The 114,383-nt window shown below is 63.5% G+C and carries 97 protein-coding genes (2 of these 97 only partly in view); 51 read left to right on the top strand and 46 right to left on the bottom strand.

What is annotated here, in order from left to right:
- The 3 genes in view from ACR9Y2_RS35605 to ACR9Y2_RS35595 are tightly spaced (at most 7 nt apart) and all read left to right on the top strand, a layout consistent with a single transcriptional unit that may run on beyond the window.
- Nucleotides 1–146: the final stretch of a DUF2304 family protein gene (locus ACR9Y2_RS35605; RefSeq protein ID WP_435046665.1), read on the top strand. It extends 217 nt beyond the left edge of the window; only the last 146 of its 363 coding nucleotides appear in the window; its start codon lies beyond the left edge, outside the window; the stop codon is at nt 144–146.
- The gene (locus tag ACR9Y2_RS35600) at nt 121–1,851 is read left to right on the top strand and encodes a tetratricopeptide repeat protein (protein ID WP_435046664.1); all 1,731 of its coding nucleotides are present in this window, start codon (nt 121–123) and stop codon (nt 1,849–1,851) included. Before ACR9Y2_RS35605 ends, ACR9Y2_RS35600 begins: the two co-directional genes overlap by 26 nt.
- Nucleotides 1,852–1,858: 7 nt before the next feature.
- Complete coding sequence (locus ACR9Y2_RS35595; RefSeq protein WP_435046663.1) at nt 1,859–2,941, top strand: glycosyltransferase family 4 protein; 1,083 nt, start codon at nt 1,859–1,861, stop codon at nt 2,939–2,941.
- On the opposite strand, the gene ACR9Y2_RS35590 is transcribed toward ACR9Y2_RS35595, so the two are convergent.
- The 7 genes from ACR9Y2_RS35590 to ACR9Y2_RS35560 all read right to left on the bottom strand — a co-directional run bounded on the left by ACR9Y2_RS35590 (nt 2,898) and on the right by ACR9Y2_RS35560 (nt 10,781).
- Nucleotides 2,898–3,734, bottom strand: a complete 837-nt coding sequence (locus ACR9Y2_RS35590; protein WP_435046662.1) for a 2,3,4,5-tetrahydropyridine-2,6-dicarboxylate N-succinyltransferase — start codon at nt 3,732–3,734, stop codon at nt 2,898–2,900. The genes ACR9Y2_RS35595 and ACR9Y2_RS35590 overlap by 44 nt on opposite strands.
- A gap of 10 nt (nt 3,735–3,744) precedes the next feature.
- The gene (dapA, locus tag ACR9Y2_RS35585) at nt 3,745–4,632 is read right to left on the bottom strand and encodes a 4-hydroxy-tetrahydrodipicolinate synthase (protein WP_435046661.1); all 888 of its coding nucleotides are present in this window, start codon (nt 4,630–4,632) and stop codon (nt 3,745–3,747) included.
- Nucleotides 4,633–4,656: 24 nt separating this feature from the next.
- Nucleotides 4,657–5,361: a 4-hydroxy-tetrahydrodipicolinate reductase gene (locus tag ACR9Y2_RS35580; protein WP_435046660.1), complete on the bottom strand. Its 705-nt coding sequence runs from the start codon at nt 5,359–5,361 to the stop codon at nt 4,657–4,659.
- Nucleotides 5,358–6,728 (bottom strand): lysine-sensitive aspartokinase 3, encoded by a 1,371-nt coding sequence (gene lysC / locus ACR9Y2_RS35575; RefSeq protein ID WP_435046659.1) that lies wholly within the window; start codon nt 6,726–6,728, stop codon nt 5,358–5,360. Before lysC ends, ACR9Y2_RS35580 begins: the two co-directional genes overlap by 4 nt.
- A gap of 52 nt (nt 6,729–6,780) precedes the next feature.
- Nucleotides 6,781–7,830, bottom strand: a complete 1,050-nt coding sequence (gene asd / locus ACR9Y2_RS35570; RefSeq protein ID WP_435046658.1) for an aspartate-semialdehyde dehydrogenase — start codon at nt 7,828–7,830, stop codon at nt 6,781–6,783.
- A gap of 85 nt (nt 7,831–7,915) precedes the next feature.
- Nucleotides 7,916–8,923, bottom strand: a complete 1,008-nt coding sequence (locus tag ACR9Y2_RS35565; RefSeq protein ID WP_435046657.1) for a M20/M25/M40 family metallo-hydrolase — start codon at nt 8,921–8,923, stop codon at nt 7,916–7,918.
- Nucleotides 8,924–9,020: 97 nt separating this feature from the next.
- Nucleotides 9,021–10,781, bottom strand: coding sequence for an endo-1,4-beta-xylanase (locus ACR9Y2_RS35560; RefSeq protein WP_435046656.1), 1,761 nt, complete (start codon nt 10,779–10,781; stop codon nt 9,021–9,023).
- A 61-nt stretch (nt 10,782–10,842) separates the two neighbouring features.
- Here ACR9Y2_RS35560 and ACR9Y2_RS35555 point away from each other — a divergent pair, with 61 nt between their 5' ends.
- The 5 genes from ACR9Y2_RS35555 (at nt 10,843) to ACR9Y2_RS35535 (ending at nt 18,313) form a co-directional block, all read left to right on the top strand.
- On the top strand, nt 10,843–11,691 hold the full coding sequence (locus ACR9Y2_RS35555; protein ID WP_435046655.1) for a YihY/virulence factor BrkB family protein: 849 nt from the start codon (nt 10,843–10,845) through the stop codon (nt 11,689–11,691).
- Between the two features lie 23 nt (nt 11,692–11,714).
- On the top strand, nt 11,715–13,742 hold the full coding sequence (gene uvrB / locus ACR9Y2_RS35550) for an excinuclease ABC subunit UvrB (RefSeq protein WP_435046654.1): 2,028 nt from the start codon (nt 11,715–11,717) through the stop codon (nt 13,740–13,742).
- Complete coding sequence (locus tag ACR9Y2_RS35545) at nt 13,693–14,529, top strand: hypothetical protein (RefSeq protein ID WP_435046653.1); 837 nt, start codon at nt 13,693–13,695, stop codon at nt 14,527–14,529. The genes uvrB and ACR9Y2_RS35545 overlap by 50 nt, the downstream gene beginning before the upstream one ends.
- A gap of 154 nt (nt 14,530–14,683) precedes the next feature.
- Nucleotides 14,684–17,368, top strand: a complete 2,685-nt coding sequence (gene aceE, locus ACR9Y2_RS35540; RefSeq protein WP_435046652.1) for a pyruvate dehydrogenase (acetyl-transferring), homodimeric type — start codon at nt 14,684–14,686, stop codon at nt 17,366–17,368.
- A 114-nt stretch (nt 17,369–17,482) separates the two neighbouring features.
- On the top strand, nt 17,483–18,313 hold the full coding sequence (locus ACR9Y2_RS35535) for a 3-keto-disaccharide hydrolase (protein ID WP_435046651.1): 831 nt from the start codon (nt 17,483–17,485) through the stop codon (nt 18,311–18,313).
- Here ACR9Y2_RS35535 and ACR9Y2_RS35530 read toward each other — a convergent pair.
- Nucleotides 18,298–18,801, bottom strand: coding sequence for a hypothetical protein (locus tag ACR9Y2_RS35530; RefSeq protein ID WP_435046650.1), 504 nt, complete (start codon nt 18,799–18,801; stop codon nt 18,298–18,300). The two genes, ACR9Y2_RS35535 and ACR9Y2_RS35530, sit on opposite strands and share 16 nt — an antisense overlap.
- 192 nt (nt 18,802–18,993) lie before the next feature.
- Between ACR9Y2_RS35530 and ACR9Y2_RS35525 the strand changes: the two genes are divergently transcribed.
- The 5 genes from ACR9Y2_RS35525 (at nt 18,994) to ACR9Y2_RS35505 (ending at nt 22,503) form a co-directional block, all read left to right on the top strand.
- Complete coding sequence (locus ACR9Y2_RS35525) at nt 18,994–19,584, top strand: UbiX family flavin prenyltransferase (protein ID WP_435046649.1); 591 nt, start codon at nt 18,994–18,996, stop codon at nt 19,582–19,584.
- Between the two features lie 22 nt (nt 19,585–19,606).
- Nucleotides 19,607–20,500 carry a helix-turn-helix transcriptional regulator gene (locus ACR9Y2_RS35520; protein ID WP_435046648.1) on the top strand — a complete coding sequence of 298 codons (894 nt, stop codon included), beginning with the start codon at nt 19,607–19,609 and terminating at the stop codon, nt 20,498–20,500.
- A 53-nt stretch (nt 20,501–20,553) separates the two neighbouring features.
- Nucleotides 20,554–21,009: a VOC family protein gene (locus ACR9Y2_RS35515; RefSeq protein ID WP_435046647.1), complete on the top strand. Its 456-nt coding sequence runs from the start codon at nt 20,554–20,556 to the stop codon at nt 21,007–21,009.
- Nucleotides 21,010–21,116: 107 nt separating this feature from the next.
- The gene (locus ACR9Y2_RS35510; RefSeq protein ID WP_435046646.1) at nt 21,117–21,866 is read left to right on the top strand and encodes a hypothetical protein; all 750 of its coding nucleotides are present in this window, start codon (nt 21,117–21,119) and stop codon (nt 21,864–21,866) included.
- A 13-nt stretch (nt 21,867–21,879) separates the two neighbouring features.
- Nucleotides 21,880–22,503: a hypothetical protein gene (locus tag ACR9Y2_RS35505; protein ID WP_435046645.1), complete on the top strand. Its 624-nt coding sequence runs from the start codon at nt 21,880–21,882 to the stop codon at nt 22,501–22,503.
- Between the two features lie 67 nt (nt 22,504–22,570).
- On the opposite strand, the gene ppdK is transcribed toward ACR9Y2_RS35505, so the two are convergent.
- The 5 genes from ppdK to ACR9Y2_RS35480 form a co-directional block, all read right to left on the bottom strand.
- Nucleotides 22,571–25,321, bottom strand: a complete 2,751-nt coding sequence (ppdK, locus tag ACR9Y2_RS35500; protein ID WP_435046644.1) for a pyruvate, phosphate dikinase — start codon at nt 25,319–25,321, stop codon at nt 22,571–22,573.
- A 41-nt stretch (nt 25,322–25,362) separates the two neighbouring features.
- Complete coding sequence (glyS, locus tag ACR9Y2_RS35495; protein ID WP_435046643.1) at nt 25,363–27,471, bottom strand: glycine--tRNA ligase subunit beta; 2,109 nt, start codon at nt 27,469–27,471, stop codon at nt 25,363–25,365.
- A complete protein-coding gene (locus ACR9Y2_RS35490) occupies nt 27,468–28,385 on the bottom strand; it encodes a glycine--tRNA ligase subunit alpha (protein ID WP_435046642.1) in 918 nt (305 codons plus the stop codon). The genes glyS and ACR9Y2_RS35490 overlap by 4 nt, the downstream gene beginning before the upstream one ends.
- 9 nt (nt 28,386–28,394) lie before the next feature.
- On the bottom strand, nt 28,395–29,048 hold the full coding sequence (gene recO, locus ACR9Y2_RS35485; protein ID WP_435046641.1) for a DNA repair protein RecO: 654 nt from the start codon (nt 29,046–29,048) through the stop codon (nt 28,395–28,397).
- Nucleotides 29,049–29,156: 108 nt separating this feature from the next.
- Entirely contained in the window at nt 29,157–30,182 is a 1,026-nt protein-coding gene (locus ACR9Y2_RS35480) for a glycoside hydrolase family 53 protein (RefSeq protein ID WP_435046640.1), read from the bottom strand.
- 101 nt (nt 30,183–30,283) lie between these two features.
- Between ACR9Y2_RS35480 and ACR9Y2_RS35475 the strand changes: the two genes are divergently transcribed.
- Nucleotides 30,284–31,060 carry an ABC transporter ATP-binding protein gene (locus ACR9Y2_RS35475; protein ID WP_435046639.1) on the top strand — a complete coding sequence of 259 codons (777 nt, stop codon included), beginning with the start codon at nt 30,284–30,286 and terminating at the stop codon, nt 31,058–31,060.
- On the top strand, nt 31,057–32,646 hold the full coding sequence (locus tag ACR9Y2_RS35470) for a hypothetical protein (RefSeq protein WP_435046638.1): 1,590 nt from the start codon (nt 31,057–31,059) through the stop codon (nt 32,644–32,646). Before ACR9Y2_RS35475 ends, ACR9Y2_RS35470 begins: the two co-directional genes overlap by 4 nt.
- Before the next feature lie 5 nt (nt 32,647–32,651).
- Here ACR9Y2_RS35470 and ACR9Y2_RS35465 read toward each other — a convergent pair whose 3' ends face one another.
- Nucleotides 32,652–32,987: a hypothetical protein gene (locus tag ACR9Y2_RS35465; protein ID WP_435046637.1), complete on the bottom strand. Its 336-nt coding sequence runs from the start codon at nt 32,985–32,987 to the stop codon at nt 32,652–32,654.
- 8 nt (nt 32,988–32,995) lie between these two features.
- A complete protein-coding gene (locus ACR9Y2_RS35460; protein WP_435046636.1) occupies nt 32,996–34,087 on the bottom strand; it encodes a sialidase family protein in 1,092 nt (363 codons plus the stop codon).
- A gap of 71 nt (nt 34,088–34,158) precedes the next feature.
- Between ACR9Y2_RS35460 and ACR9Y2_RS35455 the strand changes: the two genes are divergently transcribed.
- The gene (locus tag ACR9Y2_RS35455) at nt 34,159–35,304 is read left to right on the top strand and encodes a redoxin domain-containing protein (RefSeq protein ID WP_435046635.1); all 1,146 of its coding nucleotides are present in this window, start codon (nt 34,159–34,161) and stop codon (nt 35,302–35,304) included.
- Here ACR9Y2_RS35455 and ACR9Y2_RS35450 read toward each other — a convergent pair.
- Entirely contained in the window at nt 35,286–37,175 is a 1,890-nt protein-coding gene (locus ACR9Y2_RS35450) for a DEAD/DEAH box helicase (RefSeq protein WP_435046634.1), read from the bottom strand. The genes ACR9Y2_RS35455 and ACR9Y2_RS35450 overlap by 19 nt on opposite strands.
- On the bottom strand, nt 37,172–38,344 hold the full coding sequence (locus ACR9Y2_RS35445) for a DNA polymerase Y family protein (RefSeq protein ID WP_435046633.1): 1,173 nt from the start codon (nt 38,342–38,344) through the stop codon (nt 37,172–37,174). Before ACR9Y2_RS35445 ends, ACR9Y2_RS35450 begins: the two co-directional genes overlap by 4 nt.
- A gap of 130 nt (nt 38,345–38,474) precedes the next feature.
- Between ACR9Y2_RS35445 and rfaE1 the strand changes: the two genes are divergently transcribed.
- A complete protein-coding gene (gene rfaE1 / locus ACR9Y2_RS35440; protein WP_435046632.1) occupies nt 38,475–39,455 on the top strand; it encodes a D-glycero-beta-D-manno-heptose-7-phosphate kinase in 981 nt (326 codons plus the stop codon).
- A gap of 96 nt (nt 39,456–39,551) precedes the next feature.
- Here the strand turns inward: rfaE1 and ACR9Y2_RS35435 are convergent, their stop codons facing one another.
- On the bottom strand, nt 39,552–39,938 hold the full coding sequence (locus ACR9Y2_RS35435) for a hypothetical protein (protein WP_435046631.1): 387 nt from the start codon (nt 39,936–39,938) through the stop codon (nt 39,552–39,554).
- 53 nt (nt 39,939–39,991) lie between these two features.
- Between ACR9Y2_RS35435 and priA the strand changes: the two genes are divergently transcribed.
- Genes priA through ACR9Y2_RS35420 form a run of 3 tightly spaced genes read left to right on the top strand, consistent with a single transcriptional unit; the run spans nt 39,992 to nt 44,442 of the window.
- Nucleotides 39,992–42,412 carry a primosomal protein N' gene (gene priA / locus ACR9Y2_RS35430; RefSeq protein ID WP_435046630.1) on the top strand — a complete coding sequence of 807 codons (2,421 nt, stop codon included), beginning with the start codon at nt 39,992–39,994 and terminating at the stop codon, nt 42,410–42,412.
- Nucleotides 42,413–42,422: 10 nt separating this feature from the next.
- A complete protein-coding gene (locus ACR9Y2_RS35425; protein ID WP_435046629.1) occupies nt 42,423–43,193 on the top strand; it encodes a GNAT family N-acetyltransferase in 771 nt (256 codons plus the stop codon).
- A gap of 40 nt (nt 43,194–43,233) precedes the next feature.
- Nucleotides 43,234–44,442, top strand: coding sequence for a glycoside hydrolase family 172 protein (locus tag ACR9Y2_RS35420; RefSeq protein WP_435046628.1), 1,209 nt, complete (start codon nt 43,234–43,236; stop codon nt 44,440–44,442).
- Nucleotides 44,443–44,463: 21 nt separating this feature from the next.
- Here ACR9Y2_RS35420 and ACR9Y2_RS35415 read toward each other — a convergent pair whose 3' ends face one another.
- From ACR9Y2_RS35415 to ACR9Y2_RS35405, 3 genes are read right to left on the bottom strand one after another with little or no spacing between them, the layout of a single operon-like run.
- The gene (locus ACR9Y2_RS35415) at nt 44,464–45,885 is read right to left on the bottom strand and encodes an ATP-binding protein (RefSeq protein ID WP_435046627.1); all 1,422 of its coding nucleotides are present in this window, start codon (nt 45,883–45,885) and stop codon (nt 44,464–44,466) included.
- 37 nt (nt 45,886–45,922) lie between these two features.
- Nucleotides 45,923–47,113 carry a TlpA disulfide reductase family protein gene (locus ACR9Y2_RS35410; protein ID WP_435046626.1) on the bottom strand — a complete coding sequence of 397 codons (1,191 nt, stop codon included), beginning with the start codon at nt 47,111–47,113 and terminating at the stop codon, nt 45,923–45,925.
- Nucleotides 47,114–47,116: 3 nt separating this feature from the next.
- A complete protein-coding gene (locus ACR9Y2_RS35405) occupies nt 47,117–49,420 on the bottom strand; it encodes an ATP-dependent RNA helicase (protein WP_435046625.1) in 2,304 nt (767 codons plus the stop codon).
- Between the two features lie 32 nt (nt 49,421–49,452).
- Here ACR9Y2_RS35405 and ACR9Y2_RS35400 point away from each other — a divergent pair, with 32 nt between their 5' ends.
- Complete coding sequence (locus ACR9Y2_RS35400) at nt 49,453–50,586, top strand: pyridoxal-phosphate-dependent aminotransferase family protein (RefSeq protein WP_435046624.1); 1,134 nt, start codon at nt 49,453–49,455, stop codon at nt 50,584–50,586.
- 228 nt (nt 50,587–50,814) lie between these two features.
- Nucleotides 50,815–52,695, top strand: a complete 1,881-nt coding sequence (locus ACR9Y2_RS35395; protein WP_435046623.1) for an alpha-amylase family glycosyl hydrolase — start codon at nt 50,815–50,817, stop codon at nt 52,693–52,695.
- 20 nt (nt 52,696–52,715) lie between these two features.
- On the opposite strand, the gene ACR9Y2_RS35390 is transcribed toward ACR9Y2_RS35395, so the two are convergent.
- On the bottom strand, nt 52,716–53,492 hold the full coding sequence (locus tag ACR9Y2_RS35390) for an SDR family oxidoreductase (protein ID WP_435046622.1): 777 nt from the start codon (nt 53,490–53,492) through the stop codon (nt 52,716–52,718).
- On the opposite strand from ACR9Y2_RS35390, the gene ACR9Y2_RS35385 reads away from it, so the two are divergent.
- The 3 genes from ACR9Y2_RS35385 (at nt 53,491) to ACR9Y2_RS35375 (ending at nt 56,025) form a co-directional block, all read left to right on the top strand.
- Entirely contained in the window at nt 53,491–54,327 is an 837-nt protein-coding gene (locus ACR9Y2_RS35385; RefSeq protein ID WP_435046621.1) for an SDR family NAD(P)-dependent oxidoreductase, read from the top strand. The genes ACR9Y2_RS35390 and ACR9Y2_RS35385 overlap by 2 nt on opposite strands.
- A 21-nt stretch (nt 54,328–54,348) precedes the next feature.
- Nucleotides 54,349–54,957 carry a DUF1349 domain-containing protein gene (locus ACR9Y2_RS35380; RefSeq protein ID WP_435046620.1) on the top strand — a complete coding sequence of 203 codons (609 nt, stop codon included), beginning with the start codon at nt 54,349–54,351 and terminating at the stop codon, nt 54,955–54,957.
- Nucleotides 54,958–55,149: 192 nt separating this feature from the next.
- Nucleotides 55,150–56,025, top strand: a complete 876-nt coding sequence (locus ACR9Y2_RS35375) for a GlcG/HbpS family heme-binding protein (RefSeq protein ID WP_435046619.1) — start codon at nt 55,150–55,152, stop codon at nt 56,023–56,025.
- Nucleotides 56,026–56,095: 70 nt separating this feature from the next.
- Here the strand turns inward: ACR9Y2_RS35375 and ACR9Y2_RS35370 are convergent, their stop codons facing one another.
- Together ACR9Y2_RS35370 and ACR9Y2_RS35365 are read right to left on the bottom strand one after the other, a co-directional pair.
- Nucleotides 56,096–57,187 (bottom strand): sugar phosphate isomerase/epimerase family protein, encoded by a 1,092-nt coding sequence (locus ACR9Y2_RS35370; protein WP_435046618.1) that lies wholly within the window; start codon nt 57,185–57,187, stop codon nt 56,096–56,098.
- A 184-nt stretch (nt 57,188–57,371) separates the two neighbouring features.
- Nucleotides 57,372–57,836: a VOC family protein gene (locus ACR9Y2_RS35365; protein ID WP_435046617.1), complete on the bottom strand. Its 465-nt coding sequence runs from the start codon at nt 57,834–57,836 to the stop codon at nt 57,372–57,374.
- Between the two features lie 197 nt (nt 57,837–58,033).
- On the opposite strand from ACR9Y2_RS35365, the gene ACR9Y2_RS35360 reads away from it, so the two are divergent.
- Nucleotides 58,034–58,372, top strand: a complete 339-nt coding sequence (locus ACR9Y2_RS35360; RefSeq protein ID WP_435046616.1) for a P-II family nitrogen regulator — start codon at nt 58,034–58,036, stop codon at nt 58,370–58,372.
- On the opposite strand, the gene ACR9Y2_RS35355 is transcribed toward ACR9Y2_RS35360, so the two are convergent.
- Complete coding sequence (locus tag ACR9Y2_RS35355; protein WP_435046615.1) at nt 58,369–59,262, bottom strand: metallophosphoesterase; 894 nt, start codon at nt 59,260–59,262, stop codon at nt 58,369–58,371. The genes ACR9Y2_RS35360 and ACR9Y2_RS35355 overlap by 4 nt on opposite strands.
- A gap of 68 nt (nt 59,263–59,330) precedes the next feature.
- Between ACR9Y2_RS35355 and ACR9Y2_RS35350 the strand changes: the two genes are divergently transcribed.
- Nucleotides 59,331–60,371: a glycosyl hydrolase gene (locus ACR9Y2_RS35350; RefSeq protein WP_435046614.1), complete on the top strand. Its 1,041-nt coding sequence runs from the start codon at nt 59,331–59,333 to the stop codon at nt 60,369–60,371.
- On the opposite strand, the gene ACR9Y2_RS35345 is transcribed toward ACR9Y2_RS35350, so the two are convergent.
- Entirely contained in the window at nt 60,368–60,754 is a 387-nt protein-coding gene (locus tag ACR9Y2_RS35345) for an ACT domain-containing protein (protein WP_435046613.1), read from the bottom strand. The genes ACR9Y2_RS35350 and ACR9Y2_RS35345 overlap by 4 nt on opposite strands.
- A gap of 74 nt (nt 60,755–60,828) precedes the next feature.
- On the opposite strand from ACR9Y2_RS35345, the gene ACR9Y2_RS35340 reads away from it, so the two are divergent.
- The gene (locus tag ACR9Y2_RS35340) at nt 60,829–61,344 is read left to right on the top strand and encodes a hypothetical protein (RefSeq protein WP_435046612.1); all 516 of its coding nucleotides are present in this window, start codon (nt 60,829–60,831) and stop codon (nt 61,342–61,344) included.
- 4 nt (nt 61,345–61,348) lie between these two features.
- Here ACR9Y2_RS35340 and lepB read toward each other — a convergent pair whose 3' ends face one another.
- On the bottom strand, nt 61,349–61,969 hold the full coding sequence (lepB, locus tag ACR9Y2_RS35335; RefSeq protein WP_435046611.1) for a signal peptidase I: 621 nt from the start codon (nt 61,967–61,969) through the stop codon (nt 61,349–61,351).
- A 116-nt stretch (nt 61,970–62,085) separates the two neighbouring features.
- On the opposite strand from lepB, the gene ACR9Y2_RS35330 reads away from it, so the two are divergent.
- Entirely contained in the window at nt 62,086–62,493 is a 408-nt protein-coding gene (locus ACR9Y2_RS35330) for a hypothetical protein (protein WP_435046610.1), read from the top strand.
- 210 nt (nt 62,494–62,703) lie between these two features.
- Nucleotides 62,704–64,497, top strand: coding sequence for an SPFH domain-containing protein (locus ACR9Y2_RS35325; protein ID WP_435046609.1), 1,794 nt, complete (start codon nt 62,704–62,706; stop codon nt 64,495–64,497).
- 32 nt (nt 64,498–64,529) lie between these two features.
- Here the strand turns inward: ACR9Y2_RS35325 and lhgO are convergent, their stop codons facing one another.
- Complete coding sequence (lhgO, locus tag ACR9Y2_RS35320; protein WP_435046608.1) at nt 64,530–65,738, bottom strand: L-2-hydroxyglutarate oxidase; 1,209 nt, start codon at nt 65,736–65,738, stop codon at nt 64,530–64,532.
- Between the two features lie 42 nt (nt 65,739–65,780).
- Complete coding sequence (locus tag ACR9Y2_RS35315) at nt 65,781–66,980, bottom strand: O-antigen ligase family protein (protein WP_435046607.1); 1,200 nt, start codon at nt 66,978–66,980, stop codon at nt 65,781–65,783.
- 45 nt (nt 66,981–67,025) lie between these two features.
- Between ACR9Y2_RS35315 and ACR9Y2_RS35310 the strand changes: the two genes are divergently transcribed.
- Entirely contained in the window at nt 67,026–67,505 is a 480-nt protein-coding gene (locus ACR9Y2_RS35310) for a SixA phosphatase family protein (RefSeq protein WP_435046606.1), read from the top strand.
- Here ACR9Y2_RS35310 and ACR9Y2_RS35305 read toward each other — a convergent pair.
- Complete coding sequence (locus tag ACR9Y2_RS35305; RefSeq protein ID WP_435046605.1) at nt 67,474–68,796, bottom strand: CCA tRNA nucleotidyltransferase; 1,323 nt, start codon at nt 68,794–68,796, stop codon at nt 67,474–67,476. The two genes, ACR9Y2_RS35310 and ACR9Y2_RS35305, sit on opposite strands and share 32 nt — an antisense overlap.
- Before the next feature lie 47 nt (nt 68,797–68,843).
- Between ACR9Y2_RS35305 and ACR9Y2_RS35300 the strand changes: the two genes are divergently transcribed.
- Nucleotides 68,844–71,084, top strand: coding sequence for an APC family permease (locus tag ACR9Y2_RS35300; protein WP_435046604.1), 2,241 nt, complete (start codon nt 68,844–68,846; stop codon nt 71,082–71,084).
- A gap of 24 nt (nt 71,085–71,108) precedes the next feature.
- Here ACR9Y2_RS35300 and ACR9Y2_RS35295 read toward each other — a convergent pair whose 3' ends face one another.
- A complete protein-coding gene (locus ACR9Y2_RS35295) occupies nt 71,109–71,375 on the bottom strand; it encodes a hypothetical protein (RefSeq protein ID WP_435046603.1) in 267 nt (88 codons plus the stop codon).
- A gap of 103 nt (nt 71,376–71,478) precedes the next feature.
- Here ACR9Y2_RS35295 and ACR9Y2_RS35290 point away from each other — a divergent pair, with 103 nt between their 5' ends.
- Nucleotides 71,479–72,471, top strand: a complete 993-nt coding sequence (locus ACR9Y2_RS35290) for an HlyD family secretion protein (protein WP_435046602.1) — start codon at nt 71,479–71,481, stop codon at nt 72,469–72,471.
- On the opposite strand, the gene ACR9Y2_RS35285 is transcribed toward ACR9Y2_RS35290, so the two are convergent.
- From ACR9Y2_RS35285 to ACR9Y2_RS35265, 5 genes are read right to left on the bottom strand one after another with little or no spacing between them, the layout of a single operon-like run.
- The gene (locus ACR9Y2_RS35285) at nt 72,468–73,355 is read right to left on the bottom strand and encodes a hypothetical protein (protein ID WP_435046601.1); all 888 of its coding nucleotides are present in this window, start codon (nt 73,353–73,355) and stop codon (nt 72,468–72,470) included. The genes ACR9Y2_RS35290 and ACR9Y2_RS35285 overlap by 4 nt on opposite strands.
- Nucleotides 73,352–74,482 (bottom strand): glycosyltransferase, encoded by a 1,131-nt coding sequence (locus tag ACR9Y2_RS35280; protein WP_435046600.1) that lies wholly within the window; start codon nt 74,480–74,482, stop codon nt 73,352–73,354. The genes ACR9Y2_RS35285 and ACR9Y2_RS35280 overlap by 4 nt, the downstream gene beginning before the upstream one ends.
- A complete protein-coding gene (locus ACR9Y2_RS35275; protein ID WP_435046599.1) occupies nt 74,482–74,820 on the bottom strand; it encodes a hypothetical protein in 339 nt (112 codons plus the stop codon). The genes ACR9Y2_RS35280 and ACR9Y2_RS35275 overlap by 1 nt, the downstream gene beginning before the upstream one ends.
- A complete protein-coding gene (locus ACR9Y2_RS35270) occupies nt 74,817–75,737 on the bottom strand; it encodes a hypothetical protein (protein WP_435046598.1) in 921 nt (306 codons plus the stop codon). Before ACR9Y2_RS35270 ends, ACR9Y2_RS35275 begins: the two co-directional genes overlap by 4 nt.
- The gene (locus ACR9Y2_RS35265) at nt 75,734–76,918 is read right to left on the bottom strand and encodes a glycosyltransferase family 4 protein (RefSeq protein ID WP_435046597.1); all 1,185 of its coding nucleotides are present in this window, start codon (nt 76,916–76,918) and stop codon (nt 75,734–75,736) included. Before ACR9Y2_RS35265 ends, ACR9Y2_RS35270 begins: the two co-directional genes overlap by 4 nt.
- 129 nt (nt 76,919–77,047) lie before the next feature.
- On the opposite strand from ACR9Y2_RS35265, the gene ACR9Y2_RS35260 reads away from it, so the two are divergent.
- From ACR9Y2_RS35260 to ACR9Y2_RS35225, 8 genes are all read left to right on the top strand, one after another.
- Entirely contained in the window at nt 77,048–78,424 is a 1,377-nt protein-coding gene (locus ACR9Y2_RS35260; protein WP_435046596.1) for a sulfatase-like hydrolase/transferase, read from the top strand.
- A 163-nt stretch (nt 78,425–78,587) separates the two neighbouring features.
- Complete coding sequence (locus tag ACR9Y2_RS35255; RefSeq protein ID WP_435046595.1) at nt 78,588–79,088, top strand: rubrerythrin family protein; 501 nt, start codon at nt 78,588–78,590, stop codon at nt 79,086–79,088.
- A gap of 159 nt (nt 79,089–79,247) precedes the next feature.
- Nucleotides 79,248–81,524 carry a GH92 family glycosyl hydrolase gene (locus ACR9Y2_RS35250; protein WP_435046594.1) on the top strand — a complete coding sequence of 759 codons (2,277 nt, stop codon included), beginning with the start codon at nt 79,248–79,250 and terminating at the stop codon, nt 81,522–81,524.
- A 1,260-nt stretch (nt 81,525–82,784) separates the two neighbouring features.
- Entirely contained in the window at nt 82,785–85,925 is a 3,141-nt protein-coding gene (locus ACR9Y2_RS35245; RefSeq protein WP_435046593.1) for a hypothetical protein, read from the top strand.
- A 369-nt stretch (nt 85,926–86,294) separates the two neighbouring features.
- Nucleotides 86,295–86,999 carry a hypothetical protein gene (locus ACR9Y2_RS35240; RefSeq protein WP_435046592.1) on the top strand — a complete coding sequence of 235 codons (705 nt, stop codon included), beginning with the start codon at nt 86,295–86,297 and terminating at the stop codon, nt 86,997–86,999.
- Nucleotides 87,000–87,435: 436 nt separating this feature from the next.
- Nucleotides 87,436–88,521: a WD40/YVTN/BNR-like repeat-containing protein gene (locus ACR9Y2_RS35235; protein WP_435046591.1), complete on the top strand. Its 1,086-nt coding sequence runs from the start codon at nt 87,436–87,438 to the stop codon at nt 88,519–88,521.
- Nucleotides 88,522–88,748: 227 nt separating this feature from the next.
- Complete coding sequence (locus ACR9Y2_RS35230; RefSeq protein WP_435046590.1) at nt 88,749–88,916, top strand: hypothetical protein; 168 nt, start codon at nt 88,749–88,751, stop codon at nt 88,914–88,916.
- Nucleotides 88,917–88,930: 14 nt separating this feature from the next.
- Complete coding sequence (locus ACR9Y2_RS35225; protein WP_435046589.1) at nt 88,931–89,482, top strand: hypothetical protein; 552 nt, start codon at nt 88,931–88,933, stop codon at nt 89,480–89,482.
- A gap of 399 nt (nt 89,483–89,881) precedes the next feature.
- Here ACR9Y2_RS35225 and ACR9Y2_RS35220 read toward each other — a convergent pair whose 3' ends face one another.
- From ACR9Y2_RS35220 to ACR9Y2_RS35200, 5 genes are all read right to left on the bottom strand, one after another.
- Nucleotides 89,882–90,703 (bottom strand): alpha/beta fold hydrolase, encoded by an 822-nt coding sequence (locus ACR9Y2_RS35220; RefSeq protein ID WP_435046588.1) that lies wholly within the window; start codon nt 90,701–90,703, stop codon nt 89,882–89,884.
- 83 nt (nt 90,704–90,786) lie between these two features.
- Nucleotides 90,787–91,296 (bottom strand): SRPBCC family protein, encoded by a 510-nt coding sequence (locus ACR9Y2_RS35215; protein ID WP_435046587.1) that lies wholly within the window; start codon nt 91,294–91,296, stop codon nt 90,787–90,789.
- A complete protein-coding gene (locus ACR9Y2_RS35210) occupies nt 91,274–91,639 on the bottom strand; it encodes an ArsR/SmtB family transcription factor (RefSeq protein WP_435046586.1) in 366 nt (121 codons plus the stop codon). The genes ACR9Y2_RS35215 and ACR9Y2_RS35210 overlap by 23 nt, the downstream gene beginning before the upstream one ends.
- A 1,664-nt stretch (nt 91,640–93,303) precedes the next feature.
- Nucleotides 93,304–93,486, bottom strand: coding sequence for a hypothetical protein (locus tag ACR9Y2_RS35205; RefSeq protein ID WP_435046585.1), 183 nt, complete (start codon nt 93,484–93,486; stop codon nt 93,304–93,306).
- Nucleotides 93,487–93,709: 223 nt separating this feature from the next.
- Nucleotides 93,710–94,690, bottom strand: coding sequence for a hypothetical protein (locus tag ACR9Y2_RS35200; protein WP_435046584.1), 981 nt, complete (start codon nt 94,688–94,690; stop codon nt 93,710–93,712).
- An 848-nt stretch (nt 94,691–95,538) separates the two neighbouring features.
- Between ACR9Y2_RS35200 and ACR9Y2_RS35195 the strand changes: the two genes are divergently transcribed.
- The 3 genes from ACR9Y2_RS35195 to ACR9Y2_RS35185 all read left to right on the top strand — a co-directional run bounded on the left by ACR9Y2_RS35195 (nt 95,539) and on the right by ACR9Y2_RS35185 (nt 98,649).
- Entirely contained in the window at nt 95,539–96,018 is a 480-nt protein-coding gene (locus ACR9Y2_RS35195; protein ID WP_435046583.1) for a carboxymuconolactone decarboxylase family protein, read from the top strand.
- Nucleotides 96,018–96,875 carry a sigma-70 family RNA polymerase sigma factor gene (locus ACR9Y2_RS35190; protein ID WP_435046582.1) on the top strand — a complete coding sequence of 286 codons (858 nt, stop codon included), beginning with the start codon at nt 96,018–96,020 and terminating at the stop codon, nt 96,873–96,875. The genes ACR9Y2_RS35195 and ACR9Y2_RS35190 overlap by 1 nt, the downstream gene beginning before the upstream one ends.
- 112 nt (nt 96,876–96,987) lie before the next feature.
- A complete protein-coding gene (locus ACR9Y2_RS35185) occupies nt 96,988–98,649 on the top strand; it encodes a carboxylesterase/lipase family protein (RefSeq protein WP_435046581.1) in 1,662 nt (553 codons plus the stop codon).
- Between the two features lie 28 nt (nt 98,650–98,677).
- Here the strand turns inward: ACR9Y2_RS35185 and ACR9Y2_RS35180 are convergent, their stop codons facing one another.
- Together ACR9Y2_RS35180 and cphA are read right to left on the bottom strand one after the other, a co-directional pair.
- Complete coding sequence (locus tag ACR9Y2_RS35180; RefSeq protein ID WP_435046580.1) at nt 98,678–100,345, bottom strand: acetate--CoA ligase family protein; 1,668 nt, start codon at nt 100,343–100,345, stop codon at nt 98,678–98,680.
- Nucleotides 100,342–102,963: a cyanophycin synthetase gene (gene cphA / locus ACR9Y2_RS35175; protein ID WP_435046579.1), complete on the bottom strand. Its 2,622-nt coding sequence runs from the start codon at nt 102,961–102,963 to the stop codon at nt 100,342–100,344. The genes ACR9Y2_RS35180 and cphA overlap by 4 nt, the downstream gene beginning before the upstream one ends.
- 107 nt (nt 102,964–103,070) lie before the next feature.
- Here cphA and ACR9Y2_RS35170 point away from each other — a divergent pair, with 107 nt between their 5' ends.
- The gene (locus ACR9Y2_RS35170; protein WP_435046578.1) at nt 103,071–105,356 is read left to right on the top strand and encodes an ABC transporter transmembrane domain-containing protein; all 2,286 of its coding nucleotides are present in this window, start codon (nt 103,071–103,073) and stop codon (nt 105,354–105,356) included.
- On the top strand, nt 105,353–105,814 hold the full coding sequence (locus ACR9Y2_RS35165) for a DUF1854 domain-containing protein (protein WP_435046577.1): 462 nt from the start codon (nt 105,353–105,355) through the stop codon (nt 105,812–105,814). The genes ACR9Y2_RS35170 and ACR9Y2_RS35165 overlap by 4 nt, the downstream gene beginning before the upstream one ends.
- A gap of 10 nt (nt 105,815–105,824) precedes the next feature.
- Here the strand turns inward: ACR9Y2_RS35165 and ACR9Y2_RS35160 are convergent, their stop codons facing one another.
- Entirely contained in the window at nt 105,825–108,011 is a 2,187-nt protein-coding gene (locus ACR9Y2_RS35160) for a cyanophycin synthetase family protein (RefSeq protein WP_435046576.1), read from the bottom strand.
- A gap of 171 nt (nt 108,012–108,182) precedes the next feature.
- Between ACR9Y2_RS35160 and ACR9Y2_RS35155 the strand changes: the two genes are divergently transcribed.
- Both ACR9Y2_RS35155 and ACR9Y2_RS35150 read left to right on the top strand, forming a co-directional pair.
- Nucleotides 108,183–108,578, top strand: coding sequence for a BlaI/MecI/CopY family transcriptional regulator (locus ACR9Y2_RS35155; RefSeq protein WP_435046575.1), 396 nt, complete (start codon nt 108,183–108,185; stop codon nt 108,576–108,578).
- The gene (locus tag ACR9Y2_RS35150; protein WP_435046574.1) at nt 108,575–110,353 is read left to right on the top strand and encodes a M56 family metallopeptidase; all 1,779 of its coding nucleotides are present in this window, start codon (nt 108,575–108,577) and stop codon (nt 110,351–110,353) included. Before ACR9Y2_RS35155 ends, ACR9Y2_RS35150 begins: the two co-directional genes overlap by 4 nt.
- Nucleotides 110,354–111,121: 768 nt before the next feature.
- On the opposite strand, the gene ACR9Y2_RS35145 is transcribed toward ACR9Y2_RS35150, so the two are convergent.
- Nucleotides 111,122–111,313 (bottom strand): hypothetical protein, encoded by a 192-nt coding sequence (locus ACR9Y2_RS35145; protein WP_435046573.1) that lies wholly within the window; start codon nt 111,311–111,313, stop codon nt 111,122–111,124.
- A gap of 54 nt (nt 111,314–111,367) precedes the next feature.
- Between ACR9Y2_RS35145 and ACR9Y2_RS35140 the strand changes: the two genes are divergently transcribed.
- Entirely contained in the window at nt 111,368–111,505 is a 138-nt protein-coding gene (locus ACR9Y2_RS35140; protein ID WP_435046572.1) for a hypothetical protein, read from the top strand.
- Between the two features lie 423 nt (nt 111,506–111,928).
- Here ACR9Y2_RS35140 and ACR9Y2_RS35135 read toward each other — a convergent pair whose 3' ends face one another.
- Nucleotides 111,929–112,147, bottom strand: a complete 219-nt coding sequence (locus ACR9Y2_RS35135; RefSeq protein WP_435046905.1) for a PF20097 family protein — start codon at nt 112,145–112,147, stop codon at nt 111,929–111,931.
- Between the two features lie 185 nt (nt 112,148–112,332).
- Between ACR9Y2_RS35135 and ACR9Y2_RS35130 the strand changes: the two genes are divergently transcribed.
- Both ACR9Y2_RS35130 and ACR9Y2_RS35125 read left to right on the top strand, forming a co-directional pair.
- On the top strand, nt 112,333–113,313 hold the full coding sequence (locus ACR9Y2_RS35130; RefSeq protein WP_435046571.1) for a tyrosine-type recombinase/integrase: 981 nt from the start codon (nt 112,333–112,335) through the stop codon (nt 113,311–113,313).
- Nucleotides 113,314–113,444: 131 nt separating this feature from the next.
- Nucleotides 113,445–114,383 carry the 5' portion of a hypothetical protein gene (locus ACR9Y2_RS35125; RefSeq protein ID WP_435046570.1) on the top strand. Its footprint extends 408 nt past the window's final position, so 939 of the gene's 1,347 nt are visible here — the first part of the coding sequence; it begins with the start codon at nt 113,445–113,447; its stop codon lies beyond the right edge, outside the window.

The raw sequence follows: 114,383 nt of genomic DNA, 5'->3' as shown, positions 1-114,383 counted from the left end.
TCCTGATTGTGTTTCTGGGCGTGTTTTACCGCTTCTCGCGCGCGATCTCAGAACTGAAAGACATGAACATCACCCTTACGCAGAGGGTGGCGATTCTCGAGTACAAACTGCAACGACAGAATGAAGAACAGCAAGCGAAACACTGAGAACGTGCCGCGCAGTGCGGCGGCGGCGCCCGTGAGTATCCCGGCGGCGGGCCTGCCCTGGTGGGCGCCATTGACGGCCGCGATCCTGGCGTTGATTGCCTACTTCCCCGCCCTGAACGGCCCATTCCTGTTCGACGATTTGAGCCTGCCGATGATGAGCCGCGGGCAGGGGATCAATTACACGGAGTTCCTGCGGCGCGGTGTCCGCGCGCTGACCAACATCAGCCTGCTGGCCGATAGGGACATGTGGGCGATGAATACGACGCCCTACCACGTGGAGAATTTCCTGTTGCACCTGGTGAACGCGCTGCTGGTGTACTTCATCCTGAAAGCGCTGCTGGAGCGCGCGGGGCGCGCGGGCCGGGGCGTGGTGGTGAGCGCTGGTTTCGGCGCGGCGGTATTTCTGCTGCATCCGCTGCAGACCGAGGCGGTGGCGTATATCGCGAGCCGGAGCGAGGTGTTGAGCGTGTTCTTCAGCTTCGCGGCGCTGCTGGTGTTCCTGCGGCGCAAGGAGGCTGAGGTTTCCTGGGCACACGCCATCCTGGTGCTGCTGCTGATCGGCCTGGGCGCGCTGAGCAAGGAGACGGCGGTGGCGATGGCCGGGGTGCTGCTGCTGACGGATCTGTACTTCCACACGGGATCGCCGTGGGAAGGTGTCGTGAAGAACTGGCGGCTGTATGCTCCGCTGCTGGCGGGCGGACTGGCGGGCGGAGTGTTTGTGTACCGACTGGCCAGCCACGAGGGCACGGCCGGTTCGTCGCTGAGTTTTTCGCCGCTCGACTATCTGTTCACGCAGTTCCAGGTGGTGTGGGTGTATGTGCGGCTGTTTGTGGCTCCCTATGGGCAGAACCTGGACCACGGGTTCCCGATCACGAAGGCTCCGGGCAACGTGCTGTCGTGGCTGGGGCTGCTGGCGATTGTGGCGGCAGTGGGCGCGGCGTTCGTGTGGCGGAAGAAGTATCCGCTGGCGTCTTTGGGCGTGCTGACGTTCTTTGTGCTGCTGACCCCGACCTCGTCGATCCTGCCGATTGCGGATCCGCTGGTGGAGCGCCGCGTTTACTTCGCCTCGATCGGCCTGCTGCTGATTGTGTGCGAGTTCCTGTCGCGCTGGACGCTGAACGGGGCGAAGGTGGCGGGCCTGGCCGCGCTGGCGGCGGTTTTGACGGTGTTGACGATGTTCCGCAGCGATCTTTATACGAGCACGCAGGCGATGTGGGTGGAGTCAGTCAAAGAGAACCCAAAGAACTACCGGGCACAGTTCCAACTGGCGTACTCGTATTACGAGAAGGGCGAATGTTCGAAGTCGCTGGAGCACTACAAGACGGCGTCGCAGCTGCAGAAGCCGGACTACCGGTTGCTGGTCGACTGGGCGCTGGCGCTGGATTGCGCCGAGGATGTGCCGGGGGCGATTGCGCGGCTGCAGGAGGCGACGAAGCTGGAGAACACGTCGACGGCGTGGTCGACGATGGGCATGATCTACGGGAAGCGCAACCAGCCGGAACTGGCGCTGGATGCGCTGAATCACGCGCTGCAGTTGAACCGGCGCGACGCGATGATCTGGGTGTATCGAGGCAACGTGTACTTCACGATGGGCCGGCATGAGCAGGCGCTCTCGGACTTTGAGGCGGCGCTGCACCGGGATCCCGAGAATCCGGCAGCCATTCAGGGCAAGGCGGCCGCGATGAACGCCCTGGGCAGGAAGTAGCGTCCCAGTGCGCATCGGGGTGAACGCGCTGTATCTGATCCCCGGCGGAGTCGGCGGGACGGAGATCTACCTGCGCCGGCTGCTGGAGGCGATGGAGCGGATCTCGAAGCACGAGATTGTTGTATTCACGAATCGCGAAACCGGGCGGATGGGGCGCGAGTGCGTGGAATTGCCGGTGACGGCGACGAGCCGGCCGGGACGGATTCTCTACGAGCAATTGCGATTGCCGGGCGTGCTGCGGCGGGCACGGATCGACGTGGTGCTGAACCCGGGGTTCACGGCTCCGCTGCTGAGCAGGCTGGCGCAGGTGACGGTGTTCCACGACCTGCAGCACAAGCGGCATCCGGAGTTCTTTCGGTGGTTCGACCTGCCGTTCTGGCGGCTGCTGTTGTGGGCCTCGGCGCACCGGTCGCGGCGGCTGATCGCGGTGAGCGAAGCGACGAGGGACGACCTGCTGAAGTTCTATACGCTGGACCCGAAGTCGATCTCGGTGGTCCATCACGGGGTGGAGCCGGAGTTCTTCGAACTGGCCGCGCGGCGGGCAGACGGCGGGTATCTGCTGTGCGCTTCGACCACGCATCCGCACAAGAATCACGAGCGGCTGCTGCGGGTGTTCCAGCGGCTGGTGCAGGAGCAACCGGGGTTGAGCCTGGTGCTGACGGGGGTGAAGGGCTTCGTGACGGGCGAAGTGGAAGGACTGGTGCGCGCACTGGGCCTGGAGGGTTCAGTGGAGCTGAAGGGTTGGGTGCCGCGGGCGGAGTTATACGAGCTGTTCCGGCGGGCGACCGGGTTCATTTATCCGTCGCGATTCGAGGGGTTCGGGATGCCGGTGCTGGAAGCGATGGCGGCAGGGCTGCCGGTGGCTTGCGGAGATATCGAGCCGCTGAGGAGTTTGACGGGCGGGTCGGCGCTGCTGTTTGATCCGGAGAGCGACGAGGCGATGCTGGAGGCGATGCGGAAGCTGGTGCGGGGGGCGGCTCCAAAGGATGGTCCGCTGCGCGCTGCACCGTTTACGTGGCAGCGCGCGGCGGAGCTGACATTGGCGGCTATCGAAGATAGTCTTCGAGGCGGATCTTCTCGTCGGTCTTAGAGTCGCGGTACTTCACGATGACGGGGGTATAGAGCGAGATGCCCCATTCCTGGCCCTTGCCGCGGGTGACAGCGCGAGACCCGGAGACGACGACGGCGTTTTCCGGCACGATGAGCGGCTGGTCGTCGGTAGCGGCGTAGACCTCGCCTTTCACCAGATCGTAGATGGGCGTGGAACGGTTGAGGATGACGCCAGTGCCGAGGACGGCGCGGGTCTTCACGATAGTGCCTTCGTAGACTCCGGTGTTGCCGCCGACCAGGACTTCGTCTTCGATGACCACGGGGAGGGCGCCAATGGGCTCGAGCACGCCTCCGATCTGGGCAGCGGCCGAGATATGGCAACTACGGCCGATCTGGGCGCACGAGCCGATGAGGGCGTGGGAATCGACCATGGTGCTGTCGCCGACATAGGCGCCTACGTTGATGTACATGGGCGGCATGCAGGTGACGCCGCGGCCGAGGAAGCAGCCGTCGCGAATGGAGCTGCCGCCGGGCACGATGCGGACGCCGCTATTGACGGCTATGGTGCGGACGGGGTAGGTGTCTTTGTCGAACCAGGGCTGACGGACGGTGTCGATGGACATATCGACGATGACGCCCATGCGGAAGCCGATGAGGATGCCCTTTTTGACCCAGCCGTTGACACGCCAACCGCTGGGGGTGGAGGGGTCGGGTTCGGCCGCGCGGATGCTGCCTTCGTTGAGGGCGTCCTTGAAGCGGGCGAAGAGGCCGTGATCGGCGGGCGAGTAAGCGGCCGGAGGATTGTCGAACAGCGTTTCGATTCCGTTTTGCATGCTTGGTTTCCTAGTTGGCGATGAGTCCGGTGCTGAGCAGTACGGCTTCGAGCTTGGCCATGGCGGAGTCGGAGGGCGGGACGAGCGGGAGGCGCCAGACGGGCTGGAGCAGGCCCATGCGGGCCATGGCGGCCTTGACGGGGATGGGGTTCGATTCGATGAAATTGACTTCCATGAGGGCGAGCCACTGGCGCTGGAGGGCGCGGGCGGCGGCGAAATCGCCATTGAGGCAGTGGTGGGCGATGGCGGCCATGACTCCGGGGATTTCGTTGGAAGCGACGGAGATGATGCCTTTGCCGCCAAGGCCGGCGAGGGCGATGGTGATGGCGTCGTCGCCGCTGAGGATGTCGAAGGATTCGGGCAAGGTGGCGCAGAGGTTCGCCTGTTGGGCGATGTTGCCGCTGGCTTCCTTGACGCCGACGATGTTGTCGATTTCAGCGAGGCGGCGCAGGGTGGCGGGCTCGACATTGACGCCGGTGCGGCCGGCGACGCTGTAGACGACAATGGGCACCTTCACGGACGCGGCGATGGCCTGGTAGTGCTGGTAGAGGCCTTCCTGGGTGGGCTTGTTGTAGTAGGGGGTGACGGAGAGGAGGCCGTCGGCGCCGAGGGCTTCGAGCTCTTTGGCCAGGGCGATGACTTCGGCGGTGTTGTAGCCGCCGGCACCGGCGAGGACGGGCACCTTGCCTTTGGCCTCTTCGAGAGTGATCTCGACGACGCGGAGGTGTTCAGCGTGCGTGAGGGTGGGGCTTTCGCCGGTAGTGCCGCAGGGCACCAGGAAGTGAATGCCCGCCTCGATCTGACGCCGGACCAACTTGCGCAGAGAGGCCTCATCCAGGCTTTGATCCGGGTGAAAGGGCGTCACCAACGCGGTGCCGCAACCTTGGAATTGAGACATGTCTAATCCTTTCGATTCGCTGCTCTACGACTGGGGTTCGGACGAAAACAGAATCTCGCTAAATTCGTGGACGCCTTTGTTGCCGGCGATCCACCTGGCGGCGTGCAGGGCTCCGCGGGCAAAGCCTTCGCGGCTGCGGGCGGTGTGGCGCAGGGTGATGGTGTCGGCAGCGGAGTCGAAGCCGATTTCGTGGGTGCCGGGTACGGCGCCGGCGCGATTGCTGGCGACGTCGACGTGGTTGTGATAGCCGGCGGCGCGCATGCCCTCGACGAGCTTCAGGAGGGTGCCGGAGGGGGCGTCTTTCTTGGCGCTGTGATGGAGCTCCCAGGCCCAGGCTTCGTAGGCGGGCTGCTGCTGCATCCAGACGGCGGCTTCAGCCACGATGCGCTGGAAGATGTTCACACCGATGGAGTAGTTGGGGCTGTAGACCAGGCCGGCATGGTTGTTCTCGAAGAGTTGCCGGACGTGATCGAGCTGGCCAAACCAGCCGGTGGTGCCGGCGACAGTGGGAACACGCAGGACGGCAAGTTTTTCCAGGTTGGCGACGGCCGCGTCGGGCGCGGTGAACTCGATGGCGGCGTGGACGTCGCGGAAGTTCTCCGCGGTGAAGCCGGAGCCGTTCACGTTGTTGTGGATGTCGAGGATGAGGGTGACCTCGAAGCCGTACTCGGGGGCGAGACCTTCGAGCATCTTCCCCATTTTGCCGTAGCCGATGAGAGCCAGTTTCACTGGAAAACCTCCGGATCCAAATCGCGGAAAAACTCCTGGTGCAGGGCTTCGACGCCTCGCACGAGGTCTGCGCCATCGACGACGACGCTGACATTGAGCAGGGACGCGCCCTGGGTGATCATGCGGATATTCACGGTCTCCAAGGCGGAGAAGATGCGTTTGGCGATGCCGGGGGTTTCGCGTAGAGCGTCGCCGACGAGGCAGATCAGCGCCTGGTTCGGGACGACGGTGACTTCGGCGATCTTGGAGAGTTCGGCCTCGATGTCGGCGAGGTACTGGGTTTGATCGATGGTTAGCGAGACGCTGACTTCGGAGGTGGAGACCATGTCGACGGGGGTGCGGTAGCGGTCGAAGACCTCGAAGATGCGGCGCAGGAAGCCGTGGGCCATCAGCATGCGGAGGCTGCGGATGTTGACGACGGTGATGTCGCGTTTGCAGGCGATGGACTTGACCGAGTTGCGGCACTCGACGTTGTCGGCCACGATGAGCGTGCCGGCGACCTCGGGGCGGCGGGAGTTGAGGATCCGCACCGGGATGTTCTTCTCGATGGCAGGCTGGACGGTGGCGGGGTGGAGGACTTTGGCGCCGAAGTAGGCGAGTTCAGCGGCTTCGGCGAAGGAGATGTTTTTGACGAGATGGCCGCCGGGCAGGACTCGCGGATCGCAGGTGAGCATGCCGTCGACGTCGGTCCAGATCTGGATTTCTTCGGCGCCGATGCCGGCTCCGGCGATGGCGGCGGAGAAGTCGCTGCCACCACGGCCGAGGGTGGTGGTGACGCCGTCGGCGGTGGCCCCGATGAAGCCGCCCATGATGACGACGCGGCCCTGCATAAGGGGCACGGCCTTTTCCTTGAAGCGCGAGTAGGTGCGGCTGTAGAGGGGCAGCGCCTGGGTGTGGCGGCTGTCGGTGATGAGGACGGAGCGGGCGTCGAGGTGGGCCGCGGGCAGGCCGAAGGCGGGCAGCGCCAGCGCCACCAGGGCGGAGGAGAGCCGCTCGCCGTAACTGCAGACTTCGTCCCACAGCAGGGGGGTGATCTGGCCGGCGGTGGCGATGGCTTCGAGGGTGGTTTCCAGGGCCTCGAAGTTGTTCTCGAGCACGAGCTCCATGGTGGAGGCGCTCTCGGTGGGAATGATCTTACCGGCTTCGGTGCGGTGGAAGCCGCGCAGGTCCTCGGCGTCGCGGAGAGCATCGGCCAGGTTGCCGGCAGCAGCCTTGTCGGCGGCCGCCAGCAGCTTATTGGTGGTCTTGCCCATGGCGGAGACCACGACGAGGGGCCGCTGTTCAAAACGCGGGCGGATGATGCCGGCCACCCGCTCAATCGCCGCGGCGCTCTCCACGGAGGTGCCGCCAAACTTCATTACGATCATGGGTTCTTCCTGAAGGGGCCCATGACCAGCGGGCCCCGGTTCCGGTGGGGCCTTAGTCTAAAAGGCCTTCGCTATACATCAGTTCGGCGTTGAGCACGGCTGCTCCGGCTGCGCCTCGAATGGTGTTGTGGCCCAGGCAGACGAACTTGTAGTCGAGCACGGGGCACTCGCGCAGGCGGCCGACGGTGACGCACATGCCGTTTTCGCGGATGGCGTCGCGGCGCGGCTGCGGCCGGTTCTCCTCGGTGAGGTAGAGCACCGGCTTCTTGGGGGCGCTGGGCAGATTGCGCTGTTGCGGGACGGAGGTGTAGTTCTGATAGGCGGCGAGGATCTCGGCGAGAGACGCCTTGTTGCGCAGGCCGACGCTGACGGTGATGGTGTGGCCGTCGACGACGGGAACGCGGTTGCAATGAGCGCTCATGCGGGCCGGGAGCGGTTCGATGTGGTCGCCGGCAAAGGTACCCATGATCTTCTGGGTTTCGATCTCCATTTTGGCCTCTTCGCCGCCGATGAAGGGGATCACATTGCCCATGATGTCCAGGGAGGGGACGCCGGGGTAGCCGGCTCCGGAGATGGCCTGCATGGTGGTGGCGATGATGGTTTCGATGCCGAAGGGCATGAGGGGGGCGAGGCCCATGGTGAGGGCGACGGTGCTGCAGTTGGGATTGGTGGCGATGGCGCCCTTCCAGCCGCGGGCCTTCTGGGCGGCGAGCAGGCGGAGGTGATCGGGATTGATTTCGGGCACCAGTAGCGGCACGTCCAATTCCATGCGGTGGTTCTTGGAGTTGGACACAACCAGATGGCCCGCTTCCGCGAAAGCGCGTTCGATTTCGGTGGCGACAGAGGCGTCCATGGCCGAGAACATGAGCTTGGGTGCGCCGTTGCCGGGCTTGCAGTCGGAGACGGTGAGGGCAGCGACGCGTTCCGGCATGGAGCCGTCGAGACGCCAGGAAGTGGCTTCGGCGTACTTCTTACCCGCGCTGCGGTCGCTGGCCCCGGCCCAAGTGAGTTCGAACCAGGGATGGCCTTCGAGGAACTTCACGAAGCTCTGCCCCACCATACCGGTGGCGCCTAGCACGCCGACTTCGATCTTCTTGTTCATGTCCATTACTTCCTTCTGTCAAACCGGCTTGAGGGTACGGGTATCTCCCGCTTGTCGCCTGGCAGCCGGTGGAGTTGGCCGGCCTTCAGGCGGTGAGGAGGCGCTTCACCATAGTCTTGTAGATGGTGACTGCTTCCAGAAGCTGCGCCTTGGGCACGCGCTCTTCGCTGGTGTGGGCGACATGGATGGTGCCGGGTCCCAGCAGAAAAGGTTGGCCCCAGGCGCCGCCAAACGCCGGGATGTCGGTGGTGTAGGCCACCACCGTGGTTGCGAAGCCTTCCAGCGAGCCGAGATGGATCGCGGGAATGCACAAAATCTCCTCAGCCTCGGCCAGCGCGCCGGCGGCCGTGGTGACGGCGGTCCGGACAGGCTCGGGATCACCGACCAGGCGGAACATCAAGGCGGCCTCGGCGGCATCGGGCACCACGTTGGGTGCGCGGCCGCCCTGAATCTGGCCGATGTTCAGGGTGCAGGGCCCGAGGATTCCGTCGATGGGCAGGGCGATGGCGCGGATGCGCTGGAGGGCATCGAGCAGTTTCTCGATGGCCGATTCGCCGAGCTCCGGGTAGGCCGAGTGAGCCATGCGTCCGGAGGCTTTGAGTTCGTAGCGGAGAGCGCCTTTGCTGCCCAGTGCCAACTGGTTCTCAGTGGGCTCGCCGTTGATGATGAATTTCGAGCCGCGCGGAGTTTTGGCGGCGTGATACGCGCCGGCGCTGTTGCGTTCCTCGCCGACGACGAAGAGCAGCCCGAAATTGCGGACACCTTCGGTGAGGAGGTCAGTGGCAGCGCAGAGCATGGCGGCGATGATGCCTTTGACATCGCAGGCGCCGCGGCCCCAGATGTTCGCCTCGTCTTCACGCGACGGAAAGAAGGGCGGCACGGTGTCCAGGTGGGTGGACAGGGTGACGATGGGGGTGCCGAAGCAGGCAAAAATATTGAAACGGCGGGGTTCGACTTCGATGGCTTCGAGGTGGCCGTTGTGGGCGCGCGTCAACTCACCGAGAAGCGAGAGCAGGTAGTCTCCGACCGGCTCTTCATTCCCGGTGATGGACTCGATGTCCACCAGCGCGCGTGTGAGAGAGAAGACATCCATGATGGATGGGGAAACTCCAAGATATCGAACCTGCGGGTCTTGGATCAACCCATGCGCCCAATCCGGGCCCTATCATGCGATTTTTGCGGGGATTGCGTCAGGGTGCGGGCTCCAACTGGACCGTCACGAGATTGTCTCCCGCCGCAAGGGTGAATGAGACGACTTTCGATTGGGTGCCGGCGGTCACTTCCACTTCATAGTCTCCGAGAAACCCGCGAAGTCCCATTGCGCCTTCGGGCCCGGTGGGGTTGGTTTCGTCGGTCCACCAGGCACCGTAGACGAGTTGCCGCCAGACATCGAAGTTTGGTTTGGTGGTCCAATCCCTGCGGATCATGGCGCCGACGGGCAGCCAGTGGCGGCCTTCCCAGAAGCCCCACATCAGGAGATTCGTGACGGCGGGATGGCTGAAGGCGGTGATGAGGAGATCGCGGGTGAACTGGGCCTGCAACGCCTCGTCCGTGGTGTTGAAGTCGAATTCGGTGATCTCAATCTGCTTGCCATAGCGAGCGAAGCGGTCGAGGATGCGAAGCATGGTCTCGGGCGGGGTCGGGGTGCTGAAGTGGCCTTGCATGCCGATACCCTGCACACCGGCATCGAGGGCATCGAGGTTCTCGATGATCCGGGCGAAACCGTTCTGATGGGCGAAATCGACCCCGTTTGAGCTGAGGATGCTGTAGTCGTTGATGAAGAGGTTCACCGTTGGGTCGAAGAGACGAGCCTGGCGGAACCAGGCCGCCATCTCAGCGTCGCCGAGGATCTTTTGGAGGTCTGTGTTGGTGTAGGCCTCATTGATGACATCCCAGTCAATCAGGGTGCCGCTGGTTGCAGAGACCTCGTCCTGGATATGGTCGAGGATCCGCCGGCGGAGGGCTTCCGGATCGCTTTCCAGCGCCTTCACGCTGGCGGGCAGGTACTGCCAGCCGGGCCAGACCAGATTGTGGCCGCGTATCTTCGAGATGCCGTGGTCCTGCATCCAGCGGATGCCGTTGAGGGCGCGCTGCCGGTTCGATTCCCAGCCTTGCCACTTCAGATCGTTCTCGAAGACAACGAGGTTGAAATTATCGAGGATGAACTGGCGGTACTTTTCGCTGTCGAGCGAAGTTCCCAGCAGGAGATCGGCGGCCACGGCTGAGCCGAAGCCGAAGGCATGTTTCCTCATTCGGACGTGGACGGAGGCGCCGGGCACGGGATTGCCGCCGGCATCCAGGACGAGCACGGCCAGGTTGCCTTTGCGGATTTCGTCGATGCGCTGGAGGGCGGCGGAGCGCCAGGCTGCGTCCGGGGCGGAGCCGTCGTAGGCGGTGTCGATGCCGAGGTCGGCCGCAGTGATCCCGGGACCGTAGTTGAGGAACGAAATCCCTGCAAGGTCAGCCACTTGCAACTGCTCGCCCATCCAGAAATCGAGAGAGTAGCCACCGGCCGCGTAGTCTTCCGCCATGGGGAATATGAGGTTGAATTGTTTCCAGGTGGTTCCGGATAGGAGCGTTGTGTTGGCGGATTTTGTGTAGGGCGAGTCGCGACGCTCGACGTTGAGGCGGGTGACGCAGCCCGTATCTTCGGGGGCGATGCACCGTATGTTGAACGAGGCGACGATGACGTCGTTTTTCCGAACCGGCGCGCCGCCCAGGACGCGAATCCGGTTATCCCAGGGGTTGGCCGGCAGCGCACGTGTGGTGAGGCGAAGGGCGGACTGGAAGCCCGGGCCGTCAACCGGAACTATCTCCGCACCAGCGGCGGAGGCGGAGCCGGAGTATTTGAATAGCAGCAACGGCTCGCCATTGAGCAGGGGTACGGGATGCTCCAAGCTCTGTGCCTGTCCCCAGATGGGGATGAATAGCAGCAAGAAGAAGCGGCGCATGGAGTGCAGATTCCAGCCACAGTATACCGAGTCGAAGATACCGGCCTTGGATTTGGGATAATTGCCGGTTGAAGTGAGCCAGAACTGGAGCAGATTCCGCCGTGCAGTGCTGTGCGCCTATGAGCACGGCAGCCTGGGTTTCGCCAAAGGCGCGGCCTATTCGGCGCTGCTCGCGTTCTTCCCGATTCTGACCACGACGACCGCGATTCTGGTTCACGTGAACGCGGGCACGCTTTCGATGAAGATCGTGGGCGCGCTGTTCAAGGTGGTTCCGCCGGGAGTGGGTGACCTGATCCGGCAGATCCTGTCACACGGCACGCGGCCGCTGGCGCTGCCGATCCTGGCGATCCTGCTCTCGCTGTGGGCGGGGTCGGGCGTGATGATGAGCCTGATGGAGGGTTTCCAGGCGGCTTATCAAAGAAAGAGCGGCCGGGGCATGTTACACAACCGGGGCATTGCGATGTGGCTGGTGATGGTGGCCATTGGACCCGTAGTGGGAGCTTCGGCGCTGATGCTGTTCGGCGATATGGCGGAGAACGGCGCGATGCGGCTGTTGGGCCTGCTGGATGCGGGCGAGACGCTGAAGGGCGGGGTGAAGCTGGTGAGCCTGGTGGTGCGGTATGTGCTGGCGCTGGGCACGATTGTAGTGGTGACGGCGATGCTCTACCTGTTTGGTCCGGATGCGGGCAAGGGCCGCAAGGTATGGCCGGGCTCGCTGGTGGCGACCGGGTTGTGGCTGGGCATCACGCTGGTGTTTGCATGGTATGTGCGGAATATCGCCAACTACAATCTGTTGTATGGCAGCATCGGGGCAGTGATGGCGCTGTGCGTGTGGATGTACCTGCTGGCGCTCTCGGCGATGATCGGCTGTGAATTCAACGCGCAGTCGGACCTCGGCAAAAAGCTCTGAGCGCGCTCCTTATACTGGAAATCGTGGCATACCGGCTCGGCATCGACTACCAACCGCGGGGCGATCAGCCCCAGGCAATCGAACAAATCGTCAGGGGGATCAACGACGGCGAGCAGCATCAGGTGCTGCTGGGCGTGACTGGCTCCGGCAAGACCTTCACGATGGCGAAGGTGATCCAGGAGACGGAGCGGCCCGCGCTGGTCATGGCGCACAACAAGATCCTGGCGGCGCAGTTATACCAGGAGTTCAAAACATTCTTTCCACAGAACGCGGTGGAGTATTTCGTCAGCTACTACGACTACTACCAGCCCGAGGCGTACGTACCGGCTTCGGATACGTATATCGAGAAGGAAGCAACCGTCAACGACGAATTGGACAAGTTGCGGCTGGCGGCGACCAAGACGCTGTTTGAGCGGCGGGACTGCATCATCGTGGCCAGTGTGAGCTGCATTTACGGCCTGGGTTCGCCGGAAGCCTACTACGGCATGCTGCTGATGCTGGAGAAGGGCCACAGGATGCCGCGCGAGCAGATCACCTCGAAGCTGGTGGAAATTCTCTACGAGCGCAATGACTTCGATTTCCGGCGCGGGACGTTCCGTGTGCGGGGCGACGTGATCGAGATCTGGCCGACTTACGATGACGACGCCTATCGGATTGAGCTATGGGGCGATGAGATCGAGGCGCTGTCGAAGATCGATCCGCTGCTGGGGCAAGTGAAGGAGAGCTACGTCCGCCTGCCCATTTACCCGAAGACGCACTACGTAATGCCGCCGGAGACGAAGCAGGAGGCGGTGGAGAGCATTGAGCAGGAACTGGCGTGGTGGCACAAGGAACTGGAGAAGCAGGGCAAGCTGATCGAGGCGCAGCGGCTGTACCAGCGGACGATGTTCGACCTGGAGATGATCCGGCAGATGGGCTACTGCCACGGAATCGAGAATTATTCGCGGCATTTCAGCGGGCGACTGCCGGGCGAACCGCCGCCGACACTGCTGGATTACCTGCCGGCCGATGCGCTGCTGATGATCGATGAGAGCCACCAGACGGTGCCGCAGATCGGGGGCATGTATCACGGTGACCGGTCGCGCAAGAACACGCTGGTCAACTTTGGGTTCCGGCTGCCGAGCGCGCTGGACAACCGGCCGCTGACATTTGAGGAGTTTGAGAACCGGGTGCACCAGACGCTGTATGTGTCGGCGACGCCGGGTCCGTTTGAGCTGAAGCGAACGGCGGGTGTGGTGGTGGAGCAGGTGATCCGGCCGACGGGCCTGGTGGATCCTCCGGTGGAGGTGCGGCCGATCAAGGGGCAGGTGGACGACCTGCTGCACGAGATCAGGAAGCGGGTGGCGGAGAACGAGAGGGTACTGATTACCACGCTGACGAAGCGGATGGCGGAAGACCTGCACGAGTATTATGCCGAGTTGGGCGTGAAGAACGCCTATATGCACTCGGAGGTGTCGGCGCTGGATCGCGTGAAGATCCTGCGGGATCTGAGGCGCGGCGACATCGATGTCCTGATTGGAGTGAATCTGTTGAGGGAGGGGCTGGATCTGCCCGAAGTTTCGCTGGTGGCGATTCTGGACGCGGACAAGGAAGGCTTCCTGCGGTCGACGGGCTCGCTGATCCAGACCATTGGGCGAGCGGCGCGGCATCTGAACGGGCGGGCCATTCTCTATGCGGATGTCATGACAGACAGCATGAAGAGGGCGATATCGGAGACGGACCGCCGGCGGCGCATCCAGGTGGATTACAACGTGGAGAACAACATTACTCCGCAGTCGATCGTGAAACCGATCGATATGAGTCTCATCGCGGTGGCCGAGATGGATTACGTCACTCCTCCGCTGGCTGGAGATGAGGAAGTCGAGCTGTTGAGCGTGGAACAGCGGAACACGCTGATTGAGGACCTGGAGCGCAAGATGCGCGAAGCTGCGAAAGCATTTGAATTTGAGAAGGCCGCGCAGTATCGTGATCGAGTCAAGGCATTGAAGTCGCCAACTCCCTATGAGCAAACCCCTGCCGCTGGGACTGATCGCCTCGGGGCGAATGACTGAATCTCCGCTGATACGCTATCCGTCTCTAGTGAGCGACCTGGGTCCGGTGGTGGCCTCCAGCCGCCGCCTGGCCTCGCGCTATGCGAATGCCCTGAGGGCCGGCCACCCGGCCGACGCGAAGGAACTGGGCGGGTGCAGGCTGGTGCTGGTGCAGGCGCCGGCCTGCGAACTGCCGGCTATCCTGTCGATGCTGGTGGAGAGCCAGATTTCGTGGAAATCGAAGGCTCTGGCTTTGATAGACGATGATCTCGACGCCGAGGCACTGCAGCCGATGCGAGCATTGCGGGCGGCTGTCGGCTCAGTGACTCTGGCGCCATCGCGGGAGCGGGGTGTGCTGGTGATCGAAGGAGACGCGGCGGCGGTGCGGGTGATGAATCAGTGGGCGGCGCAGGCGCGGATGAGCTGTATCGAGCTGAAGCCGCAATGCAAAGCGCTGTACGGGGCGGGCCTGATGGCTGCGAATTCGTTGCTGCCGCCTGTTCTGGATGGAGCGATGAGGAGCCTGCGGGCGTCGGGGCTGAGTCAACTGGATTCGAGGCGGATGCTGAGCCTGGTAGTGGAAATGGCGATTCGCGGCCAGCGGGCGCATGGACGGAAGGCCTGGCTGAGTCCGGCTTCGATGTCGCGGCGCCCGGCGGTTTTGAACCAGCTGGCGGCCCTGGCCGAGGTGGATCCGGTGTTGGCGGCGTATTTCCAGCGGTCGCTTATAGCTATTCTTGACTATGTTGGACAGGATCCGGATTGGCTGGGGGACCCGCCGCCCCAAAGCCAGCCGAGTCCGGATTAAGCTGGTGGAGAGCGCCAATGCGGGCCCCGAGATCGTGTCCGCCCTTCTTTCGCCGTTATCAGCGTCCTACCGCGAAGTTTATGCATCGATAAAGTGGACCCCGTACGTCGCCGGAATCAGGGTAAAATCAAAGTAGCTGTCCCCTCTGGATCCCATGCTCAGAAACAAAGTAGAAAAGCCGGAAGACTTGAATCCTGTTGAGACGCAGGAGTGGCTCGAAGCACTCGATCAGGTGATCGAAGAGGGCGGCCCGGAGCGGGCCCGCTACCTGCTCGAACGTCTCGCAGTGAATGCAGCAACCCAGGGCGTGCCTGCCGCCCTTGGCGTCACCACGCCCTATCTGAACACCATTGCGGTGGATGATGAAGTCCCCTACCCGGGCGACCGGGAACTGGAGCGGCGCATCAAGAGCATTGTGCGGTGGAATGCCGTGGCAATGGTCGTGCGTGCGAACAAATACGACGACGGCATTGGCGGTCATATCTCCACCTTCGCCTCTTCCGCCACGCTGTATGAAGTGGGCATGAATCACTTCTTCCGGGGCTCGATTGCCTCGGAGGGCGGCGACCAGCCGGGTGACCTGGTGTATTTTCAGGGCCACGCCTCGCCGGGCATGTACTCGCGAGCCTTTCTCGAAGGGCGCCTGAGCGAAGAGCACCTGAAGAATTTCCGCCACGAGTTGCGTGAGACTCCTGGCCTTAGCTCCTACCCACACCCCTGGCTGATGCCCGATTTCTGGCAGTTCCCGACCGTCAGCATGGGGTTGGGCCCGATCAATGCCATCTACCAGGCGCGCTTCTGCAAGTATCTGGAAAATCGCGGGTTGATGCCCAAGACGAACCGCAAGATCTGGGCTTTCCTGGGCGATGGCGAGATGGATGAGCCGGAATCGCGCGGTGCGCTGCAGATCGCGGCCAACGAGAAGCTGGACAACCTGATCTTCGTGATCAACTGCAACCTGCAGCGGCTGGATGGCCCGGTACGCGGCAACGGCAACATTATGCAGGAGTTGGAAGGCGTCTTCCGGGGCTTCCAGTGGAACGTGATCAAGCTGGTTTGGGGCAGCGACTGGGACCGCCTGCTGGAAAAAGATAAGACGGGCCTGCTGATCCGCCGCATGCACGAGTGTGTGGACGGCGAATTCCAGACCTTCAAAGCACGCGGCGGCGCCTATGTCCGCAGCGAGTTCTTCGGCAAGTATCCGGAACTGCTCGAACTCGTCGAGGACATGACCGACGACGAGATTTTCGCCCTGCGGCGCGGCGGCCACGATCCGGTCAAGGTCTACAACGCTTACAAGAAGGCGTACGAGCACACAGGTGGACCGACGGTGATCCTGGCCAAAACGGTCAAGGGTTATGGCATGGGTGAGGCTGGTGAAGGTCGCAACACGACGCACCAGCAGAAGAAGATGAACGAGAACGAACTCTTGAAGCTGCGCGAGCGCTTCAAGGTTCCGATTCCCGAGGAGACGGTGCACACCGTTTCGTTCTACCGTCCTCCTGAAGACTCTCCGGAGATGAAATATCTGAAGGAGCGCCGCAAGGTGCTGGGCGGACCGCTGCCGATCAGGCAGGTGAAGCCGCTGCATCTGGAGACGCCGCCGATGGAGGAGTTCAACGACTCCCTGGGTGGCAGCGGCGGCCGTCCGGTATCGACGACGATGGCCTTTGTGGCGATCCTGAAGCAAATGCTGAAGGACAAGGTGCTGGGCAAGCTGGTGGTTCCGATTATTCCGGACGAAGCCCGCACGTTCGGCATGGAGAGCCTGTTCCGCCAGATTTCGATCTACGCGCCTTCCGGCCAGCTGTACAAGCCGGTGGACAGTGAACAGTTCCTGTACTACAAGGAGGCCACCGACGGCCAGGTGTTGGAAGAGGGCATCAACGAAGCGGGTTCGCTGGCCAGCTTTACGGCGGCGGGCACGGCGTATGCCAACTACGGCATCCCGATGATTCCGTTCTACATCTACTACTCGATGTTTGGGTTCCAGCGCGTGGGCGACGCCATTTGGGCGTTTGGGGATTCCCGCGGACGCGGCTTCCTGCTGGGCGCCACGGCCGGCCGGACTACCCTGAACGGCGAAGGCCTGCAGCACGAAGACGGCCACAGCCATGTGCTGGCCTCAACCGTACCAAACTGCGTGAGTTACGATCCGGCGTATGCGTACGAGATCGCGACGATCATCCAGGACGGCCTGCACCGGATGTACGGGCAGAACGAGGATGTCTTCTACTACCTGACGCTGTGCAACGAGAACTATGCGCAGCCGGCGATGCCGGAGGGTTCACGCGAAGGGATCCTCAAGGGCATCTACAAAGTACATGCCAGCGAGAACGGTGCGGCCAAGGCTCAGCTGTGGGGCAGCGCCTCGATGTTGAACGAGGCACTGCGCGCGCAGAAGATTCTGTGGGAGAAGTTCCAGATCACGGCCGATGTGTGGAGCGTCACCAGCTATAACGAACTGCGGCGTGAAGCGCTGGATGCCGACCGCTGGAACCGGCTGCACCCGGCTGAACCGGCTCGCAAGCCGTATATCCAGCAGGTGATGGAAGGGACCCAGGGTCCGATCGTAGCGGCCAGCGATTACATGAAGGTGGTCTCGGACCAGCTTTCTCCCTGGCTGAGCGGGCGCCTGACTTCCCTGGGCACCGATGGTTTTGGGCGCAGCGAATCGCGGCCCTACCTGCGGCGCTTCTTCGAAGTGGATGCGGAGTCGATTGTCACGGCGACGATTTCGCAGCTCTCGCGCTGGGGCCAGTTTGACGCGCACAAGGCGCAGCAGGCGATTTTCGAGTTGGGTATCGATCCCGAGAAGAAGAACGCGGCTCGCAACTAGATCGAGTTCAGGACGGGGGCGTGGATCCACTGGGATGCACGCCCCCGTTTTGCGTCTGGGCAAACCGCCCGCTGAAGCAGCCCGCCGTAATATGATGTCGAGGTCAGGTTAATCATGATCCTCTCTCGACCCAAGCCACTTCACTTCATCCTGCTCGCCGCATTGACGGCCACGGCCTGTTTCAGCCAGGAGGCCGCACACAAGAACCGGGACCTGGGCTACGACGACACTCCGCTGATTCCGGGGCAAAAGTGGCGCGTGCACGACAATACGCGCAAGCATCCGCCGAAGGTGACGGCCGCTGCGCAGCCGGGCGGCGCGCCTTCGGACGCGATTGTACTGTTTGACGGCAAAGATTTGTCGCACTGGGTAGCGAAGCTACGCGGCGGCAAGGAAGGTCCGCCGGAGTGGAAGGTGGAGAACGGCTATGTGGAAGTGGCGCCGGGCAAGGGCGGCATCGCGACGAAGGAGAAGTTCGGCGACGCGCAGTACCACATTGAATGGCAGGAGCTGGCCGATGTTTCGGGCACCAGCCAGAGCCGGGGCAACAGCGGGGTGGAGATCATGGGCCGCTATGAGATCCAGGTGCTGGACTCCTACCAGGATCTGACCTACGCCGACGGGCAGGCTGCCTCGATATACGGCCAATGGCCGCCGATGGTGAACGCCACGCGCAAAGCCGGGGAATGGAACGTCTATGACATCGTGTTCGAGGCGCCCAAGTTCGACGGCGATAAGGTGGTGAAGCCGGCCTACATCACTCTGTTCCACAACGGCGTGCTGATGCACAACCGGCAGGAGGTCATCGGGCGGGCGATTCATGCGAGGGTCGCCACCTATGCCCCGCATGCCCCAGAGGAGGCGCTTTCGTTGCAGAACCACGGCAATGCGGTGCGGTTCCGGAACATCTGGGTGCGGCGGCTGAAGGGCTACGACCCGCAGTAATTGCGAGGCTTGCGGCGGCGCAGTCCGAGGAGGATCAGCGGCAGGCCAACAATGAGGGCGGTGCCGGGCTCCGGTACGGCGGATGAGCCGTCTGCCTGCAGGGGAGCGCCGGTGATGGCCAGGACGCTGGTCAAGTCAGAGATCACACCGAACGTGGTGCCGGCGAGCGAAATCTCGTACAGGCTATAGAGCGGGCTGTCGGCCTTGATGAAGTACTCCGAAGGCGAGGCGTAGTAGAAGCCGTCGGTGCCGAGGTCGGCCTGGGTCCAAGTGACGATGCCGCCCCCGCCGAGCTGAAACGACGCTGAGAACGAAGTGAGTTCAGCGGTGTCGATGCCGCCGCTGAGGTCGAGGTCGTCGCCGGTGAATAGGATGGTGAGGGGACCGCCCTGGTCCCACCCGCCTTGAGTGAGTTGGAGAGTCGACGCGCCGGCCTGCGGGCAGAGTGCCCCCAGGGCCAGCGCCAGGCAGAGCGCTGCCAGTTTCATGACGGAATCCAGCCTTTCGTTTGGAGGAGCCCGGCCGGAGGCGCATCGAGCGGCGCCAGGCGGGCTGGGCTCCTGCACAAATACGCGCGGCGGAAGAGAAAAGGGGATCAATTTCGGTGTTGGGTTGGTTTCGGCGGCGCCGTGCCGCGATTGGCTACCCTGATAGACACACGTTCTGATGGAGTTCCTGCCTTGCCACAACGCCTGATTGTCGCCATCACCGGAGCCTCTGGAGCCATCTTCGGCATACGGATGCTCGAGACGCTCGCCCGGGACAAGTCGATTGAGACGCACCTGGTGGTGAGTCCGGCGGGCCGTGCGACCATCGCGCAGGAGACGGACTGGCAACCGCGAGAGGTGGAGGCGCTGGCGAGCGTGGTGCATCCGCCAGGGAACATTGGCGCATCGATTGCCAGCGGGTCGTTCGAAACATTGGGGATGATTGTGGCGCCGTGTTCGATCAAGACACTATCGGCGGTGGCGAACTGCTACTCGTCCGACCTGGTGGCACGGGCCGCGGACGTCCAGTTGAAGGAAGGCCGGCCGGTGGTGCTGATGGTGCGGGAGACGCCGCTGCACAAGGGGCATCTGCGTTTGATGACCGAAGCGGCCGAGCACGGAGCCGTGATCTTTCCGCCAGTGCCGGCGTTTTACGGGCGTCCGAAGACGCTGGATGACATGGTCAATTCGACCGTGGGCCGGGCGTTGGCGCGGGTAGGGATCCGGAATGAGCTGTACTTTGAATGGTTGGGCATGAAGAACCCGACTTCGGACGCCGGTTGATCCGCCTGCTACCCTGCCCTGTATGGCCGCCCGCCTGCAAAACGGCTCGAAGCCCTATCTGTTTCCAGATGGCGCCGGATTCGGGACAGATAATGTCCTGCTGCACGCCAGCGCGCGGCGCCACCGGGTGGAGGAGTTCGCCGGCCCCCTTTCGATCAAGACCGTGCTGAAGGGCTCAGTTGCCTGGGTTGTGGGCGGGCAGGAACTGATGGTCGATCCGGCGACCTTCCTGGTTTTGGGCGCCGGGGAGAAGTACTCGATGAATATCGACTCCGAACGCCGCGTGGAGACCGCGTGCGCATTCTTCCGCGGCGGCTTTGTGGAAGAGATGGCCCAGGATGCGACGGGCCGTGTCGAGGATTCGCTGGAGGCTCCGCAGCGGACGGCGCCCGCGCTGCCGTTTCCATCCCGTCTCCATTGCGATGCAGGCCGATCGATTACCGGCACTGTCGAAACAATGGCGGAGCGAAGTGCCGGCACGCTGTTCCCCAGCGGCTTCGAAGAGGAGTTCCTGCTGCTGTCGAACCGGCTGCTGCTGCTTTACGAGCAGGTCCGAAGCCGCATGGCACGGGTACCCGCAGTGAAAGCCTCAACCCGGGAAGAGCTGTTCCGGCGGCTGGAGAAGGGTCGCGAATATCTGCATTGCCAGGCCGGTGGCGCGATTTCGCTGGAAGAGGTGGCCCGGGCAGCGTGCCTTTCGCGGTACCACTTCCATCGAGCCTTTGCACAGGTATTCGGGCAGACACCGCACTGCTACCTGACCGAATTGCGGTTGAGCCGCGCCCACGCTCAATTGCGGGCGGGGCTGCCGGTGACGGAGGCGTGGCTGGGATCGGGGTTTGAGAACCCTTCGGCCTTCAGCCGGGCGTTCCGCAGGGTCTATGGGCTGACGCCATCCGCGGTGCGCCGAGCCTGAAATTCGCAACATCGGCACAGTCTTTCCACCTTGCCCCGGTTATCGTGGACCTCATGAAAAGAGCTGCCTCGCTGTTGCTGCTACTCGCCTTTGGCGTGGCGGCGCAAGCTCCCCTTGAGAGTTCGAAAGGACGCGGCATGGCGCAGAATGAGCATCTACCCTCGACGGCTTCCCTGGTGATGTTTGGAGTCGACAATCTGGTGCGGTCAGTCAAGTTTTACCGTGACGTGATTTCGCTGCCGTTGCGGAACTCCTCGGAAGAGTTCGCCTTCTTTACGGCCGGGCCGGTGACGCTGGCCTTGAGTGCTCCGCTGGGCAGGGCGGTCCAGCCCAGGGCGGGCGCCATGGAACTCGTTTTCGCCGTATCCAGCGTGAGTGAGTCGTTTGCGGCACTACGCGAGCGTGGCTGCCAGTTCGTCCAGGAGCCGCGGGAGGCATTCCCCGGCTCCTGGGCCGCCACGTTTACGGATCCTGACGGCCACCGGTTGACGCTGTATGGTCCCAAGTGACTTGGCGCGGCCGGGTGGAGGGCCGGATACTATTCAATTGAACCCGAGTGACGGCCCTGTGCGTCATTCCATCGGGCGCGGGTTTTCGCGCAGGCAGGCTGAGATCGATGCGGAAGTGCTGGGCTCTATTGCTGTTGCTGGCTACGGTGTTGAAGGCGGATCTGCGCCTGGACCGCAAGGAGATTCGCACTCCGGCTCCGATGCCGCCGGGCAGCCTGTTGATCGTGGGGTTCCTGGGCGCCTGGGAGCACTGGGACAACGATAAACGGAGTGTCCGGAAGGTGGCGTTGGACCTGAGGAAACAGCGGATTCCCGGGGTCTATGTCGAGACGGCGGGCAATCACGACCGGAAGACTGTCAGGAAGTTCATTCTGGAAGCGCTGGACCAGAACCGCAACCGGAAGCTGGACGCGGCCGAGAAGAAGAGTGTCGAGTTGATCTGCTATGGGCAGAGTTACGGCGGCGCGGCCTGCGTGCGGCTGGCTTCGGAGTTGAAGCAGCAGGGCATACCGGTGCGATTGACGATCCAGGTGGACAGCATCGGGCGCGGCGATGACTGGATCCCCTCCAATGTCTCGCGGGCACTGAACCTGTACCAGCACGATCCGGGGCCGATCCAGGGCGAGGGTCATATCAAGGCGATGAATCCGGCGCGTACGACGATCCTCGGGAATTTGCGGTTCACCTACCTGTTTCGGACGGTGGATATGTCGGACTACCCGTGGATCAGCCGCCGGATGGGCTTGTCGCACTGGAAGATGGACAACGATCCGGTGGTCTGGAAGAGCGTGGAGGCCGCGATCCTGGCCGAGATCGGCGCCTGGTCGGCGGGCCGGGCGATGGCGAGCACTCGTTGAGGAGGAGCCACGCATGCCGCTACAGAATCGTGTGACGCCCGAAGGATTGCTGATCGCGACCGAAGCCCGGGGCACGCTGATGGGCAACCGCGGCGGGGCGATCCACAATGACCAAAGGCAGATCGTGCGGCCCTTCAAAAGCCGGCAATGGATCACCTGCGTGCTGCAGTTCAAAGACCGGCGGCGGGTGGTGATGACGCCGCGGTTGTACACGGAACTGTTCTTCCTGGACGAAGCAACCGCGTTCGCGGCGGGACACCGGCCGTGTGCGGAATGCCGGCGGGCCGATTTCCTACGATTCCTGGGCGTGTGGCCGGGTCGGGTAGCGGGGGAGAAGCTGTATGTGGATGCGATCGACCGGGTGCTGCATGGGGAGCGGGTGGGCGACCGAGGCGCGAAGGTCACTTACCGGGAGGCGCTGGAGCACCTGCCGGATGGAACGTTCGTGCGGCGCGAGGGCGGGCTGTTTCTCGTGAAGGGGGCATCCCTGTTGGAGTGGTCGCCGGCGGGTTATGTCCGGTGCTTTGAGAGGACGGCGGGAGAGGTGGTGGAGGTTTTGACGCCGCGGTCGATGGTGGCGTGTTTCGAGGCGGGTTACGTGCCGGCGGTTCACCCGTCCGCGGCTTTGCTGGGATAGTCCCAAAAGAAGAAGGGCCGCGGCCCCCCAGCGGGGAACGCGGCCCTTTCTTTGACTACGATTCGAACTACGCGGTGCGGTTGGCTTCCGCGGAACCTTCGCTCTTCGCGATGGCCGCCTGGGCAGCCGCGAGACGGGCGATCGGCACGCGGTAGGGGGAGCAGGACACGTAGTCCATGCCGACCTGGTAGCAGAACTCGACGGAGCTCGGGTCACCGCCGTGCTCGCCGCAGATTCCGATTTCCAGTTCCGGATTGGTGGAACGGCCGAGGTCGACAGCCATCTTGATCAGCTTGCCGACACCTTCGCGATCGATGACGCCGAACGGGTCGTTCTTGAAGATCTTCTTCTCTTCGTACTCCTTCGAGAACTTCGTATAGTCGTCGCGGGAGAGGCCCATTGTGGTCTGCGTCAGGTCGTTGGTACCGAACGAGAAGAACTCGGCTTCGGTGGCCACGCGATCGGCGGTGAGAGCGGCACGCGGGATCTCGATCATGGTGCCGATCATGTACTTCTGCTTCTTGAGGCCGGCCTTGCCCAGAACTTCCTCGGCAATGGCCTTGACGATCTTCTTCTGGTTCTCGAGTTCCTCGACGCCGCCGATGAGCGGAATCATGACTTCGGGAATGACCGTCTTGCCCTTCTTCGCAACCTGAACAACGGCCTCGAAGATGGCGCGCGCCTGCATTTCAGTGATCTCGGGATAGGTGATGCCGAGACGGCAGCCGCGGTGGCCGAGCATGGGGTTGAACTCATGCAGCTGTTCGACGCGGTGCAGCAACTGGGGCAGCACGGTCTTGAGCGACTTCACGTCGGGCGCGAAGTTCTTGTAGCGCGACAGCATTTCCTTCTTGGTCTTGATGTCGGCGGTGGGCAGCTTGGCAAGGTCGACCATCAGCTCTTCGCGCTTGGGGACGAACTCGTGCAGCGGGGGATCCAGGGTGCGGATGACGACCGGGAAGCCGTTCATGGCTTCGAACAGGCCGGCGAAGTCCTTGCGCTGCATGGGCAGCAGCTTGGCGAGCGCCTTGGTGCGGTCCTTCACGTTGTCGGTGAGGATCATGGCCTGGACGTGCGGCAGACGGTCTTCGGCGAAGAACATGTGCTCGGTGCGGCACAGGCCGATGCCTTCGGCGCCGAACGCACGGGCAGCCTTGGCATCGCGGGGGATGTCGGCGTTTGCACGAACACCGAACTTGCCGCGGAACACGTCGGCCATCTTCATGAACTTGGCGAAGACGGGCGAATTGGGATCGGGATCCTTGGTGGCAGCCTGGCCGAGATAGACTCCGCCGGTGGCGCCATCGATGGATACCCAGTCGCCTTCCTTGATGGTGACAGTCTTGTCGGCCATCTTCACGGTCGCGACCTTGCCGCGCTCGTTGATCGAGAGGGCGCCGCAGCCGACGACGCAGGGAACACCCATGCCGCGGGCCACAACGGCCGCGTGGGAGCTCTTGCCGCCGACGGCGGTGAGGATGCCCTTGGAGGCGTCCATGCCGTGGATGTCGTCAGGAGTGGTCTCTTTGCGGATGAGGATGACGGGCGACTTCGCCGACATCACAACAGCGTCTTCCGAAGTGAAGGCCAGGCGGCCGACGGCTGCGCCGGGGGAGGCGTCGATACCGGTGGCGAGCTTGGTGAGGGACTTCAGGGAAGCGGTGTCGAACACGGGGTGCAGCAGCTGGTCGAGTTGGGCCGGGGCGACGCGCATGACGGCGGTCTTCTCGTCGATGAGGCCTTCGGTCACCATGTCGACGGCAACCTTCACAGCGGCCGGGCCGGTGCGCTTGCCGTTGCGGGTCTGCAGCATCCAGAGGACGCCTTCCTGCACGGTGAATTCAAAGTCCTGCATGTCCTTGTAGGACAGCTCGAGCTTCGACGTGATGTCGCGCAGTTGGTTGTAGACGTCCGCGTTCCAGTCCTTGAGCTCTGAGATGGGGGACGGAGTGCGGATGCCGGCGACGACGTCTTCGCCCTGGGCGTTGACGAGGAATTCGCCGTAGAAGGTCTTCTCGCCGCTACCGGGGTCACGGGTGAAGCCGACGCCGGTGGCGGAGGTGTCGCCCATATTGCCGAACACCATGGCCTGGATGTTGCAGGCGGTGCCGAGACGATCGGAGATCTTCTCCATCTTGCGGTAGTAGGACGCCTTGGGCGCCCACCAGGACATAAACACCGCGTTGCGGGAGAGCAGCAGTTGCTCGCGGGCATCCTGCGGGAAGTCGCGCTTGGCGTGCTTCTTGAAGATCTTCTTGAACTCTTCGACGATGACCTTGAGGTCGTCGGCGGTCATCTCGGTGTCGAGTTTGTACTTCTTCTTTGCCTTGAGGGTATCGAAAGCATGATCGAAGTGCTCCATCTCGACGTTGAAGGCCACTTCGCCGAACATCTGGATGAAACGGCGATAGCAATCGTACGCGAAGCGCGGATTGCCGGTCTTGTCGGACAGGCCCTTGGTGGTCTTGTCGTTCAGGCCGAGGTTGAGAATCGTGTTCATCATGCCGGGCATGGAGAACTTCGCGCCGGAGCGCACGCTCAACAGCAGCGGATCCGCCGCATCGCCCAGCTTCTTGCCCATCAGGGCTTCCAGCTGATCCAGAGCTTTCCAGATCTGCTCGTCGACTTCCTTCGGCACCTTCTTGTCGTTGTCGAAGAAGACGTTACACACGTCGGTGATGATGGTGAAACCACCGGGCACCGGCACGCCCGCCCGGCACATGGAGGCAAGGCCTGCGCCTTTGCCGCCGAGCGAGTCTTTCATCGTGCCGTCACCCTCAGCGGTCCCGCCGCCGAAGGAATAAACGTATTTGCTCATAGCGCTATCGTGCTCCTGAATTTCTCAGCAGAATAATGAGTTCATTCGGTCGTTGATGAGGTCACGATCTCCGAAAAATCGGCGATCGAGGAAACTTCGTTGTAGAGCCCGCCCAACAGGGCGAGCCGGTTGTCGCGAACGGCCGGGTCGGGCGCGTTCACCAGAATTTTGTCAAAGAAGTGATCCACTGCCGGCTTGAGGGTGGAGATCACATTGAGCGAGGCCATGTAGTCTTCCGACCGGCGGTAGACGGCCACCTTGGCCAGTACGCGGCTGGTCTCGTCGAAAAGTTCGCGTTCCGCGCCCTCTTCGAGCAGCGCCGGGTTCACGGTGCCGCCCTGCCAGCCGGCCTGTTTGAGAATGTTGCGCATGCGCTTGAATGCCGCGGCCAGGGGTTCGAACTCCTCGGTCTGGCGGACCAGCTTCAACGCATATAGCCGTGATTCGATGTCGACCAGGTCAACGGGACCGGCCGCCAGCACGGCGGAGAGCTCGTCGTAGGCGTAGTGCCGTACTTCGCGGAAGTAGTAGCGCACCCGGTCGAGCAGAAACTCCCAGATCTGCTTGGCCAGCTTCAGCTCGCCGTCGGCCGCACGATCCTCTTTGTAGTCGGAACGGATCCGCAGGAAGGTCCGGTTGGTCTCTTCCGCGCCCTCATTCACGATCTTTTTGAGGTTCAGCCGCAGCCGGCCTTCGACAATCGTCTTCACGATGCCCTGAGCCGCGCGGCGCAATCCCAACGGATCCTTCGAACCGCTGGGGATCATGCCCAGCGCGAAACACCCTTCCAGCGAATCGAGCTTGTCGGCGATGGAGAGGATCTTGCCATAATCGCTCGACGGCACTTCGGACTCCATGCTCGCCGGCTCGTAGTGCTCGTAGATGGCCTTCCAGACTTCGCCGGGCTCACCCTGCGCCTTGGCATACAGGCCGCCCATCACACCCTGGAGTTCGGTCAATTCCTTGACCATCTCCGTCATGAGGTCGGTCTTGCAGAGTTCGGCGGCACGGCGCGCCAGGCGGCTATCGAGATTCAGGGCCGCGGCGATGCGGCAGACTCCGGCTTCGACGCCCAGGCGCTTGTCCTTGTAGGAACCAAGCTTGGCCTGGAAGGTGACGTTGGCCAGATCCTCCACGCGATCGGCCAGTTTCTTGCTTTGATCCTGGTCCCAGAAGAAGCGGGCGTCGTTGAAGCGGGCTTCCAGCACGCGCTCGTTGCCCTTGACGACGTAGCCCTTCTTGTCGGCCTTCATGTTCATGATGGCCAGGAAGTGCGGAGCCATTTTGCCCTCGCCGTCGCGCATCGTGAAGTAGCGCTGATGGTGGCGCATCACGGTGGAGAGGACTTCCTGCGGCAGGGCCAGAAACTCGGGGTTGAAGGAGCCCAGGATCGGGGTCGGATACTCGGTGAGGTAGACCAGGTCGTCCAACAGGGAATCGTCGGCGATCAGCTCGAGGCCCTTGCCCTTGAGCAGCTTCTTAATGCCATCCTGGATCCGCTTGCGGCGTTTCGCGGCGGAAAGGATGACGCCGTTCTTCTCCAGGCGTTCTTCGTAATTGGTGTGATCGAAGGCGATCTCGTCCGCGCCCATGCGGCGATGGCCGCGCGACAGGGTACCCGATTGGACACCGGCCAGTTCGAACTCTACGACGGAGTCGCCGAGCATGGCGACGATCCAGCGGATGGGCCGGATGAAGGTCGTGCCGCCCTTGCCGGTCCAGTACATGGCCTTGGGCCACGGGATCTTCGAGATCAGTGCGGGCAGCGCTTCCGCCAGGATCTGCCGGACCTCGCGGCCCTCGATCTTGCGGCTGAGCGCGAAATACTCGCCCTTGGGCGTCACTTCGGTGGAAAGCTCCTCCACCGTGACACCGTTCTTTTTGGCGAAGCCCATCGCGGCGCCGGGGCCGGCGGACTTGGGCGGTCCCATGACGAGTTCCACCCGATCGGCCTGCCGCTCGGGCAGTCCGGCCGCACGCAGGACCAGGCGCCGGGGGGTGCCGTCGAACTTGAGGTCGCCGGGCACCAGTTGATGCGACTGGCACAGATCAAGGAACAGGCGTTCCATGTCGCCCAGCGCGGGCACGATCATCCAATGCGGAATCTCTTCCACACCGAGTTCGAGGAGGAATGGCTTCACTTCGCTCATTGGGCCACCTCGACGGCGTTCAGAAGGTTCTGCTGATCTACCCAGGAGGTAGCCACGCCGACCGCCAATTTGCGGACCCTGGCGATGACGCCGACACGTTCGGTCACCGAAATGGCGCCGCGGGCGTCCAGCAGGTTGAAGGTATGCGAGCAGTTCAGCACGTGGTCGTAGGCGCTGAGCAGTGGGAAGCGCTTCTTCTCATAGGCGTCTTTCTCAGAATCCAGGCCGCGGAACTCGTCGATGAGCCGCTGCGATTCCGCCTCGTGCAAGTCGAAGAGCTTCCAGAGCATGCCGACGTCGGCCTTCTCGAAGTTGTAGACCGAGAATTGCTGTTCATCGCGGAACCGGACGTCGCGATAGGTCGTACCGGCCACCCACTCGATGTCGTAGACCGACTTGCGATCCTGCAGGAACCCGATCAACCGTTCCAGGCCGTAGGTGAGTTCGGCGGGCACCAGATCGAGGTCCACGCCGCCACACTGCTGGAAGTAGGTGAACTGGGTGATTTCCTGGCCGTCCATCATCACCTGCCAGCCGATGCCCCAGGCACCGAGGGTGGGTGATTCCCAGTTATCTTCCTCGAACTTCAGGTCGTGCTGGTCGAGCTTGATGCCGATGGCTTCCAGCGATTCCAGATAGAGGTCGAGGACATTGGCCGGGGCCGGCTTCAGGATCACCTGCAGTTGCGAGTGCTTGTAGAGCCGGTTCGGGTTTTCGCCATAGCGGCCATCCGCCGGGCGGCGGGACGGCTGCACATAGGCGACGCTATAGGGTTTCGGGCCCAGAACACGGAGGAAGGTCTCGGGGCACATGGTGCCGGCACCGACCTCGATGTCATAGGGTTCCTGGATGACACAGCCGTGCTTCGCCCAGAAGCGCTTCAGCTTGAAGATTGTCTCCTGATAGGAATCCATGCGGGGAACTTAGAGAGCCTCCATAAGGGGGACGGTGAGGAGCTTGCGCTCGATATGCGATTCGATCTCGCGGTATAAGAAGCGGCGCAGGTCGGCCGCCGTCTCCTTGGTCCAATCGATGGCGGCCAGGTTCGCCACAGGGTGGGCGGAAATGGCCTGAGCCAGTTCACGGCTGGCGGCACTGACCCGGAGTTCGGGTAGGAAGCCCGACAAGCGCACAGCCCAGAACGTGAAATACATGATGGTGCGCCACACCGCCGCCGGCCTCTGATCGGGCGCCGCCGCGCGCAATTCGGCCAGCACGGCGCCAATCAGCCGGTAGAACCGCTCGTTGGGTTCCGAGGGCGGTAGCAAGTGGTCGCACACCTCCGCGAAATAGTCGAGCGCCACGCCGGCCTCGTATGAACTGGACAGACCGAACTGCGTCTGTATCAGTTCCACGGAGTCAATCCGGACCAACTCGGCACCCTCCCGCTGGTAATAGGAAATCCTCACCTGCGAGAGTCGTTCCAACGAAGATCCGAAGGGACCTTTCGGCTTTCGAGCCCGTTTGGCGACGCCCCGCAACTTCCCCTGATCGCGAGTGTCGAAACTGACAATCAGGTCCCCTTCCTGAAAAGGGTAGGTGCGGAGGACGAACGCCTCACTGACGCGTGCCGGCATCGCTGGCGCTCAAATTCCTTCTCAGGTTATCACACTGAGACGTCTGAATTGGCAGGGCTTTCATGTGCTGTATCCGCATGGGTTCATTGCGCACGGGCGGCGCTGCCACTAGTGGCGCACCCAGCGGTCGAAGACACCGATGACGGGCAGGACGTTGTACTGCTGGTCGAAGAAGCCGCGGCGCTCCAGGCCGCCGGTCACCGCCGGCTCCCACCAGAAGATGCCTTTGCCCAGGCCGTGAGGGGTGGCCACCACCAACCGCTGGACCTCTTCCAGGAAAGCGGCCTGCCCCTCGGAGGTCTCCGGGAACGGTCCGGGTTTCTTCACATACTCGCCGGGGCGGCAGTTGTAGGCGACTTCCACCAGGATGATGTCTTTTCGATACTTATTCGCCATGAAGTCAAGTGTTTCCTTCAAATCCAGCAAGGACCCGTGCCACCAAGGGTAGTATGACTGCCCGATGACGTCGTACCCGATTTCATAGCGGTGAAATTCGTCGAAGAACTCCCTGGTCGCCTGCCAGTCTCCGCCCTTGTCGATGTGGATCATAATGCGCGGGCGCGCTCCATTGCCACGCCCGGCGTCCACGCCGTTGATCCCGGCGCGCACCAGATCCGCGAACTGATCCCAATTGTCCGGCAGTTTGCCATCCGGCCACAGCATGCCGTTTGAGACCTCATTGCCCACCTGGACCATGTCCGGCAGGACCCCGGCTTCCCCGAACGCGCGCATGGTATCGCGGGTGTACTCAAAAACCGCCTGCACGAGTTGTTCGTGAGTGAGCTCCTCCCAGGCCTTGGGGAGGAACTGCTTGCCAGGGTCGGCCCACGTGTCGGAGTAGTGGTAGTCCAGCAGGAACTTGTAGCCCAACGCCTTGGCCGCCTTCGCCATGGCGATGGTGTACTCGAGATTGTTCGGCAGCTCCGTAGGCGTGTGGAACAGCCGCAGCCGGATCCAGTTATAGCCGTGATCCTTGAAGATCTGGAGTCCCGGCTTGGCTTCGCCATTCTCCTTGAACTGAGTGCCCCGATCCTCGGCCTGCTTCAGGAAAGACAGGTCGGCCCCCACGGCATAGTCAGCCGCCTTTGCGTTGAGCCCCGCCAGCAAAATCAACCCGGCAACCGCACGGAACATGGTGACACCTCTCACCGGAACCCTACCACAGCGACACGCTGGAGCCGGCACGAGTAATTCGCCGGGCATTTGTGACTATAATGCCCGCCAGGAGAGAGCAATTGCAGGATCCGATCGTCGTATTCGATGATGTCCGCTTTGGCTACGGCCGGGCCGAGGTGCTGCACGGGATCTCGTTTAGCGTGGGCCATGGTTCGATCATGGGCATGCTGGGACCCAATGGAGCGGGCAAAAGCACCTGCATCAAGCTGATCGCGGGCATTCTTACCGCGGGCATGGGCGCGATCCGGGTCGACGGGCTGCCCCTGCCCGAGCGCGCAATCGACGTGAAGCAGCGCATCGGCTATGTGCCGGAATCCGCCATGCTGTTCGAATCGCTCACGGGCCAGGAGTTCCTGGAACTCTCAGGCCGCCTGCATGGCGTGGAGGAGCCGCTGCTGCAGTCGAGGATCTCCGCGATTCTCGAGACATTCTCCCTGTCTGCCGAAGCCGGCGACCGGCTGAACTCGTACTCCAAAGGTATGCGGCAGAAGATTCTGATCGCGGCTGCCCTGCTCCACAATCCCGACCTGCTGCTGCTGGACGAACCGCTCTCCGGACTGGACGTCAATGCCGCCATTCTCATCAAGGACCTGCTGGCGGCGCTGGCCGCGGCCGGCAAGACCGTCCTCTACAGCTCGCACGTCCTCGACGTCGTGGAAAAGATCTGTGATCGCGTGATGATCATCCACCAGGGCCATCTCATTGCGAACGACACACCGGAAGCCCTGCGAGAGTCCACCAGCCAGGCAACGCTGGAGCACGTCTTCCGGCAACTGACCCACTCAGCCGATACAGACCCCGGTGTCGCGCGCATCGTCGACGCGCTCAGGCCATGAACGCCCTTGACCCTCTCCTGCGCCTGTGCGGCATCGACCCGGTTCGTTACGGGCTGCTGCTCGGCCTGTTCGGCAAGATCAGTGAACGGCGCGAGATGCTGGGCCAGTTGGGCCGCGATGGCTTCACGCTCAAGGCCGCCACGTTGCTCTACGCGGTTATGGCTGCGTTCCTGAGCGTGCTCATGCTGATGGCGCAGCCGACTCTGCCGGGCTACGCGGGCGTGTTCCTTTTCATGACCGGCTTCCTGCTGTTTACCATTCTGTTGACTGAGACCAGCAACAGCCTGGTGAATCCGACGGAAGCGCTGATCCTCGCCCACCAACCGGTGGACGGCGCGACGTATACGGCGGCCAAACTCACGCACCTGCTACGCATCGTGCTCTACCTGGCACCCGGCCTGAACGTGGTTCCGGCCCTGGCAGCCCTGGTTCTGCCCGGCTGTCCGCTCTACTACCCACTGCTGCACTTGGCCGGCGCGATGGCCGTCGGTCTCTTCATCGCCCTGCTCTGCTGTTCGATCTTCGGCTGGCTGCTGCGCATCGCCCCTCCGTCCCGGGTGAAATCGTGGGGTCAGGCGGTGGAGGCGGTTCCCCTGGTCTTCCTCTCTCTGGCACAGTTCGTGCCGCGCCTATTCACCCGCCTGCCCTTCCGGATCGCACTGCCGCAGGATCCCACCTGGCGCAACGCGCTCATTGCTGGCTTCGTCATCGTCGCGTTGGCCGTCGGCATCTCCGGAATCCGCGCCCTCTCCGGCGACTTCCTGATTCGCGTTTCCAGCATGGTACAGGGACGCAGCACTCGCATCCGCGGCAGCAGGCGCTCGCGGCTCGGCGGTCTGGTGGCCCGGCTGCGCGGCGGCCCTCCCGCGCGGGCCGGCTTCCATTACGTCTCGGCCATGATGTGGCGCGACTGGCAGTTCCGCCGCCAGTTGCTACCCATGCTGCCCATGCTGATCATTCCTTTTATCGAGATGCGCCGCGTCTCCTATTCGAGCGTGTTCTCGATCGGATTTACGCCCATCCACCTGGTACCGCACATTACGGGAGCCCTGCTGTTCTTCATCAGCACGCTGCTGGTCTACGGCACCGATCACAAAGGCACGTGGATCTTCCTGCTAGCCCCTTCCGGCAGTTTGCAGGGCATCGCCAATGGGACCCATGCTGCCTTGTGGACGCGCATCATCCTCGCGCCGCACGTACTCCTGCTGCTGGTGACCTCCTGGTATTGGGGAGTGGTCGACGCGCTGTTGTTTGCCGCCTTCAGCATGGCGATGGCATCGTTCTATCTGGGCCTGGAGTTGCGCCTCATCGAAGGCCTGCCGTTCAGCAAACAACCCGAAACCACGCGAAGCCCGTTCATGATGCCGCTGATGCTGGGCGGCGGCCTCGCCATGGCCGCCATCGTCGCCCTTCAATACTTCGTGATCTTCCGCTCGCGGCTGACCGTCCTGGGCGTAACCGCCATTGTGGCCGCCGGCGCCTGGGCCGTGACGCGCCTTTCACTCCAGGCGCTGGGGGAATCCATCCGCTTCCACCTCGGAGTGGTCTCCGCCGAGTCCGGCACGATTTATCACGAGATCGACTGATGAGCTCAGCCCGGCACGGCCGGGATCACCATGCGCTCGTCCGGATCCGAATGAAAGAAGGTGAGCTGGAACGTACCCATCAACTCGGCATCTGGCTTCGCTGCCAGTTCGCCGGCCAGCCGCCGCGACGCTTCAGAGAGCTGCAGGCCCAGTCCCTCCAGCCGCTCAAACAGCAGGGCCATGCACGACGCCGCCATCTCGAACTGGATGCACACCGAAACATTCGAGAACTGCTGAAAGCCAGTCACCCAGCCGCCGGCGGCAACAATCGCGTCCTTCACCTGGCCGGTCACCACATGCCGGTCCTGCTTCGTCGACGCATTGATTTGTACGAACTCCACCGCCCGGCTCACTTCTGATTGACCCGGAACTTCTCCACGCGGTGAAAGGTCAGGAAGTTCGCGTCGTGCCCGCGCGGCGCTCCGCCCTCTTCGTCGTCGAACGCCGTGCGCGACGCCACGATGAGATCCTCGCCATCGAATTGCCAGTCGACATACTGGAACGCGTGCTTCTCCACATCCGGGTGCGACAGCACAATCCGTTCCAGCGTCCAGTGCCGCAGGTCCGGTGACGACAGCAACGCCAGCGTATTCCGCACCGACGCCGGATCCTTGGCCGACCGTTCGTACTTCTCCAGCGCCGGGTTCGACAGAGTCCAGTAGCGCTTGCTCTTCTTGTCCCAGCGAATCGTGAACTTCTTCGCGCCGCCCGGGAACGGCACCAGTCCTTCAAACTCGAACTTTCCACCCTTCAGCTTGACGATCGCGGCCTTCTCGAGATTGGCGACGCGCAGGATATCCAGCATCTCGCCCTTACGATCGACGATGGCATTGCCTTCCAGCCAGTGATCCCCTTCCCCGGCCAGTTCCTTCGGGTACCGCATACGCTCCGTCTTCGTCCAGCTCTTGGGATCCATCAGGTCCGACTTCAGCGGCGCCGAGATCAGGAACGCCTCGAAGAAGCCCCACTTGCCCTGCGGATGAAACTCGAAGCCGCGCCACAGCCGGCCGCCCTTTTCCGCCATCGGCACCGGAGCCGTGTGGTAGCCCGTATCTCCCGTGAGGAACGACGGAGCGCTCCACGTCACACCCCCATCCGCCGACTTTCGGATCACGATCCGTCCATACTCATACGTCGTCCCCATCAGGTAAAGCTGCCCGCGGTGCATGAACAGGTTCGACCAGAACTGATCGGAAAACTCGGCGGTCTTTGTCCACGTCTTGCCCCGATCGGTGGAGCGGAACACGCGCGAAACGGCCGACGTCGATTGCGTCGACCCCTTGCCGAAGAAGTCGTGCGAGGCCACATACGCCCCGCCAGGCACAATCGCGATGGACGGCGATCCGATGTACTGCTGCGTCTTCCCGGGATGGTGATCGATCACCACGCCGGGCGGCGCCGTGGCGGCCTGGCTCCACAGCAAAAGGAGTGCAAGAATCATGGTGACGATTATCCTTCAACTGACGGCCCGATCCGCGATAGGCTGTACCCATTACCAGAGGAGATGAGCCCATGTCGAGATGCTCCGCCTTCGTCCTCCTGAGCCTGGCCGCGGCCGCTTTGGCCCACGGCGAGGAAGACACTCACCGCACGCTGGCTATCGGTTCTCCAGCGCCCAACTTCTCCCTGCCCGGCATCGACGGCCAGACGCACCAGCTCAGCGAATACTCGTCCAGCCCGATCCTGGCCATCGTCTTCACCTGCAACCACTGCCCCACGGCGCAGCTCTACGAAGGCCGCATTAAGAAGCTGGTCGGCGACTACTCCGGCAAGGGTGTCACGTTCGTCGCCATCCAACCCAACGCCGCCGATGCCGTGCGCCTGAACGAATTGGGCTACACCGATGTCGGCGACACCTTCGAAGACATGAAGATCCGCGCCGCCCACCGCCAGTTCAACTTCCCTTACCTCAACGACGGCGAGACGCAGGCCGTCGCCGAAGCCTACGGACCCAAGGCCACCCCGCATGTCTTCGTCTTCGATGCCGAACGCAAGCTGCGCTATGAGGGCCGCATCGACAACAGCCAGAGGGAATCGCTGGTGAAGATCCAGGATCTGCGCAACGCCCTCGACGCCATGCTCGCCGGCAAGCCCGTGGCCGTGCCGCACACGCCGGTCTTCGGCTGTTCCACCAAGTGGCGCTCCAAGCATGCCAGCCAGGTGGAGGAGATGAAGAAGATCGAAGCGGAGCCCGTCACCGTCACCGCCGCGACTATCGACGATCTCAAGAAATTGCGCGCCAACGCGACGGACAAGGTGGTGCTGGTCAACTTCTGGGCCACCTGGTGCGGACCCTGCATCAGCGAATTCCCCGCCCTGGAAACCACCTTCCGCATGTACCGCGGCCGCGACTTCAACCTCGTCACCGTCGCCACCAACCTGCCCGACGAGCGCGCCGGCGTCATCAAGGCGCTGGAAAAGCAGCACGCCTCCAACACCAACCTGCAGTTCGCCTCGGAAGACACCTACGCCATGCAGGCCGCCTTCGATGCCAAATGGGAGGCCGGCGTCCCCTACACCGTCCTGCTGGCGCCCGGCGGCAAAGTGCTCTACCAGAAGCAGGGCGAGGTGGACATCCTGGAACTGCGCCGCGTGATCCTGGGCAATCTGCCGGATCCCGACTACCTGGGCCACCGCGCCTACTGGGCCGCCAGATAGCCCTGCGCTCCGGCCAGCGCCGGATTCTTCCAGTCCGAGGCCGACAGGAACAGCAGCAACCGCGCCTGCGCCCGGCTCAAGGCCACATTGATCAGCCGCGGACCCAGATCCTCGCGGCTCAAAAAGCGGCCCGCCGCGTCCACGGGATCGAACAGGATGGTGTGACGTTCGCTGCCCTGCACCGCGTGCGCCGTCGTGACCAGGACACCGCCGCAGCCCTGTTTCCTCAACAGTTGTTCGATCAGCGCCCGCTGCGCGCGATACGGCGTCACCACCGCGATCTGCGACGGCCGCGTGTCGAGCAGCAACTGCGGCACCAACTCCGCAATCGCCCGCGCGGACTCTTCCCGCACCAGCCCCTGATACAGAGGCGACCACAGCGCCTGGCTCCGCACCGGCGTCACCCGCAGCTCGTGTCCCGCCCGCTCCGCATGCCACTGCGGACTGGCCAGCGCATCGCCCGCCACTCGCAGCCGTCCCTCATAGAAGGCCTCGCTCACCAGCCGGCAGATGGGCTCCGCCATGCGCGACTGCTCGTCCAGGAACTCCGTCGCCTCGCCCTGCTCCACCAGGTCGAACGCCGTCCGCCCCAGCCACCGCACCGCCGGTCCATTCGACGCCGACGCCTTCACCACCGGAGCCAACTGCCTGGGATCCCCGGCAAACAGCGCCCTCCGCGCCAGCGGCAGCAGCGCCAGCGCGTGCGCCAGACTCACCTGGCTCGCTTCGTCAAAGACGATCAGGTCGTACGCGCCCGTGTCCTTCAAATCCTGTACGCCCATCAGCGCCCGCGCCGTCGTCATCGCCGCCAGCCGCGCCCGTTTCAACGCCGCCAGGATCCGCGCCCGCAACTTCGACCGCACCTTGCCCACCGCGTCTTTCCAGGTCGCATACGTCGGCCCGTCCGCGGGATCGGCCGACTGCGCCTCCAGCTTCGACAGCGAGTCCAGCAGGTGCAGGCTGTGCGCCGGCAGCAGGTGCGGCCGCGTCACATACTGCGCCGTGTCGAAATTCGTCCCAATGCGCTGGCACACCGGACGCTCGCAGCGCTGTTCCAACTGCTGATCCACGGCCAGCAGCGCCAGATCCACCGCGGCGTTGGTATTCGCCACCAGCAGCACACGCCCTTCGGGCCGCTGGATGAGGAACTGCGCCAGCAGCGCACCCAGCGTCGTGGTCTTGCCCGTGCCCGGCGGTCCGTGCAGCAGCGAAAACCGCCACCGCGGCAAAGCAAATGCCCGCCGCTGCGCCTGCCTCAGCCAGGGATACGCGGCATCTTCCAACCCTTCGCCGCCGGCCGGATTCGTGCCCGCGCGCATCGCCTCATACCACTCCAGCGCCTGCGCCGACCAGTTCTTGTCCTGCCACAAATCGGCCAGCTTTTGCAGGAACTCCGGCGGATACAGATAGATCTTGCGGCCCGCGCACGGCACCGCCGCACTGGGTCCGCGCAGCCACAGCACGCCCTCCTCCGGCAGAATGGACACAATCTCCGCCGCGCCCTTGCCCGGATCCGGCCACCACGCCCGCGCGCCTTCCAGCGATACATCCAGTTCGTCCGACACCACGCGCAGGCACCAGAGAGGACCGTCCCGGTAAACCTCCTCCACCTCGCACTCCACCGGCCGCGCGCCCGCCTGCCGCTCCGCCTGCACCGCCGCGCGGATCTCGTTCAACACCCGCTGATCCACCTGCGCGCCCTCGGGTTCCGGCGTACTCACCACCACCAGCGGATGAGTCCGCCGCGGCAGCGTCAGCGCACCAAACGAGTCGAAGCGGATCTCCACCCGCTCGTTCCACGCCCGCACCACCGTACCGTGCCCGAACACCGCATGCCCCACCCGCGCGCCCGGTATCGTCTCGGCCGTCATGCCGTTTTCAACTGCAGTTCGTCGCCGCGGCGCACAATCGAGGCGCCGTGTTCCCGCCGCAGGCGGTCGACAATTGCAGCCAGTTTCAAGTCATGCTCGCGCCGCGAGGAATCCGGCGCAAACAGGTCCATCTGCGGCGAAGGCCGGTAGACACGGCCCGCCTTCAACGTCAGCGCCCGCAGCCGCACACGCCGCGTCCACGCCCCTGCCAGCAGCCCCGGCAGCAGCGCGAACGTCTCGCTCTCCAGCGCCGTCGGCTCCGCCAGCTCCAGACTCTTCCGCGACTCTTCGTGATCCGTATACCGCACTTCCAGCGCCAACCGCCGCACCTCCACACCAGCCGCGCGCACCTGCGCCATCAGCCGCTCCAGCATGCGCCGCAACGTCGCCAGCAGCACCGGTTCCTCCCATACGTCTTCCGGAAATTCGAGAAACTCGCTCCACCCCGGCTCCGACACCCGCTTGCGGCCGACAGGCTCCTCGGAAACGCCCTGCGCCCGGCGCAGCAGCGGCAGTGCCCCGCGGCCCAGCACCGTCGCCAGCGCATCAATGGGCGCGCCCGCGAACTGCCCGATGGTGCGCAGCCCTGCCACCTCCAGCGCGTCCAGGGAACCCATCTCCAGCCCCGGCAAAATCCGCAGCGGCAGCGGAGCCAGAAACACACGCTCCGTCCCCGGTGGCACCACCATCTGCGCGCCCGGCTTGCGCAGCCGCGCCGCAATCCGCGCCACCATCTTGTTGCTGGCGATGCCCGCCGAGATCGACACCCGCAGCCACTCGTGCACCGTGCCGCGCAGCTTCGTAATCACGTGCTCGGCGTCCTGCCGGTTCCAACGCTCCGCTCCGGTCAGGTCCAGCCACGCCGCGCCCACCTCAGCCGGCTCCACCAGCGGAGTCGTCTCGCGGCACAGCCCCAGGATCTGGTCGAAAAAACGCTCGTAGAGATCGAAATGCGCCGGCAGCACCACCAGGGCAGGCACCGCCCGCCGCGCCCGCGCCATCGGCCAGCCGGGGAGAATCCCCAGCCGCCGGGCCTCCGTACTCGCCGACAGCACCACCCCGCGCCGCGCGCCGCCCACGGCCACAGGCCTGCTCCGCAACCGCTTATCGGCAGCCTGCTCGATGGAGGCGAAGAACCGGTCGCCATCCCAATGGACCACGGTGCGCATGTTGGCTTTCAGTGTAAATTCTTACACTAAACCAGGGCCCGCGCAAGGCCCGTGTGCACCGCCTGCAGAGCATACTGGATTCTGCCTGCATAGGATACTGGAATCTGCCTGCATAGGATACTGATTCTGGATGTTGAACGCCCGCCGCGCTAATGAATTGATCCGCCGTTTCGCGGATCTCCGGGTCCTGGTCGCCGGGGACCTGATGCTGGATGAGTTCGTCTGGGGCAATGTCGCCCGCATCTCGCCCGAGGCCCCCGTGCCCGTCGTCGAGGTCACCGGCGAGTCCTTTTACGCCGGCGGAGCCGCCAACGTCGCCCGCAACCTGCGCGAGTTCACCCCGGGCGTCAGCGTCGCCGGACTCACCGGAGCCGATCCGGCAGGCGAACGCCTCACCGGCTTGCTGCGCGACGCCGGCATCGACTCCACCTGCATCCTGGAAGACCCGAACCGCCGCACCATCGTCAAAACACGCGTCGTCGCCCGCCATCAGCAGGTGGTGCGCATCGACCGTGAATCGCGCCTCAAGCCCGACGAACGCCAGGCCCGAGACCTGCTCGCCCGCCTGGAAGACGCCCTCAGCCGCTGCGACGCCCTGCTGCTCTCCGACTATGCCAAGGGCTTCCTCACGCCCGAGGTCGCCCAGGGCCTGTGCCGTCTGGCCAAGGGCAAAATCATCACTGTCGATCCCAGTCCGAAGAACCCGCTGTCCTGGCAGGGCGTTACAGCCGTGAAGCCGAACCTGAAGGAGGCCCGCGCGGCGTCGGGATTAGGAGACGAAGCGGAGCCGGAGGCGGCCGGCACGGAACTGCTGCGGCGCTGGGGGACAGAGATGGTCCTGCTCACCATGGGCGAGCAGGGCATGCTGCTCTTCCATCAGGGCGAAGCGGTCTATCACACTCCCACCCGGGCCCGCGAGGTCTTCGACGTCTCCGGAGCCGGAGACACCGCCATCGCCGTCTTCACCCTGGGCCTCGCCGCCGGAGCCTCGCCCGCGGAAGCCGCCGAACTGGCCAACCACGCCAGTGGAGTCGCCGTCGGGAAATTGGGCACGGCGACGGTAAACCCACGGGAATTGGCAGAGAGTGTGCGGGAAATCCACGGGGAATAAACCGGAGCCTACGAATCCCCCCTAACGCAGAAAAGCGGCACCCCAGCCCTCAGGCCGGTGCGCCGCTTCTGCTTTGCTAAACTTTCGCTGCTCGGACTACTTCTTCTTCGCTTCGAACGGCCGGCCCTGGCCGCCTTCGCGCGCTGAGGTACCCTTCAGCGTGTCGCCATCCACCGTGCCTTCATACGCCATGGTCATCTCACCATTCGGCGTACTCGTCACTACGGTGAAGGAAAACTTGTTGCCGTCGATCTTGCCGTTCTTGATTTCGGACGTCATAGGATCGCGGTCGCCCATTTTACGGGTAATCGAACCCGTCAACGTGTTGCCGTCGGCCTTCAGGTCGAACGTCTGCACAATGACCATGTCGTTGCCATTGCGGTTCATCTTCGTCTCGGAAACCCACTTGCCGTCAATCGCGCCGGCCAGGGCAATGCCCGCAAGCATCAGAACACACACACATAGAGTGATGAAAGTTTTCATGGAACAGCTCCTGCAACAATGAAGGAGCCGTTGCCCGTGTCAAAGGTTACTGCGTGCCGACCTTTTTTGAATACATCGACGTCAGCCTGCCTGTCCCTATCGATCGGCCTTTTACCTATCGTTTGCCAGAAACCCTGCGCCATCGCGTCGCTCCAGGGTGCCGCATTATCGTGCCCTTCGGACCCCGCAAGCTCACCGGTGTCATCCTGCGCGCCCATAACGATCCGCCCTCCGTCACCGCCAAGGAAGCCCTGCGCCTGCTCGACGCGGAACCCGTTCTGGAAGAGAAACTTCTGGCCCTCGGCCGGTGGGTGGCCGACTACTATTGCGCCCCCCTGGGCGAGGTCCTGCGCAGCATGGCTCCGCTCACCGGCGAAGTCCGCCACACCCGCGTCTGGGCCCTCACCGACAAGGGCCACTCCATCATCCGGCAGCTTCTCATCGGCGAACCCGGCAATGACACCGCCGTCGACCTGCTGCGCCTGCTGGAACAGCGCGCCCTGTCGGAAACCACCCTCGAACGCAAGTTCCCCGGCGCCAAAAAGCTACTGAAAAGCCTGGAGAAGAAAGGGCTTATCGAGCTGGAACAGAACCTGGCCGAACGCGACCCCATGCGCGCCACCGCCGCCCGCCTGCGCGTCGAGTTTCAGGGACGCCCGGCCGAGGTCAAACTCACCAAGCAGGAACGCGAGCTCGTCGCCTATCTCGAGCTCCACCCCGGCACCCACAATCTGGAGGAACTGGAGCTCCTGGTCAAGGGCGCTTCCCAGGCCGCGCGCGCCATGGCTCGCCGCAACCTGCTGATTCTTAAACCGGAAGCCCTGGCCGCCGACACCGCATGGGCGAAGCCCCGCCACGACCTGAACCCCGAACAGCAGGCCGCCTTCGACGAGATCCGCAAAGCCCTGGACGCCCGCCACTACCAGACGTTCCTCTTGCGCGGCGTCACCGGCTCCGGTAAAACCGAGGTCTATCTCAGCGCCATCGAGGCCGCCCTCCAACTCGACCGCGGAGCCCTCCTCCTGGTCCCCGAAATCGCCCTCACCCCCGCCATGGCGGGCCAGTTCCACTCGCGCTTCGGCGACCAGGTCGCCATCCTCCACTCCGCCTTCAACGACAGCGAACGCGCCGAGCAGTGGCGCCGCCTGCGCAGCGGCCTGGCCAAGGTCGGGGTCGGCACGCGTTCCGCGGTCTTCGCCCCGGTCGCCAACCTGGGCCTGATCATCGTCGACGAGGAACACGACCAGAGCTACAAGCAGGAGGAGACGCCGCGCTACAACGGCCGCGATGTCGCCATCGTCCGCGCCCGCGAGGCCAAGGCGGTGGTGGTGCTCGGCTCCGCTACGCCCAGCCTGGAAAGCCGCTACAACGTCGAACGCGGCAAGAGCCGCCTGCTGGAACTGCCCGTCCGTGTCGGCGACCGCCCCATGCCCTCGGTCGAACTCATCGATATGCGCGAGGAGTTCCTGGAGACCCGCCAGAACGGCCTCTTCTCCCGCAAACTGATCGAGGCCATCGGCGCCAAGATCGAGAGCGGCGAGCAGACAGTGCTGCTGATGAACCGCCGCGGCTTCTCCGCTTCGGTCGCCTGCCGCTCGTGCGGCGAACGCGTCCAGTGCGTCAACTGCGCCGTCGCCCTCACCTTCCATCGCCGCGACAACCGCCTGCTGTGCCACTATTGCAACTTCGCCCAGCGCGTGCCGCAGGTCTGTCCGCATTGCGGCAGCGAGCACATCTACTTCCTCGGCAGCGGCAGTGAGAAAGTCGAGGACGAACTGCATCGCCATCTGCCGCGCGCCCGCATCGCCCGCCTCGATCGCGACACCGTCACCGGAAAAAATCGGTATGAGCAGATTCTCGGCGGATTTCGGGAGGGCAATTACGATATCCTCGTCGGGACACAAATGATTGCCAAGGGTCACGACATCCCGAACGTCACGCTGGTGGGCGTGGTGTCCGGCGATATCGGCCTGGCCATGCCCGACTTCCGCTCCGCTGAGCGGGCCTTCCAACTGCTCACCCAGGTCGCCGGCCGCGCCGGCCGCCACTCGCTGCCCGGCACCGTCCTCATCCAGACCATCAATCCGGATCACTACGCCATCCGCTGCGCCGCCGAACAGGACTTCGGCAAGTTCTACGAGAAAGAGCTGCAGTTCCGCCGCCTCATGCGCTACCCGCCCTTCTGCGCCATGGCCAACATCGTCGTGCGCGCGGAAAAGCAGGAGGACGCCCTACGAATGAGCGGCCAGATCGCCATCCTCCTCGGCACGCCGGAAGAGGGGATCAAGGTCCTGGGACCAGCCGAAGCGCCCGTCCCGCGCCTCAAAAACGAATTCCGCTACCAGACCTTGATCAAAGCCATCTCGCGCCCCAAACTGAATGAACTGCTGAAACGGCTGCGCCAGCACGCCCTGGACGACAAGTGGCCGGCCACGGCCCTGGTGGTGGATGTCGACCCGATGAGTCTTCTATGAGGTTGGGGGTATGAGAGGCTGGGAACGCAATGCGGGCAACCTGTCCGCCTCTCTCTCCTTCTACGGCCCCGCGGAGATGCGCGGCGGCGTGAAACTCATCACCTCACCCGTCACTTATTCCGTCTTCAACATTGCGTTGCTCACCGATCCCGTCTCTGACCTGGAAGGTGAGATGGAGCGCCGCATCCGCGTAGCCGAGGCCCACTACGCCGCCAGGCAGCGCCAGTGGTCGTTCTGGGTTTGCGAAGACTTCCTCGGCGCCCGCACAGCCCGCCGCGTCCTGAAAATCTTCGAGAACGCCGGTCTCATCTGTATCGCCGAATCGCCGGGCATGGAGACCGAGGAGATGCCCGCGCCACGCCGCGAACTGCCCCCGTTGGAGTACCGCAAGGTGGACGACCGCACCACCCGCTCGGACTTCTCGCGCGTCGTCTCACAGTGCTTCCACATCCCCACCGCGATCTCCCAGCGCATCTACGAATCGGGCGAGCCCTGGCACGCGCCGCTGGAGATCTGGCTCGGCTATTTCGACGGTTATGCCGTCACCAGCACCGCCGTCATTGAAGCCGCCGGAGCGCTGGGCATCTACTCGGTCGCCACCCTGCCTTCCTGGCGCGGCCGCGGCATGGGTGAAGCCGTCATGCGCCACGCCGTCGCCGATATGCGGCAGCGCGGTGTCCGCGGCCCGCTGGTGCTGCAGTCTTCCCCCGCCGGACTCGACCTCTACCGCCGCCTCGGCTTCCGCCGCACCACCCGCTACTCCGTCTTTGCTACCGCCTGAGAGACCGCAATAAAAAGGGCGGTGGTACACTTGCGTTCGCATGAAGACCCTCGCTGCCGTACTGCTCGCCCTGTCGTTCACCAGCCAGGCCCAGGAACTCTATCGCAGGCAGCCCGCCTCTCAGACCCGCTGGGCGACGTTTGAAAATCCCAGGGCCGCCAAGGGACAGGCCGCCACCGAGAACAAAGGCGCCAAGGGCCGTCCCTTCCAGCCGCTGGCCGCCGGAGAAACCAAGACCCTGCTCGATGTCCAGGGCAGCGGCAGTGTCCGCCGCATCTGGATCACCATCTCCGATCGCGACCCCGCCACCCTACGTGCGCTGAAGCTCGAAATGTACTGGGATGGCGCCAAAACCCCAGCCGTCTCGGTGCCCTTCGGCGACTTCTTCGGAGCCATCCATGGACGCGCCGTCAAGCTCGAAAACGAGTTCTTCGTCAACCCCGAGGGCCGCTCGTTCAACTGTTACATCCCCATGCCGTTCCGCACAGGGGCCCGCATTACGCTTACCAACGAATCGGGTCACCTCGTGAAGCACCTCTTTTACGACGTCGACATCCTGGCCACAGCGAAGCCCGATCCCGAGGTCCTCTACTTCCACGCCATCTGGCGCCGCGAACAGCCCACCCAACTCGGCCGCGACTTCGAAATCCTGCCGCAGGTGAAGGGCGAAGGCCGCTTCCTCGGCGCGCATGTCGGCGTCATCGCCGCACCCGATCTCACCGGCTGGTGGGGCGAGGGCGAAGTCAAGATGTTCCTGGATGGCGATACGGCCCAGCCCACCATCGCCGGCACCGGCACAGAGGACTACATCGGGACAGGCTGGGGCCAGGGGCTCTACCAGACCCGCTTCATGGGCAGCACCGTCGGTGACAAGGAGACGCGACAGTATGCCTTCTACCGCTACCATGTGCCCGATCCGGTCTACTTCCATTCCGGGCTGCGCGTCACCCTCCAGCAGATGGGCGGCGACACCAAGGCTAACGTGGTCAAACTGCTCGAACGCGGCGCGGCCATTCGCCCCGTAAGCATCGACGTGGGCGGCGAACTCGTCCCCCTGATGGACAAGCCCGAGGGCTACATGCTCGCCACCGATCCGGCGCCCGCCGACAGTTGGGTGAATATGTACCAGCGCCAGGACGTCAGCGCCATCGCCCTGTTCTATCTCAACGCGGCCGAGAACGGCCTGCCTGCGTTGGCCCCCGTCAGCCAGCGCACCGCCGCTCTGCCGCCGCCGTCCGAGGCAAAATAACAGGAGTCAATGCCTGCCGGATCAGGCCGAAATCGGTATCTGTGAAGAGGCTTCCGCCGCGCCGCTGGTCACCCTGCGCAGCCTGGCGCTGAAGCGAAACGTCGAACCGTTCTCCGGGGTGGAGTCCAGCGTAATGCTGCCGCCCATGAGTTCCACCAGCTTGGAACAGATCGCCAGCCCGAGCCCCGCGCCGCCATGCTGCCGCCGCAGGGATCCATCCACTTGGACAAAGGAGTGGAACACCGCGTCCTGCATCTCCACCGGGATGCCAAGACCGGTGTCCCGCACCGCGAATTCCACCATCAACGCCTCCGCGTCCGCCTGCGAATCCGCAGCGCTCAGCTTCGCGTCGACGTAGATCCCGCCTTGCGTGGTGAACTTGATCGCATTCCCTACCAGGTTGATCAGTACCTGGCGCAACCGTCCCTCGTCGCCAATCAGCATACGCGGCACACCGGGCGCGACCCGGAAGCTGAGTTCGAGCCCTCGCTGGTGCACCTGGACCGCGAACATCCGCCGCACCTCGTCCATCAGTGCCTGCAGATCGAACGGATCTTCGAACAGCTCCAGGTGTCCGGCCTCGATCCTTGAGAGATCCAGCACCTCGTTCAACAGCCTCAGCAGCGCGTTTCCGGAGGTCTGCACCATCTCCAGGTAGTCGCGTTGATCCGCGGTCAGTTCCGTATCGAGGGTCAGCCCCGTCATGCCCAGGATGCCGTTCATCGGCGTCCGCAGTTCATGGCTCATGTTGGCCAGGAACTCGCTCTTGGCACGGTTGGCCCGTTCAGCCTCCAGGCGAGCCTGCTCCAGCTCCTGGACCTTCACCTGAATGAGGGCATGGTCGTGCAACCCCGCCCAATAGCAGTGATTCAGATTGCGGCCCTGCCAGATCATGAATAGGCTATAGGCGAGAATACCGCCCGCCAGCACAATGCCGCGCTGCCCCGAATCGATCACCAGCATGACGATTACCGGCAGCGAATAGGCCAGCAGATTCAACCGCAGCAGGTCGTAGTGGGAAATCAGCGTCGCAATGGAGCCCGAACCAATGCCCAGCATCAGCAGCAAAGCAAAGTTGGAGTTCCACGACCCCACCGGATAGTGATACACAGCCAGCCCAAAAAAGGCGCCCCACCCAATCGCCGTGCCAATCACGTTGGCGTGGAGCAGCATCTTGAAATCACCGCGGTCGCCGGCCTCTTCCGGCTTTCGCAGGGTGAGCCGGATCCGCATCACGGTGAAGGCCACCATCCATACGGCCAGCAGGGAGAAGGCGACGGGAAGATCGCGGTAGTAATCCCCACCTAACCCGAGCAGGGCCACGCAGAAAACCTGGGCCATACTCGACACACGGCTGCGGTGCGCCAAGTCCTGATCCGCCCGGCGCTCCAGTGCCGCCTCGGCAGCGGAGACACGGGTCGCACTTCTGGCTTTGAGTACCAAGTTCTACAGATCGCAGATGAGTTGCGATTCTTTAGAATTATTTGAGAAGTTTTTGTACCAGCGATTCGGTTTCTTCTTTTAACTTGCGGTGTTCTTCCGGATTGGCCGGACCGGCGAATCCCGCATGCACCGCTTCCACACGGTGGTCGCGGCCCAGGAACAAGGTGGTCGGGAACGCTCCGAAGCTCGCCAGTTGCGGCAGCTTCCTCTGCACTTCCCCATCCTCCGTAGTGCCCGCCAACAGCACCGTCCAGGGGATGTGCAACAGCCGGGCGAACGCCCGCAACTGCCCCCGATCGCGCTCGATTTCCCCTGTGTATTCAAAGCCTAACGAGATAATTTCCAGTCCTTTTGCATGATACTTACGATAAAGATCAAGTAAGAACGGGGCTTCGTCGTGGCAGTTCGGACACCAACTGCCGGTGATGGTAACGATCACCGCCTTGCCCTGGAACTGCGCATCCGCCAGCGACACCGGCTTGCCGTCGAGATCGTCAAACCGGAAGGCCAGCGGTTCCGCCGGATTCTTGACCGCAATGTACCGCGTGGGGTCTGGCGGCTCCGGGATCCCCATCTGACTGGCCTTTTCCGCGCGCACGCCGCGGAACTTCGGCCCCCCGGTCGTCGCTCCGCGCAGCGTTCCGTCGGCCTGCATCTCGAATTCAACCCGTGTGGCCCGAATCCCGTCAAAATGGGTCAAGATCAGGTGGTTCCCGTCGACCTGGCCGCTCAGCGTCCCAAAGTCGCCGTCGATCCTCTGAATCGTCCCCGTCACCTGGTCGCCCGACTGCCGGAACCGGCCGTCCATCACCCGGACGCCCTGCTTTGCTTCCGTCTCCAGCCGCCACAACCCGGCAAACTGCGCCGGCTTAGCGGTGCTGGGCGCCGGCGATTGGAACGGTTTCGCGGTGAACGGCAGCGTCACCGGACCAACCCGCTTGCGGCGCACGTAACTACCCTTCAACACCCCATTCTCCATCGACGCCTTCAGGACGGAGTCGAAGTAGTCCCACTTCAACTCCAGCGAACCATTGGCGAAAGTGCCGGAACTCGACCAGATTCGCTTCTCACCGTCCAGGATCGCGCCCCGCAGCGGAGCGCTGCCTGCAAACTCCAACCGGAAGGCCACAGGCTGCCCCTCCGATGTCACCGCAGCGTCCCAGATACCTTTGGGCGCTTGTGCCAGCAGGGTTGCCGGTAACAGGAATAGGAGGGCTTGGAATTTCATTGCTTAATCTCTATAGACATTATAAGGATTTTCCGGCCAGGAATGCCGCGGATACCGCCGGGACAGCTCTTTCCGCACTTGAGGATACAGCCGCTCCCAGAACCCCGCCAGATCCTGGGTCATCTGCACCGGCCTGCGGTTGGGCGCCAGCAGGTGCACCACCAGTGGAGTGCCGTCGCCGATCCGGGGCGACTCGGCCATGCCGAAGAAGTCCTGCAGACGTGACGCGACCCACGGAGTCTGGCCCGCCGCATATTGCACTTTCGCGCGGCGGCCTGACGGTAATTTGATGGATTCCGGAGCCGCCCGCTCCAGCGTGCGCTGCGCATTCGGGCCGAGCCCATCCACCAGAGCCCGCTCCAGCCCGCCGTCCCGGGTCATCTGCTCCAGCTCGCGAAACGAGCTCAATCCGTGGCTCAAGGTGCGCAGGGCCGCTTCCAGATCGGGCTCCGTCAGACCAGCAAACGCGGCCCTGTTTCGCAGTGCGTGGACGGCCTCGGCGTCGGCAAACCGGTGCACCCCGGCTTCCACCGCCTTAGCCGCCAGCAGCGCGGCCGCCTGTTCAGAATCAGAGGTTTGCCCGCGCGACTCTTCCAGTACCAGGCTGTCGTAGAGCAGCGCACTGACGGCCTCCACCCGCTCCGCCATGCGGTTCCAGGTGACGGTCTCGCGCGCGGTGACGCGATCGGGAAACAGGTCCAGCAGCCAGTCCGCCTGAATCGGAGACGCCTGCCGCACGATCGGGAGCCCCTGGTCCGGCCGGTCCTCGATATCGAGTGCCACGAGGAACTCCGTCGTTTCCACGCCTTTGTCGTTCAACAGGACCGCCGATGCTCCGCCACTGAGCAGCAGTTCGTTGGACTTGCGGCGGCGCGCGACACGGTCTGGAAACGTGCGCAGGTAAGCCTGGGGCAACGGATCGTGGTGGCTTCGTTTCGGCGAAGTCAGACGCAGAAGCTGATCTTCGATCTGGGCGGCCTGCGGGCGATTCCCGGCGGCCAAACCAGCGGCAGCGGCACATCCTTCGGCGCCGCCGTGGATGGCTAGGGCAGCCAGGCGCGGATGCAGCGGCAAGGCGGCGATGCGGCGTCCGAAGGCAGTGATCGCGCCTTCCGCGTCCAGCGCACCCAGCCGGTGCAGGAGATCTTCAGCCGCGGTCAGTGCCGCCTCGGGCGGAGCGTCCAACCACTGCAGATCCAAGGGATTGCGCAACCCCGCGGCGTGCAGGTCCAGGCACAATTGAGCCAGCTCGCGGCGCGTGATCTCGGCCGTGTCGTAAGCCGGGCGGCGCAGCAGCTCTTCCTGGGTGTACAGGCGGATGACGCGGCCCGGTCCCGTGCGTCCAGCCCGGCCGGCCCGCTGTACGGCGGAGGCCTGCGCAACCCGTTGAATCTCAATGCGCGCCAGGCCGGTCCAGGGATTATCCTTCGGGATCCGCGCCAGGCCCGAGTCCACCACGGCCCGCACGCCTTCGATCGTGATGGAAGACTCGGCCACATTGGTCGACAGGATCACCTTCCGCTGCTCGGCCGGCGCGACAGCGCGATCCTGTTCCTGCGGGGAAAGATCGCCGTACAGCGGCAGCACGAGCACGCCGCGATGGTCCGCGAAACGTTGCAGCGCCCTCTGGCAGCGGCGAATCTCCGCGGCGCCCGGCAGGAATACCAGGATGTCGCCCTGGCCCTCTTCCTTCACCATCGTTTCCACGGCTTCCGTCACCTGGGTTTCCAGCGCGGCGGCGGAATGCGGCGTATACGCGACGGAAAGGTCAAATAACCGCCCCTCGCTGCGCAGCACCGGACACCCACCGAGAAACGAGGAAATCGGTTCGCCATGCAGCGTGGCGGACATCACGACCAGCCGCAAATCCGGGCGCCGGGTCTGCTGCAGCCGGTGGAGCAGCGCCAGTGCCAGATCCCCCTCCAGATGCCGTTCATGGAACTCATCCAGGATGACTGCATCCACATTCTTCAAGTCCGGATCAGTCAATAGCTGCCGGGTGAGCACCCCCTCCGTCAGGAACCGCAGCCGGGTAGCCGGCCCACCCACCTGTTCGAACCGCACCTGATACCCGACGGTCTGGCCGGGCTGTTCGCCCAGTTCGGACGCAACGCGGCGGGCCGCCAGCCGGGCCGCCAGGCGCCTGGGCTCGAGAACGAGGATCTGGCCCCTCACCGCCCCCAACAGGGCAGCCGGCACGCGCGTGGTCTTGCCCGCGCCGGGCGGGGCTTCGAGTACGAGATTCGGGGTGCTGCGCAGCGACTCGAGAATCGAGGGGATCAGCGCATCAACGGGGAGTGCGATCACGAGACCTACCTTTCAGAATAAACTGGTCAGTGATGTCCACCTCAGCCTCCGCCCTCAAAGCACCCACGAAGCTGCTCTTCGGACCCGGGCCGTCCCCGGTCCATCCGCGCGTCTACGAAGCCATGCGGCAGCCCATTGTGGGCCACCTGGATCCCTTCTTCTTCCAGGTCAACGAGGACATTCGTCAGGGCCTCAAGACCTGCTTCGGCACGGCCAATGAGTTCACCATGGTCATCTCGGGCACAGGCAGCGCCGGCATGGAATGCGCCGTGACCAACTTCGTGGAGCCGGGCGCCAAGGTGGCCGTCTTCGCCAATGGCTACTTCTCCGACCGGTTGACGGAGATGGCCCGCCGCCATGGCGGCGACGTCGTGCGGCTGGAGAAGCCCTGGGGCGAGACCTATACCGACGCCGAGGCGGCCGAATTCATCGCCAGCACGAAGCCGGCCGTGGTCGCCTTTGTGCAGGCGGAAACCTCCACCGGCGCCTACCAGTCCGGTGAAGCCATCTGCAAAGCCGCGCACGACGCCGGCGCGCTAGTCATCGCCGACTGCGTCACCAGCCTGGGCGGCATGCCCGTCCTGGTCGACGACCTGGGCATCGACATCGCCTATAGCGGCACACAGAAAGCGCTGGGGTGCCCCCCCGGACTGGCGCCCATCACCTGCTCTCCACTGGCCCTGGAATGGTTGAAGAACCGCAAGACGCCCACGGTGAGCTGGTATCTGGACCTCAAGCTGCTGCTGGACTACTACGAGAGCGCCCATCGTTACCACCACACGGCGCCCATCTCGATGTTCTACGCCCTGCACGAGTCCCTCGCGATCATCACGGAAGAGGGTCTGGAGAACCGCTGGGCGCGCCACAAGGCCAACCATGAGGCATTCGTCGCCGGCCTGGCCGAGCTCGGTGTGGGCATGCTGGTGGCCGAAGGCCAACGCCTGTGGACGCTGAATACCCCCTTCGTCCCGGCAGGCGTGAACGACATGAACGTCCGCAAGAAGCTGATGGCGGAGCACAGCATCGAGATCGCCGGTGGCCTGGGACCGTTGGGCGGCAAAGTCTTCCGCATCGGCACCATGGGTTACGGCTCCAGCCCCGAGAACGTCCAACTCCTGCTGGGCGCCCTGAAAGACGCTTTCCAGGCTGAAGGCTACGGCAAGTAGAACCCCGGCCCGGAGCCGCGAAACGCCCGGGCCTTGAATTACACAATGACAGTGGGGATCGCGTCGTCCCCGCTCCGCTCAATGCAATAGGCCGGAGCCTGCCCGCGCAAGAGAGGCAGGACCAGGCGGATCAACAGCCACGCGTGCAGCCAGGGGAGCATGTTCTGTCGTGCCCATCGCCCGGACTGAGGCTGCACTGCGGCCACCCTACTCTCGGAGGACCTTCGAATGTACGAGCAGTTTGGCGCTATAGTCGACCAGAACGACAAAACCGTCACGTTCCAGTTGTTCGTTCCCGACAACACCCTGGACCCGGACCAGTACGACAGCGGCGGCTCCCCCGGGCTGACCGATGTGTTCGTGGTGGGCGGCTTCCAGAACCCGCTCACCCGTATCTGGGATCCGGATCACCCCGTCCGGATGACTCCGTCGAAGTACACTGATCCCCAGACCGGGACGGTGAAGGGGCTGGTGTACACCTTCGTCTCGCCGCCCCTGCCCGACGGCTTCTACGAGTACAAATACCTGCTGCACTTCCTGGAGGCGGAGCCGCGCCAGATCACCGACCCCTGTTCGCGCTATGGCGGCACCGAGAATCAAAACTCCGGCTTTGTCGTCGGCGGAGCCGTGGCCACTGTCCAGCCGCTAGCCAATCCCCGCCGGCCCTACAGCGACCTCATCATCTACGAACTGATGATCGACGACTTCACGGCCATGCTGAAGCACGACGACGAGGCGCCCCTGCAGACCATCGCCCGGAAGCTGGACGACCTGGTCGCCCTCGGGATCAATGCCATCGAGTTCATGCCGTGGACCGCGTGGACCTATCCCGTCGACACCACGCTCGATTTCAGCTGGGGCTACAACCCGGTGCAGTACTTCTCCGTGGCCCACAAATACACGCTGAATCCGGATACCGAACTGGACAAGCTCGTCTACCTGAAGCGGCTCATCAACGAGTGTCATAAGCGGGACATTCATGTGATCATGGACGGCGTCTTCAACCACGCCGACGCCTCTCCGCCCGACCGCGGCTTCCCCTACTACTGGCTCTATCAGGAACCGGCCGATTCCCCCTATGTCGGCAACTTTGCCGACCATGCCTACTTCCAGGACCTCGACTACTCCAACCACTGCACTTTCGAATACATCCGCGACGCCTGCTTCTACTGGATGGACAAGTTCCAGATCGACGGCATCCGCCTGGACAATACGCTGGGCCTCTACAAGGCTGACGACCGAGCCCACGGGCTGCCCAGGCTCCTGTCGGAACTGCGCGCCCATTGCGCCGACACGGGGAACAAGAACTTCGCCCTGATCCTGGAACATAGCTGGGACTTTGAAGCCATCGACGTCACCAACAAAGTGGGCGCCACCAGTTGCTGGCTCGATCCCTTCCGCAGCCGCAATATGGACTACCTGGGCAACCGCCCCGAAGGCCGTCCCCAGGTGGAGCCCGGCCTGCTGCGCCTGCTGGATTCGCACCGCGACTTCGGCGCCGATCACACGCCCACCATCTACATCGAGAATCACGACCACCGCCGCTTCATGCTCAAGGCCGGTGGCCGGGGTTTCTGGTATCTCACCCAGCCTTACGTCATCGCCCTGTTCACGGCGCCCGGAGCGGTGCTCATCTACAACGGCCAGGAATTCGGGCTCGACAACGACATGCCCGAGGATGGCGATGGACGGGTCGTACCCCGCCCATTGAACTGGCTGCTGCGGCAGGCAGAACCCGGCCCCACCGTCTTCGCCCGCTACCAACAGATGATGAACATCCGGAATGCGCACCCGGGCCTGCGCAGCAACAATTTCTACCCCAACAACTGGGACGAATCGAATACGCAACGCAACGAGCACGGCTTCGGCATCGACCGCGCCGGCAACATCGTCGTCTACCACCGCTGGGGCGACGACGGGCAAGGACACCTGGAGCGCTTCTACGTCGCCTTGAACTTCTCCCAGTTCACGCAGCAGGTCTCGTTCGAAGTGCCGGACGCGGGCCCCTGGACCGACCTGATCAGCGGCAACACCGTCTCCGCGCAGGGTGGCCGTTTGAACGTGGAGCTCGGCTCGAACTGGGGCGCCATCTACTACAAGCGGGATTGAGCCAGGGCCAACAAGCGCCTCTACCCCCGCCCGACAAACGGCATGGTTGTGGCCATGACCGTCAGGAATTGAACGTTCGCGTCCAGCGGCAGTCCGGCCATGTACAGGATGGCCTCGGCCACATGGCGCACATCCATGCGCGGTTCCACCATCGTGGAGCCGTTGGCCTGCCGCACCCCGGACGTCATCCGTTCCGTCATTTCCGTGGCCGCGTTCCCGATGTCGATCTGGCCGCAGGCGATGTTGTGTTCACGGCCATCCAGGGAGATGCACTTGGTCAACCCCGTGATGGCATGCTTCGTCGCGGTGTAGGGCGCGGAGCCAGGCCGGGGCGCGTGCGCCGAGATCGACCCGTTGTTGATGATGCGGCCGCCGCACGGGTCCTGCTCTTTCATCAGCCGTATCGCCTGCTGGGCGCAAAGAAACGGCCCGGTGAGATTCACGGCCACCACCGCGCTCCATTGCTCGAACGACAGGTCCTCCATGGGGATGCCCGGGGCATTGGTGCCGGCATTGTTGAAGAGCAGGTCGAGCCGGCCAAAATGGGAGCGGATCGCGGCAAACAGCGCCTGCACCGATTCCGGCTGGCCGACATCCGTGGGGCACACCAGCGTGCTGCCGCCTTGGGGGGAGGCCAGCCCCGCTGTCTCCTGCAGCGGCCCTTCGCGCCGGCCCGCCAGCACTACGGAATAACCGGAGGACTGCAGCGCCAGCGCGCAGGCCCGGCCAATGCCGCTGCCGGCCCCGGTCACCAGGGCGATTCGTCGAGGGGTCGCTGCGGGCGTGTTGGAGAGCATGGCGAATGTTTCATTGTCTATCACCGGGGACAACGCGCAGGCCGGAGTGGGTAAGCTGGTCGGGATGGCTGAATTCCCGCGTTTCGATCTGACCGGACGGACGGCACTGGTGACGGGCGCCGCCCGCGGCCTGGGCCGTGCGATTTCCCTGGCCCTGGCGCATGCCGGAGCCGACGTCGCCCTCGGCCTGCGCGATGTTTCCTCCGATGGTGGCCTGACCGCTGAGATCGAAGCCATGGGACGCCGGGCGCTGCCGCTCCAGATGGACGTGTCGTCACTCCAACAGATTCAGGATTCCATTGACGCCGCCGCGGAACACTTCGGCCGGCTGGACATCCTCGTGAACAACGTGGGCCTGGCGGAAGTGAATCCGGCGGAACTGGTGAGCGAGGCCGAATACGACCGGCAGTTCTCCCTGAACGTGAAGAGCGCCTTCTTTGCCAGCCAGGCGGCCGCGCGCGTCATGCTGAAGCAGCGGGGCGGCTCGATTGTGACCCTGAGTTCGCAGGCCGGTTTCGTAGCCCTGCCCGGCGTATCCGTCTATTGCATGACCAAGGCCGCCCTGGTTCACATGACCCGGTGCCTGGCCGTGGAATGGGGCAAACACGGCATCCGCGTCAACGCCGTGGCGCCCACCTTCATCGCAACCCCGGGTAATGCGGACGTCCTAGCCGACGAGACCTTCCGCGCCGACGTGGTCGAACGCATCGCGGCTCTCCACCGCATTGGAGAACCCATGGAGGTGGCCGGAGCCGTGGTGTTCCTGGCATCGGACGCTGCTTCGATGGTCACCGGCCATACCATGCTGATCGATGGCGGCTGGACCGCCCGCTAAGCCATGCTTGAGAAAGAGGTCGTGATCTTGCCGAATGAACCCATCTTGCTGCCCGCGCTGCCGGGCGCTCTGCATTCCACCGTGCCTGATATCTGGCGGGTTGACGAGGACGTGCTCCACGGCCAGGCACAGCCGGGAACCGATCTTTTCCTCGACCCCATTGGCGACGCCCGCAAGCTGGATGCGGCCATGCTGCTCTTCCAACCGGACGCGGAATTCGCGCTCAGCGCCTGTGTGGAGGTGGACTTCCAGAGCACCTTCGATGCCGGCGTGCTCGTGCTCTACCAGGACGAGTCGAACTGGGCAAAACTCTGTTTCGAGTTCTCCCCGCAAGGGCGGCCGATGGTGGTGACCGTGGTAACCAGGGGCGTTTCGGACGACTGCAATTCCGTAACGATCGAGGGCAACCGGGTGTTTCTGAGAGCGGCGAGCATCGGCCGCGGCTTCGGCTTTCACTATGCCACCAGCGCCCACGGCCCGTGGCATCTGGCCCGCGCTTTCGGTCTGGAACCGCTGCCGGTGAAGGCCGGATTCCTGGTGCAATCGCCCATGGGCCAGGGCTGCCAGGTGCGTTTCAGCGCGATTTCGTACACGTCTTCCGGCTTGAAGGATCTGCGCAACGGCGAATAGACGCCGCACGCCAGGCAGAAGATTTTCTTTCCAGATTAACTGTATTGAGTTATAGTCAATTGGCTCCGGAAGCCTTCGAACCGCCAGACAGAGAGCGGCAGATGGTCGACGGAGGGAGGCCGGTCGTGTACGTCCCTGGCATCCGAACACTGATTTCGGAGGCCAGGAAAGATACCGTTTCGGAGGACGAACATGATACGACCCTGGGGTCCGGCCAAGAGTTTTGCGCTCTGCCTGATTTTCACCTTTTCTTTCACTGCCATTGGAGCCGCCTTTGATGACTCCCAAGGTAACGGGAACAACTCAGAGTGCTCCAATCTGCCCAGTTATTCGCAATTGAAGAGTGCGCTGGCGACGGCCACCGCGGCGGAAACCAGCGGACTGAACAATCAAATGTGGGCGACTCTCGTGAACCGCGACGGCGTCGTGTGCGCCGTGGCGTTCTCAGGCGAGAACCGCGGCGCCCAGTGGCCGGGCAGCCGAGTCATCTCCGCGCAGAAGGCCAACGCCGCCAACGCGTTCAGCCTCGACCCATCGTCTGATGACAACGGCTCGGGACAAGCGGGCGGCCTATCACTTTCCACCGCGAATCTCTATTCCGCCGTGCAGCCCGGCGGCAGCCTGTTCGGTCTACAACACAGCAACCCCGTGGACACCACCGTCGCCTACCGGGGCCCTTCCTCCAAGAACGGAACGAACAACGACCCCATGGTGGGTGACAAGATCGGCGGCGTGAACGTGTTCGGCGGCGGACTGGCGCTCTACGCCACCGGCCATAAGATCGTGGGCGGGGTCGGCGTCAGCGGCGACACCTCCTGCGCCGACCACAACATCGCCTGGCGCGTCCGGAGCATCCTGAAACTCGACCACATGGCCGTGAACGGAACACTGCCGGCGGTACCTGGGCCGGCCAGCCTGTTCAATGGCGACCCCACGCATCCGGACAACATCATCTTCGACATCGCCGCCAATATCAACGGCGGTACGGGCATCAGCGCCAGCGGCTTCGGCCACCCCAGCTGCCTGAATACCAGCGGGTCCAATACCCTGCCCGCGGTACAGCCCTAGATCGCACTCTTCCAGTGGATACAAGAATGCCGGCAGGCGCCGCGCGTCTGCCGGCATTCTTCCCGTGCGCCTAGAGTGCGGCCAGCACTTCCTTCATCAGGTAGCGCGCGCCGTCCACACCGTCCCACGGACCTTCTTCGTACTCCAGCGCGAAGATGCCCTGGAACTTGTTGGCCGTCATGATCCGCACACAGCGCTGCACATCCACTTCCTTCCAGCGGCTCCAGGTCTTGGCGTGCACCGTGGAGTGCGCATAGGGAGCCAGATCGTCGAGCGCATGGTACAGCATGTACTCGTGCTCCCAGTTGCAGAAGTCCGGTGAAGCCTCGCAGAAGGGATGGTTCACTTCGTCCAGGATGATGCGGACATGCAGCGGATTGGCGCTCAGGCCCCAGTGGTTCTCGATGGTGACCTTCACACCGACCTTCTGCCCGTAGTCAGCCATCTCCTTGAACGACTCAATCGCGTTGCCGAGATACTTCACCACTTCGTCGTTGCGCGGATAGTCCGATGTCGCCACGGCACTTGGGGCGATACGCGGCCCACCCGTGTTGACGCGCATGGTCTTGGCGCCCAGGATCGCAGCACCGTCCAGCCATTTCTTCGCTACTTCGATGCCGGCCTTGCGCTTCTCCGGATCCAGATCGCAGATGTCGCGCGGCGCGTTGTTGGAGATGTGATGGCAAAGCACCCCGCCCGCGGCCATCTTGCCTGCCAGCGTGGTGAGCCACTTCTTCGACGACGGCGTGGACGGGTCGAACTCGTAGACAGTGCGCTTGTTTTCGCCCATCATCACCGTCGAGCCGGCGTACATGCTCTGGTCCGTGACATCGCCAAACAGCGACGACCACAGATCCATGTGCCAGACGCCGGGGAACGTGTCTTTCGTGAACTGCGGGAAGTCGAGCATCGTAATCTGCCCGTACTTCTTGCGGAATGCTTCCACCTCGGGACTCACCGGACGCGTCGTGGGCCGGGATTTGAACAGCGTTCTGAGCGGCCAGGTGTTGGACGCCAGGCGTGCCAGCTTTTCCTTCTCTGTCAGGGCCCGAGCGACACCCGTACCCGGCCCGGCGTTGGCTGAGCCGGCAATCGCGACACCAGCCGTCGCGGCCTGGAGAAACGTTCTGCGGCCGGTCCCTTGAGCAGGCTTGTTCTGCAATTTAGTAGTCCCCTCTCGAATGGTGAGAACGGTAGGTGAGTGCCTACCTGCACTGGCATCCTGCACCCGCCCCGGAATACGTTGCCGCGCCCCGGAACTGAAGTGGATCCCATCGCACACTAACAGGATGCGCGCTCTGCTATCGAAAGGTTACAGGAGTGGCCAATTTTGCCCCTTCACCGCCCTACTTGGTGAGTTCCTCGAACCTGCGCTGCAACTCCTCCGGCGAAACCTCCTCGATTGTCTGCGCAAGCATCCACTCGTGCCCGAACGGATCCCGTACGACGGCGGTGCGCTGGCCGTAAAACTCGTCCTTCGGCGGACGTGTGATGGCCGCGCCGGCCTGGCTGGCCCGTTCCACCACGGCGTCGACCGCATCTACACTCAGATGCATCGCGATGGTGGCGCCGCCCAGCGACTCCGGACCGCGAATGCCCAACTCGGGATACTCATCGGCCAGAAAAAGCACCGCCGGCCCGATCCGGATCTCGGCGTGCCCAATCCGTCCGCCGGGCTCGGTAAGCCGCATAATTTCCTCCGCCCCAAACGCCTGCCTGTAGAAGTCGATGGCCTCCGCCGCGCGCCGCAATCGGAGGTAGGGCTGGACGCTGTGAATGGTCCCCGGCGCCGGCTCTTGCTGCTCATTCATGGTGATTCGCCTTCCCAGCGGAATTCGGCCTGAATCCAGGCCCTGTGGCTTCAGTGTAAGCCCCGGCGGGCGCCGGCGGATTGTACAACTTTTCCCTCCGCTGAACCGCCCCTGAATCCTTACATTCTCCTTATGCCCCCGCCATGACTTCCTTATGACGTCCGGAATAGTCTCGGGGTGGGAGGCAATTTCGGCTCATGCTGAAGATCGAAGCGAACATTCAACCATCCAGGCTCGATGACGTTCAGGCGGCACTGGAGCAGGAAGGCATCCAGGGCATCATGCTGTCCCAGATCATGGACCACGGCGGCCCGGACAGTCCCAAAGCCTTCTACCGGGGCGCCCGGTATCGCGCAAATTCGCCGAGGGTACGCCTGGAAATGCTCGTGTCCCACGAACGCGCCGAACAGGTAGTCGAACTGCTGAATCGCGTCGCACGCACCGGCCTGGGCGACGACGGCACCATCCTCGTCTACGAGGTAGCGGACGCAGTGCGCATCGGCCGCGGCGAACACCTGCAATACTTGCTCGTCTAGCGCAGCGGGAACCGGCGGCCCCCTTCGGCGCCGGCCTGCCGCACCACCAGTGAGTCAGGATAGACATCCACTACTTGGCAACTTTCAGTCACGGCGTGCTCCACCATGCCGGGCAACGTGAGGTAAGGGATCCCGGAGTGCAGCGCCGCACCGCCCTTGTGATCGTGGCCATTCATGTAGGCAGCCGTAGCCGGGCTGCCCTCCAGAATCCGCAGGACCTCCTCGTGATCCCACAGCAGATGCTCCGGCCGGCACGCCGCCGCCAGCACCGGAAAATGGTTGAAGACGACCACCCGACTGCCTTGAGCGGCGGCTCGCGTCAACGTCTCCCGCAGCCACTGCCGCTGCTCCGGGCCCAGTGCCCCGTTCCAGGTCTGGGCGTTCGGGACGCCCGCCTTCCGCAGGGCCTCCAGCGTCGCACGGCCTGCCTGCGCATGGGCATCACTCTCCGGCCAGCCGCCCGCGACGCTCTCGTTCATCCCGTCCAGTACCACAAACGTCCAGCCCTTCACAGTGAATGAGTAGTACGGCTTTGCGAGCCCCAGGGCCGCCATCAGTGTGGACCGGCCCGCCGTGAAGTCGTGATTGCCCAACACGTAGTAGCGCGGCGCCTGGACTTGGTCGTACACCCTGCGGATCACCTCGAGATTGCCCGCGCCTTCGTCGATCAGGTCGCCCAGGTGCACCACAAACTGCAGGCGTTCGCGATTCAACTGGTTTGCGCACGCGGCCAGTTTCGCCGTGGAGACGCGGTATTGCCGGCCCATCGCATCATCCTTGTCCGCATACTGCACGTCCGCAATCGCTCCAAAGGAGAACAGCGGCTGCTGGGCCGACGCAGGCCATTGCATGAGCATCGCGACACCGAGAATCAGGCCGAATCCGTGCATCCCACCAGTGTCTCCTGAACGCAGGGGCCCGGGTGGACGCCGCTGCCGGAGGGAGTACGATAGTCGGCGTGCACGCACTGATCTTTCCCCGCTGGACGAAGTCCTTCCTGCTGGCCCTGGTCACAGCCGGAGCCGCCTGCTTCCTCACCGCCCCCCTGAACGCACAACCAGGCAAGATCGCGGCCAAACCTCTATTCCGGGACCCTGTCCACGATGGCGCCGCCGATCCGGTGCTCGTCTGGAACCGCGCCGAAAAGCGCTGGTTCATGCTCTACACCAACCGCCGCGCCAATGTGCCCAACCTGCCCGGCGTCGCCTGGGTACACGGCACGCGCATCGGCATCGCCGAATCCGTCGACAACGGAGCTACCTGGAAATATCGCGGCGTGGCCGACATCGACTATGGCCAGCCCGACTACTCGCTCTGGGCCCCCGATGTCATCGACGACGGCAAGCTCTATCACATGTTCCTCTCCGTGGTCCCCGGCACTTTCCCCGATTGGAACGCCCCGCGCGATATCGTGCACCTCACCAGCACCGACCTCCTCCATTGGAGCCACGGCGTCAAACTGCCGCTCGCCTCAGACCGCGTCATCGACGCCACCGTCATCCGCCTGAAGAACGGCCAGTGGCGGCTCTGGTACAAGAACGAGCGCGACAAGAGCCACATCTACTACGCCGAAAGCCCCGACCTGAATCAGTGGAATCCGGGCGGAGTCGCCGTCGACGACCGCGCCGGAGAAGGCGCCAAGGTCTTTGAGTGGCAGGGCCGCTACTGGATGATCACGGATATGTGGAAAGGCATCGCCGTCTACTCCTCGCCCGATACCACCAAGTGGACAGCCCAGGCCGAACCCATCCTGCGCGACGGCGGCAAATTGCCCACCGACCGCGAGAAGGGCCAGCATGCGGACGTCGTCGTCAGCGGCGGGCGCGCCTACATCATCTACTTCACCCACCAGGGCGGAGCCGACGCCGATCCCGCGGTGCCCAACTCCGGCCGCCACACCCTCTTTCAGATCGCCGAATTGAAGTTGAAAGACGGGCAGCTCACCTGCGATCGGGACGAACCCGTCCGCGTCTGGCTGGCGCCGCCCACAAGCCGCTAAACAGTCAGTTCATGACCGGCTTCACGCAGCGCGACCAGCGCCCGCGACAGGTGCTCCTCCGGAATCAGCACCCAATCTGTGTCAAAGGTCGAGAGCGCAAAGATCGGCACCGATGCCTCCGCCAAAGGCTGCAGGAACGAAGCCAGAATCCCGGTCAGGGCGAAGTCGAACGGTCCGGCCAGTTGCAGGCAGGCCCAGCCAGCCTGTACGCGGATTCCCTCCGGCACCTGTTGCGCCGGGCAGACAACGGATAGCTCTTCGGGCGTACGGGTAATCGAGACGAAGCGCCCGCGCCCCGCCCAGGCTGGAATCTCTTCCTCCGCCCCCAGGCGGCACACCGCCCAAATGCCCTCCAGATGCCGGAACTTCAATCGATGGCCCATGCCCCGGAGCCTACCAAAGTGCAGGCAAGGATATTTAATCCATCGGCCGGACTCCTGGCGGAATCAAAGCTGCAATGACCCTGTCGATCCAGCTGCCGGACCAAGCCGGGCACCTGCAGAGCACCCTCCCGTCAAACTTGGCGGCGGTCACCCTGCTGGCCTTTGCTGTGTTCTATGGCGGCTGGCCCTGGGCGCTGATCGCAGCCATCTGGGTAGTGGCGCTGCGTACCTGGGAACAGGTGGGCTGGCCGATGCTGCAGGCCGCGGCCGCCGGACTGTTCTGGTTGGCGCTGTTCCACTGGACGGGCGACCGCCGCCTCTTCTTCCCGTTCAGCATGCAGGTGGCGGCCTCCGCGGCCTGCCTGTGGCGGATCAATGGCAAGTGGCCGGCGGTGGCGGTCGGAGCCCTGGTCACAGGCGTGTTCACCGGCATCCGCATCCTGCAGTTCGCCGGCGCCCACGTGCTGGGCGTCGAACTCCTGGTCGCCGCCGCGGTTCTCTGCATTGGCCTGGCCCTGCTGCCCCACATCGGGAAATGGGGCGCGTCCACCACCGCCGCTCTCCTCGCACTGGCCGGCCTGTTGCTCTAACCCGCTACCTGATCCTCTGAAACGTGCGCGCCCACCGCGTACCGCCGTTGGGATCCTTCGACCAGTACACAAACAACGGCGAACCCTGCACCGATTCCTCGGCAACGAAGCCGAAATACCTGCTGTCGAGCGAGTTGTCGCGGTTATCCCCCAGCACGAAGTAACAGCCCGCGGGCACCACAATCTCCCCGCTCTCGCGATGCTCCGCCAGCATCTTCTTGCCTGAGTCCGGCAGCGAGATGTTCGCTTCAGCCGGAAAGTTGTCCCGGTATTGATCCACAAAGGTCGTGCCGTGCCACGCGTAGGGTTCGTTCACCGCCTTGCCATTGCGAAACAGAAGTTTATTCACAAAATGAATCCGGTCGCCCGGCATTCCGGCAATTCGCTTGATGAATATATGCTGCGGCTCCGCCGGTGAGCGGAACGCGATCACGTCGCCCAGCGCCGGCCGTCCGTGCAGCGTCCCGACAATCAGATGGTCGCCCACCAGGATCGTCGACTCCATCGAGGCGCCGGGCACGACAAAGCCGCGAGCCACAAACGGAGTTCCGAGCAACAATACAGCCGCGGCGCAACTTCCAATCAGCAGTGCCCGGCGGCGAGTCAGGGATCGAATGGATGGCATCAGGAATTATGTCCTTTCATTCCTGACTCTCGTTACGCGGCCAACCTCGCCAGAGTTCCTGGACCATTTCGTGCGATTCCATCCCGCCTCCCCCACTCTCGGCTACAATACCCAGGATGAAGAGCGCCTTACTCGTCAGTCTGGTTCTCTATGGAGCCGCCTGCTGCCTCCCCGCCCTCGCCTTGCGCAAGACCGGCTCGCCCGACGACATCATGCTCGGCCTGCGGGCCCTCGCGGTTGGCTGGTCCGGCATCTTCGCCGGCGTGCTGGGCTGGTATGCCAACCCGGTCTGGCTCCTGGGTTTGGTCTTAGGTGCACTCCGCAAACCCACGGCCGCGGCCATCGCCGGAGTGCTAGCCGTCGCCATCGCCTGCACCGTCTTCTCCGACCTCGGCCGCGAACTGCCCGGAGATGAAGGAAATATCACGAAAACGGCGATCCTGCGCGTACTCCCCGGCTTCTATGTCTGGCTCGCCAGCTTTCTCGTTCTTCCCGTAGCCGCTTTCCTCCAACGCGGGAAGTAAACGCCATACCTACCTTCCGATTCCTGTCCGATTTCTGGAACAAATCAGCCCATCCGGGAGTATATTGCTGATGGAGGTCAGCCCCAACAGGCTGGTCCACCTCGTAGATGACTTACCTCGAAACCTTGCCATAGAGCGCAGCCGTCCGGCTAGCGCAGCGCAAGGAATCCCCCATACAGTTCTGATGCAGAGTCCGTACAAGGAGTTCATATGTCCGCGTATGTTCCGTACCTTTTGGCAGCGCTGATTATGGTCAGCGTTGTGGTGTTAAGCAAATTCCTACTCGGTTGGGTGCTGATCCGGGAAGACCAGGTCGGCCACATTGTGAAGAAGTTCGGCTCGAAGGATCTGCCGCAGGGCCGCATCGTCGCCCTCGAAGGCGAAGCCGGTTATCAGGCCCGCACCCTCGCGCCCGGACTGCACTTCTGGTATTGGCCCTGGATGTACCGCATCGACAAGCGCCCCATTCTTACCATTGAGTCCGGCAAGATCGGCATGGTCCTGGCGAAGGACGGCCAGTTGCTGCCCATGGACCGCATCCTCGCCCGCAAGGTAGCCTGTGACAACTTCCAGGACGCCGAAGCGTTCCTGCGCAATGGCGGGCAGAAAGGCAAACAGGCCGCCGTCCTCACGGCCGGCATGTACCGCATCAACCTCGTCCTGTTCGACGTGTTCAAGACTGATCTCATCAACATCCCTCCGGACAAAGTCGCCATCGTCACCGCCATGGACGGCGCGCCCATGCCCAAGGGCCAGATGGCTGCCCCCATCGTGGAAGGACACGCCAACTTCCAGGACCCCGATGCCTTCATCCAGGCCGGCGGCCACCGCGGCCTGCAGGAACAGATCATCATGGCCGGCCAGTTCAACCTGAATCCGTGGTTTGTCGACGTGAAGCTGGCCGACCTCTTTGAGGTCCCCATCGGCTACGTCGGCGTCGTGGTCAGCTTCGTCGGCAGCGACGAAAAAGACATCTCGGGCGAAGCGTTCACGCATGGCAATATCGTGCCTCGCGGCGGCAAGGGCGTCTGGTCAGAGCCCCTGTACCCCGGCAAGCACCCCCTGAACATGGAGTGTCTGCGCATCGAACTGGTGCCGACCACCAACATCGTGCTGAACTGGGCCAACGCCCGCAGCGAGGCGCACAAACTGGATGAGAAACTCTCCACCATCACCGTGCGCTCGCGGGACGGTTTTACCTTCAACCTCGACGTCAGCCAGATCATCAACATTGGCGCTACCAAAGCGCCCTGGGTGATCAGCCGTGTGGGTTCGGTCCGCAACCTCGTCAACCAGGTGCTGGAGCCGCTGGTCGGAAACTACTTCCGCAACAGCGCCCAGAACTATACGGTCCTCGACTTCCTGTCTGCCCGTTCCGATCGCCAGAAGGAGGCCCGCGAGCACATCAGCCGCGCCATCTCCGAGTACGACGTACAGAGCGTCGACAGCCTGATCGGCGACATCACTCCGCCCCCGTCCCTGATGGAGCCGCTCATCGCCCGCAAAATCGCTGAGGAACAGAAGAAGACCTACGACGCCGAACGCCTCGCCCAGGAGACCCGCAAGACGCTCGAGGCCGAGAAGGCGCTCGCCGAAAAGCAGCGCGAACTCGTCAACGAGGAACAGAACATCCTCATCGCCCAGCGCAAAGCGCAGGCCGCCGTCCGCCAGGCCGAAGGCGATTCCACCGCCATGTCGACCCGCGCCAACGGTGAAGCCGAGGCCATCCGCCGCCGCGGTACGGCCGAAGCCGAGATCCTGGCCGTCAAGGGCTCCAACGAAGCCACGGCCATCCAGGCCGTCGGTCTCGCCCGCGCCGAAGCCGCCCGCAAAGGCGTCGAGGCCATGGGGGAATACTACGGACTGCTCCAGATCTTCACGGCCCTGGCCGACAAGGGGATCCGCCTGACCCCCGATGTCATGGTCGCCGGCGGCGGTGGGAACGCCACAGCTTCAGAAGCCCTGGTTGCCCTGCTCGCCAGCCAACTGGCGAAGAAGAACTAACCTGTCCCAACCGGGGATGGCCCTTCGCGGGGCTATCCCCGCTTCACCACCGTACACAGCCGGTCGGCCACTTCCTCGCCAATGGCCAGGCTCGCAGTCGCAGCCGGGCTCGGAGCATTCAGGACATGCACCGCGTTCTGCCGCACGATGATCTCGAAATCCTCCACCAGCGACCCTTCCGGCTTCATGGCTTGCGCGCGCACTCCGGCGCCCGCTTCCACCAGGTCGTCCGGCTGCACCTCCGGCACCAGCGTCTGCAGCGAAGCGCAAAAGAGCTGCTTGCTGAACGATCGCCGCACCTCCGCCGTACACATCCGGAAGTGTTTGCCCAGGAAACGCCACAGTCCGATGAACGACAGGGCATCCGCCGCATCGCGCAAATCGAAGGAGGTCCGCGTATAGCCCTCCCGCTTCAGCGAAAGCACGGCGTTGGGCCCGGCCTCGATCCCACCCGCGATCATCCTCGTGAAATGCACGCCCAGGAACGGGAATGCCGGGTCAGCCACCGGATAGATCAGATTGCGGACCAGGTACTCCTTCTCCGGCTTGAGCTTGTAATAATCGCCGCGGAACGGCACGATCTTGACCTCGGGCCGTTCACCCGCCAGCTTCGCTACCCGATCCGCTTGCAGCCCCGCGCAACTGACGATGTACCCGCCTTTGAACTCGCCCCGTCCGGTGCGGGCGATCCATTCCCCGCCCCGGTACGTCAACCCTTGCACTCCGGCGCCGCACTCGACAGACCCGCCCCGCGCCCGTATGTCCGCCGCCAGCGTCTCACACACCAGCGGATAATCGACGATGCCTTCTTCCGGCACGTGCAGCCCGGCCAACCCGCCCACATGCGGCTCCAACTCGCGCATGCGTGGCGGATCCAGGATCTCCAGGCCGCGCAGCCCGTTGGCCGTGCCGCGCTCCAGCAGGTTCTGCAAACGTGGAATCTGCTCTTCCCTCGAAGCCACCACCAGCTTGCCGCACACGTCATGCCGGATCGACTTCTCCTGGCAATACTCCGTCAATTGCCGGATGCCGCGCACCGCCAGCCGCGCTTTGGCCGTACCCGGCCGGTAGGCCAACCCGCAGTGCATCACGCCCGAATTGTTGCCCGTCTGATGCCGCCCGACGCCTTCTTCCTTCTCCAACAGGGTCAGTTTGGCGTCCGGCATCCGCTGCAGAATCCGGACCGCGGAAGCCAGGCCCACCGCTCCGCCGCCAATCACAAGAATATGAGGCTCTGACATGACTCCCTTGGGGCCGCGCCCCTATTGATCAGGATACCGTTGTCAGGAATTCGACGCGGACCGCACCGCTCCACTCACCGCGCCCACCGCCGCCAAAGTCATCCCCAGGACCTCGCTGTCGCCCAGGTTGTACTCGAAACAGCCGCCCACCAGCACGCCAATCAGGATGGCCACTCCGCCGCGCAGCACCCATTCGGCGTCACCCGCGCCCCGCCGCAGTTGCCGCAACCAGTCCCACATCGTCGCGACGAAGAAGAAGATGACCGCAAACATCGCCGGCAACCCGCGCTCGGCCGCGAAGTGGATGTAGATGTTGTGCAGATGCTCGTAGTAGCCTTCGGGCAGCCTCTTCGGCAAATCCGGAGGCACATACTCCACAAAGTGCGGCCCCACGCGCTGCGGCCCCAGGCCGAACCAGGGATGCGCCTTGATCATCTCCAGCCCCGTCCAGAAGACATACTTGCGGTGGTCGTTCGAGTCCATCTGGCCATGCGGCTTTACCAGCGACATCACCCGGTCGCGTAGCGCCGCGGGACCCAGCAGAAAGGCCGCCAAGGCCAGCGCAGGCACCAGCGCCACCGTCCAGCGCTTCCAGTACCACAGCAGGTAAAGCACGCCCGCTCCGGTCGCAATCCACATCCCCCGCGTGAAGGCCAGCACCAGGGACAAGGCCACCAGTGGCAGGCACAGTGCGAACGCCCAGCGCAGCCGCTTCTCCGGGCGGCCCCACAGCCACAATGCCAGGCACAGCAGCAGGACAATCATCATCTGCCCGCTGAAGGTCATCCAGTGGCTGTTGAAGCCAGTGATGCGATCAGCCACATAGGCGGTATAGAAGTCCTTGCCGGCCGCCGACGCCTTCGACCACTTCATTCCGAATTGCCGCAACCCATCGATCGCCGAGAGCGTGCCCCCGGCCAGCCAGGCCACCGCCAGGCAGTAGACGTCCTTTACTTTGCACAACGCGGAAAACACGACGAACAGGGTCAGCCAGGCGTAGAACTTCTTCACCTGCGGCAGGCCGGAACGCGGAGCATCGCTCAGCGCCAGCGAGAGCAGTGTCCAGACGGCGAAGACCGCCAGCGCCTGCCAGTACCTGGGCGCCCGCCACGGCAGGCGGCCCACCAGCATCGCAGCCAACGCGAGGCCCAACAACACCTGCCAGGCGGCGATCGAGACGGCGCAGGATGTGGCCGCCCCCAGCGCGGCCCAGTATGCAATTCGCTGGAAATCTGGCTTCATGTGCGACGCAACTCAGTGTGACACAATGACATTCAGAAGAGTTCGATGCAGATCTACATCCTCCGCCATGGCATTGCTGAGGATCCCGTAGCCGGTCAGCGGGACTCCGATCGTGCGCTCACCCTAGAAGGCCGCAGAAAGCTGCAGGCCTCTCTCAAACGGGCGTTCGATTCCGGCGTGGCTCCAACTCTCATCCTCACCAGTCCTTACAAGCGAGCCATGCAGACGGCGCAGATCGCCTCCAAAGCCCTCAACTTCGCCGGCGACGTTCTCCAGACGCAGGCCCTTACGCCCGATGCCGATCCTGTCGCTGCCTGGGAAGAGATGCGCCTGCACCGCGATCACCCGCAGATCCTGTGCGCTTCGCACGAGCCTCTGTGCGGCCGGCTGGCGGCCTTCCTGCTCGGCGCTCCCGCACTCGAGATCGACTACAAAAAGGGCGCCCTCATGCGCATCGACGTTGTCAGCGCCGGGCCCAGGCCGCACGGCGTCCTCAAGTGGCTGCTGGCGCCCAAAATCGTTTGACATAGGCGAGCGCTTCCTCTTTGCTGGCCAGTTCACCTTCCAGTTGCTGCTCCTCCACCGCCCGCAGAATCGTCCCCATCGCCGGGCCGGGCTGGTAGCCCAACTCAATCAGATCCCTGCCCGTAATCAGCGGAGGAGGCCGCAACACGTCCTCCGGCAGCTCGGCATACCGCTCCTTCACCGCCTCATAGCTCCGCAATCCGCCCCCGCTGGCCAGGATGTCCAGACGGTGCAGTTCCAGCAGTTGATCGAACCCCGGCTGCCGCACAAAGCGCTTGAAGGCGCCCGCGCCCATCCGCCCGGCGTCCTTGAACTTCATGTGCTGGTCCACCATCTGCTCCACCGCCTCAATCACCTCTGACGGGAAGCGCAGCCGCGACAGAATGCGGCGCGTCATCGCCGCCCCCACATGGTCGTGCCCGTTGAACCGGATTCGATCCTCAAACGTCTGGGTCGGCGGCTTGCCTACGTCGTGCAGCAGGCACCCCAGCGCCAGCTCAACCGGCGGCTGGCCCATTCGCTCCAACAGGCCCAGCGTATGAATCCACACGTCGCCTTCCGGATGGAACTGCGGCGGCTGTTGGACGCCCTTCATCGCTGCCACTTCAGGCAGGATCTCCAGCAGCAGCCCGCTCGAATCCAGCAGTTCAAAACCCCGCCGCGCCCCACCTTCCGTCAGAATCCTGATGAGTTCATCCCGGATCCGCTCGGCGGAAATGCGGTGGATCTGCCCAGCCAGCATCCGGATCGCCACCATCGTGCCGGGCTCGATCTCGAACCCCAGCCGCGCCGCGAAACGCACCGCCCGCAGCATCCGCAGGTGATCTTCCTGGAACCGCTCGGCCGCATCGCCTATCGCGCGAATCACCCCGGCCCGCAGATCGGCCATGCCGCCCAGGGGATCCAGGATCTTGCCCGTCAGCGGCTCCTGCAGCAGCGCGTTGATGGTGAAATCCCGGCGGCACAGGTCCGCCACAACGTCCCTCTCAAATCGAACTTCTTCCGGATGCCGGCCGTTCCGGTAGCTGCTCTCCGTCCGGAAGGTGGCCACCTGGACTTCAACGCCGTCTCTCCGGATGAGCATCACACCGAAGTGCGCACCCACCTCAAGGGCGCCCGGGAACAGCACTTTCAGCTCGGTGGGAGTGGCATCGGTGGTAAGATCGCGATCGTGTACTTCGACGCCAAGTAGTTCGTCCCGCACGCTGCCGCCCACGTAGTAAACCTGTCGGCCGGCGCCATGCAGCCGCGCCGCTACCTCCTTCGACAATCTGGTTAGCAGGTCCGGCATCTCTGTTTGATCGTAGAATAGTTCACTAGAGCACGATTTCATTACCCATGGCTGATACTTTCGACCGGCCTGGCGCAACGACCAAAGTTGTAGTCGCCACTACCGTAGCACTGTCCTTCATCTCCTTCTGGCGCGGCGCCTCCATTGTTCTCAGTGACTTAGCCTCCACCATGTTCTATGTTGGCGGCATCACGGAACAGGCCATCGGCAAGTCCGCCCCCTGGTTCGTCCTCGGTGTGATGTTCTTCGGCTTTGCCGTGCGCAGCATCTACATGGAAAGCTGCGGCATGTTCGTCCGCGGCGGCGTCTATGTCGTCGTCCGCGACTCCATCGGCCCGCGCATGGCCAAGCTCTCCGTCTCCGCACTCGTCGTCGACTACATCCTAACCGGACCAATATCGTCAGTATCAGCCGGGCAGTACCTCGGACGTCTCTTGAACGAACTCTCGGAGTTCGCCCACTCCTCGGTCCGGGTCAACCCAAACTACTTCTCCGCGGTCTTCGGTGTCGTCGTCACCATCTACTTCTGGTGGCAGAACGTCAAAGGTATCCACGAGTCCTCCAGCAAAGCGCTGCGCATCATGCAGATCACCACCGTCATGGTGGTCATTCTCCTCATCTGGTGCCCCATCACCCTGCTGTACCAGGACAATGTTCAACTGCCGCCGGCCCCGACGCTGAAGAACCTCACCTTCGAGCCGCATTCCCTCGGCTGGCTCCATGGCACCATGTGGCCCTCCATCTGGGCCGCCGCCATGCTGATCGCCTTCGGCCACTCGCTGCTCGCCATGAGCGGTTTTGAGACCCTCGCGCAGATCTACCGCGAAATCGCCTACCCGAAGATGAAGAACCTGAAGATCACGGCCAACATCGTGTGCATCTACGCGCTGATGTCCACTGGCCTGGTCTCGCTCTTCGCCGTCATGATCATCCCGGACGCGGTGCGGTCGAAATACTACGACAACCTCATCGGCGGCCTGGCCATGAGCCTCGCCGGGCCGGAGATCCTGAAACTCGGCTTCCACATCTTTGTCGTGATTGTCGGCGCCCTCATCCTGTCAGGCGCGGTGAATACGTCCATCATCGGTGCCAACGGCGTCCTTAACCGCGTGGCCGAGGATGGCGTGCTGGTCCCCTGGTTCCGCAAACCTCATAAGACCTACGGCACCACCTCGCGCATCGTGGGCATGATCACCATCGCCCAGCTCGCCACCATCGTCTTCTCGCGCGGCGATGTCTATCTGCTGGGTGAGGCCTACGCCTTCGGCGTAGTGTGGAGCTTCGCCCTCAAAGGCATGGGCGTCCTCGCCCTTCGCTTCCAGCGGCATGATCAGGAATACAAGATGCCCCTCAACCTGCACTTCGGCAAGTTGGAGATTCCAATCGGCTTGGGCATCACCACCATGGCCCTGTTCCTGGTGGCCATCGCGAACCTGTTCACCAAGAAGATCGCTACCATCTACGGTGTCAGCTTCACCATCGTGCTGTTCCTGGTGTTTACCCTCAGCGAACATCTGAATGCGAAGCGGCGCAAGTCCTCCACGGACGTCAAAGGGCTGGAAGAGTTCAATCTGGACCACCAGCCCCAGATCGGCACCACCAGCATGCACGCGCGCCCCGGCTGCGTGCTGGTCGCCGTCCGCGACCCCTACAACATGGAGCACCTGCGGCGCGTCCTGGAAAAGACCAACCTGCGCCGGCACGACATTGTGGTGGCCACCGTCCGGCCCATCTCCACCGGAGCGGGCGAGTACGGGCTGTCCGAGGACCAGATCTTCAGCTCCTACGAACAGGAACTCTTCTCCCGGGTTGTGACCCTGGCCGAGAAAGAAGGCAAACCCGTCGACCTGCTGGTGGTGCCCGCAACCGACCCATTTGTAGCCATGGTGCAGGCCGCCCAGAACCTGAAGGCCTCGCGGCTCGTCACCGGCGTCTCGCATACCATGGCCAGTGAGGAACTGGCCCGCCGCATCGGCTTGGCCTGGGAGCAGTTGCCGGAACCGCGGCATCCCTTCTCCCTCGAGATCATCGCCCAGGACCGGCAGTCCACCTACGTCAACCTCGGCCCCCACCCGCCCCGGCTCTGGCCAGAGGATGTCGACCGCCTGCACGAAATCTGGCTGCGCCTCACCTCACGCGAAGGGTTTGGCTCGAACCTGCACCACCGCGACGTGGTCGGGGCCGCCCTGCGCCGTCTGGAGCATGAGCTGGACTCCACCCGCCGCGATGAATTGGTCGAGGAACTTAAGAAGGAAATGCGAAACCCGCCGGTCGATTCCGGCAATTAGCGGGATTGGTTTCAGGGCAGCCGGCTACTCGGGCTTCTTGGCCTTATCGTCGGCTTCGGCCGGCGTCGCACCGGGAATTGTGCCCAGTACTTCGTTGAAAAGAGCGGCCTTCTTCAGGTCTTTCTTCGAAGGTGGAATCTCCCCCCTCCGGTACGGACCCTCGTTGTAACACGTGCGGCAACGAACTTTCGCGGGTTCGGAATCAACCAGTGAAAGGATGGAGTGGTTTGTCATCCTTTTGCACTTGACGCAGTAATCGTCAATATCGTCGCCAAGGCGAATCGCAGACATGCGGCCTCCTACCCAAGAGCCACACTTTATCAAAAATCGACCCCAAAAGGCACCTACCCCATACGTGTTACGCCCGGCCGCCCACCCTCGCCTATCATAAAGTATGCGTGGCAAATGGCTTCTGTTCGCCGGCGGAACACTCTTCCTCGCTGCCGGCGGCGGCGCTCTCACCTACTACTTGCGTCAAAAACCGGCTAAACCTGTGCAGGTTGTGGCAACTCCGGTCCTGCCGCCGGGTAGCGAAGTTCACCTCACCGGGTCCATCCGGGCCGTGAACCTGGTGCTCGTGCCGGCTCCGCTCGACGGCGTCGCCGAGGAGTTCCCCGTGAAGCCCGGTGACGAAGTCTTTGAGGGCCAGATCCTGGGGCGCATCTCCAACGAAACATTGAAAGACACGGCGCACGAAGCAGAGCTCGAAGTGGAGCGTGCCCAGGCCAGGGTCAACGAGGCGGAGAGCCAGTTGATCGCCGCTCGCCTGGAGGATTCACGCGCCGCCGCTGACTCCTCCCGGGCGCGCATCGAGTTCCAGCGGGCCGAGCGCAACTTCCAGCGCCAGCAGATGCTGAACACAGAGGGCGCCACGCCTCGCAATACCTATCTCAAGGCGCAGCAGGACTTCGAGGCCGCCAAGAAGGAATCCGACACGCTCCAGGCTCTTTCCAATACCCTGCAGGACCGGGTCCAGGGCCTGATCAAGGACATCGACCTGGCCAAGAAGACCCTGGCCGAAAAAGTGCAGAATCTCGATGCCGCCAAGTCGAACCTCTCGTCATCAGACCTGCTGGCTCCCGTCGACGGGCTCGTCATCTCCATCGCCAAGTCGGCCGGGGAAGAGGTGCAGAAGGGCACCCCGGACCTCATTACCATCGCCACGGACCTGTCTCAACTCGAACTGGTGCTGGAACCGGAACCACCCATCCTGAAGCGGTTGAAGGCCGGCCAGCCGGCCTCGGTTCAGGTGGCCGAATTGCCCGGCAATGGCCTGCCTGCTACGGTCAAGTCGGTGGAAAACGGCAAGGTGGTCATCGAGTTTTCCAGCCCCTCCACCCTGATCCGGCCGGGCATGACGGCCGTCGGCACGCTGAAGCTGAACTAACGGCGAAGAGTTGAGGCGATCGCCAGCGCGGCCTCCCTGGTTCCGTCCTGGCTGGCCGGCTTCCACTCCGCCAGCCGCCCCGCCTGGTCATCGAAGCGCCGCGGGAACGCCAGGGCCGTGTGCCGGTCGCGCGAGAACATCATATCCGCCATGGCGTTGTACCCTGCCCCGGTCACCACATGCGCGGCCCGCGCCATCAGATTGCCGGCCGGATAGTATTCAAAACACCGTACCCCCTCCAGCGCAACATCCCACGGGGTGATAGCCACCGGCTGGCCATGATCACGAGCCAACCCGGCCAGTTGGGTCAGCTCTTCGACCGGTCCGCCATGGACCACCAGGCAGCAACGCCCGCTGCCGAGCAGCCCATCGAGTTCCGGCGGAATCGTGGTCGGCAACAAGCCCGGGCGGAGTCGGATCCGGCCCGGCAAACGCACCAGCGGAACCTGGCTGGCAACCAGGGCCGCCTCGTGCTCCTCCGTCAGCTCCTCGGCTACGACAACCTGGATAATCCCAGCCTGCCAGCCGGGCTCTCCGAGAAACCGGGCAGTGGCCTCCGGATTCAATCGCCGCGCGATGTAGACGGCGGGTGCCGGCAACCCTTGCGACCATTCGCCGCGCATGCCCCTCGGGAAGGTGTCACACACCATCACCTCAGGCCGGACGGCGGCGGCGAACTCCCTCACGCCAGACGGCCAGCGGTCGGCCGGGATCCGAGTGATGGGGCACCGTGCCAGTGGGGCCAGGCCCGCGGCGAACGGGGAGTTCGTCACGATCCGGACGCTCACCCCGAGGGCCTGCAGTTCCAGGCATACCGCCAGCGCCCGGTTCAGGTGGCCCAGTCCCGACCCAGGTGCGCAGTAGAGGACGGACGGCCCGTTCACGGGGCGGCCCGGTGGATGAGGTCCAGGATGATGTCGATCTCAAGCTCCGGTGAGAAGCGCGCCTGGATCCGGGCGCGCACAGCGGCTGACATCCCGGCCAGTTCTTCGTCCGTCAAGGCCAGGGCCCGCCGCGTAGCTGCCCCGGCGGCATCGCGGTTTTCGGCGCGAAAGACGAAGCCGGTGACGCCGTCCTCGACGACATCGCGCATGGCCCCGGCATCGGAGACCAGGGGTACCGCTCCGCAGGCCGCTGCTTCCAGCAGCACGTTGGGCATGCCTTCAAAGGCCGAGGGAATCGCCACGAAATCGCAGGCTGCATACAAGGCCGGCAGTTCCGCCTGGGGCAGGAACGGCAGGCGCAGGCTGCGCGGCGCGATGGCCGGATCGTCCAGGATGCGGGTGGTGTCCTCGTCGAGCTGCCCGGCGACCAGCAGGGAGATCCGCGAGAGCAGCCCGGCATCCCGCACGGCTTCCAGCCAGAAGGGGATCCGCTTCTTGTACTTGAGCTCACCGAAGAGCCCGCAGACGCGGCGGCGGCCCGCGTCGAGCAGCGAACGGACCTCGTCCCGCCTGCGCTCATCCGCCGCCAGCAGTTCCCAGCGCTTCGAATCGACACCGTTCGGCGTCCACATGACTGTCTTGCCGGGGTAGAGCCGCTCGATGCGCTCAGCTTTCTCGGTCGAGACCGTGCCGATCGCCGCCGCCCGCGACAGCGCTTCCCGCACCCAGCCGCCACGGCGAGGGAGGAACCAGTCGCGGTCCAGGTCGTTGCCGCGCACCATGACGATGCCGGGCACGCCCAACCAGGCGCCGAAAGTCGTCGCGACGAATCCGGCCTTTGATGCGCCGAAGCCCACGATGGCGGAGTAGGGCTCGGCCAGGTGGCGCTCGCGCACCAGGCTCCACGCCAGGTTGGGAGCGACTTCAGGCGACCGGTCGCGGCGGACCCGCATGTCAGCGCCCCCGTCGGTGGGGCGGACTTCCACCGGTTCGCGCGCGCCGCCCAGGGCGAGCAGATCCACCACAATCCCGTGCCGCCGCAGGCCGCGCACAATGCGGGCACAGCTCACGGCCATACCGCCCTTCACCGGGGGGTAGTGTTCAGTAACCCAGAGCAGCCGGTCCATTATGTTTCAAACGGATCGTACTCGTCTGAGTCCCCGCCGGTAGCGACGAAGCCCGCGGCGGCGGCAGGATGCAGTGACTCGCGATCACCTTCATTGAAGTACTCCGAGTCGCCATACTGCGTGCGCCCGCCGTAGGTGTCGTAGTACTGATTGCGCGTGGCCGCCTCGCGGGTGAGGTCATTCTCCTCCGGATTCCCACGGGTCAGCATACAGGTGGGACAGGTGCCGGCACCCAGGTGCATCCCGCACAATGCCATCCCGCAACTGGAACAGGCGCCCATCGCGGGCTGGCCGCAGGAGCGCAGGACGAGCAGTCCAACATGTGCCTGGCAGCTCATTTGGCAGCCTCGCCGCCGCGGCCCATGGCGGCATAGAGCCGCAGCAGCATGCCCACCACTTCCCGCGCGGGCGGCGCCTCGGGCGGTGGATCATCCGCCCCTTTGAACAACCAGTGCCGTTCCAGTCTTGCGCCGGTCACACCGTCTTTCTCCAGCAACTGCGCCTTCTCCTTCCGCGGGTCCAGGCGGGCCCGCAATGTAGCCTCGTTCCAGCTGGCCGGCGCGGGCGGCAGCAGGGTCGCCGACGCGGAGCACTTTTTCCGCCACTTTGTCTTGGATTTCACTTTGCCGCGGCCATTGCGGCGCTGCCGCTCGATCTTGGTCCACTCGACGTCGAACTCCAACAGCGCCGTGCTGCCATCCACCAGAGGCAGCCGGACCTCGCACCACGGGTCCTGAAAGATGGTTTCCGTCACTTTGATGAAGCGCCCCGGAGGCACGTTCTGCTTCGACTTCTGCTTGCTTTCGACCGGGCCGGCGAGGTCCATGCGGACGCGGATCTTCTTCGCCGGATCGAGATCCTGGGCCACGTCCCGCAGTCCGGGCTGCAGGCACAACCGGAAGTCGTTGATGAGGTCAGCCTTCTTGAGCCGCGAATGGGTCATGCCAAAGTACACGGCGGTGGCGGTCACCCCCACCGGCAGCAGGAAGGCCCACCACGACTCGGTGAACCCCATGATGAAGAACGCCACGAAGAAGCTGATCACCGCCGCGACGATGCACACGATCATGCGGGTCTTGGCCTTCTTGATGGCCGCGTCGTTCACTTCGTCGAAGTGGGAGAGCTCCGTCATCAACTTCTGGAGCTTGCGCAGCTCCCAGGAACCAGTGATCGTCCGTGTCTGGATGGCAGCCAGCGCCTCCGGGGAAAACCCCTTGAATCGGCCGCGCGCCACGGCCGGCGGTGCCTCAGTCATCGATTGCTTCCTCCTGCTGCGGTCAGAAACCCGTGTTCCAGTTGCCGCTGGATTACCGGCGGCGAAAAACTCGTCTCGGCGCGCTGGCGTGCACCCTGGCTGAGGGATTGGCGCAAGGGCTCGTCCCCCATTAGCCTGCGGATCGCCAGTGCCCACTCCCTGGCGCCGCCCGGCGCGGCCAGCAGTCCTTCCCGGCCATCCTGCAGCCACTCCCGGCAGACCGCCAGGTCGGACGCGATCACCGGCGCGGCAGCGGCCATGGATTCTATCATCTTCACCGGACAGCAGCCCTGCACGGTGTTGCGCGGTGTATCGGCCAGGGGCACCACAGTAAAGCGTACGCGCTGCAGCACCGCGGAGACACCTTCCGGCTCCAGGGGCGGATGCAGCAGGACCCGCTCGGTCAACTGGCGCCGGGCCACGGCGCGTTCGATGGGCCGCGCCAAGCGCGCCTGGCCTCCGTGAAGAATCAGCAGTCGGCCGTCCTCGCAATCGGGCGCGGCCAGCGCGAAGGCATCGATCAGCGCCTCCACCCCTTGCCAGGACTGCAGGCTGCCGATGTAGGCGAACCATTTACCCGAGTCGAGCGCGGGGATGGGCGAGGGTCCGGCGGGCGGCGTGAAGAACACCTGGCGGGCCTCGTTCGGGATGACATCGATCTTCGCCCGGTCGACGCCCAGCCCGGCCAGGGCATCGCGCGTGACAGACGACACACAGAGCACGCGGGCGGCCTCGCGCAGGCACCGGCGCTCCATGTCGCCCAACTTGGCGCGCAGCGCGGAATTGGACGCCAGGGCGGGACGGGAGTAGCCGAGTTCCCAGGTCGGCAGGGCGTTCACTTCGAAGATCACCGGGCAGCCGGGGTGGGCCCGCAGCAGCGGATAGCCGCCCCAGGGATCGCGGAAGACGGCCAGGCTGAGCTGTCCGCGCAGCTTCCTGACGCGGTCAGCCACGAACTGGGCGAAGGCCGTAGCGCGGGCGAGCAGGTCGCGATGGAGTTGCCGGAAGCGATGGATCCCGATTGCGCCTTCCTGCTGGTAGGCGGGCATCTCGGGCGTGCCGAGGCAGATGAGTTCGACGGAGCCAAAGGTCCGCTCGAGCGCGGTGACCATCGAGGCGATGTGGCTCGAAGATCCCTTGGCGCGGGGAAAAATGTCGAACGCGATGTACAGCGTCTTCACGCGTCGGCTGGTCTGCTTTCGAAGAGTGGGCTTCAGACGTCCTCCCGCCTGAAGCAACCTGACTGTAAAGCATACCTCGGGGAGCCTTCACCCCGCACCCGACCGCCTGATATTCTGAGGCGGCACCAGATGAACCGAAGAGACTTCCTCCACAAATCGGCCTTCGCCGGCATGGCCTCGCTGGGCCTCTCACAGGTGGCGCGCGCCGCGAGCACCCCCAACATCGTTCTCATCTTCCTGGACGATTCAGGCTGGGCCGACTTCAAGCCTTTCGGGCATCCCAACTATCCGACTCCGAATGTCGAGCGGCTGGCGAGCGAGGGTTGCCGCTTCAATAACTTCTATGTGCCGCAGGCGGTGTGTTCCGCGTCGCGGTCGGCGCTGTTGAGCGGATGCTATCCCGGCCGGACCAAGGTGTTCGGCGCGCATGGCCCGGGGGCGCGCGGGCTGGACCCGGGCTTCGCCACCATGGGGCAGGTGTTGCAGGCGAGGAACTACCGGACGGCGGTCTTCGGCAAATGGCACGTTGGAGACCAGCCGGAGACCCGTCCGCCGGCGCGGGGCTTCGACGAGTCCTGCGGACTGATGTACTCCAACGACATGTGGGAGTTTCACCCGGAGAATCCGAAGGCCTATGCCAACTTCCCGTTGCAGTTCTGGGAGAACGGCCAGTTGAAGATCCCGCGGGTGACACCGGAGCACCAGCCGATGCTGACGACGTGGTACACAGAGCACGCGGTCGACTTCATCCAGCGCAGCAAGGCCAATCCATTCTTTCTCTACGTGCCGCACTCGATGCCGCACGTGCCGCTTTTCCGCAGCGAAAAGTTCAAGGGCAAATCAGGGGCGGGCGTGTATGGCGACGTGATGATGGAGATCGACTGGTCTGTGGGTGAGATCACGAAGGCGCTGCGCCAGAGCGGGGTCGAGGAGAACACGCTGGTCGTCATGACCTCGGACAACGGTCCATGGACGTCATACGGCAACCATGCGGGCGCGACTCCATTCCGGGAGGCCAAAGGCACGGGCTTCGATGGCGGTACGCGGAGTGCGTGCATCATGCGCTATCCGGGCCGGATCGCGGCCGGGTCGGCCTCATCGAGGGCATTCGGCTCAATTGACCTGCTGCCCACATTCGCCGGACTGGCTGGCGCGCCGCTGCCGAAGAACCCCATCGACGGCCGGAACGTGTGGGACCTCATCGTGGACAAGCCGGGCGCCAGGAATCCACACGACTACTATGCGTTCTGCACCGGGCCCAATTTCGAGGGAGTGATCAGCGGCGACGGGCACTGGAAGCTGCACGTGCCGCATACCTATCGAACACTGGTCGAAGCCGGCAACGACGGCAAGCCGGGCAGATTCCGCCAGGCGTCCATCGAGCTGTCTTTGTTTGACATGGAGAAAGACCCCTTCGAGACGGCCAACGTGATTGGGCTGTATCCCGAGGTGGCCGCGCGGATGAAGATGTACGCCGAGCAGCACCGCAAGGAGTTCTACTCGTAGCCGGCGAGATTTAGCCGCAGGGCAAGGGCAATCCATAATACAGATTTACGGGCCTGATTCAACCTATTTGCGCGTGATATGCTCAAGCCGGCATGCCACCTGCGCCCCACGGTTGAGCGTTGCAGGTTTCATGCTCATTGATTTCATAAGGACGGTATTCACGATGAGCAGCACTACTGACAACTTAAAGGAAGCATTCTCCGGCGAGAGCCAGGCGCACCAGAAGTACCGCGCATTTGCGAAGCGGGCGGAGACCGATGGATTTCCGAATGTGGCGAAGCTGTTCCGGACTGCCGCGGAGGCTGAGCGGATTCATGCGGAAGGGCACCTGCGGAGCCTGGACGGCGTAGGGACGACGAAGGACAACCTGCAGGCGGCCATTGAAGGCGAGACGTACGAGTTCACGACGATGTACCCGCCGATGCTGGAGCAGGCGCTGAAGGACAACCATCGCGCGCGGATCATGTTCGGTTTCGCGATGAAGGCCGAAGCGGTTCACGCGGAGCTTTACAAGCTGGCGCTGCAAGCGGTGGCCGAGGGCAAGGACCTGACCGAACTGAACTTCTATCTGTGTCCGGTATGCGGCCACATCGAGTTTGGGAACCCGCCGGAGAATTGTCCGATCTGCGGGGCGAAGGCGGAACGCTTCAGCCTGGTTGGTTAGCCTGCAACTGCCGTAGAAACCTGCCTGCCGGGCGAAGGCCGATTTTGCCGCCGGCGCGGGGCGGAGGCAAGTCCAACGATGGGCGGAGGGCGGCGTTGCGATTCGGAGCCGCGCGTCTCATTCGGACTAACATAGTAAGTGGATTTAGTCCTTATAACTATGCAACGTCTTCTTCTGCCCTTCCTCTGCCTGTCGCTGGGCTTCGGCGCCGACCGCCTGTCTGACCTGCCCGATCCGCTGGTGGGCACCGACTCGAAATACGAACTCTCCCGCGGGAATACCTATCCGGCCATATTCATTCCCTACGCGATGGCGGCCTGGACGGCGCAGACGGGAGACGGCGGCTGGCCGTATCAGTACGCCAAGGACAACATCCGCGGCTTCCGGATGACGCACCGGCCCTCGGCCTGGACCATCGACTGGGGCTCGTTTTCGATCATGCCAGGGACGGGTCCGCTGAAGGTGCTGCCGGACGCGCGAGGTTCGAAATTCCAGCATGCCAACGAGACGGCGAAGGCGTACCGGTATGACGTGCTGCTGGACGATTACAAGACAAAGGTCTCGATGGCGCCGAGCGCGCACGGCGGGATCCTGCGGTTCAGTTTCCCGAAAGAAGGGAACGCCTGGGTGGTGCTGGACGCCAACAATGGCGGCAGTTCGGTGGAGATCCACCCGGAGTCGAACCGGATCACAGGGACGAATTCGCTGACCGCGCGCGGTTCGGTGCCCGGGTTCGCTGTGTATTTCGTGGCCGAGTTTGACCGGCCGTTTGCGTCGTTTGGAACGTGGGACATCAAGGGCGCGAAGGATGAGGCGAAGACGCGGTCCGGACCGCATACGGGCGCCTATGCGGGCTTCCGCGCGGGCGAAGTGGTGACGGTGCGAGTGGGCACATCGCTGATCAGCCTGGAGCAGGCGGAGCGGGCCATGAAGGCTGAACTGCCGAAGGCGGATGTGGACGCGGCGGCGGCGGCGGCGCAGCAGGTATGGGATCGCGATCTGGCGGTCTTCGATATCCAGGGCGGTACGGCCGAACAGCGGAAGACGTTCTATACGGCTTACTATCATTCGCTGCAATTCCCGCGCATGTTGAACGAGACCGATGCAAAGGGCGGGACGGTGCACTACGGGCTCTACGACGGCGAGGTGCACGCGGGGCCGATGTTCACGGATATCGGTTTCTGGGACGTTTTCCGGGCGCAGTTTCCACTACTGACCATGGTGAATCCGAGCCGCACTGCGGAGATCATGCGGGCGATGGTGCATACGTATGAAGAGGGCGGCTGGATCCCGACGTGGCCGAATCCGATTGAGCGCAATGTGATGATCGGCACGCATGGGGACTCGGCCGTGGCGGATGCCTATATGAAGGGGATCCGCGGTTTCGATATTGAGAAGGCGTATGCGGCGATCCGCAAGGATGCGACGGTGCCGGGCACGGGCGTGTTCAAGGCGCGGCTGGGCATTGAGGACTATTTGAAGCTGGGCTATGTGCCGGCCGACGGCGGTGTGCAGGAGTCGGCGGCACGCACGCTGGAGTATGCGTATGACGATTTCTGCGTGGCGCAGGTGGCCCGGGCACTGGGCAAGAAGGACGACTACGAGCGGTTCATGAAGCAGGCCAAGTTTTACCGCAACCTGTATGACGCGTCCACGGGCTATATGCGCGGGCGAAACCGGGATGGGTCGTGGATGACGCCGTTCGATCCGCTGGACTGGGGCGGAGTGTTCACGGAAGGCAACGCCTGGCAGTGGTTGTGGTCGGTGCAGCATGACGTGCCGGGACTGATGGCGCTGATGGGCGGCCGCGAGTCGTTCCTGAAGAAGCTGGACGAGTTGTTCAGTACAACTACGGACTTCAAGGTGGGCGGCTACAAGCAGGTGATCCACGAGATGACGGAAGCGAAGATGGGCGAGATGGGGCAGTATGCGCACATCAACGAACCGGTACACCATGTGATCTACCTGTACGACTATGCGGGCCAGCCGTGGAAGGCGCAGAAGTGGGCGCACGAGGTGATGGTGCGGAACTACAAGCCGGGTCCGGCGGGTTGGCTGGGCGATGAGGACAACGGGCAGATGTCGGCCTGGTATATTTTCAGCGCGCTGGGGTTCTATCCGGTGAATCCGGGGCAGCCGGTGTATGCGATCGGGACGCCGTTGTTTAATAAAGCGGCCATCCGGCTGGAGAACGGGAAGAAGTTCACAGTGGAAGCGGTGAGGAAGTCGGCGGATGAGATCTACGTGCAGTCGGCGACGCTGAATGGGCGGCCGTTGGACCGGGCCTGGATCTCGCACAGTGAGATCGTGAACGGCGGGACGCTGCGGTTCCGGATGGGTGCGCAGCCGAATGAGAAGTGGGCGACGGGCGGGCTGCCGACGCCGGATGAGATGTTTGCGACGAGCCAGGGTGGAGCGGGCAAGGCAGGCCAGTAAGGCGAGTGTGGCGACTGCCCGGTGAGGCGGCGGGGCGCTGGCGCGTGGATTGGAGCCGCTTGGGGATTCCACCGCTCGATTACTTTCGCGGCTCAATTCGGACGGGCCCAGGCAGCACGTTGAGGGGCTGCGCACGGCGGACGTGTGGCCTGCCGGCCGCGTGGCGCCCCTCTGGTGGAGAGGAGATGTAGTTTTCAAAGAGCATGCCCGGCCCCGCTTTGGGCGTGATCCGAGGCTGGATTCGCGGCAACGATCAGGATGGGCGCTCAGCTAACAGACCGCCAGAATGGCGATGCGAAGCTTCCATGGTCAGTCTCCGGGGGCTATTGGCTCCGTTTCGCAGCCGGACGGACTGCCGGTTGCTGTTGGCTTTGATCGCTCCTGGAGAGTGGATTGCGCCCGCCTTCCGGTGGCGTCCGGGGACTGCGGCTTCGTTTCGCGAGTCGAGCGAAGCCTGAAGTCTGCTGTTGGCTTTGATCGCTCCTGGAGAGTGGATTCCGCCTGCCTTCCGGTGGCGTCCGGGGACTGCGGCTTCGTTTCGTGAGTCGAGCGAAGCCTGAAGTTTGCTGTTGGCTTTGATCCCTCCTGGAGAGTGGATTGCGCCCGCCTTCCGGTGGCGTCCGGAGGCTGTGGTTTCGTTTCGTGAGTCGAGCGAAGCCTGAAGGTTGCTGTTGGCTTTGATCGCTCCTGGGGAGTGGATTGTGCCTGCCTTCCGGTGCGTGCGGGGGCTGTGGCTTCAATTCGCGCGCGGGGTGAGATCTGCACGTTTTTTCTGGCTTTGCGGTCGCCGTGGAGACGGTTCCCTCCCGACACGACCGGCTTGGCGGATTTCTGGTGTAGACCGCAGGCATTCCCGCCGTTGCGCCGCGCTGTTTCGACCAGCGGGCGGACCCGCCAAAATGCTGTTCTCCCGTCATCGCTCATATCTGTCACCTCGCTGAAGGTCATACCAGGGTGAACCAAGCGATTTTGAATGAACCGACGGTAAGTGACTGATCCCAGGGAGAAGAAAAATCCTGATCGCCTGAACTGGTTTTGGCGGAGAGGCCAGAATTGGGGAGAAGTCCGGGAAATTGGGGTGGGCCGGCGCTTTGAAGCGAAGGGCAGGTGCGCGCTTCTGCCGCTGGTCGACCTGCTTGTTCAGCGGGCGGGTGGGCGATGGACTCAGTGGCTGGCGGTGGCGAAGGGACAGCGCCGCAACGAGCGAGAGTGCTCGCGCGCCCTGTCATTCAGCAATCGGGTGGAGGGTAGAATGAAGTCGTGCAACGCACCTCTTTATCCCTTTTAGTGTTGCTCTTCGTCGCCGCCTGCTTCGCACAGACATCGCCTGACTGGTATGCCAAGCCGCAGTTTCTGGCGCACTTCGATTACTCGCGGCAGGCCGAGGACACAGGAATCCCGTTCACTGGGCAGGCGGCGGGCTGGATGCCGGCGTTTCAAGGATACGATGGACCGGGGCGTCGGGAAGCCGGGCTGTGGCATGCGCGAGGCGGCCTCTATTTCGCCATCATGGCGTCGGCGATCCGATGGCAAGGCCTGCCCCACCCCGGCTGGGAGGCCTATCGGATGCGTACGTTGGACGGTGGCTTCACAGACACGGTTGACCACCTCCACGAGAGCTCGCACTATTCCTACACGTTGTCCGCAAAGGAGGTCCGAGATGATGCCGTGTCCACGGCGCTGCGTTTCGTGGACCTGGGGGCGGACGGGATTGTGATCGATGACGCCAGCTGGCAAATAGGGCGGATTCTGAATAATCAGGGGCGGGGCGAGCTGGGCGGATCGTTCGACGCAATTACCATGGACGCGTTCCGTGTGTACCTGCAAGGCAAGTACGATGCGCAGACATTCCAGACGCGCTTTGCCGCGGCGCTGGACTCCTTTGACTATGGAGCCTATATCCGCTCGCAGGGCAACCAGAAAACGTGGAATGCATTTCCCCTGAGCGGCCTGGCGCTGGAATTCCTGCTGTTCCGGCGCGAAGAGTCATTGACCTTTCTGCGGGGGCTCGCGGAGACTACCAAGAGCTACGCCCGGGAACGTTATGGGCGGGAGTTTCTGTTTTCCGTCAATGGCACGAACGACCCGAACGCCTTCTTCTACAGAGACTTTTCGGATTTAAACACCTCGGAACTGAGTTACATCCGCGGAATGGACCACCCCTACGGCGCTCTCGACATCAAAGCGGCGAGGGGCTGGAAGGAGCCGATGGTGGTGGTTCCGATCGCAATGGTGCGCGAATGGGGCGCGACGAATCCACTTTCGAAACCGACGGTGAACCTGGAGCGCGTGATGCTCGCGGACATCTATGCAGCCGGGGGCGTGGGCGGCGCTACACTGAGCAGCCTTGCGCAGACAGCCGAGAAGGTGGGTGGCGCGGCAGTGGCCATGAATGCAGCCTATTCGAATCCCCAACCGGTCGACTTTGAGGTCGTTGCGCGCTATGCGAGTTTCGCGCTCCAGAATCCTCAATTGATTACCCAATTGAAGACTCCAAAGAAACTCGGCCTGTTGCAGGGGGCCTCGGCGATGCTGGGCAACACCATTGTGACGCCAGGGCAGCCCAACGCCGCGGACGGGAGACCGGCCTATGTGGGTACGGCCCGATTGCTCATCGATGGGGGCTTCAGCTACGACTCCATCTTTCTGCCGGACACGAGTTACTCCACGCTGCCGTCCCCCTCAGTGGACGAACTGGCCCGCTACCAGACGCTGATCGCCCCGTCGTTGTTCGCATTGGACGACAACCAGGTGTCCAGCCTGCTGGGGTTCGCGGAGCAGGGCGGGACCTTGATCGTACTCGGGGCGTTTGCCACCAACAACTCGGACCACTCGGCGGCGACCCGTGGAGAATTGCAGGCGTTGTTGTCCAAACCGGGGGCGATCCGCTACGGAGAGGGCAGAATTGTCTACAGTTCCTCGGTTTACGGAGTGGAGTATCAACAGTCGAGCGTCTCCAAACAGCGAAGTACCCGGGCGGCCTTTCAGGCGTTTCTGAGCGCCTACACGGAGCCCGAAGTGGCGGTGGACAGCCCGGAGGCCGTCGTCCATGAACCGGGTGTCACACCGTACTTTTACACCGACCGGAACGGGAACGTGGTGGTCCACCTGGTGAACTACGACTACGATGACGAGTCGGATCAGTTCTATACGAAGACGAATCTCAAGGTGACGGTCAACGTGGGGGACCAGGATGTGGACGAGGTCATTTTGCGCACGCCCGACTCGCCCCTACCCCAGTCGCTCTCGTTTACCCGCAGCGGCAGCAGCTTGACCATAGACGTGCCGGAAGTCGAAGCCTGGGCGGTGCTGGCGCTCCAGAAGAACGCCGCCGCGCCCGAAGTGGCCTCTGCGTCGCCGGCGGCGGAGCTGGAGGCGGGCTCGGGTTCCACAGTCGAATTGAGCGTGGATGCCTCCGATGGCGATGGCAATCCGCTGTCGTGCGTCTGGACAGTGAATGGTGAGATAGTGCCGGCTGCTTTTGGACTGACATATTTGCTGAAACTCCCTGCTTCGGCGCAAGGTGACTACACCGTTTGGGCAACGGTCACGGATGGGACGCAGACCACGCAAAGATCCTGGCTGATCCACGTCCAGGCACGGCGGCAGGCGAGGGTGCTGTTCGACGAGACGCATTGGGAGATCAGCACGTTCGACGCCGCGACCGCCAACCAGATCAGTCCGGGGCATCCGGACTGGGTGAGCCTTGCCGTGCTGGCAGAGATCCTGCGGAAGGAGCACGAGGTATCGCGGCTGGCTGGCTCGTACGGACTGTCCGCTGCGGCGTTGCGCGGCGCGGATGTTGTCGTTCTGGCCCAGCCGAGGTGGGGGCTGAGCACCGAGGAGGCCAGAGCAGTGACGGAGTTCGTCCAAGGTGGAGGCGGAGTCCTCTATCTGTTCAACGCGAATACGAACATGGTTGCCGCCACGTCTTCCATCCTGGAGATGGCCGGAATCGGCCTCGACAAGGCGCCGCTCAAGTCGCCCAACAACACGCTGAACCAGGCCCCGGACAGTTTCTACCTAAGCGGGTTTGCGGGCCACCCGGCGATTGCGCCGGATGCCGCCTTCCATGTGGGTGGAGCCGGCAGCCTGATTCTTTCCGGCGCTGCGACGCCGTTGGCCTGGACAAGTGATCAGGAATGGCGGAGCATCTCGGGCTTGGGTACACAGCAACCGGACGAGCCGAACGGACCATTTGTCGTCGTTGCGGGGGCGGAGTTGGGGCAGGGCCGCATTGTGGTGATGAGCTCCAACACGTTCACGGACGGTTACCTGGGATATGCGTTCAACGACGGGAACGTCTCGCTATTCCGGTCGGTGCTGACCTGGCTGGCTGAGCCGTCGGTGAAGCAACAGCCCGCAGTGACGGACGCCAGAGGAGCCAGCGTCAAGCCATAGCCGATGCCGCGATGGCGAACTGCCCTACCCTGAGGTGGAGGGCCACACTGCAGTGGGAAACCGATGATGGAGAACCGAAGGTGATTGGAACCGCAGGGGTACTGCCATGAGAGCCGTCTTTCGTCAAGAGAAGCGGGCTGCAGACGCCCTGATCCTCGCAGCGGCAGCGTGCCTCACCGTCAGGACAGCGGCGGGTCAAACTAGAGGCGACTCCGCCTCCGCCCTGATCCGGTTCCTGAGTACCAGAGTGACCGGGCGGACGCGTTCGCAACGAAAGCAGGGGTGGCGGGCTGTGGACATTTCCTAGAGGATCGCGCGGCCGCAAGGAGTTTGGTGGGGCTAGGGGCCGCGGCCAGGACCGAGCTCGAAGTGGCGCTTGACTCGCTCGAACAGTCGGGCAAGAGCTCCGCGTTTTCCCTCAATGCCGGCTGGCTGCTGGAAGCCTATGCCCAGATCAACGGTTACCAAGCGTACCCTCGCCTGCGAAGGATGATGGAGAATCCCAAGCTCGCTTTCCTCCAGGGCGATATAGCCACTTCCACTGCCGCAGCCCTGGCCTTGACGTCGTATGTGCATGTGTCCAGGAGACCGACGAGACGATTCCATTGCGACAGGAAGGATGCACCCAGCGACGTGCTGGATCAGTTGGTCCTTGGCTGGTTCAGAGCTGATCGCGCCAGGGTTGAGGAGAGCCTGGGCCCAGAGGGCCAGGTCGCCCTGAAGCGGTTACTGGAGAGTGAGGAGCGGTTCGCAGTACGAATGGGGCTATTGCCGGACGACCACCAGGGTGCCGTCGCAGTGGGCTATCGTTTTGAGCAGGCAGGCGGTTGGATGGCGCCGGCGAGTCTGATCGGCCTGGACGCCGGGTACCGGAATGAGATTCCGGCCAAGGGGCAGACCCCTGAGTTTCAGACAGTGTTCACCAGTGCCTCGGGTAAAGACTGCGGCGCGTACACGGTGAGATTCGCAATGGAAGGCACCCAGGAAGGCGGAGGGAGGAGATACGTGGTAGACAACTCCGATCTCGCGGGACTCCTGCGGTTGATCACAGCCTGCGCGATGAGGAACGAATAAGAAGACTTCGCCGGAGGACGTGCGGATTGCCTGGATGGTGAGCGATCCCTGAAGCGCAGGTCTTGCGACCCGGCCCGCTTTACGGGCGCTGGCCATCAGGCGGCGCTGCCTGACGGCGCGTCGACTCATCTTCTATCTGGGCAAGATCCCGCGCGGCTGACGGACAGGTCGTTGTGGAACGCAAAGGCGGGCGAGCCTGATTGGGTGTGCCTGTTGAATCAACCAGAGGTGGAGACCGCGCTCAAAATCCGTACGCCATGCGACGCCCAAGAGGGACGTTGCGGTGCGGAGAGCCAGATCGTGAGTGAGGCGGATCCAGTAATGGGGCATGGCTACGCGGGGCAGAATACCGGAGTACCTTGTCTTTAAATAATTGCGATAGTTAAACACCAGGCTGCCTCGTTCCCAATTATTCTCTAGAGAGGTGATTCTCACCGTGAAAATCATAGCTTACGCGCTCGCCCTGACTGCTTTCCTTTCTATGGCTCAGACAAACGAGCGAACGCGATTTGAGAAGATCAGTGACTACCCGTACGGCTTGCCGACGTTTTTCAACAAGAACGACGGTTGGGCCAGCGCCGGAAGTTCAGGACTGCGTGTCACGAGAGATGGTGGTGTCACTTGGCGGCCCGTTCCACTCCCCAAGCCGGCCAATATGGACGAGCCATCGATCAATGGGCTGTTCTTTGTTTCCAAACTGGAGCTCTGGCTTGTGCTCGAACCAAGACATGCGGACCATCCTGGACACGGCGGCACGCTCTATCGCACGTTTGATGCCGGAGCCACCTGGCAAGAAGATCAATTGCCGAGAGAGGACTGGTGGCACCAGACTGGGCTGGCCTCCTACTCGAGAGGAAGCGCTGTCTGGTTCGGAGGGGAGAAGGGCTTGGCTTCTCCTCCGCGTCCAGGCCAAACGAACCGGACTGGCCATGTTGTGTTTGCATGCGAAGCCACCATCTTCCATCGTGCTACCCAGGGCGGACCATGGATCCGCCAGACCCTTCCAACACTAAAGGGTTGCGAAGTGTGGCTCATTCGCTTCTTTGACAACAAACGCGGACTGGCCGTGACCGATAGCACTATTTACTTCACTGAGGATGCCGGTGCGCACTGGGCCGAGAGCGAAGTGAAAATGAGGAGGCCGGCCCCGCTGTGGCGAGATGTTGAGCCGGAGCGCCCGGAGACTCTCCAGTTTCTGGAGGGCGACGAACGCATCGGCTGGCTGGGCTTCGAAGAAGGTGATGTCTACAAGACCACCGATGGGGGCAAACATTGGCGGCAGATCGTGGAACGCGGGCAGTATTCGGTCGGGCTGGGAGGCTTTGGGCAGTGGGGTGCAGTCTACTTCGCTACCGAAAAGACCGGATGGCTACTGGATGGAGGTCATGTCTTCGAAACTCGTGATGGCGGCGAGCACTGGTCCCGCTTGCAAGGACCGAAGCGGATTACTACTCTGACCGGCGCCGGTGGGACGTGTTGGGTAAGTGGAGAGGACGCTCTCTACCGGCTTGCCTGGCGGTGAGGGTACAGCGTGAGCGTTGAGGTGACCAACCATCTTTAGGAAAAGAGCCTCCATGCCAGGTAGCTACCCGGAGAAGCGGAGCAACGCAGGGATTACACCTTGGCCTGTCGAACCGGCGTTGGATGAGGAACAGAACTGAAAGAAGAGTCAGCCGACTGGCCGTTGCGACGAGTCGAACTCCCATTGGCAGGCTCTCGATATCCGACGAATGAGAGAAGGCGGGCAACATGACCGATGTTCGAGACGAAGGCGGGCGCACCACGGCGGAGTATCGAAGGCAGGCGGGCGCTTCGGGTGCTGACCCCGAACGGAGCGGCGGGCTGGATGCACGACAGTCAGCAAGCGACGTCTTCGACGACCAGCTCACCAATCAGAAATGCGGTGTGACCCTATGAATCAAATCCGGCTTATGATTATTCCACTGATCTGCTCGGCGATCGGTGCAGTGCTGGGCGGGTACTGCGCGCTGCTGTTAAAAGAGCACGGTGCAGCCGCTGCGCCGCCCGTCGTACGCGCTGAGAGATTCGAACTGGTGACGAAGGACGGCAAGACTTTGGCCATTTGGGGCAAGGCACAAGATGGCAACGTGGTGACCGCGTTCCTGGATTCAACAGGAAAGGTCCGCGCGGAGTTCGGAGTGACTCCGGACGGCGGAGTGCAGTGGATTCGAATGTACGGGCCAGACGGACAACAAGTTGCCCGGTTCGGGACGGATGGGTATTCCGCGGGGACCCTGAGCCTTGGTGATGAGGAACGGAGCGCGAGGATTCTGTTGGGCTCCATCCCAGGAGATGTCCCTGCAAGATCAGAGAGTTGGGGTCTCGTCTTTCCAAGAAAAGGCGGATTCTCGAATTGGATTGAGATCGGAGTTCGAGATCGCGGCTCGTCGGATGACGTCTCGGCGATGATGTCACTGAGTGGCGCGTCTGGTGTGCGCTGGACCGCGCCTCTTAGCCGGTGACCATTCTGAAAAGGGGCGGACCGGGACATCCAAGCTAACTCATGCAGACGGCTTCGACCCACAACTGTACCTGAAGCAGTTGCTGACCAAGCTGCCGTCGGTGCGCCTCAGCGACCTGGCCGAAGGGCTGCCGGATGAATAGAAGCGGCGGCAGACAGCGCCAGCGGAGGGCCAGCCGAGGTAGAGTTTACCGGGTGGCCGATTTATCTGGATCTCCTGCGCGAGCAGGGGGCTGTGCAGTCTCACAGTTCTCGCTTACCACTCAATGCCCAGTCGCAGACGCCTGATCGCGATCCCCCCCGGAGGGGACTCCCGGCCCTCCCCCTGCGGCGGCTTCATGGGCGCGTCGCGCAGCATTTCAATTCTCGCGTTCGGTGAACGGCGCGAGCCGCAGCACATCTACGGCTTGGCGTTGAGAAAGTCGTTCACCATGGGGACGATGATTCGCTCGCGCTGCATCAGTGTCACGTGGGTGGTGTCGGGCAAGATGGCCAATCGCGACGCGGTGCGCGGCCCCATGTCGCCGTGGGTCTCGCCACCCTTGAGGCGAAACATCTCCGCGACGTGCGCGAGCCGAACGCCATCAGCGTCGCCGTGGATGAAAAACATGGGCGCCGGGGTGGCCTTCAGCTTGTCGGCTCCGTAGTCGTACCCTTTCGAGGCCGCGGCCAGGACGTGCCGGATGAATTTCGGAAAGTCGTCAGGAGTCGGACTCAGCTTCTTGTATTCGGTTTCAATGGGCGAGCCTTTGAAATCGTCCGCTGTGAGTTTCGGGATGGATTCGTACGCTCCGGCGACCATGCCGTCACTGCGGAACGTGGACGAAAGGATGACGGCCTTTCGCACTTTGTCCGGATGGCGGATCGCAGTCTGCATCGCCACGCCTCCGCCCATGCTGTAGCCCATAAGGTCCGCTCGCGGGATCTTGAGGTGGGTGAGCAGGGCGGCCACATCGTCGGCGAGGTTTTCGTCGGTGATGTCTCGTGAGATGTCCGCCGTCCGGCCGTGACCCTGCATTTCGACTGCAATGACTTTCCGCGTTTTGGAGAGCTCGCTGATCCACCCGTCCCAATTATTGGTGATGGTCATGAACGCGCCGTGAAGCAACACCACCGGTTCGCCGCTGCCGTGGACTTCGTAGTACATCCTGATTCCATTGACTGGCGCGTAGCCCGTCGTTGGCTTCTGCTGCGCCGACGCGTTAGTCGTAGCGAGCGTCATTAAAAGGAAGGCTGTCTTCCGCACTGCGGAACGCCGCCCGTTCTGCCGCCGGCCGGAAGCGTTTGTTTGCTGGATTGGCTGCGTCATTTTGTCTCCGTACCTGATCCCAGGTTGGCGAGAAGTTCGTCGAGTTGGTCGAGCGCCTCGGGCATCGCGGCCGTCGATCCGTTCTCAAGCGCTTCCGTCGAGGGGTAGAGATTGAGCACGACCAACAGCGTCCTGCCGTCGATTTCTTCAAAGGTCACCGTGGTGATGGTCTGGCCGTTGTCACCTTCGTCGTTGGTCCAAACGAGGCGCGAGTGCGGTGTCACTTCGAGGTAGGTGCCGAAGAACTCCATCGTCGAACCTTCGTGGGGAAACGCCAGACGATACTGCCCCCCCACACGAACATCAATTTGGCAGGAAAGCAGGGTCAGCCCAAACGATTTTGGTACCCACCACCTCCTGAATAGTTCCGCCTTGGTCCACGCCTCAAACACGAGGTGCGCAGGCGCGTTGACGGTGCGAGTGACAACCAGTTCGAGCTCGGACTTCCGCTCCACCACCGTGGGGTTGTTCATGGGGGTGGCCTCATTTTCGCTTCTTTCGCCCATTGGCTTTCTCCTTCCGTTTCAATTCCTCGACAACAATGTCCAACTCGTCGAAGCGCGCGGCCCAGAGCTGGCGATACCTCTCGAGCCATGCCGCCTCTTCTTCCAGCCCGCGCAGCCCGAGCCTGCAGGTTCGCACGCGCCCAACCTTTTCTGTGCTGACGAGCCCCGCCTGCTCTAAGACGCTTACATGTTTCTTCATGCCCGTGAGGGTCATGTGGAACTTCTGGGCAAGGGCGGTGATCGAAGCGTCCGAACGCCCGAGTTGTTCCAGAACGCCGCGCCGGGTGGCGTCCGAGAGCGCGCCGAACGAGGCATCGAAGTGGGTTTGGCCATACTGAGCCATGTGGTTCAGTATACAGCAAGGGTGACGGGATGCAATGGGAGGCTGAGCGCGCGCCGCATCCGTGGCTTGCCGGAGCATCGAGGAAGTTTGAGTTTGGACTGCCGGCCGGCCTCAAGCAGCCTGTGTGGTGGATCCGGACCTCGTGGGCCCTTCCCGCAGGCCCAAATGCCTGGAGGAATGGCCGGTGCTGCGGCACATCCACGGGCGAGATCTTGTTCGTCCGTTCGCTTGCAACAGCAGGCGCACAGACCGCTGGGCGCAGAAATGGCCGGTACCGCTCAGGAGGAGTAGCGAGCCTTGGCTGCCGGTTGACGAGCGGCGACGAACCATTCTGCTCAACTATGCTGAGCCTCCAAACCGTATGCCAATCGTATGAATCACAGGTGCAATAATGGCGTTAGCGCGAGCCAGTCCGCCCCCTCTGAGTCGAATAGAGCGTGCATTTGCATCGTGGAGAGACGACACGACGACATATTGGTTTACCAGCATCAATGGCAATAGCTTCATCGCCTGGCTGAATTCCACCGCGGTCATTCCTCTTCCAGCGTCTGCTCAGGCTGGACTGCTTCTGCGAGCTTGGGGTTATGAGCAGCCCCAGAAGGGCAGCCATGAGTTCTGAACCAGTCCTTCGGCGCAAGTTGATTGGCGGGGGCGCCGGCGCCCTGTCGACGATATTAATCGGGTGCGCGCGTCCGGCGGTTGAGGGATCGTCAAGCCTCGAATCGAGACTCAGAGTATTGTCTCAGCACACAGGGCTGTCAGTTGGGCTAGTGACCGGAGATGCGGTTCTGTTTCGTCGCGTGGTCGATCGGCCGACAGTTCGCAGGGTTCAGATGAATATCCCGAGTAATTGGCTCGTCTCAACTGTCATTGATTGGGGTAGCACTGCGCTGCTTCAAGGTGAAGGGCAACTTGCGCTTTGCCGATTGCGGTCTGGCATGATATCCGCCCGGTGTGACTGCAAGATCGGAATTGAAGGCTGCATATCGGACAGCAAGATCCGGAGCCTTATCTACTGGGGAGCAGACCAGTCCGCGGGCCGATATGTCTTCTGTCAGTGGACGCCTGCTGACTCGCAGCCATGTGTTCTCTACGAACACGATCTGCGCTCTGACCGAGTTCTGGGCTGCGGGTCGTTTTTCGATCGACCCGGCAAGGAGGTGTACCTTTCTGTTGAAGGAGTTCATCTGGTGGTGAATCTCACAACTGGGGCAGTCGATAGACGTATTTGCGAGTTCAGAAGTGCGCAGATCTCGCCGGATTCCACTTCCCTGGCCGGGCTATTCCAGGACGGAACCGTCGGGTACAGGCTTGGCGCTGCGGGACGTTTGGTTCGCGCACCAGCAAGCAGTCTGATTTCTCCGATGTGGGACCCGACATCGCGCTTCCTGTTGTTGCTGCAGAAGGTGCCGGCTTTCCCATGGAATTCGCCAGTTGCGGTGACCATCGTGGATTGCCTAGCGAACGAGGCGATTCGGACGCACGCGCTAATGTTGCACGAGCGTGCGAACCGCTATGCGTGGCTCACAGGGCCAGGTTTCGCCTGATGCTGTTCTCGCTTTTCGAGGAAGGTCCCAGGGGTTGACCCGGATGAAGCTCGCTCCCGATTCAGCCTTGCATGCTGCCTGCACGCGCTCGAGCATCGTCCGCGCGGTGATTCTGTATCAGCCCTCACGGAGAGCAACCAGCGGATCCACCAGACTGGCACGCCGCGCCGGCACATAGCGGGCGAGGAAAGCGATGACGAGCAGCACCACGGCAGCCCCCGCGAGACTGGGCAGGGCGCCGGCGCCGATGCCGTACAGCATCCGGCTGAGCAACCGTCCGACGAGTATGGACGCCGCCACCCCCTAACGCCAGCAGGCCAAACACACGGAGCAGACCCACGCCGACCCTGAGCTGGAAGAGTCCTCGGTCCACAATCTCGCGTCCCTTCCGAATGCTGTTGATGAACACAAGGGCGCGCATTCCCCGACCGCGCTGGCCGATGATGGCGGAGACAAGGGTCCTGACCGATGTGAACCGGTGAGGACCCAAGCAAGGAGAGGCGCAAACTCGCGCTGGGCGGGACTAGATGGGCAGCCGATCCTTGGCGTCCGACCATTTGTTGGGGATTTTGCCGCCTACGATCCACTGGGAGCTGGGTTCGTTCTCGAAACAGACGAACGCTTCCTGCTCGCTGATCCACTTGGTGAAGATGGGGAAACGAGGTCCGGCGTGCTCGCGGTAGCAGATCACGATTTCGTTCATCAGGCTCGCCTTTGGCACGGTGGGCAGGATCGATCGGTAATCGAGCGCCTTGTTGAAACGCTCCTTGTCCTTGCCGACGAGTTCTCCATCCTTACCGGGGATTTGCTTGATGCCGTAGCGGAATTTGACGTGATCGTCGGTGGGCGAGATGTTGTGGAGGCCGGCGCCGATGTCGGCGGAGTCGGCCAGTTTCAGGCGAGTCATGCGCCGGCGCAATTCCACCACGCGAGCGTAGATCTCGGGCCGCGTGGCGCGTTCCGCTTTGGCCATGGTGTTCAAGAGATGAAAGAGAGCCATGTCTTCGGGCTCGGCGAGCGGCATGAAGATGGTGGTGCGCACGGCCAGCTCACCCCATTTCCAACGCACCTGCTTGGTGATGGTGGGAACCATGGGGCTGCACAAGGATCCACTGAGATCATGGAGCCCGTGCTTGTACTTCAATCTCTGTCCCTCGAGCAAACCGAAGTTGGCGGGATTCAGCCGTTCTTTCAAGCTGTCGGTGCCGGTCCGGTAGCGCTCAGCCGGATAGAGCTGCTTTTCGATATCGCCGTGACGCGCCCCGAAGGCAATGTCGGCGGTTTTTCCTCCGTAATCGCCGTAAGTCTGCGACTCAGTGCCCTGGCGGACCGTGATGCGTCCTCCGCGGAAGGCCGCCGCAAACGTGTCCCGCTCCTCCCAGCTCTTGTACGCAGCCCACCAGGAATTGATCATCCTCAGTGTGGTGCGGAATTCATTTACTTTGAAGGCATCTCCACTGTTTAGCTGAAACGTCAGCGTCCTTCTGGCAAATTGTAGTGACACAGCTTTGTCCTTTCGACAGCAAGCTTCCACAGCGGGGACGCCGGAGCAGAAGAGCGCACGACCGCAGGGCCCCGGTGGGGGGCCTCCAGTTATCGAAGACGTGTCCGGGCGCAGAGACCTACGATTGCGGCAAAGACACTTTCGGCACTTCGATTTCGGACTCCATCCTGGTGACAGAGTCCCAGCCCAGCCGCCCGGTGGGCGCGGCAAGGATTCGGCCCGCCGGTAATTCAAAGGGGGCCGATGGGCGGCAGTTCACTCAGTTTTTCGCTCTCAATTCCAGTCCGGGATCTCCATCCCGGCGTCCCAGCTATGGGGCAGTATACACCGAAATAATCGTACGAGAACCCGCCCAGCAGCCTGTGGCAGAAGTCGCGCCGCCGCGTTCGCACCGCCGCCGATAACGGAATGGAACCTAAAGGCAATTTCGAAGTCATTCCGAAAATAGTTGCCTCATTGAGTGGGGGAAGGCCGGCGCCGGAGCGAACCCAAAGGGCGGCAAGGGCTTGCGAGCCCAGGGCAGTGTCGGGCCGACCTCCGAGTGGCCGGCACTAGTTCGGCCGGCTCTTCGCGCCCTGGGCTCGCAAGCCCTCGCCGCGCGGCTAGCGGGACTCCTGCCACAGACTGCCAGGTATTGCTTTGCGCAAGTGCCAGTGAACAGTATTAACGGGAGGGTGGCACAGGGCGGGGGCCTGATCGCGCGGCTGCGTACAGAGCAATAGCCACCCAAGTGGAAACGAGGGACCGCCTGCCGCCAACTTCACGAAAAGAGGCGAGCAGGCGGCTGCATGTCACATGGGCGGAAGCTGGCTCGTCATGAAGGTAGAAGCAACCAAAGGAGACCCTGTATGACTGGCAAAATCAATATCTTCGCCGCTGCCCCTGCCCTGATGAAGGAGTGGCAGCAGAGCTCGATAGCCCTTTCCACGGCGTGCAATTTCGAGCCCAAGCTGACGGAATTGGTGAGGCTGCGCGCCTCGCAAATCAATGGCTGCGCCAACTGCCTGAATCTGCATGCAGCCGAAGCACGCGCAAACGGGGAAACCGAGCAGCGGATTTACGTGCTGCCGGGGTGGCGCGAGGCTCCGTGTTATACAGAGCGCGAGCGGGCCGCGCTGGGCTGGACCGAGGCGCTGACACGGCTGTCGGAAGGACGAGAGCACGAGAGCGCCTACGCGGCGTTGAAGGCTCATTTCACGGAGGAAGAACAGGTGAAGCTGACACTGACGATCAACATCATCAACGGATGGAACCGAGTCGTGGTGGGGTTCGGTTTGTGGGCGGAGGCGGCTGACATCAAGGCGATGGCCAAAGAGGTTGCCGCCTGATGAAGGATGGAGGATCAGGGGACGCAGCGGCGACCTTTGGTCCGTTGCGCTCGAAGCTCGTGCGCGTCGCGTACCGCATGTTGGGCTCGGTCCCGGACGCCGAGGATGCGGTGCAGGAGACCTTCATCCGCTGGATGGGGGTGGAGCGCGGCGACGTGCGCGAGCCCGAGGCATTCCTGCGGCGCACGGTGACCCGAGTGTGCCTGGACCAGCTCAAGTCGGCGCGGCGGCAACGGGAAACCTACATTGGCCCCTGGCTGCCGGATCCGGTGGTGGAAGAGGACGAAGTGGAAGATGTCACCTTACCCCTGATGCTGGCACTGGAGCGGCTGTCGCCCCTGGAGCGGGCGGCCTTTCTGCTGCACGATGTATTCGGGCTGGGCTTCGAGGAGGTAGCGGCGACAATCGACCGGGACCCGGCGGCCTGCCGGCAGTTGGCTGCGCGGGCGCGGGTCCATGTGCGGGAGGCGAGGCCGCGTTTCGAAGTGGAGAAAAAGCAGGGTCTGGCATTGGCCGAGGCCTTCTTCGCAGCTTCGCGCAGCGGCGATATGGAAGCTCTGGGTGCGCTGCTGGCCGATGACGTAAGAGTGCATGCGGATGGAGGCGGCAAGCGTCCGGCCGCCACTGCACCGGTGGTGGGGTTCGAGGCAGTGATGAATTTACACCGGTATCTTGGGGCCTGGTTTCAGAAGAATCAGTCGAAGCTGGTGCGTGTTTGTTTCGTGAACGGGCTGCCGGGTTTCCTCACCTGGGAGGCCGATGGTGAACTGCAGACAACGGCGCTGGCGATTGAGCTGGGCAAGATCGCGGCGGTGTATGTCGTGCGGAACCCGGACAAGTTGAAGCACCTGCATTAGAGGGGCGGGCCTGGCAGCACGCAAAGCCAGGCACCTCGCGAAGAGGCGGTGAGCTTTTCGGATGTAGCGGTGTTAAACTGCGGCCATTCCGACTTTTCGAAGGGAGTGGCTGATGTATTTGGGCAGGCGTTCGTGGCTCAAGGCGGCCGGCGGATTGACGCTTGGTTCGACGGCCGGCGTGGCTTCCGCGGCTCCGGAGGGTGATTCGATCATCGCTAACAAAGGGGCGGCGGTGGTGGAGACCGAGGCGGGCAAGGTTCGCGGATTTGTGCGGCGCGGCGTGTCGACCTTTCGAGGGATCCCTTATGGCGCCCCTACCGGCGGGGCACGGCGTTTCTTGGGGCCCGTCAAGCCACAGCCGTGGAAGGGCGTGCGCAGCTGCCTGACTTACGGCTATGTCTGCCCGCAGGAGCCGAGGCCGCACTGGGATAAGGACGAAGTCGCCTTCGTCTACCAATGGGACGATGGCTTCCCCAACGAGGATTGCCTGCGTATCAATGTGTGGACGCCGGGGCTGGATGGCCGCCAGCGTCCGGTGATGGTGTGGTTGCATGGCGGGGGCTTTTCGACTGGATCGGCCCACGACATGAAGACCTATGACGGGGAGAACCTGGCTCGCCGCGGTGAAGTGGTTGTGGTCTCGCTGAATCACCGGGTGGGCGCGATGGGGTTTCTGAACCTCGCAGCGTTGGGCGGGGCGCAGTATGCCGAGTCCGGCAATGTGGGGATGCTGGACATTGTCGCGGCGCTGGAATGGGTGCGGGCGAATATCCGGAGCTTCGGCGGGGATCCGGCCAATGTGACCGTGTTCGGACAATCCGGCGGCGGGGGCAAGGTGACGGCGCTGCTGGCGATGCCGCGCGCCGCGGGCCTGTTCCACAAAGCGATTGTGCAGAGCGGATCGATGCTGTACATGCCGGGGCCGGAAAAGACGACGAGACTGGCCGAGGCAATGCTGAAGGAACTGGGGTTGCGCGCTGCGGATGTGGCACGCATTCACACGCTGCCCATAGAGCAGATCATCGCGGCCGGCCTGGCGGCGGCAAAGGCGGTGTATCCGCCGGTGGACTATGCAAAGCCGCTCGAGTTCGGACGGCATGCGGAGCTGATGCCGTGGGCTCCGACGGTGGATGGCGTGATCCTGCCGGAATCTCCCTTCGTGCGCGGGGCACCGGCGATCTCGGCGAAGATCCCGCTGCTGGTGGGCTCGACACGAACGGAGTTCGGCGTGGGCTGGCTCTGGCCGGAGTTCGAGGATTTCTCAATGGATGATCTGGCCAAGGCGATGACGAAGGGTCATGGGCCGGAGAAGGGGGCGCGCGTGCTGGAGGCATTCCGGCGCGGGCATCCAGGAGCGAAGCCGTGCGAGTTGTTTGCGCTGTGGCAGTCGTCGGGCATGCGGCAGTGCGTCGTCCAGCAGGCTTCGGCGAAAGCGGCGCAGGGGGCGGCGCCGGTGTATGTATACCTGTTCGCCTGGAACACTCCGGTGCTGGATGGGCGGATCCGGTCGTATCACTGCGCGGAGCTGCCGTTTGTGTTCGCGAATACAGACCGGTGCGATCCCGCGACGGGCGGAGGGGCGGCGGCGCGGGCGCTGGCGGAAAAGGTGAGCGACGCCTGGGTGAGTTTTGCCCGCAGCGGGGATCCGAAGCATCGTGGTCTGCCGGCGTGGCCGGCGTTCACCGGGGAGAAGGGGGAGACGATGGTTTTTGATAGCGCCTGTGCGGTGGTGGAGGATCTGGATGGCGACGAGTTGAAGGCACTGAGGGGCTGAGGGAACATCTTCAACCCGGCCGGTGCGATCAGCGGCGACGCCCGGACAATTCCTGGTCCACCATGCGAGCGACTGTCGCCTCGCACCCCGGAGCCGCCTGATAGGTTCGAACGCCGCCTGGGCAAAGGGTTTCCACATCCTCCCGCCACGGCGCCGAGTGCGGCATCAGAACCGAGCCGCCCGCGGCAACGCAGGCGAGCAGCAGGCGCGCGCCGGGCTGAAGTGATGGCGAGTCAGTCAACACCAGGACATCGCAACGATCGAATTCCAGGCCGCGGTCGAAGATCGCCTGCTCTGAGAATTCGAAGAGGGCCAGTTCGAGCCGCGGGTGGAGCAGCAGAGCGCTTGCAAGGACTCCGCGGTGCTGAAGCGAGGTGTGGATTTCTTTCGCGATGGTGGCAGCGGACGAACCATGCACGGCGACGATCGGAATCCGGCCGTCCGTTCCTTCCGGATACACCTCGCGGACAATGAGATCGGCGACAGGAATGCCGGCGTGCATGGCGAAGCCCGGCATGGGATTCACTTCGAGGATGGCGCCCGCCTGGTTGGGCAGCGGCACGGCAATGTCCCCGGCAACGAGATCGATGCCGGCAATGTCCAGGCCCACTGTTTCAGCGGCCAACACACACAGGGCGGCATTGGCCGGGTGAACGTCGCCCGTCACGTCGAGTCTCAGATTGCCGTTGCGCTGGATGAGAGCGAGTTCGCCCGCTGCGAGGATCGTCTCCGGTGTGAAGCCCTGGCGGCGGAGGGTGGCGGACGTAACTTCATCGAACTCCACCGGGTAGAGCGGGCATTCCGGACCCGCGCCGCGTGCCGGATCGAGGTTGATTTCGTCGACCAGTTCGCTCAGCGAGCGCAGCCCGTCGCCGGCCGCGTAAAGGGGATCCCCGCGCAGGGCAGCGACCACGCGTCCGCCTACAACCAGAACCCGATGTTCAGCGCCCTGCACGCACCGCTCGACCAGTACGGCGGCGGTCTCCCCTTCCCCTTGCGCGGCTAAGAATGCGGCTTCAATCCCGGCAGGTTCTGTCAAGTTGAGATAGACGCTCCGCCCGTGGTTCGCGCTTTCGGGCTTGATCACCACCGGCCCGCCAAGCTCCAACGCCGCTTGCACCGCGTCCGCGGCATCTAGCGCCAGGCGCCCGTCCGGCACGGGGATTCCGGCCGCCCGCAAGAGCTCTTTGGCCAGGGGCTTGTCCCAGCCGATCATTTCGGCAATCGCGGAAGTGCGGTCGCTTCTCGCCCCCCACAGCCTGCGCTGGCGGATGCCGTGGCCGAGAATCAGCAGGCTGCCGCGTCCCATTCGCCGGACAGGAATGGAGCGGCGGCGGGCTGCCGCGGCCAGCGCCCGCGTGTTGGGGCCGAGGACGATGTCGTCCGCCCATTCGCACAACTGCTGCAGAGTCTCCGCGGACACCGGACACGATTCGAGCGCGGCCGAGAAGCAGCGGCGGGCGACCTCTTCGTCTTCCATTTCCACCACGGCCACATGTGTGCCGGGTTCGTTCCCGGCGGCGCACCATGCCCGCGAGACCTGCGCTCCGCAAGCCACTTGCAAGCGGAGCGTCTCCCTGGCGAGAGCCCCTGCTTCTTCTTCACCGCAGCTGACCGTGGCCGCCAGCACCGGCTCGCGCGCCCAGACACTTGGTCCCGGGAAGCAGCGAAGCGAGAGGACCTGCGCCAGGCTCATGTGGCTTTCCGTTCGCCCACCAGTTCCGTCAACTGGCCCAGGTAAGTGCGAACCAGGGCAGTCGCTTCGTCAATATCGTCGGGCTGCATCACGAGGAGATCGCCGTCCTCGACGCGATCGAGCGCGGCCCTCAGGGCCTGGGCGGGATTCGGCACGTCGATAATCTCGCGGGTTCGCGCGCCGCGCTCGACGCCCTGCCGGATCAGGGCCGGGATCTCGCCCGGGGCGCGGTCGCGGATCGTGTAGGGGTCGTAAATGAAAACGATATCGAACGCGTCGCCAAGCAGTTCGCCGACGTGGATGAGATCGGAATCGCGCCGGTCGCCGGCCATGGAGTAGACGGCGGAGCGGCGGCGATGGGGGAACGCCTCCAGGGCGGCGGTCATCGCGCGCAGGGCCGCGGCGTTGTGGCCGTAGTCGAGGATGACTGTTCCGCCGCGCAGGGTGAACACATTCATACGCCCTGGAACTTCGTCGATGCCGGTGGTGAAGGACATGGCCCGCTCAGCCAGTACGGGCTTCGGAATACCCAGGGCCCAAGCCCCGGCGAGCGCCGCCAGCGTATTCTCGGCTTCAAACCCCACCCTGCCCTGGAAGGTGATGGGCACCTGCTCCAGTCCGAGCAGGACTTCTTCGGAAGCCCCCTCTGCCATCACGATTGCCCGGTCTCTCACGAACACAGCGGCTCCTCCGCTTGCCCGGTGCCGCAGGATGACTGGGTCGTTCCCATCGAGGGCGAAATAGACGATACGGCCGGGACAGCCCGCCGCCATGGCGGCGACGAGAGGATCGGCGGCGTTGAGAACAGCAGCGCCCTCCGGCGCAACTGCGCGAACGATCGTGGCCTTCACGTGGGCCAGTTCCTCGGCCGTCTCCACGCCGTTCTGGCCGAGATGATCGCCGTCGGCGATGTTCGTCACCACGGCCACCTGGCAGCGGTCGAAGCCGAGCCCCGCCCGGAGAATGCCGCCGCGTGCTGTCTCGAACACGGCCACGTCCACTTTGGGGTTCATGAGGACGAGCCCGGCGCTGATTGGGCCGCTGCAATCGTCCGACGAGATGCGCCGGCCGTTCAAGAAGATGCCGTCCGTGCAGGTCATCCCGACAAAATGATCTTTGCCCTTGGCCAGGTGGGCCAGGAAGCGGGTGACCGTCGTTTTGCCGTTGGTGCCCGTCACCGCGGCGATGGGGATGCGTCCGTTTCCGCCGTCGGGGAACAGCATCTCGACGATGGCGCCGCCCACGTCGCGCGGCGTGCCTTCGGAGGGAGAGAGGTGCATGCGAAGACCGGGCGCGGCGTTCACCTCGACGATGACGCCGTTCTGCTGCTCGAGAGGAAGGGAGATGTCGCCGGCGATCACGTCGATGCCCGCCACGTCCAGGCCAACGGCGGAAGCCGCCGCCACCGCATGTTCGGCGATCTCCGGACACACGCTTTCGGTCACATCGGTGGCGGTGCCGCCGGTGCTGAGGTTTGCGTTGCGGCGAATCAGAACCCGTTCTCCGCTGGCCGGCACGGAGCCGGGCGTGCATCCCTGTTCGCCCAATACCTGCAGCGCGATCTCATCCAGCACCAGCTTGCTGAGCGCCGTGGCATGGTCATCGCCACGCCGGGGATCGCGGTTCTTTTCGTCCACCAGTTGCTGGACGGAGCTTCGCCCGTCGCCGATCACATGCGCGGGCTCGCGGCGGGACGCGGCCACCACCTTGCCGTTGACGACCAGCAGCCGGTAGTCCTGTCCCGGAGCAAACTTCTCCACGATGACGTCAGCGTCCTCTTTGCGCGCCGCCTCGAACGCGGCCTTCACCTGTTCGCTGGTCGAAAGATCGGCGGCCACGCCGCGGCCCTGATTCCCGTAGCGCGGCTTGACCACCACAGGCAGCCCTACGTATTCCACCGCGGTGTACCAGGCTTCTTCCGCGTCGGTCACCGTGAAGCCTCGCGGAACCGGCACGCCCACTGCCTGCAGCAGAGTTCTCGTCACTTCTTTGTCCTGGGCAATGCCTTCCGCGGTGGCAAGCGTGCGGTCTGTTTCCGCGGCCCGGATACGATGCTGTGCCCTGCCATGGCCGAGTTGAACGAGGGAACATTCGTCCAGCCTGATGGCCGGTATGTTTCGGGCGCGCGCGGCCTGAACGATGCTGTTCGTACTGGGGCCCAGCATCTCGCGCCCGGCGGTGGCCCGCAATCGTTCCAGCGTGCCCGCCGAATCAATCGTTCGTCCCGCGGCGATGGCCTGGACCATTTCGCAGGCGACTTCCAGGCATTCCCGCGCGAGCTGCTCCTCAACATATTCGAAGGCCGCCAGGTAGACACTCGGGTGCCTTGACTCGACAACTTTCGAAAACGATGCAGGTGCGCCAGCGAGCCTCTGCAGCTCGAGCGTCACGAGCGCCAGATTGTGCACAAGGTCCAAGCCGTTCCGCGATTGCGCCCCGCTGACACCGTTTGGGTGAGGCTTCAGGGCTGGAATCCAGCTTCCGATCTGCTGTCGTAACGAGGCCGAGGCGGTAGGCAGGCTATCGTCTGATCCCCCGAGCTCTATCGTCGCCTCCATCACCGGGCAGAGCCCCCAAACATTGGGGCCGGAGAGGGATTTTGTCTTGATCAACTGCATGCGAACTGTTTGACGCCGCCCGGGCGTAACGGGTTGGGGCTTTGACCTGTGGGGTACGATCAGATTGTAACTTTCTTGACTATCAGATTCATAGGCGGAAATAGCTGATGCGGGCGTTTGAGGAAAGCGCCGATATCCCGCGTTGGGCGGTTCTATTCCTTCGAAACCGGATCGAAGAGGGAGAAACGCCGCTGGCTTCGTTCGAACCGGATCTCGATTCGCAGATGCGGTATGCAGCCGGCCTCGTGGTCCTCACCGACCGAAGGCTTTTGAGCTTCGAGTGGCCGCCGGGTCCGCGGCGGGGCCTGAACGAGGCGATGGCGGAGGCCGAAACACGGGCGTGGGCGCTGGCGCCGGGGCTGGACATTCACGTCCGCGAGGAGCGCGGCCTCGGCACCCTGGACCTTCGCGACAGCACGGGCACTATCGCGCGGTGGCGATTCACGAATGCGCGGGCGGCGGGCGCTCATCGCCTGGCGGAATGGCGGAGTGCGATGCTGAGCGGGTTGGTGCCGGCGCGGACCAACCCCCACCCCGATGCCGTTGCGGACTGCGAGTATTGCGGGTTTCCAGTTGGCCCGGGCGCGGCTGCCTGCGGCGAGTGCGGCACTCCGGTTAGTAAACCGCCGCTCCAGTCGCTGCTCCGGCTGCTTCCGCTGGCGCGGCGCTATTGGGGCCTTTCGCTGCTGGGCTTCCTGCTCACCATGGCAGGCACCGCCAGCGGCCTGGTTCCGCCCTATCTGACGATGCCCCTTTTGGATGGTGTCCTGGTTCCCTACCAGAGCGGTCAGCAGCCGGACACGTCCATGGTGAAGTGGTATCTTCTCGGCCTGGCCGGCGCCTCGATTCTCTCCTGGGCCATCACCTGGGCCCAGATGTACGTGATTTCGTCGGTGAGCGAGCGCGTCGCGGCGGATCTCCGCCTGATGACGTACTCCCACCTCCAGAAGCTCTCCCTGGAGTACTTCGGGCGCAGGCGAACCGGCGACCTCATTTCGCGCGTCGGCAGTGACACGGACCGCATCTGCTACTTCCTCTCGGTGCACGCCCTGGATTTTGGAACCAACCTGGTGATGCTGGTTCTGACGGCCATCATCCTTTTCAGCATCGATGCCGGGATGGCGCTGGTGACCCTGCTGCCCATGCCGTTTATCGCCTTTGCGGTGTTCCGGGTGCAAGGCCGCCTGGGCCGCGGGTTTTCAGTCGGCAACCGTGCCTGGGCCGAACTCACCAGCATCCTGGCGGACACCATTCCTGGAATCCGCGTGGTCAAGGCCTTCGCCCAGGAGGAACGCGAGATCCAGCGAATGCAGCACGCCAACCAGCGCGTGCTGCGCACCAACCAGCGCGTGAACCGGGTGTGGGCGTACTTCAACGCGGTGGTGGTGCTGCTGACCGAACTGGGCGTGGTGATCGTCTGGGTGGCGGGCGTCTATCGCGTATTTCATCACTCCGTCACGGTGGGCGTGCTGGCCGCGTTTGTGGCCTACATCACGCGCTTCTACACGCAAATCGATTCGATGAGCCGCATGGCCTCGGCCACCGAACGGGCCGCCTCCAGCGCGCGCCGCGTGTTTGCGATTCTCGATCGCAAGCCGAAGGTGGCCGATCGACCCGATTCCATCGATCCCGGACGTCTCAGAGGCTCCATCGAGTTGCGCAATGTGAGTTTCCGCTATGGCGCGAGGCCTGTCCTGCGCAATATCGACCTGACGATTGCGCCCGGAGAGATGATCGGGCTGGTGGGCCGGAGCGGGGCGGGCAAAACCACCATCATCAACCTGCTCTGCCGGTTCTACGATGTCACCGACGGCGCGATATTTGTGGACGGCGTCGATCTTCGGCGCTATCGCCTGAACGAGTATCGCCGCAATGTGGGGCTCGTACTGCAGGACCCGTTCCTCTTCTATGGAACGGTGGCGGAGAATATCGCCTACGGACGTCCCGACGCAACCCCGGGCGAGATTATCGAGGCGGCGAAAGCGGCGCACGCGCACGAGTTCATCCTCCGGCTCCCGAACGGTTACGATTCGCTGGTGGGCGAGCGCGGCCAGTTCCTTTCGGGCGGTGAGCGGCAGCGGCTGAGCATCGCGCGCGCCCTGCTGATCGATCCGCGAGTTCTCATCCTCGATGAAGCGACGTCCTCGGTCGACTCTGAAACGGAGCGCGAGATTCAGCTTGCGCTCGAGAACCTGACCCGGGAGCGCACCACCATCGCCATCGCCCACCGCCTCAGCACGCTCAAGAAGGCGGACCGCCTGGTGATTCTGGAGCGCGGCGCGATTGTCGAGATCGGCCCCCACGCGGAGTTGCTGGCGAAGGATGGCACGTACTCGCGATTCTACAAATCGCAATTGGAAGGCCTTCAATCCGAGGCGGGAGAGGGCGTATGAGCTTTCGACTCGAGCGCGATAGCTTTGGCCGGCTGGTCCTGATTGATGCGGCGGGCGTCCGGCATGTTGACGTTTCGCCTGCCCAGGCGTTCCCGCTCACTGCGCCCGGCCGGCACATCTCGATTCTGGACAGCGCCGGCCACGAGGTTCTGTCGCTGAATTCCCTCGCCGGCCTGGACCCGCGGGTTCGGGCGACGCTCGAAGCCGAACTGGCCGAGCGCGTGTTCGTGCCCGAGATCCTGAGGATCGTGAATGCGCCGTCGGAGATGGAGCCATCGACATGGACAGTGGAAACCGATCGTGGCCTGGTGACGTTCACTGTGGAGGGAGATGACTCCATTCACCTCCGCGACCGTGGCCGCGTATCCATCGTGGATTCGCACGGCATCCGCTATGAGATCCGCGATGCGCGCAAGCTGAACGCGCACAGCCGGCGGGTCCTGGAGCCGTACCTTTAAATAAACTCCGCTATCCGAGCCACTGCCTCCGCAGGAAGCCTGCGGTGGGATCGGCCATGTGCGCCTGCGCAAACAGCAAGTGGCCGGCTTCGATGGTCTTGAGGGCATAGTCGAGGGCGTTCAGCCCACCCTGCACTTCCTCGATGCGGCGCGCGCGCCCGGCCGTGGCCATGCCGCGCCGCAACAGGGCGATGACTTCCCCGGTACCTCGGTCGTACAGGTCGTCGTCCTCGTACAGGATCACGCGGTCGAACGAAGCCCCGAGCAGTTCGCCCATGCGGACGATGTCTTCGTCCCGGCGGTCGCCGGATGACGAGAAAACCGCGGTTCTATGTGTCTGCCCGAACTGAGCGAGGCCGCGAATCGCGGCGTTGAGCGCGTCCGGGTTGTGGCCGAAGTCTAAAACGACGGTGGTTCCACGGATTTCGAGGACGTTGTAGCGGGCGGGGTTGTGCTCGAGGTCGGGCGTGAAGTCTTCGGCCTGCCGTTCGATCGACTCCGGCGGGACACCCAGCGCGTAGGCCGCTCCTATGGCGGCCAGGAGGTTTTCGATCTGGAAACCGACACGGCCGCCCAGCGTGAGGGGGACGCGGTCGACTCGCAGCACGGGCCACTCCAGCGCCCCATCGGCGACCACGGCAAAGCCATCGCGCACGAAAACCGCCAGGCCGCCCTCGGACCGGTGCCGGGCGATGACCGCATGGGCGGCATCGAGGGCGAAGTACAGGACCCGGCCCCGGCACTGGCTCGCCATCCCGGCCACGACCGGATCGTCGGCATTCAGCACGGCGGTGCCCTCCGGACTCACGGCGCGGATGATCGTACTCTTCAGCTTGGCCAGGTCCTCCACGCTCTCGATTTCGCCGATGCCGAGGTGATCGCCGCTGCCGATGTTGGTAATCACCCCCACCTGGCATGCGTCGAAGGCGAGGCCGGCCCGCAGGATGCCGCCTCGCGCGGTCTCGAACACAGCGAGTTCGGCGCGCGGATCGAGGAGTACCCTCATGGCGCTGGAGGGCCCGCTGCAATCACCACCCGCGATGCGCCGTCCGTTGAGATAGACACCGTCGGTACAGGTCATGCCCACGCACTTGCCGGTGGCCTGGAGCATGTGCGCAAGCAGCCGGGCGACGCTGGTCTTGCCGTTGGCTCCGGTGATCGCGACGATTGGAATGCGGCCGTCGCCCGCGGACGGGAAGAGCATCTCGATGATGGCGTGAGCCGCTGGATTGGGCGTTGTCCCGTCCGGCGCCAGTGGAGCGAGGTCAGCCCCGGGCTGCAGTTTTAGGATCGAGATCTTCTGATCCTGGAGCGGCGAGCGAATGTCTTCGGCGCGGATGTCGAGGGTGGCGATGTCCCAGTCCAAGGCTGCCGCGACTTCGACCGCCGCAGCGGCGATGCCGGGATGGACCTCGTCTGTGACCACGCGCCGCCCGCCATCGAATGCAACGGCCAGGCGCCCGCCCACCGTTAAGAGGCGGTATTCGACACCCTGGACTTCGGCTTCGTCCACCTCGGCGAGTTCGAGCGGCACGCCTGCCGCCAGCAGTTGTTGTTCGAGAAGGTCGCGATCATCCGCCACGGTGGCGGCGATCGCGCCGAGACGGTCGGTCTGCGTGCCCACGACCCGGCGCTGCCGCGCTCCGTAGCCGAACTGCACGATTTGCCCATCCCCAGGCCGAAGGGCTGGAATGTTCCGCTGCGCCGCCGCCTCTACCAGGGCCCGCGCATCGGGCGCGAGCATGCGCCGGGCGGCCACATTACGCAGCCGGCCGACCGTTGCGGGGACGTCGAAAGGGAGGTCCAGCGCGGCGGCGAGAAAGAGCTCCCGCGCCGCCAGGCAGCATTCGCGGGCGAGCGTTTCGTCCCTGTACTTGAAAACGACCCGATAGACGCGTTCCTGGCTGGTGTGGCGCGCGCGGCCGTACCAGATCTCCGCGCCGGCCAAGCCGTGGAGTTCGATCACGATGTGCTCGAGAACGTGGGCCGGGTAGGTGCCGCGCTCGAGGCGGGTGACGAAGCCGCCCCGCACCCCGATGTTGCAGCGGTGTTCGACCAGGCCCGGAAGCCACTGCAACAACCGCTGATTGAAGCCGGGGAGGATCTCGGAGGAGAGCTCATTCCAGGCGCCCAGCTGGACCCAACATTCCATGACAGGTGCGTTGGTCCACTGGTTCGGCCCTCGGAGGGCACGCATGTGAACGATTTCCAGTTCTTCGGCAGCCGGCAGCGTATCGGGCATCCAGTACGGATTTTAGCCCATGGGGTCGGGCAGCCAGAAAAGCAGGCAGAGCGCGCCTGCCACGGAAGGGCGGGTGAACTAAAAGCTTGACAGCCTCTTCCTAGTGTTATAAATTCTAACACTAGAATGTTTAACACTCGCGGACAGCGGAACGCGCTCACTTCCCTCGAGCAATTCCTGATGGACTATGTCTGGGCCCATCCGGATTGTACGGCGGAGACCTGCCGTGAGGGGGTGGCGGACCAGCGGGCGTTGAAGGATTCGACGATCCGTACGGTTTTACGGAACCTGGAAGAAAAAGGGTACATCGAGCACACAGTGCAGGGGCGGACGTTTGTGTACCGGGCGGTGGACACTCCGCGCAACGTGGCCGTGGAGGCAGCGCGGCAGCTGATTGACCGTTTCTGCGGCGGCTCGGTGGAGGAGTTGCTGGTGGGCCTGGTGGACAATCGGGTGCTCCGACCGGAAGAGTTGAAGCGGCTTGCGGAAAAGATTGCGTCGCGCAAGGAGAAGAAGGCATGATCACCGGGTATTTCCTGATCGAATGGGCGATTCGCTCCTCTGTACTCATTGTTTCCGGAGCAGTCCTGTTGTGGCTGCTGCGCGTCAAGGACCCGTCGATCCGGCTGGCGGCCTGCATCGCCGCCGTATGCGGTTCGCTTGCGATGCCATTGTTTACAGCGGCGCTGCCCAAGCTGCCTGTTGTTGTGATGCAGGCCTCCGCTGCTCCCACATTGAATGGCACTGCGCCAATGGATGCACCGGCTTTCGCGGTAACGATGGTGGACGGCTCACAAGCCGGCGGCGCGGGTTCCTGGATGGACTGGAGCGGCGTCCTGCTGGGCGTGTATGCCTTCGTCGCTGGACTGCTATTCCTTCGGCTTGGGATAGGCCTGCTGCTGGCACGCAAGCTCAGGCTGCAGAGCCGGGCTACGGAACTGACGGACGGCGGCGCCGAGATTCGGGAGTCCGAGCGAGTGGCTGCGCCGGTCACGGTGGGGCTCAGGCGGCCAGTGATCCTGCTGCCGGCGGACTGGCGTGAGTGGGGCGAGGCGAAGTTGGAGGCCGTGCTGGCGCATGAGCGATCGCATGTACGCCGGAAGGATCCGGCTGTACAGTTTCTTTCGGCGATGCACCGCGCGCTGCTGTGGCACAGCCCGCTGAGCTGGGTGCTGCACCGGAGCATTGTACGCCTGGCCGAGGATGTGAGCGACGACGCGGCCGTGGCGGTGACGCGTGACCGGACGTCCTATGCAGAACTTCTGCTGGAGTTCATGCAGGGTGGAGTGCGTGTGAACTGGCACGGCGCGGCGATGGCGCGCTATGGCAGTGCGGAGGCGCGGATCCACCGGATCCTGAACAGCACCTTCCTATCGACGGGTGTTCCGCGCGGCGCGGCGGCGATCATCTGCCTGGTGGCCCTGCCCATAGCCTATGTGGCGGCGGCGGCGATGCCCTCGCGCGCGGTTCGGGCTGTTTCGAACACTTCGGTGTCGGCGGGCCCGATGGCCGTGATGGCCTCTGCGCAAACGGCCTCTGGACAGGGGCCTGCGACGTCTTCCAGCGCGGTGCACGCGCGTTCGGAAGGAGCCTACCGGCGCTATGTCATTGTCCTGGGCGATACACAAAGCGGATCGTGGGACTCCAGCGAGCCGGCCAGTCCGGAGAATCTGCGTTCGCGGTTTGGCAACCGGTTCGCCTGGTTCCGGCAGGGCGGCGCGGAGCATGTGATCACGGACGATGGCGTTCTGCGGGAACTGGAACGCGCGATGGAGCCCCAGAAGAGGGTGAACGTGCAGCAGGATCAGGTGAACAGGCTGCAGTCCGCGGTGAATGAATTACAGGGAAAGATGAATGGCCGGCAGAGTGAGGTCAATGCGGTTCAGGACAAGGTCAACGCGCAACAGGCGGTGGTCAATGCGGCGCAGGCGACGATGAACCGGCGGCAGGATTTGCTGAATCGCATCCACGATGCCGGTTCACGAGAGAGCAGCGAAGCTGCAGTGAAGAAGGTGGAGGCGCTGCTGAAGGAGTTGCGGGCGACTCCGGGGGCGTCCAGCCAGGATGAGGTGAACCGCCTGCAGTCGAAGGTGAATGAGGAGCAGGGGCGGGTGAACGAACTGCAGGGGAAGGTGAACGCGGAGCAGGGCCGAGTGAATGAGGAGCAACACAAGGTGAATGCTGAGCAGGGGAAGGTGAATGTTGAGCAGGCTAGGGTTTCCAAGGAGTTCAATGCTCGGATTCAGGAGATCTTTGATTCGGCGATCCGGCGGGGGCTGACTAAGACGGGGAAGTGATGGCGAAGAAGGCCGGCACGAATGCCGGCCCGCAAGCCTGGAGGCATACCCCACGGAAGAAGGGCTCTGTCTTTGTTCGGGGTCATTGGGGTGCTGGGGTGACGGTTGGCATAAAGAGTGACGGCTGGAAGTGGGTTTGTTCACTCAGAATTGGTGGATTTGGGGGGATCCCAGTGCGGGGATGCGGCTAGAGGCTGCTTGCGGGCGGATCGTCCGCGGTGGGTTTGTTCACTCAAAATCGCTGGATTGGGAGTGCGCCTCGCCGGGATTGAGCCGAGGTCGGCAACGGTGGAGGACACGCCACAATGGCTTTGTTCCCTCAAATCTGATGGATTGGCGATCCCACCGCGAGGATGAGGCCGGATTTTGCAGTGCGGGCGATCAGTCCAGGGTGGCTTTGTTCACTCAGGATTAGCCTTTGCGATGGTCCCACCCGGTAGCGCCGATGGGCGTGATGCGGACCGGCAGCACTTCCTGGTGCCGCTATGCCGGGAAAGCGGGCACGGGGGGCTTGTCGCCAGGGCTCCAGTTCCTGCAGGCAGAAGAAGTGGAGTCCTGGATTGGGTCCGAGTTGAGGTGCGGATTTCAAAGAGCCGGGACCTGAGCAGGGGTCAGATCCGAACGACAGGCCGGGTCTCCTGTCGAAGCGGGATTATGGCACGCAGGTAAAGCGGTTTTCGGACCGGACGCCTGGAAGCCGCTGAATCAAAAGAGAAGATATTTCCGAAAGTGCCCGGACGATTGCCAGCGGGGGCCATCCATCGGACATCAGTAGGTCAGGCGCAGGCCGAACTGCATCCTACGCGGACCCACCAGGATGCCTGTAGTCTTTCCAGAATTCGCGCTGGTCACGCTGGTGTTGTCCGGTCCGAACTGCGTGTAGTTCCTGGTATTGAACGTCTCCCAGCGCAACTGGGCATTGATGCGCTCACCGATCCTGGTGTTCCCGAAGACGCCCATGTCCCAATTGTTGAGGCCTGGCTGCTGAATCGTGCGTCGGGCAAGGATCGACCCATGGCCACATCACCAATGATGTTCGGCTGTGAGGTGGTGATGCCGGTCACCTGCCAGCCGGGCAGGATCTTCTTGGCCAGGGGATTCATGCCGCCGCCAGTGGCTTTGCCGCGTCCGAAGGGCAGCTCGTACACGTAGCTGTGGACGAGGCGCTGGGGAACATCAAAGCTGCCGCGGCCACGGCCCCATTTCTTCATCTTGGCCGAGACCATCGAGAACTCGTCCGTGAGGCGAGATCGAGGGCCTTCGAATACGCCCTCTTCCTTCCTCCCCATGAGCGCCAACTTTGGCGTGAAGAGCGCTAGAGAGCATCTTCCTGCTGACGCGCGAGCGCCCCCGTACCTGACCAATCTCCGAGTGGCCGACCATCCATTCATTCAGAGCGCCGTCCCTTCCCGGGTCGCCGTTGATGGTTAATCGTCACTGTAGCCGAGAACCAGCCCGGCTTCCTATCCACGGCCATGCAGTGGAGAAACTGGATACAACCAGGGTTTCAGGATCGGCGATCTCATGCGGGATATCGCGGGGGAAACGGCCGGCGCGGTAATCCCGGCCCTTTTCCTATTTCGCGTACGACTCCAGATAGCCGCATCCCGTGCAACGATAAGTCGTGATCTCATAGTGCGGACCGTCCTTAGACTGTACTCCGCGCCAAAAAGACTTCTGCGGTTCGCCCGGCTGCCATTGCGCCACAACGCTGGATGCGTGATCTTTGTGGTCGAGAATAAACCCTTGTTCCATTTCGCCGTTGCATTTCGGACACTGATTGTGAGATTCCATCATCCCCCCCGGTGCCAATCTCGAAAAGCGGCCAGTAGCGTTCAATGCCGGCAAGCTCGTGGCCGGAACTCGTAGGAGGTTCCAGCCTACAACCTCGCTGACAGACGGTCAACCAAAGGCTGGAAGACTCTTTAGCAATGAACACCGGCTGAACCACGCGCCATTCGTCCGTTGGCATAAAACAATTGGTTGCGGTCCAGGAGGCCGCGACCCATGCCAAAGAAGTATTCACCAAAGTGGGGCGTCCCGTGCCGAAGATGGTCTTGCGGCTGCCAGACCTGGATCAAGCCAAATCGGCGGTTCTGAACAGCCTCACATCCAAAGATGCTCAACGCGGCTACCGGCATGCAATTGACGAATTCATCGAATGGTACTGCTCGGAGCCGCGGCTCTCGTTTAGCAAGGCGGTCGTGCTTCGCTACCGGATGCACTGGGAGTCTCGGCATTTGGCGCCCGGGACGATCAACCTCCCGCTCGGCGCGGTGCGCCGCCTGTCCTACGAGGCAGCCGATTGCGAGCTACTCAGTTCGGACCTCGCCGCCGGCATACGACGCATCAAGGGCGTAAAGAGGTTCGAGGTCAGACTCGGCAACTGGCTTACGTCCGAACAATCCCAGCGACCCTGGCGTTGCGCCTCCGTCGACAATCTGAAGGTCAGGCGTGACCGCGCACTGCTGGCGCTGCTCCTCGCTTCTGGACTCCGCGGGCATGAAGCCATTGACCTGGAGTTTGGGCACCTTCAGCAGCGCGAGGAGCATTGGGCCATCGTCCATCTTAGGGGCAAGCCTGGCCACACCAGGACGGTTCCGGTGCCGGGCTGGGTGAAGGGTGTACTCGATGACTGGACTCAGGCAGCGTGGCTCACCAGTGGCAAACTGCCTCGTCGCGTGAACAGGAACGGGAAAGCTTGGGGTACCGAGCTGATCGAGAAGGCAGTATGGCAAGTTGTCAATGAGTATGCGCGGAAAGCTGACATGGAAAGGCTTACGCCTCACGATCTACGTCGAACATGCGCGCGGCTTCGCTACGCGGCAGGTGGCGCATTGGAACAGATCCAGTTCCTTCTGGGCCATGTCTCGATCCAAATGACCGAGCGCAACCTCGGCGGCAAACAGCGGATTCGCTGGGCTGTAAACGATCGGATCGGTATCGAACCGGGACTTTAAAGGCAGCGCCGGGTCCGGTTTGCCGATGACACGCTCGGAACCCGGCCGACGCCTCAGCCGAATATGACGGTACATGGTCAAATGGCGTCCGTGCCTGACTGGAGGGAACGCCGTCAGGGAACTAAGTGAAGATGCAAATTGTCTACGAAAGCATGGCAGCGATCCGTTGTCTCTTGCTACTTTCGGCAGCAGTCTCGTTAGCATACGGCGGCGGTGATTGCGCCGGGCCGGGTTCATTCTGCGCTGCGCTCAGGCCGGGAATGGTTGCCTTCATCGGAACCCCCGTCTCCTCCGGGCATGATCAGTACCAGCGGTCAGTGGTGACCTTTCAGATTGCGGAGAGACTAGTGGGCCTCGCGGACGCGAAAAGAGCGACAGTTGTTTTCGCCGACGGCTATTCTGAGTCGAAGGAACCCCGGTTGTTCCTTGTCACGCCAACCCACGATGGGCTGTACTGGCACGACGACTGTGGCTCCGGGTTGGCGCTCCCGCTGAGTGATCCGCTGGCGAAGTCGTTTCGGCGCGACGTCGCGAACCGGGCGGCTGCGAAGTTCTCCGTCGTAGTCAAATCGGCACCCGGGTGGGTGACGATTCCGGGTGTTCGTGTGCAAATGCGAGGCAACGGAAGATCCTACGAAGGTCTTTCGAGCCGCCAATCCCCGCTGAGTTTCGCAACCGTTCCATCGGGCGAATACGAGCTGACATTAAATAGGCCGCATTTTCTACCCGCTCGTGCTTCGGGTCGCCTCACCGTCCTTCCCGGCTCATGCGGTACTGCGACGCTCTTCATGGAATCCGCTTCCCGTGTGTCCGGCCGCCTGCTGGACTTCCACGGTGAACCAGTGGCACACGCACGGATCTTCCTCAAGGGTACGCCGCAGGCCCTGGGAGGGGCGTCCATGTACGACTGGGCTGTGGAGCGCGTGCTGGAGTTGTTCACGAAACGCCCGGCAGACTTTGCCTTCTTTGACACGAAAACCGCAAGCGACGGCAGGTTCGAGTTCACGGGAGTGTATCCGGGTTGGTACAGGCTGGTAACAGATCTTGAAGGGGTTAACCAGAGCGGCCCG

Source organism: Paludibaculum fermentans, from assembly GCF_051172195.1.
GTDB classification, from domain to species: domain Bacteria; phylum Acidobacteriota; class Terriglobia; order Bryobacterales; family Bryobacteraceae; genus Paludibaculum; species Paludibaculum fermentans_A.
Note: the sequence above shows the minus strand (reverse complement) of the source record. Positions and strands in the feature narration are given on the sequence as shown.

What these genes read in the sequence shown, in the direction of transcription:
- cphA (WP_435046579.1), bottom strand. Translation starts at nt 102,963, where the DNA reads ATGCAGTTGATCAAGACAAAATCCCTCTCCGGCCCCAATGTTTGGGGG.
- ACR9Y2_RS35455 (WP_435046635.1), top strand. Translation starts at nt 34,159, where the DNA reads ATGTCGAGATGCTCCGCCTTCGTCCTCCTGAGCCTGGCCGCGGCCGCT.
- ACR9Y2_RS35390 (WP_435046622.1), bottom strand. Translation starts at nt 53,492, where the DNA reads ATGCTCTCCAACACGCCCGCAGCGACCCCTCGACGAATCGCCCTGGTG.
- ACR9Y2_RS35305 (WP_435046605.1), bottom strand. Translation starts at nt 68,796, where the DNA reads ATGCCGGACCTGCTAACCAGATTGTCGAAGGAGGTAGCGGCGCGGCTG.
- ACR9Y2_RS35255 (WP_435046595.1), top strand. Translation starts at nt 78,588, where the DNA reads ATGAGCAGCACTACTGACAACTTAAAGGAAGCATTCTCCGGCGAGAGC.
- ACR9Y2_RS35295 (WP_435046603.1), bottom strand. Translation starts at nt 71,375, where the DNA reads ATGTCTGCGATTCGCCTTGGCGACGATATTGACGATTACTGCGTCAAG.
- ACR9Y2_RS35280 (WP_435046600.1), bottom strand. Translation starts at nt 74,482, where the DNA reads ATGGACCGGCTGCTCTGGGTTACTGAACACTACCCCCCGGTGAAGGGC.
- ACR9Y2_RS35185 (WP_435046581.1), top strand. Translation starts at nt 96,988, where the DNA reads ATGTATTTGGGCAGGCGTTCGTGGCTCAAGGCGGCCGGCGGATTGACG.
- recO (WP_435046641.1), bottom strand. Translation starts at nt 29,048, where the DNA reads ATGCCGGCACGCGTCAGTGAGGCGTTCGTCCTCCGCACCTACCCTTTT.
- ACR9Y2_RS35535 (WP_435046651.1), top strand. Translation starts at nt 17,483, where the DNA reads ATGATCCTCTCTCGACCCAAGCCACTTCACTTCATCCTGCTCGCCGCA.
- ACR9Y2_RS35195 (WP_435046583.1), top strand. Translation starts at nt 95,539, where the DNA reads ATGACTGGCAAAATCAATATCTTCGCCGCTGCCCCTGCCCTGATGAAG.
- ACR9Y2_RS35230 (WP_435046590.1), top strand. Translation starts at nt 88,749, where the DNA reads ATGACCGATGTTCGAGACGAAGGCGGGCGCACCACGGCGGAGTATCGA.
- ACR9Y2_RS35260 (WP_435046596.1), top strand. Translation starts at nt 77,048, where the DNA reads ATGAACCGAAGAGACTTCCTCCACAAATCGGCCTTCGCCGGCATGGCC.
- ACR9Y2_RS35150 (WP_435046574.1), top strand. Translation starts at nt 108,575, where the DNA reads ATGATCACCGGGTATTTCCTGATCGAATGGGCGATTCGCTCCTCTGTA.
- ACR9Y2_RS35515 (WP_435046647.1), top strand. Translation starts at nt 20,554, where the DNA reads ATGAAAAGAGCTGCCTCGCTGTTGCTGCTACTCGCCTTTGGCGTGGCG.
- ppdK (WP_435046644.1), bottom strand. Translation starts at nt 25,321, where the DNA reads ATGAGCAAATACGTTTATTCCTTCGGCGGCGGGACCGCTGAGGGTGAC.
- dapA (WP_435046661.1), bottom strand. Translation starts at nt 4,632, where the DNA reads ATGTCTCAATTCCAAGGTTGCGGCACCGCGTTGGTGACGCCCTTTCAC.
- ACR9Y2_RS35215 (WP_435046587.1), bottom strand. Translation starts at nt 91,296, where the DNA reads ATGGGCGAAAGAAGCGAAAATGAGGCCACCCCCATGAACAACCCCACG.
- ACR9Y2_RS35340 (WP_435046612.1), top strand. Translation starts at nt 60,829, where the DNA reads ATGACCCTGTCGATCCAGCTGCCGGACCAAGCCGGGCACCTGCAGAGC.
- ACR9Y2_RS35395 (WP_435046623.1), top strand. Translation starts at nt 50,815, where the DNA reads ATGTACGAGCAGTTTGGCGCTATAGTCGACCAGAACGACAAAACCGTC.
- ACR9Y2_RS35310 (WP_435046606.1), top strand. Translation starts at nt 67,026, where the DNA reads ATGCAGATCTACATCCTCCGCCATGGCATTGCTGAGGATCCCGTAGCC.
- lysC (WP_435046659.1), bottom strand. Translation starts at nt 6,728, where the DNA reads ATGATCGTAATGAAGTTTGGCGGCACCTCCGTGGAGAGCGCCGCGGCG.
- ACR9Y2_RS35565 (WP_435046657.1), bottom strand. Translation starts at nt 8,923, where the DNA reads ATGGATGTCTTCTCTCTCACACGCGCGCTGGTGGACATCGAGTCCATC.
- ACR9Y2_RS35385 (WP_435046621.1), top strand. Translation starts at nt 53,491, where the DNA reads ATGGCGAATGTTTCATTGTCTATCACCGGGGACAACGCGCAGGCCGGA.
- asd (WP_435046658.1), bottom strand. Translation starts at nt 7,830, where the DNA reads ATGAACAAGAAGATCGAAGTCGGCGTGCTAGGCGCCACCGGTATGGTG.
- ACR9Y2_RS35420 (WP_435046628.1), top strand. Translation starts at nt 43,234, where the DNA reads ATGAAGACCCTCGCTGCCGTACTGCTCGCCCTGTCGTTCACCAGCCAG.
- ACR9Y2_RS35180 (WP_435046580.1), bottom strand. Translation starts at nt 100,345, where the DNA reads ATGAGCCTGGCGCAGGTCCTCTCGCTTCGCTGCTTCCCGGGACCAAGT.
- ACR9Y2_RS35345 (WP_435046613.1), bottom strand. Translation starts at nt 60,754, where the DNA reads ATGGGCCATCGATTGAAGTTCCGGCATCTGGAGGGCATTTGGGCGGTG.
- ACR9Y2_RS35435 (WP_435046631.1), bottom strand. Translation starts at nt 39,938, where the DNA reads ATGAAAACTTTCATCACTCTATGTGTGTGTGTTCTGATGCTTGCGGGC.
- ACR9Y2_RS35460 (WP_435046636.1), bottom strand. Translation starts at nt 34,087, where the DNA reads ATGATTCTTGCACTCCTTTTGCTGTGGAGCCAGGCCGCCACGGCGCCG.
- ACR9Y2_RS35600 (WP_435046664.1), top strand. Translation starts at nt 121, where the DNA reads ATGAAGAACAGCAAGCGAAACACTGAGAACGTGCCGCGCAGTGCGGCG.
- lepB (WP_435046611.1), bottom strand. Translation starts at nt 61,969, where the DNA reads ATGCCATCCATTCGATCCCTGACTCGCCGCCGGGCACTGCTGATTGGA.
- glyS (WP_435046643.1), bottom strand. Translation starts at nt 27,471, where the DNA reads ATGAGCGAAGTGAAGCCATTCCTCCTCGAACTCGGTGTGGAAGAGATT.
- ACR9Y2_RS35375 (WP_435046619.1), top strand. Translation starts at nt 55,150, where the DNA reads ATGATACGACCCTGGGGTCCGGCCAAGAGTTTTGCGCTCTGCCTGATT.
- ACR9Y2_RS35300 (WP_435046604.1), top strand. Translation starts at nt 68,844, where the DNA reads ATGGCTGATACTTTCGACCGGCCTGGCGCAACGACCAAAGTTGTAGTC.
- ACR9Y2_RS35145 (WP_435046573.1), bottom strand. Translation starts at nt 111,313, where the DNA reads ATGGGCGTCTTCGGGAACACCAGGATCGGTGAGCGCATCAATGCCCAG.
- ACR9Y2_RS35155 (WP_435046575.1), top strand. Translation starts at nt 108,183, where the DNA reads ATGTTTAACACTCGCGGACAGCGGAACGCGCTCACTTCCCTCGAGCAA.
- ACR9Y2_RS35590 (WP_435046662.1), bottom strand. Translation starts at nt 3,734, where the DNA reads ATGCAAAACGGAATCGAAACGCTGTTCGACAATCCTCCGGCCGCTTAC.
- lhgO (WP_435046608.1), bottom strand. Translation starts at nt 65,738, where the DNA reads ATGTCAGAGCCTCATATTCTTGTGATTGGCGGCGGAGCGGTGGGCCTG.
- ACR9Y2_RS35530 (WP_435046650.1), bottom strand. Translation starts at nt 18,801, where the DNA reads ATGAAACTGGCAGCGCTCTGCCTGGCGCTGGCCCTGGGGGCACTCTGC.
- ACR9Y2_RS35510 (WP_435046646.1), top strand. Translation starts at nt 21,117, where the DNA reads ATGCGGAAGTGCTGGGCTCTATTGCTGTTGCTGGCTACGGTGTTGAAG.
- ACR9Y2_RS35445 (WP_435046633.1), bottom strand. Translation starts at nt 38,344, where the DNA reads ATGCGCACCGTGGTCCATTGGGATGGCGACCGGTTCTTCGCCTCCATC.
- ACR9Y2_RS35210 (WP_435046586.1), bottom strand. Translation starts at nt 91,639, where the DNA reads ATGGCTCAGTATGGCCAAACCCACTTCGATGCCTCGTTCGGCGCGCTC.
- rfaE1 (WP_435046632.1), top strand. Translation starts at nt 38,475, where the DNA reads ATGTTGAACGCCCGCCGCGCTAATGAATTGATCCGCCGTTTCGCGGAT.
- ACR9Y2_RS35425 (WP_435046629.1), top strand. Translation starts at nt 42,423, where the DNA reads ATGAGAGGCTGGGAACGCAATGCGGGCAACCTGTCCGCCTCTCTCTCC.
- ACR9Y2_RS35160 (WP_435046576.1), bottom strand. Translation starts at nt 108,011, where the DNA reads ATGCGTGCCCTCCGAGGGCCGAACCAGTGGACCAACGCACCTGTCATG.
- ACR9Y2_RS35410 (WP_435046626.1), bottom strand. Translation starts at nt 47,113, where the DNA reads ATGAAATTCCAAGCCCTCCTATTCCTGTTACCGGCAACCCTGCTGGCA.
- ACR9Y2_RS35400 (WP_435046624.1), top strand. Translation starts at nt 49,453, where the DNA reads ATGTCCACCTCAGCCTCCGCCCTCAAAGCACCCACGAAGCTGCTCTTC.
- ACR9Y2_RS35220 (WP_435046588.1), bottom strand. Translation starts at nt 90,703, where the DNA reads ATGACGCTCGCTACGACTAACGCGTCGGCGCAGCAGAAGCCAACGACG.
- ACR9Y2_RS35170 (WP_435046578.1), top strand. Translation starts at nt 103,071, where the DNA reads ATGCGGGCGTTTGAGGAAAGCGCCGATATCCCGCGTTGGGCGGTTCTA.
- ACR9Y2_RS35490 (WP_435046642.1), bottom strand. Translation starts at nt 28,385, where the DNA reads ATGGATTCCTATCAGGAGACAATCTTCAAGCTGAAGCGCTTCTGGGCG.
- ACR9Y2_RS35225 (WP_435046589.1), top strand. Translation starts at nt 88,931, where the DNA reads ATGATTATTCCACTGATCTGCTCGGCGATCGGTGCAGTGCTGGGCGGG.
- ACR9Y2_RS35365 (WP_435046617.1), bottom strand. Translation starts at nt 57,836, where the DNA reads ATGAATGAGCAGCAAGAGCCGGCGCCGGGGACCATTCACAGCGTCCAG.
- ACR9Y2_RS35315 (WP_435046607.1), bottom strand. Translation starts at nt 66,980, where the DNA reads ATGAAGCCAGATTTCCAGCGAATTGCATACTGGGCCGCGCTGGGGGCG.
- ACR9Y2_RS35470 (WP_435046638.1), top strand. Translation starts at nt 31,057, where the DNA reads ATGAACGCCCTTGACCCTCTCCTGCGCCTGTGCGGCATCGACCCGGTT.
- ACR9Y2_RS35355 (WP_435046615.1), bottom strand. Translation starts at nt 59,262, where the DNA reads ATGCACGGATTCGGCCTGATTCTCGGTGTCGCGATGCTCATGCAATGG.
- ACR9Y2_RS35140 (WP_435046572.1), top strand. Translation starts at nt 111,368, where the DNA reads ATGGCCACATCACCAATGATGTTCGGCTGTGAGGTGGTGATGCCGGTC.
- ACR9Y2_RS35360 (WP_435046616.1), top strand. Translation starts at nt 58,034, where the DNA reads ATGCTGAAGATCGAAGCGAACATTCAACCATCCAGGCTCGATGACGTT.
- ACR9Y2_RS35330 (WP_435046610.1), top strand. Translation starts at nt 62,086, where the DNA reads ATGAAGAGCGCCTTACTCGTCAGTCTGGTTCTCTATGGAGCCGCCTGC.
- ACR9Y2_RS35450 (WP_435046634.1), bottom strand. Translation starts at nt 37,175, where the DNA reads ATGACGGCCGAGACGATACCGGGCGCGCGGGTGGGGCATGCGGTGTTC.
- ACR9Y2_RS35190 (WP_435046582.1), top strand. Translation starts at nt 96,018, where the DNA reads ATGAAGGATGGAGGATCAGGGGACGCAGCGGCGACCTTTGGTCCGTTG.
- ACR9Y2_RS35520 (WP_435046648.1), top strand. Translation starts at nt 19,607, where the DNA reads ATGGCCGCCCGCCTGCAAAACGGCTCGAAGCCCTATCTGTTTCCAGAT.
- ACR9Y2_RS35270 (WP_435046598.1), bottom strand. Translation starts at nt 75,737, where the DNA reads ATGACTGAGGCACCGCCGGCCGTGGCGCGCGGCCGATTCAAGGGGTTT.
- ACR9Y2_RS35275 (WP_435046599.1), bottom strand. Translation starts at nt 74,820, where the DNA reads ATGAGCTGCCAGGCACATGTTGGACTGCTCGTCCTGCGCTCCTGCGGC.
- ACR9Y2_RS35135 (WP_435046905.1), bottom strand. Translation starts at nt 112,147, where the DNA reads ATGGAATCTCACAATCAGTGTCCGAAATGCAACGGCGAAATGGAACAA.
- aceE (WP_435046652.1), top strand. Translation starts at nt 14,684, where the DNA reads ATGCTCAGAAACAAAGTAGAAAAGCCGGAAGACTTGAATCCTGTTGAG.
- ACR9Y2_RS35560 (WP_435046656.1), bottom strand. Translation starts at nt 10,781, where the DNA reads ATGCGCCGCTTCTTCTTGCTGCTATTCATCCCCATCTGGGGACAGGCA.
- ACR9Y2_RS35545 (WP_435046653.1), top strand. Translation starts at nt 13,693, where the DNA reads ATGAGCAAACCCCTGCCGCTGGGACTGATCGCCTCGGGGCGAATGACT.
- ACR9Y2_RS35505 (WP_435046645.1), top strand. Translation starts at nt 21,880, where the DNA reads ATGCCGCTACAGAATCGTGTGACGCCCGAAGGATTGCTGATCGCGACC.
- ACR9Y2_RS35290 (WP_435046602.1), top strand. Translation starts at nt 71,479, where the DNA reads ATGCGTGGCAAATGGCTTCTGTTCGCCGGCGGAACACTCTTCCTCGCT.
- ACR9Y2_RS35250 (WP_435046594.1), top strand. Translation starts at nt 79,248, where the DNA reads ATGCAACGTCTTCTTCTGCCCTTCCTCTGCCTGTCGCTGGGCTTCGGC.
- ACR9Y2_RS35165 (WP_435046577.1), top strand. Translation starts at nt 105,353, where the DNA reads ATGAGCTTTCGACTCGAGCGCGATAGCTTTGGCCGGCTGGTCCTGATT.
- ACR9Y2_RS35480 (WP_435046640.1), bottom strand. Translation starts at nt 30,182, where the DNA reads ATGTTCCGTGCGGTTGCCGGGTTGATTTTGCTGGCGGGGCTCAACGCA.
- ACR9Y2_RS35325 (WP_435046609.1), top strand. Translation starts at nt 62,704, where the DNA reads ATGTCCGCGTATGTTCCGTACCTTTTGGCAGCGCTGATTATGGTCAGC.